Source organism: Flavobacterium sp. GQ95 (assembly GCF_059758655.1).
This window is the reverse complement of sequence record NZ_JCAXEB010000001.1, coordinates 115,344-230,686: the sequence shown is the minus strand read 5'-3', so window position 1 is coordinate 230,686 and position 115,343 is coordinate 115,344. Positions and strand designations below refer to the sequence as shown.

Sequence of the window (115,343 nt, the reverse complement as noted above, 5' to 3'; positions counted from 1 at the left end):
ATTGGTGTAATAATTTCAGCCTTGGTTTTTGCCTGGGAAAGCGCTAAAAGAATCCGTGCCAGAAATTTTATTGACGAAAACGGAATTAAACACTATGAAATTTACGGGCCGCTATTTTTTGGTTCGATTGCAGCCTTTATGGAGAAATTCGACATTCAAAACGATCCCAATCATGTGATTATAGATTTCAAAGAAAGCCGCGTCGCTGATATGTCAGCCATAGAAGCCTTAAATAATCTAACGAAGAAATACAGTCAGGAAAATAAAAAGATAGAATTGCAGCATTTAAGCGCAGACTGCAGGCAATTGCTTAAAAATGCCGATGCCGTTATAAATGTTAATGTAATTGAAGATCCGACGTATAAAGTGGTTTCCTGAGTTGCCACGAATGCCACGAATCTCCACGAATGGTTTGCGAGAAAATGTTGCCACAGATTAAAGGATTAAATGGATTATAATCTGTGAGAATCATTTTAATCTGTGGCAAAAATTAGTGTGTATTTGTGCAATTGCTTCGCCTATTCGCTATCGCTCGGGTCGTGGCTAAAAAAAAGTTGACCACAAATTACATAAATTTCCACAAATGCTTTGCGTGAAAAAAGGTTGTCACAAATTACACGAATATCCGCGAATGCTTTGCGCAATCTTTGGAAAAAATTAGTGTGAATTTGTGTAATTTGTGGTTAAAAAAGTTTGCCACTAATTGCACGAATTTTCAAGAATGGTTTGCGAGAAAATGTTGCCACAGATTAAAGGATTATATAGATTATAATCTGTGAGAATCATTTTAATCTGTGGCAAAAATTAGTGTGTATTTGTGCAATTGCTTCGCCTATTCGCTATCGCTCGGGTCGTGGCTAAAAAAAAAGTTGACCACAAATTACACAAATTACCACAAATGCTTTGCGTGAAAAAAGTTTGCCACTAATTGCACGAATTTTCAAGAATGGTTTGCGAGAAAATGTTGCCACAGATTAAAGGATTAAATAGATTATAATCTGTGAAAATCATTTTAATCTGTGGCAAAAAAAAATGTAGAAATTTGTGAAATTCGTGGCGAACCTTTATTTTCTATAGATCGGTTTGTATATGATGCACTGCCTTGTGTCTTTGCAATGAATTATCTAATTTTCTAATTGCCAGATTATCTCATTGTTTTTATTTGATTTTCGTAACTTTGTAAAATGAAGCTAACAGAAACCTTAGAAGATTTTTATACCATTAAAATAAACGGAATGCCCGAGAATCTTAAAAAGGGAATCGGTCATTTTAATGTTTTTAAATTGGATGATTATATCGGGAGTACTTGTAATCCATTGCCTTATACGCGAAAAGACTTTTATAAAATAAGTTTGATTATCGGCAAAAACAAAGTGCATTATGCTGATAAAGTGGTTTCGATTGAAGATCAGGCTTTGTTTTTTGCGAACCCACAAATTCCGTACAGCTGGGAACATATTGATGAGAACCAAACGGGTTTTTTCTGCATTTTTACCGAAGCTTTTTTTAGTCAGTTTGGGAATTTAAAAGAATATCCTTTATTTCAGCCCGGCGGAAATCCGATTGTTCCGGTCTCAATGGAATTGGCGGAATCCTTAAAAGTGGTTTTTTTAAAAATGTTGGAAGAAATCAATTCTGATTACGCTTTTAAATATGATGTACTACGAAATCTGGTTTTCGAAATTGTTCATTTAGCTTTAAAGACACAAACGGTAACTACTTCATTATACAGTAAGTCGAATGCGACGATCCGGGTTTCTTCTTTGTTTTTAGAATTATTAGAACGACAATTTCCTATTGAATCAATATCGCAACAAATTAATTTCCGTTCCCCTTCAGAATTCGCAAGTCAGTTAAATGTGCATGTAAATCATTTGAATAAAGCGTTGAAAGAAACCACCGGAAAGACAACTTCGCAAATCATTTCTGAAAGAATTGTTCAGGAAGCCATGATTTTACTCAAACAAACCAATTGGAATATTAATGAAATTGCCTGGTGTCTGGGCTTCGAAGAATTGTCTCATTTTATCAATTTCTTTAAGAAAAATGCTCAGGTTTCGCCAAAAACCTATCGCGTAACCGAAATTGTTTGATTTTCGTAACTTCTCGTTTGATTAATTTAAGTTTTTGCGGGCACTTCACTGATACCTTTGTACCATAATTAAATGTAAAAATTGAAATCATGGAAAATAACAAAGTTTGGTTTATCACAGGTGCGTCAAAAGGACTTGGATTAGAATTAGCAAAAAAATTATTGGCTGAAGGTTATAAAGTAGCCGCAACTTCAAGAAGCGAAGCATCGTTGGTTAAAGCATTAGGAAATCCATCAGAAAAATTTCTTCCTTTAGAAATGGATTTGACAAATGAGCAAAGTGTCAAAAATGCAATTGAAGTAGCAGTAAGTCATTTTAAAACAATCGACGTTTTAGTAAACAATGCCGGTTATGGTTTACTTGGAGCACTGGAAGAATTAACAGATGCAGAATCCAGAAAAAACTACGAGGTAAATGTTTTCGGATTATTAAATGTAATCAGAAATACAATGCCTTATATGCGTGCTAACCGATCAGGACATATTTTTAATATTTCTTCTGTTGGAGGTTATTATGGAGAATTTCCAGGTTGGGGAATTTATTGCTCAACAAAATTTGCTGTTGCCGGTTTAACAGAATCTTTGGCAGCTGAGGTAAAAGAATTTGGAGTGAATGTAACGTTGGTTTATCCCGGCTATTTTAGAACCGATTTCTTAAAAGATAGTTCTTTATTGTTGCCACAAAATCCAATTGCTGCATACAAAGAAGTTAGAGCGTCTGAAGATGCGCATAAAGGCAGTATTAATGAAAATCAGCCAGGAGATCCTGAAAAATTAGCTGTAGCATTAATCAATATGAGTCAGGAAGAAAATCCTGCTTTGCATTTGTTTTTAGGACAAGATGCTTACGATATGGCAAACCAAAAGATTGCAAGCGTTCAGAGTCAATTAGAGCAATGGAAAGCCGTTTCCGTTTCGACTGGGTTTTAATTGAATAATGTGGCAATGTGGCAATTAGAAAATTAGATAATTCTATAGATTGCGAATAGCATTATCTAATTTTCTAATTGGCACATTTTCTAATTAAGCATATTTTCAACTTCACTAAACTTACCGTCGACTTCTTCGATTTTTAATCCCAGGATATGTGCTATTAAAGGATAAATCGAAACGTTCTGAAAAGTTCCAACTTCTTTATTTACTTTAAAAGCCGGCCCTTTCGCATAAAAAATGGCATGCATGTCTTTTTCTTTATTGTCGTAACCGTGTGTTCCGCCTTTTATGTGTGTACTTTCTTTGCTTACCAAACTGTATCCTTTTTTGGCTTCAATAACAAAATCATGTACACGCGGATTTGTCCCGTAATGCAAACGCTTCGGTATTTCTGTTGATCTCCAGAATTTAATATGAGGTACTTTTTTTAAAGCTTTTGCGATAGAATCCTGAAAACCTCGTTTTGCCTGTAAACTCATAATTGGGTTAATTACTTCTTTATATCCTAGCCATTCCGGTTTTAGATAATCTAGAACAGCTACTTTTTTATCATTGCTGATGTCGGCCATTCCATGGTCTGAAACAATGATTAAATTGATTTGTTTTCCGATAGCCAATTGATCTAGTTTGGATGATAGTTGTCCCATAACCGAATCCATTTTGTGGACCATTTTTTCGTTTTCAGGCGAAAGCGGACCAAAGTTATGCCCCGTGTGATCCGGCTCATCAAAATATAACGTAATTAAATGAGGGCGCTGTTTCTCTGGAAGCTGCAGCCATTTTATAACGGTGTCAATTCTGTTTCCGTACGGAATCTTATTATCGTAATTTTTGTAAATACCAGGTCTTTTTTGATCCGTATCTGATCCCGGCCAGAAAAACGAAGCGGTTTTTACGCCCTGTTGTTCGGCGACATTCCAAATCGGATTTCCTCCATAAAAACGCGAATCATTTTTAGCCTTTGTAGATAATGAAAAAGATTCGTTTAATGCCGAATCATAAAATACATTATTGATAATTCCATGATGATCGGGATAAAGTCCGGTCACGATTGCATAATGATTCGGGAATGTTTTACTCGGATAAGAAGGTCGCATTGATTTGGCATGCACGCCTTCTTTTGCTATTTTGTTGAGGTTTTGAAGTTTAAAATGTTTGGCATAATCCCAACGAAATCCATCCATAGAAACCAAAACTACATAAGCGTCTTTGCCGGATTGTGAATAGGAAAAAGTGGTAAGAAGTAAAAAAGTAAAGGATAAGAGTTGAGTGATGAATTTTCTCATTGTGCAATTTTAATAGAACCGCAAAGATACCAATAACCAATTTTAAAAGAAAAAGAGAATGTTAAGTTTGCCACGAATTTCACGAATTGTCACGAATGCTTTGTGTGGAAAAAAATGTTAACCACAAATTCCACAAATTTCCACAAATACTTGCGCGCAAACTTTGGAAAAAGTAATTAGCGAAAATTTGTGTAATTTGTGGTTAAAAACGGTTTGCTTCAACTTATACTAATTGCACGACATGTATTCTTATCGCAATCTATGAAAAAAATTAGTGAAAATTAGTGCAATTCGTGGCTAAAAAAAATCTTTTTAATCTGTGTAATCTGTGGCAAAAAATAAAAAAAACGCCGGATAGAAACTCTATCCGGCGTTTTAATTTAAGAAGTTAGAACGATTACATCATTCCTGGCATACCGCCACCCATTGGCATTCCGCCAGCGCTTTCTTCTTTAATATCAATTAATGCACATTCTGTAGTTAAGATCATTCCGGCAACAGAAGCAGCATTTTCTAATGCTACACGAGTTACTTTTTTAGGATCGATAATTCCAGCTTTAAGCATGTCTACGTATTCGTCAGTTTTAGCGTTGTATCCAAAATCACCAGAACCTTCACCAACTTTTGCTACTACTACAGAACCTTCAAGACCTGCATTTTCAACAATAGTTCTTAATGGAGATTCAACTGCGCGAGCTACAATCTGGATTCCGGTTGCCTCGTCAGCGTTGTCAGCTGTGATTCCTGCTAAAGCAGCTTTTGCTCTTAATAAAGCAACACCACCACCAGCAACAATTCCTTCTTCAACAGCAGCACGAGTTGCGTGTAATGCATCATCAACTCTGTCTTTTTTCTCTTTCATTTCTACTTCAGAAGCAGCACCAACATAAAGAACAGCAACACCACCAGCTAATTTAGCCAAACGTTCCTGCAATTTTTCTTTATCATAATCAGATGTTGTAGTTTCCATCTGACCTTTAATTTGGTTTACTCTGTTTTTGATGATATCCGCTTCACCTGCACCACTTACAATTGTAGTGTTGTCTTTATCGATAGAAACTCTTTTTGCAGTTCCTAACATTTCGATAGTAGTGTTTTCTAATGTATATCCTCTTTCTTCAGAAATTACAGTTCCACCAGTTAAGATTGCGATATCTTCTAACATTGCTTTTCTTCTGTCTCCAAAACCAGGAGCTTTCACTGCAGCAATTTTAAGAGCACCTCTTAATTTGTTTACTACCAAAGTAGAAAGAGCTTCTCCGTCAACATCTTCAGCAATGATCAATAATGGTTTTCCTGATTGTGCAACTGGCTCTAAAACTGGAAGTAATTCTTTTAAAGAAGAAACTTTTTTGTCATATAATAAGATGTATGGAGAGTCTAATTCAACTTCCATTTTCTCTGGGTTTGTTACGAAGTAAGGAGAAAGATATCCTCTGTCAAACTGCATACCTTCAACAACATCCACGAAAGTGTCCGTTCCTTTAGCTTCTTCAACAGTAATAACACCTTCTTTACCAACTTTAGCAAAAGCAGTAGCAATTAGTTCACCAATTACTTCGTCATTATTTGCAGAGATAGAAGCAATTTGTTTGATTTTATCAGAATCACTTCCAACCACTTTAGCTTGTTTCGCTAAGTCAGCAACGATAGCTTCAACCGCTTTGTCGATACCACGTTTTAAGTCCATTGGATTTGCACCTGCAGCAACGTTTTTCAAACCTTCTTTAACGATTGCCTGAGCTAAAACTGTAGCAGTTGTAGTTCCGTCACCCGCTAAATCATTAGTTTTAGAAGCCACTTCTTTAACCATTTGTGCGCCCATGTTTTCTAATGGGTCTTTTAATTCGATTTCTTTTGCAACAGAAACACCATCTTTAGTAACGGTTGGTCCACCAAATGATTTTCCGATAATTACGTTACGACCTTTTGGTCCAAGAGTTACTTTTACAGCATTTGCTAATGCATCAACACCACGTTTTAATCCGTCACGTGCTTCAATATCAAATTTTATATCTTTTGCCATTTTTTAATTTGCTTTAAGCAGTAGGCTTTAAGCTCTAGGCTTTTCTACTGCTAATTAATAATTTTTTTTAGTGCTTTTAAAGCTTTTGTTAAAGCCTATAGCTTATTGCTTACAGCTTACTGCTGCATCAGTAATTGTTTTAATTTATAAATTTTGCTTTTTATGCCGTTGATTTTTTCTATTTGATTTTCTGCAAGTTCAATATTTAGATATTGCAAATCTTTAGCTAAAATCAAAAGATATTCTGTTTCATTGGCAGAACCTAAAGCTATGTTGAGAAATTGATTAAATTCTTTGTCGCTGTTTCTTCCGCATCCTTCGCTAATATTGGTTGGAATTGATGAAGCTGCCCTTCTAATCTGACTTGTTAATCCGTATAATTCTTCTTTCGGAAACGTAGAAGTCAATTTATAGATTTCTAAAGTAAAAGAATGACTAAGCTGCCAAATATCGTATTTCTTAAAATCTCTCATTTTTTGCCGGCTTTAGGCTCTAGGCAATACGCTTTAAGCTTTTTGTGGAAGCTTATAGCCTACAGCTTACAGCTTATAGCAATTTTAGATTATCGCTAAGATATCATCCTCGCGCATAATCAAATAATCAGTTCCTTCAAGTTTTAATTCTGTTCCTGCATATTTACCATAAAGAACAGTATCGCCAACCTTAACGGTCATAGTGTGATCTTTAGATCCGTTTCCTACTGCAACTACAGTTCCTTTTTGTGGTTTTTCTTTGGCAGTATCTGGAATAAAAATCCCTGACGCAGTTTTAGTCTCAGCTGCTACAGGCTCAATAAGTACGCGGTCTGAAAGCGGTTTAATGTTTAAAGTCATGATTTTATATTATTATTAGTTATACGTTTTTTAATGTTCAAAGAACTTTCAGAAATTGTGCCATGCTCTAAAAACTGACATTTTTTCCTAAAAAAAATGCCAGCTTTGACAGGCTGGCATCTTATATTTATTTTGAAAAGATTATTTCGCTGCTGGCGTTGCCGGAGCAGGAGTTTGTTGAACTGGTGCTGCTGGCGTTGTAGTTGCAGGAGCTTCAGTTTTTTCAATAAGTTTAGAATCAGTATCACTTAATGATCCTGTAAAGCTTAAGCTTGAAAGCAAAATTAAAGCAATCAAAATAGTCGCTAATGTCCAGGTACTTTTGTCTAAAAAGTCAGTTGTTTTTTGTACTCCACCTAACATTTGAGTTCCGCTGATAGTAGACGATAATCCGCCTCCTTTAGGGTTTTGAACCATGATTACTACGATCAATAGAAAACAAACTATTGTGATTAAAACTAAAAAAATTGAAAATGTGCTCATTGCTTAATTATTATTGTTATTTTGTTGTAAAATCTTAATATCCGAAATACGGTCTGCAAAGAAACTAATTTTTTCTGGATATTTCAAAATTAATATTTCATATGCTTGTATGGCTTTTGTATATTTTTTTTGTTCCAAATATACTCTGGCCAAAGTTTCCGTCATTAGGTAAGAATTCTCTTCATTATTACTGTCCAATTGTACCGCAGGGACTATTGCAGTTTGTTTTATTGGAGAAATTTTTGGGTTTGCTTCAATAAATTTATTGATTATTTCTGCTTTTTTCTTTTTCTCTTCGTCAATTGTTTCAGGTTCAGCTACCTTTTTGATTGTATTTTCGACTTTCTCAATTGCTTCTGTTTCTTCATACGCCTCTTTGCTACGATCAATAGGTTCTGTTTTAGCTAATTGAAGCCATTCCTGAAACGAATGTTTTTCATTAACAGAAAAATCCAAAGGTTTTCCGATTTCCAGATTTTCTTCTGCTGTTTTTACTGTTTCTGAAACCTCAATTTCTTTTGGTTCCTCAACCGCTTTTGGTTCTTCAACTACAGGCACTTCTTCAAAAACAACTGTTGAAACTTCTTGTAGCGAATTGTATGTTGATTCTTCAATTGGCTCCACTCTTACATCCGGAATTTCTTCCTCCACAACTTCATCAAAGAAAGTTGGAGTTGGGCCTTTTATAATAGGTGTCGATTCCACAATTGGAGTCGTTTCAATAACAGGACTATCATCAACAGTTGAAGTTACTTCTTCAAAAGAATCTAGGCCTGGTTGTTCTATTATCAGCTCAATTGGGTTTTCTTCAACTTCTACGGGTTCTTCAAAAGTAACGGTTGCTGCTTCTTTAAAAGAATCTAAAATAACCTGTTCCGTAACTGAATCAATTGGTCTTTCTTCAATTTTTGGTTCTTCTTCCAATTTAGTTGTTATAACTTCTTCAAAAGAATCTAAAGTTGGTATGATTGTATCAATCGGTTTATATTCAATTTTTACAGGCTCTTCAAAAGTAATATTTGTCGCTTCTGTAAAAGAATCTAAAGTTGGTTGTTCTATAACCGTATCAATTGGGTTTTCTTCAACTTTTACAGGTTCTTCAAAAGTAACGTTTGCCGCTTCTGTAAAAGAGTCTAAAGTCGGTTGTTCGATAACGGTATCAATTGGGTTTTCTTCAACTACAGGTTCTTCAAAAGTAACAGTTGTTGGTTCTGTAAAAGAATCTAAAACGGGTTGCCCGATAACTGTATCAATTGGCTTTTCTTCTGTTTTTACAGGTTCTTCAAAAGTAACGCCCGTAGCTTCCTTAATAGAATTTAAAATAGACTGCTCGATTGGATCAACGCGAACTTCTGCCAGTTTCTTCTTTTCTTCCGCTAAGACAATCTCGCTGTCAAAAACAGTAATATTTAAAAGGTCCTTAAGTTTTTGATCATAATATTCACCCTGAATCGCCGTAAAGGCTTCCGAAGTAATAAAATCAAATAAAACCGAACGATCAGTAGTATGAGCCGCTGTAACTTTTAAAGCATAATTATACTTAAAACTATTTTGATTGTAAAGCCCTTTTAATCGCAATGCACGGGCACTTTGAAAATATGGAAATTCATTCAAAACATTGCCTAATGCTTCCGCCTGCTTTTCAGTAATAGCATCGGGTTTGTTCATTAAGTATGTATAATCAGTTACATTCATTATTTATTGTTTAATCGTTTATTTGTTTAGCTGTTTAATCGGGAATCTATTTAATCTATTTAACGACCAGACGATTTACCAATTAAACAAAAAAATTACCATTTTGCCAGTGACTCATTAAAAATATCCTGAGTGATTCTTTCAAAAATAGTTGTAATCGCTGCGTTTAAAACAGATCCTGTTGGTAAAGATGTTCCGGGAAAGTCATAATAAAATTCAAATGGTTTCTCGAAATCATCTGTTTCTTTTTTTCTATTCGTAAATCTGACATTTACACGAATCGTCAAACGGTTTTGTGCCGCCTGCTGATCTGCAGTTGCCGTCATGGGTGTAATTCTGTAATCTACAATTTCGCCTTCGTACGTTAAATCACCACTGTTGCTCACCAGGTTTAGGTTGGTTTGATTCATAATCAAATCCTGCAATGCCAATGTAAATTGTCTGTCGATTCCTGGCTCAATTAAATCAGCGTTGTTCTGAAAAAAGTTAACCTGAAAAGTTTTGGCATCAATTGTTCCTGTTCCGGTAAAGTTGTAAACGTTGCAACCGCTGAAAGTTGTTGCAATTAACAGAATTAAAATATATTTTAAGTTTTTCATTTCTAATTTTAAGAGTTCAAAGATATTCTTTTTGATTTAAAAACATTTTGCGTCTTTGTGTCTTTGTGTCAAAAACTACAAATCGAATTGTTTAATTTTTCTATATAAAGTTCTCTCCGAAATTCCCAATTCATCAGCCGCCGCTTTTCGTTTTCCTTTATTTTTTTCTAATGATTTTTTAATCATTTCGATTTCTTTTTGTTCTAAACGCAGAATTTCTTCTTCTTCAATGGTTTCGGCATCTAAATAATTATTATCATCCTGGATGCGATAACTATCTTCGCGCGTTGCCGGTGTCATTACAGCCGTTCTTGGTTCTTCTTCAAAATCAATTTCGCTGTCGTTTTCCTGAGAACCGTATATTTTCTGGATCAAATTCGGATTAATATCCTGCACTTTAGATGAACCGTTTTTCATCAATTCTAAAGTGAGTTTTTTCAAATCATTCAAATCGCTTTTCATGTCAAAAAGCACCTTGTATAAAATGTCTCTCTCCGTACTAAAATCATCTTTTTTCTTATCGCTAATTACAGAAGGCAAATTACTTCCTTCGGTTGGTAAATAAGATCGTAACGTAGCAAGTGTAATATCGCGATTCGTTTCCAAAACAGATATTTGCTCCGCTACATTTCGCAACTGACGAATATTACCATTCCATCTGAATTTTTGCAAAAGCTGAACTGCATCGTCATCTAATTTCAACGGAGGCATTTTGTATTTGTGAGCAAAATCGGCCACAAATTTTCGGAACAACAAATGAATGTCCTCGTTTCTTTCTCGCAAAGGTGGTAAAGTGATTTCGACTGTTGTCAAACGATAGTACAAATCCTCACGGAATTTTCCTTTTTCGATTGCATTGAATAAATTCACGTTGGTTGCCGCAACAATTCGAACATTTGTTTTCTGAACCTGAGAAGAACCTACTTTTATAAATTCTCCATTTTCTAAAACACGAAGCAAACGAACCTGAGTAGTTAAAGGCAATTCGCCCACTTCATCCAAAAAAATGGTTCCGCCGTCAGCAACTTCAAAATAACCTTCACGTGTGCTTGTAGCTCCTGTAAAAGCGCCTTTTTCGTGTCCAAAAAGCTCACTGTCAATTGTTCCCTCCGGAATAGCTCCACAGTTTACAGCAATATATTTACCATGCTTTCTGTGCGAAAGCGAATGGATTATTCTCGGAATATTCTCTTTACCAACGCCACTTTCCCCAGTTACCATTACCGAAATATCAGTAGGAGCAACCTGAATGGCTTTTTCAATGGCGCGATTTAATTTTGGGTCATTCCCAATAATCTCAAATCGTTGTTTTATTGCTTGAACTGTTTCCATTTGATTTTTGTTTCAAGTTTTATATATTTCAGGTTTCTCGACAAAACTGATGGTTGAATCGTAATATTTTTTAACCACAAATTACACAAATTTTCGCAAATTCATTTTAAGAATTTATCAATCGTTTATGTACTAATGATTTGTTTTGAAAGTTTGCAATTATTCCAACGGGAGTATCTGCAAGTTTCATATAATTTAATGTTTGAGCCAGATGATCATTGCATATTTCCTTTACAGATTTTACTTCTAAAATTATGTCATCATAAACTATAAAATCAGCATAAAATTTATGGGGTAAAATAATTCCCTTATACTCTATAGCAAATTCCTTTTCTCGGTGATAAGGAATTCTATTATTTTTAAATTCTATTTCTAATGCATCTTTATATACAATTTCGAGTAAACCTGGGCCTAATACTCTATGCACTTCCATACATATGCCTACAATCTTATAGTTCTCGTCTTTCTTGTAATAATATTCAGTTGTATCAGTCATGAAGAATTAATTTGTGAAATTTGTGAAATTTGCGGTTAAAAAAAATTAATTCATTTCACTCAAACCAACTGCTTCACCTTTCAATGTTCCACTGGTACAACTTGTAATTCTTACATTTACGAAATCTCCAATTTTATAGTTTTCTTTTGGGAAAACAACCGTTATACTTTGAGAGTTTCTTCCTGAGAATTCTTCTTTTGATTTCTTGGAAACTTTTTCAACTAAAACTTCCACAACTTGCCCAACGTATTCCTCACTTCTAAACCAGGCATGTTTTTGTTGTAAATCGACAATTTCCTTTAATCTTCTGGCTTTCGTTTCTTCCGGAACATCATCTTCCATCTTTCTTCCTGCCAAAGTTCCTGGGCGTTCAGAATATGAATACATATAACCGAAATTATATTTCACATATTCCATCAAACTCATCGTATCTTGATGGTCTTGTTCTGTTTCTGTTGGGAAACCGGCAATCATATCTTGTGAAATCGACGCATTTGGTACAATAGCTCTAATTTTATCAATCAAAGTCATATATTCTTCACGAGTGTGCAGACGATTCATTTCTTTTAAAATTCTGTTGCTTCCAGACTGAACTGGCAAGTGAATGTGTTTGCAGATATTCGGATATTTGGCGATAACATGCAAAATGCTTTCGTGCATATCCTGCGGATTAGAAGTTGAGAATCTGATTCGCATTTTTGGGAAACCAACCGCAACCATTTCAAGTAATTGATCAAAATCGACAGCAGTGGCTTTTTGCATTTCAGAAGCGCTTACAAAATCCTTTTTCAAACCGCCGCCATACCAAAGGTAGCTGTCAACGTTTTGTCCCAAAAGCGTTATTTCCTTAAAACCTTTATCCCATAAAACCTGAATTTCCTTCATGATACTTTGAGGTTCACGGCTACGCTCGCGCCCACGTGTAAAAGGCACAACACAAAACGTACACATATTATCGCAACCACGGGTAATCGAAACCAATGCGGTAATTCCGTTGCTCATTAAACGAACCGGCGAAATATCTCCGTACGTTTCCTCTTTCGATAAAATTACATTAATGGCGTCGCGTCCTTCCTCCACTTCTGCCAATAAATTTGGCAAATCTTTGTAAGCATCAGGACCAACAACAAGGTCAACAATTTTTTCTTCCTCCAGAAACTGACTTTTCAAACGCTCGGCCATACAGCCCAAAACGCCCACTTTCATTTTCGGATTTATACGTTTTACCGCGTTATATTTTTCCAGACGTTTGCGAATAGTTTGTTCCGCCTTATCCCGAATCGAGCAGGTGTTTACCAAAACCAAATCGGCTTCTTCAAGAGTTTGTGTAGTGTTATATCCGTTTATCGATAAAATAGAAGCTACGACCTCACTGTCCGAAAAATTCATCGCACAACCGTAACTTTCTATAAAAAGTTTTTTAGTATTCTCAGGTTTATTTTCTAAAACAAGACTTTCGCCCTGCTTGCTTTCTTCAATAATCTTTTCCATTGTATAATTTCAAAGTGCAAAGATAACGCAAAAGGTATAAATATGACAAGATGGCAGAAAAAAGATTTTGGATTTTAGAGTTAAGATTTTAGATTGATTTGCAGTACTCTTAAAAGTAGCAGATTAGGGCCTGGTTAATTTTGTGTACATCTTTACGACCTCTGTTGCTGAGTTAATTTTACCGCAAAGCACGCACAGTATTTTTTTGTTTGCTAATTGGCTTCATTACGTTCGGAAAGCTGTTTGTGGAGACCTTTGCGTAAACCTTTGCGACCTTTGCGGTTAAATTTACTACCCGAAATGGATGTAGATTAAATAATCTAAAGTCTGAAATCTAAAATTCTAAATAAAAGTACATTCTTGATACATAATCGATTTAAAATTATACCTATATATATAATAGGTGAGAATACAGATAAATCTGCAATTTTTAGAAACATAATATCAAAATAACTCAAAAATGCATTATCAAGGTTGATATTTAAAAAAAACTTCTACTTTTGTTGCAGAAAAATAGATCAATGGCAAAGAATTTAGTAATAGTGGAATCACCTGCAAAGGCGAAAACGATAGAGAAATTTCTAGGAAGTGATTTTCAGGTCGAGTCAAGTTATGGCCACATAGCCGACTTACCATCAAAGGAAATAGGGGTAGATGTAGAAAATGGATTTAAACCTAAATATGAAGTTTCTCCTGATAAAAAAGCCTTAGTAAGTAAATTAAAAACACTATCTAAAAATGCCGAAATGGTTTGGTTAGCAAGTGATGAGGACCGCGAAGGAGAAGCTATTTCATGGCACTTGGCGGAAGAATTAAAACTAGATGTTAAAAAAACCAAAAGAATTGTTTTTCACGAAATTACCAAATCAGCGATTCTTAAAGCAATCGAGAACCCACGAGAAATTGACTATAACTTAGTAAACGCACAACAGGCACGTCGTGTTCTGGATCGTTTGGTAGGTTACGAATTGTCTCCGGTTTTATGGAGAAAAATTAAAGGCGGACTTTCTGCCGGACGTGTACAATCTGTTTCTGTTCGTTTGATTGTAGAAAGAGAACGCGAAATTCAGAATTTTAATGCAGTTGCCAGTTATTCAATTGTAGCAGAATTTGTGAATGAGGCAGGGAAAGCTTTCAAAGCTAAATTGCCAAAAAACTTCAATACTAAAAAAGAAGCCGAAGATTTCTTAAAACAAAACATCGGATCTAAATATAAGGTAGCCGATTTAGAAACTAAACCTACCAAAAAATCTCCAACAGCACCTTTTACAACTTCTACACTTCAACAGGAAGCTGCCAGAAAATTGTATTTGCCAGTAGGAATCACAATGCAGCTTGCACAACGTTTATACGAGGCCGGACTTATTACTTATATGAGAACGGATAGTGTGAATCTTTCTAAAGATGCAATGGATGCTGCTGAAGCTGAAATCATAAAATCATACGGAAAAGAGTTTTCAAAACCTCGAACTTTCGCAAATAAAAGCAAAGGAGCACAAGAAGCGCACGAAGCAATTCGTCCGACAGATATGTCGCGTCACACAGTAAACATTGATCGTGACCAGGCTCGTTTGTATGATTTGATTTGGAAAAGAACGTTGGCATCTCAAATGAGCGATGCACAATTAGAAAGAACAAATGTAAAAATTGAAGCGAATAATCACAACGAAATTTTTACTGCTTCAGGAGAAGTATTATTGTTTGAAGGTTTTCTTAAAGTATATCTTGAAGGACACGATGATGATGAGGAAGAACAAGAAGGAATGTTGCCAGCTTTAAAAGTAAACGAAAAGTTAACTAACAATTATATTACAGCTACAGAACGATATTCAAGACCGCCGGCACGTTATACAGAGGCTTCTTTGGTGAAAAAATTAGAAGAACTAGGAATTGGTCGCCCGTCTACGTATGCACCAACTATTTCAACTATCATCAACAGAAATTATGTTGAAAAAGGAACACTTGAAGGTCAGGAACGTAATTATACACAACTTACTTTACAAGCTGATAAAGTAGGCGAGAAGTTGTTGAAAGAAAACACAGGTTCTGATAAAGGGAAATTAGTTCCAACAGATATTGGAACTATTGTTACTGATTTTCTTGTTAAGAATTTCGGAAATATTCTTGATTATAATTTCACTGCAAAAGTAGAGCAGGATTTTGATGAAATTGCTGAAGGAAATATTGACTGGGCAACCATGATGCAGGAATTCTACGATAAGTTTCATCCAAATGTTAAAGATGTTGAGGCAAATGCAGAAAGAGAAAGCGGTGAAAGAATTCTGGGTAAAGATGCAGATGGAAGACAGGTATCTGTTCGTTTAGGAAAATTTGGTCCGATGGCTCAGATTGGAGAAGCGGATGATGAAGATAAAAAGTTTGCCAGTTTAATGGCCGATCAAAATATTGGAAATATTACTTTAGAAGATGCTTTGAATTTATTTTTATTGCCTAAAAACTTAGGTGAATATAAAGGAGAAGAAGTTGAAGTAAGTAATGGACGTTACGGACCTTATGTACGTCATGGAAGTGTTTTCATTTCGCTGCCAAGAGGAGAAGATCCATTAGCTGTTACAAAAGAAAGAGCTCAGGAGTTAATTGACGAAAAAGCACTTGCTGATGCGCCAATTGCAGTTTACAAAGGAGAAGCAGTTCAAAAAGGTGTGGGGCGTTTTGGTCCATTCATCAAATGGAATGGTCTTTTTGTGAATGTGAGCAAAAAATACAATTTTGATAATTTATCACAAGCTGATGTTGAAGAATTAATCGAAGATAAATTACAAAAGAATATCGACAAAGTGCTTCACAATTGGGAAGACGAAGGAATTTTAGTCGAAAAAGCACGTTGGGGCCGCTCGGTTATTACAAAAGGCAAAATCAAAATTGAACTAAGTAAAGATGTTGATGCAACGAAATTAACATTGGCCGAAGTTCAGGAAATGATTGCGAAAAAAACACCAGCTAAAAAGACACCAGCAAAAAAAGCAACAACAGCAAAAAAAGCTCCGGCTAAAAAAACAGCTGCTAAAAAGAAATAATAAATGGAATTTGATTTTCTAGAACCAGTTAACGACGGAATTTTACAATTCATTAGTTCGTTGTCTTCACAAGAATTGGGTAGCAAAATTGTTTTGCATACTCAGGATCAATTTCCTGATATTAGCAAGGTGCAGATAGCTATAGTAGGTGTTTTAGAAGATCGAAGAAACATTAATATGGTTAATGAAGTTAACCTGAATGCAGTTAGAAAAAAACTGTATAGTATGTTTCCTGGTAACTGGGATGCATCTATTGCTGATTTGGGTGATATCCTTGCGGGAGATTCTGTAGAAGATACTTATTTTGCGTTAAAAAAAGTAACTGCTGCTTTAATTAAGAATAAAGTTATTCCTATAGTCGTGGGAGGTTCGCAGGATTTGACCTATGCCTTGTATCGTGCTTATGATGATTTAGAGCAAATGGTAAATATGGTTGCTGTAGATAATCGATTTGATTTTGGTAAGGAAAATGAAACGGTTTCGGCTAATTCGTATCTGACGAAAATCATTATAGATGAGCCAAATAACCTGTTCAATTATTGTAATATAGGATATCAAACCTACTATAACTCGCAGGAAGAAATTGATTTGATTGAAAAGCTGTTCTTTGATGCTTATCGTTTAGGGGAAATTTCAAATAATATTGCTTTGGCTGAACCTGTTTTTAGAGATGCTGATTTGGTTACTATTGATTTGAATTCGATAAAATCTTCAGATTCAGGTAATAATATTTCTTTTGAACCTAATGGTTTCAATGGAAAAGAAATTTGTTCGCTTTCAAGATATGCCGGAATTAGTGATAAAGTTTCATCATTTGGAATCTTTAATCACAATAGTACCGTATATGAGTCGGCAATGATTGCCCAAATTGTTTGGTATTTTATTGAAGGATATCATTATCGTTCTAAAGAATATCCATTTGGCAGCAGAACTAACTATCTGAAATACATTGTGCCGCTTGAAGATGAAGAACTTATCTTTTACAAAAGTGATAAAACAGAGCGTTGGTGGATTGAAATTCCGTTTGTATCAAATGGGAACAATAAATTGAAAAGAAATACGTTATTACCGTGTTCTTATGAAGAATATTTGTGTGCTTGTAATCAAGAATTGCCAGAAAGATGGTGGAAAGCACAAAGAAAAAATGCTTTATAAAATATAATTTTTAAAAAAATCTTAATTCTTTAGAATTATTAAAAATAAGTTAAGATAATTTAGTAGGAAAATAAATATATAATATAAAATTTAACGTTTTACGTCGATTTTTTGCGCTAGTTTGTCGATGAAATATTTTTTTTTTATTTTATTTAACATTATTTTTGAACGGTAAAATAAATTTCGCAACTAGTATTGTTTTTTAGATAAATAATAAATACGTTTACGGACTTATAATAATGAATAGATAATCCCAAATTTATATGAAGAAGTTTTTTGCATTTGCAGCAATATTAACACTAGTAATCGGCTGTGGTAAGTCAGGTGACAAGGGTGAGTTAGTTGGTGTTACAGGAGGGAAATGGCATCCTGAGAAACCTTATGGAATGACATTAGTTCCTGGTGGATCCTTTATTATGGGTAAATCAGATGCTGATTTAGCTAATGTAGAAGACGCTCCAACTAAAACGGTAACAGTTCGTTCATTTTATATGGATGAAACTGAAATCACAAATAGCGAGTATCGTCAGTTTGTGGAGTGGGTAAAAGACTCTACAATGAGAGTTCGTTTGGCTATTTTGGCTGATGAAACTGGACAAAAAGCTGCTGGTGATGGTAAAGGTAAAAAGGCAGGTAGTATTGCTGATTATGCATTTAATGATTCTGAGCCAGATAAAATGACGGCGTATGATAAGTATATGTATGATAATTACTACAGTGTAGGAACGAAAGATGATCCATATGCTGGTAGAAAATTAAACAAAAAAGTTAAGTTAATTAAAGATACTAAAGCTTATCCAGATGAGTATTACACTGAAGTAATGGATTCTATGTATTTGCCAATTGAAGAATCATACAATGGTTTAAGAACAATTGATGTGAATAAATTGAAATTCCGTTATTCATGGATGGATATTCAGGCTGCTGCTAAAGCTAAAGTTGGGAAAAGAAAAGATTTCGTTAAAACAGAACAAATCGGAATTTATCCTGATACAACAGTTTGGATTAAAGATTTCGCTTATTCATATAATGAACCAATGCATAATGACTATTTCTGGCACAAAGCTTATGGAGATTATCCTGTAGTTGGTGTGACCTGGAAACAAGCTAAAGCTTTTTGTGCATGGAGAACTTTAAATAAAAACAGTTACATTAAATCTAAGAAAAAAGGACGTGATTTAGTAAATGCTTTCAGATTACCTACAGAGGCAGAATGGGAGTATGCTGCAAGAGGAGGTCTGGAATCTGCAACTTACCCATGGGGAGGTCCTTATACTAAGAGTGACAGAGGATGTTTCTTAGCAAACTTCAAACCAAGCAGAGGAGATTATGCTGCTGATGAGGCTTTGTATACAGTAGAGGCTAAATCTTATGATGTAAATGGTTACGGATTGTATAATATGGCAGGAAACGTTTCAGAATGGACAGATTCAGCTTACAATCCAAATGCATATGAATATGTTTCAACAATGAATCCAAACGTTATTGACGGAAACAATCAAAGAAAAGTGGTTCGTGGCGGATCATGGAAAGATGTTGCTTACTTCCTACAGGTAAGTACACGTGATCACGAATATGCTGACTCTGCAAGAAGTTACATTGGTTTCAGAACTGTACAAGATTACATGGGAACTCAGGTAACTGGCGGAAAAAAGAAAAAGTAAATTATAATTAAATTCAATAACCAAATCAAATCTATTTTATTAAAACCTAAAAAAAAGTATTATGGCATTATTAAGTAAAAAAGCAATGAATTTCGCTTATGGTATGGGAGCGGCAGTAGTAATCATTGGAGCATTATTCAAAATTACTCACTTTGAAATCGGACCATTAACAGGAACGTTGATGCTTTCAATTGGATTAGTAACTGAGGCGTTAATCTTTGCTCTTTCTGCTTTCGAACCAGTAGACGACGAATTAGACTGGACTCTTGTTTACCCTGAATTAGCGAATGGTCAGGCTAGAAAAAAAGCTGACAAAGTGGAGACTCCAACTGATGCCCAAGGTTTGTTGTCTCAAAAATTAGATGCTATGTTGAAAGAAGCTAAAATTGACGGTGAATTAATGTCAAGCTTAGGAAATTCAATCAAAAATTTCGAAGGAGCTGCAAAAGCAATTTCTCCAACAGTAGATTCTATTGCAGGACAAAAGAAATATGCTGAAGAGATGTCTATGGCTGCTGCACAAATGGAATCTTTAAATAGCTTATACAAAGTACAATTAGAAAGTGCGTCAAGAAATGCACAAGCAAACAGCGAAATCGCTGAAAATGCTTCTAAATTAAAAGAACAAATGCAATCAATGACTGCAAACATTGCTTCTTTAAACAGTGTTTATGGTGGTATGCTTTCTGCAATGAGTAACAAAGGATAATTAGTTTTTAACTATTATATTAAATTTATTAATAAGAACTAATTAGAAAAAAATGGCAGGAGGAAAATTAACCCCTAGACAGAAGATGATTAACCTGATGTATCTGGTTTTCATCGCAATGTTAGCAATGAATATGTCCAAAGAAGTGTTATCTGCTTTTGGATTAATGAATGAAAAATTTGAAAGCGCTAACACATCTTCAGAACAATCAAATGCTGGTTTATTGATGTCGTTAGACCAAAAAGCGGCTGAGGCAAAAGGAGAATTTGCTATTGCTGCAGTTACAGCTCATAAAGTTGAAACAACTTCGAAAGAATTTTATGCATACATCGGTTCTTTAAAAGGTGATGTTTTAAAAGGTTTTGAATCTGATAAAGAAACAGGAAAATTACCTTATGAGTCTATGGACAAAGGTGATAATATCGACAACTGGTTTACTGGTGAAGGATATACTGCTAAAGGAAATGAAATCATCTCTAAGATTGAAAAATATAAAGCAGACATGAAAGCTGCCTTAGCAGACAAAAAGTATGCTGCAATTTTAGCTGAGGTTGAAAAGAAATTTGATGTTTCTGATGTAAAAAACAAAGAAGGTTTAAAAGATAAGTATTTAGCATACCACTTTAAAGGTTTTCCTGCAGTTGCTTCATTAGCTAAACTTTCAGCTTGGCAAAATGACGTTCAAAAAGCAGAATCTGATGTTTATAGTGCTGCTTTAGGAAAAGCTGCGGTTGCTGCTGCTTCTTACAGCAATTATCAGGCAATCGTTGTTTTAGATAAAAATGCTTACTTTCAAGGAGAAAAAGTTACAGGTAAGGTAGTTTTAGGTCGTTATGACGAAAACACTAAACCAACTTCATTCCAGGGTCCTGGAAAAATCGTTAACGGACAAGCTGTTATTTCATTAACTGCTGGTGGTGTTGGAGAACAGGATATCAATGGACAATTTACGTTCTTAGAGGATGGAAAAAACATTCCTTTGAAATTTAAAGGAACTTATGTTGTAGTACCAAAACCTAATTCAGCTACTATTTCTGCTGATAAAATGAATGTTGTTTATAGAGGTGTTGTTAACCCAATCTCTGTTTCATTTGCTGGTGTTGATGCTAACAAAATTGTTGCAAGTGCTCCAGGTCTGGCTTCTGCCGGAAAACCTGGTAAATATAACATGAGCCCGGGTTCAGGTACTGAGACTACAATTTCAGTTACAGGAACTTTACCAAACGGTGACAAAGTTACAGATAAGAAATCATTCAGAATTAAAGGTATTCCTGGGCCAACAGGTACAATTAGAGGTGAAATGGGTGTTGTTAAAGGACCTAAATCTAACTTAGAGATTGCTACTATTGGTGCTAAATTACTTGATTTTGATTTTGAAGTTGGTTTAGATGTTGTTGGATTTAACTTAAAAATTGCCGGACAACCTACAGTTGTTGTTAATGGTAATAGATTAAATGCACAATGTAAATCAGTTCTTTCTAAAGCTGGAAGAGGAGATCAGGTTACTATTTCTGAAATTAAAACTAAACTTGTTGGAGCTGGTAGTTATTTATTGCCACGTACTGCTCCGGTAATTTACGAAATACAATAATTAGTAGGTAAAACTACGTTCAATATCTTATAATGATATCATGATGAAAGTAAGAAATTTTTTAATAGCTATAGTTTCTATCGCAGGCGGTTTCGCTTCTAATGCGCAATCGAATTTGCTTAATGCAAAAACACCAGATCAGATAGGACTTAAGACTCCTGCACAACTTATCTCAGACAACGATAAGCCATTGGCTTATGGTTATGTAGATGATAGAGATGTCTTGATGGGAAAAACAACTTGGGAGATCATTGATTTGAATGAAAAAATCAACTTTCCATTATATTTTCCAGTAGATACAGCTAATATTGGTTCAGATAGACGTTCACTTTATGACGTTTTAACGAAAGCCATCAAAAGTGGTAAGGTAACTGAAATTTATACTGACAGTTACTTCAATACTAAAAAATCTATGAAGGACATCGAAGGATCATTATCTCGTATTGATACAACTGATGCTGGTAGAGAACTTATCAACCAATATCCGGATGACTACAAAACTCACGTTGTGAAGAAAAAAGTAGTTACTGGTACTGGTAAAAAGAAAGTTGTAACTTATGTTGACGAAACGGTTGGAGCTACAAGAACAGTTCCTTCAGAATATATTCTGAAACAAGATTTAACAGCTCAGGATGTTACACAATATAAAATTAAAGGATACTGGTATTTTGATAAACGTCAAAGTGAATTGAAATATCGTTTACTTGGACTTTGTCCAGTTACCCCTGACGTTTATACGATGAACAGTGATGAGAAGGATTATATTGAGTTATTTTGGGTTTTCTTCCCTAATGCGAGAGAAGCGTTACATGAAGCGAAAGCTTTTAACGACAATAATTCAGCATTGCCAATTTCATTCGATCAGATCTTGAATTCAAGACGTTTTAATGCAGTAATCTACAAAGAAGAAAACTTGTACGGAGATCGTGAGATCAAAGAATACATGAAAGATAATGCACAAAATCAGTTGCTAGAATCTGAAAGAGTAAAAGAGAAGATTCGTAATTTCGAGCAGGATATGTGGAACTACTAAGTATCTATATTACATTATAAAAAAACTCTTACTACCTTTGTAGTAAGAGTTTTTTTATTTTATCTATACTGCTTTGGACTACTTATATAAGAATAGAATGTTCATTTTAGCGTTTGATGTAAAATTAATTATTCTGTCTTTAATTTATTTGTAAGAAAAATGCAATAAAATAGAAAAATCTTCGTTGAGTTTGTTATAAATAATTTTATGATGATGAAGATGAAAAGTTTTTTATTCGTTATTTTTTTTATGGCTGTATATAATAATACCATTGCGCAGTCTAATTTATTGAATGCGAAAACACCGGATCAAATTGGTCAAAAGTCGGCGGCTCAGCTCAGTTCTGATAATGATAAGCCATTGGCTTATGGTTATGTAAATGACAGGGATGTATTGATGGGAAAAACTACCTGGGAGATTATTGACTTAAATGAGAAAATCAATTTTCCATTATATTTTCCTGTAGATACGGCTAACATTGGCCCGGACAGACGTTCTCTTTATGATGTTTTGACAAAGGCTATTAAGAGTGGAAGAATAACGGAAGTGTATACAGATAGTTATTTTACTACTAAAAAAACAATGAAAGACATCGAAGGTTCTTTGTCCCGTGTGGATACTACAGATGCCGGTAGAGAGTTAATTAATCAATATCCTGATGATTACAGATCACGGGTGGTGAAGAAAAAAGTAGTTACCGGTACTGGTAAAAAGAAAGTTGTAACTTATGTTGATGAAACAGTTGGAGCTAGCAGAACAGTTCCTGCTGAGTACATTCTGAAACAAGATCTTACTGCTGCTGATGTTGCACAATACAAAATTAAAGGATATTGGTATTTTGACAAACGTCAAAGTGAATTGAAGTATCGTTTAATAGGAATTTGTCCGGTTACTCCTGACGTTTATACAATGAATAGTGATGAGAAGGATTTTATCGAATTATTTTGGGTTTTCTTTCCAAATGCCCGAGATGTTTTAAACGAAGCAAAAGTGTTTATTGAAAATTCGGCAGCCAATATTTCATTTGACCAAATCCTAAATTCCAGACGCTTTAATTCGGTTATTTATAAAGAGGAAAATGTCTACGGAGATCGTGAGATCAAAGATTATATCAAAGATAATGCACAAAATCAGTTATTGGAATCTGAAAGAGTAAAAGAAAAGATTCGTAATTTCGAACAAGATATGTGGAACTACTAAGTACCTAATTACATTATAACAAAAACTCTTATTACCTTTGGAGTAAGAGTTTTTTTATTTTTTACCTATAAACATGTTAGATTATATAATTGTCGGATCTGGACTAGCCGGGATTTCTTTCGCTGAAATTGCCCTTAAAAATAACAAATCTATTTTAGTGATAGATGATAAATCTCAGATATCATCCAGAGTTGCCGGAGGTTTATATAATCCGGTTATTTTAAAACGCTTTAGCGAGGTTTGGAAAGCTCAGGAACAATTAGTTCTCATGGATGATTTTTATAGTGAGATAGAAGCAAAACTTAAAACTCAGTTTAACTTTAAAATGCCAATTTTAAGAAAGTTTTTTTCTATTGAAGAACAGAATAATTGGTTTGCAGCATCGGATAAAAGGAACCTGACTCCATTTTTATCTACAAAATTAATTTCCACAAAATATAACGGTATTGATTCACCATATGATTATGGAGAGGTTTTGCATACTGGCTATGTCGATACGGCTTTATTATTGGATACTTATAAAGAATACTTGCTGAGGAATAATTTACTCTTAGAAGAGTCCTTTCATAGTTCTTATATTGAATTTTTTGATTTTGGAATTCAGTATAAAAACATTCAGGCCCGCCATATTATTTTTGCCGAAGGTTTTGGACTTCATAAAAATCCTTTTTTTAATTATTTGCCTTTAGATGGCACAAAGGGTGAATTGTTTGTAATAAAGGCTCCAGGCCTAAACTTAGATGTAATTGTAAATACCAGTGTTTTTATTTTACCGATGGGTAATGGTTTATTCAAGGTAGGTGCTACTTATAATTGGCAGGACAAAACGGATTTGCCTACTGAAGAAGGAAAACAGGAATTGATCGATCGTATAAAAGAAATTATTACCTGTGATTTTGAAATTGTAAAACATTTTGGTGGAGTTCGTCCTACTGTAAAAGACAGGAGGCCTTTAATCGGTACACATCATGAGCGTAAATCACTTCACATTCTTAACGGATTAGGGACTCGGGGAGTAATGCTTGGACCAGCAATGGCAAAAGCTTTATATGACAATATTGAAAATGATACTGCTTTAGATCGTGAAATTGATATTCAGCGATTTCATAAAAGATATTTAAAAACCCTTATTTCTGACCGGCCTTAGGATCGTAAGAAACAAACATATTAATGTACAAGTTTCGTGAAAGTCTTAAAACAAATGGAAACAAAACTATTAAAGTAATAACGATAGTCAAGAACGATTGTTCGATAGAAGCTCCAAAGAAAACAAACGAAACAATAAATGCCCCAATTCCGACGGCAACATTTAGTCCATAACTTACATACATTGCACCATAAAAAAACGAAGGTTCGATTTGATATTTTAATCCACAATGACTACAATTTTCGTTCATTTTGAGAACTTTAGTCAAATGAAGCGGATTTTTGTCCGAATACATGCTCTCATTTTGACATTTTGGACAACTTCCTGTTAAAATACTATTTAGTTTGGATCCTTTTTTTAACATTTGCAAAAAATTTAAACAAAGGTACATTTTTTAAACCTTTACTGCCCGTAACAATAGTCACAAATTATGCTTAATATACACAATCTTTCAGTTTCTTTTGGTGGAACATATTTATTTGAAGAAGTTACTTTTCGTTTAGGTGCCGGAGACCGCGTTGGTCTTGTTGGTAAAAACGGAGCAGGTAAGTCTACAATGCTTAAAATGTTAGCGGGAGATTTTGCTCCTGATTCCGGAGTTATTTCTCAGGAGAAAGATATGCGAATGGGATTTTTACGTCAGGATATCGATTTTGAACAAGGAAGAACTGTATTGGAAGAAGCTTATGAAGCTTTTACTGAAATTAAGATTGTAGAAAAAAAATTAGAAGAAATCAATCATCAATTGGTTACCAGAACTGATTATGAAAGTGAAGAGTATAGTCAGATTATAGAAGACCTATCTGATTACACGCATCGTTTTGATCTTCTTGGAGGTTATAATTATGTGGGTGATACAGAGAAAATTCTTTTAGGACTTGGTTTCAAAAGAGAAGTTTTTAATAATCAAACCGAAACATTTTCAGGAGGTTGGAGAATGCGTATTGAATTGGCTAAATTATTATTACAATCCAATGATGTACTGCTTCTGGATGAGCCAACGAACCACTTAGATATTGAAAGTATCATTTGGTTAGAAAGTTTCCTTCGTAATTATCCCGGAGTGGTGGTGATTGTATCGCACGATAAAATGTTTCTGGATAATGTTACGAATCGTACGATTGAAATTTCGTTAGGAAAAGCATACGATTTCAATAAACCCTATTCTCAATATTTAGAGTTACGCCATGAAATTCGTGAAAAGCAATTGGCGACGCAGAAGAATCAGGCTAAAAAGATTGAAGAAACAGAAAAATTAATCGAGAAATTCCGTGCAAAAGCTTCAAAAGCTTCCATGGCGCAATCGTTGATTAAAAAATTAGATAAAGTAGAACGAATTGAAGTTGATGAAGACGACAATTCAGTAATGAATATATCTTTTCCGGTTTCAAAAGAGCCTGGAAGAGTTGTAGTAGAAGCTGAACATGTAACGAAGGCTTACGGTGATAAAGTTATTTTAAAAGATATTGATTTATTGGTAGAACGCGGAAGTAAAATTGCTTTTGTTGGTCAAAATGGTCAGGGAAAATCAACTTTTATTAAAGCTATCGTAAATGAATTTGAATATCAGGGGAATATCAAATTAGGACATAATGTTCAATTAGGATATTTTGCACAAAATCAGGCTGAATATCTTGATGGTGAAATTACTTTGCTTCAAACTATGGAAGATGCGGCAATGGATACGAATCGATCTAAAGTTCGCGACATGTTAGGTTCTTTCTTGTTCCGTGGCGATGATGTGGAGAAAAAAGTAAAAGTACTTTCGGGAGGAGAACGTAACCGTTTGGCGCTTTGTAAATTGCTATTACAGCCAATTAACGTCTTGTTAATGGATGAACCTACCAATCACTTAGATATCAAATCTAAGAACGTTCTAAAGGCTGCACTTCAAAAATTTGGCGGAACTTTGTTATTAGTTTCTCACGACAGGGATTTTCTTCAGGGAATGTCAAATATCGTTTACGAATTTAAAGACCAAAAAATCAAAGAATATTTAGGTGATATCAACTATTTCTTAGAACAACGCAACCTTGAAAACATGCGTGAAGTTGAGAAAAAAGATGTTGCAAAAGCCGCTGCTCCAAAAGAGACAAACAAAGCATCATACGAAGATCAGAAAAAAGGAAAATCACTTCAAAATAAATTAAGTAAAGTTGAAAGTCAGATCAAACAATTGGAAAGAGACATTCAGCACGACGATAAAATGCTGGCTTCTAATTATGATAAACATATCGAAGATGCTTCATTTTTTACCGCTTACAACAAAAAGAAAGCAGATTTGGATCAATTACTTTTAGACTGGGAAATCGTTCAGGAAGAAATTGATAATTTTAATGCTTAAGATGATTTTCAGGAGCTGATCCAGCTTTTCGTTTCAAGTCCTCACAAAAAAAGCTAATTTTTCTAAGCCATAAAACGAGCTTCCGTTGGTCGCTGTTTTCCGGCAAGAAAAATTGGCTTTTTTTGCTCCGGGCTTTACTCTTCAATCTGGGCTAGGACAATCGGTTTCAATTGAGGGTTTTTGTATCAAGCTTTTCAATCTGCAAAATAAATCCGCTACAATCCGCGTCATCCGCGTGCCAATATACGCACAGTATTTAGCAAACATAAACTACTTAATAATTCCAATCGATTTAGAATGCATAATTGCCTGGCTGCTATCTTTAAAATAACAAACCGAAACTTCTAAGTTTTCCAGATTTTTTAAAATAGCTTTTGTAGATTTTTTTTGAAATTTACCGGTTTGCCTTATGTATACTGCCTTTACAGTGACAGGGAAAATTTTACAAATGTTTTCGTATAAAATAGGATCGTGCTGTGAATCATCTCCCAACAATACATATTTAAGATTCGGATAAAACTCCAACACATGTTTTATCTTGTCAAATTTATGATTGTGATTGCCCCTTCCGCTCATAAAAAAATCTGTAATACCACGTCTAATGTCCTTTAATAAAATTACAGCTCTTGGCAATTGATGTATTTTGGTGAACTTCACAATAAAATGGTAAAGATTCCATTCACTGCTAGAGATGTAAAAAAAAGCATTTTCCTCATCTTTATTGTTTCGCCCCGCCGAACTTAAAGCCTGATAATGCGGTACAACGTCTTTAAAAACCTTTCGGTCATTTACATTTTTAAAAAGCAGAATGTATATTTTTTTGAAAAAATTATGCGTGTGTGAAATTAGAAATGTGTCATCAATATCAGAGATAATTCCCAAATTCCCCTGATGCGGCCTGATAAAACTTCCTTTAGAAGTTAAAATTTCGGTTTTGTATCGAATGCTGACTTCGTACTCCATCCATCCAAAATTAAATTCTTTTTCAAGTGGAATACAAAACTTAAAATAGCCATCGTCTAAGGTTTTGGTGTGAATTTCCTGATCACCAATTTTAAGGTAAACATCAAAATTCTGAATAGTTTTTATCCTAAATTGATTAATAATCGAAGTGGCATTTTTAAAATTTTTCTTCTGAAAATCATATACATACGTTCTCTTAAATACATGACCCATTACAATTAATTCCTGTTCATTGGCATAACCGCGATATAATTGTAGTATAGGTTTCATTAATTACGTATATTTATATATGCTGTAAATTAATTATTTTAATTGACTTTAAAAATAAAATTGTGAAAAAGAATATCATATTTGTTGTAAACCCTATATCTGGCGATTTGGATAAATCAGATTTAGTGAACGCTGTTACGGAGTTTGCCACTACCAGTCATTTTGATTTAGAAGTTTATGAAACTACTGGAAAAAATGACATCAAAGAAATACAATCATTATACGAAGAATATAATCCGGAACGCATAATCGTTGCAGGTGGCGATGGAACTATAAAGATGGTGGCCGAAGCAATGGAACAACACGATGTAATTATCGGGATTCTTCCGGCAGGTTCTGCAAACGGATTATCTGTTGATTTAAATTTGCCGCCGACGATTGAAGAAAATCTAAAAATTGCTTTTTCGAATCATTATATCGAAATGGATATGATTTGTATAAATGGCAAAAAAAGTATTCATTTGAGCGATATCGGAATTAATGCAGATTTGGTAAAAAATTACGAAGAAAGCAATTTGCGGGGATTTTGGGGCTATGCCTTGCAGGCATACTCAACAATAAAAGATTTAGACGAGCCTTTTATAGCTACTATTTCTGCCAATAATCAAGTTGTAGTACATACGGCAAGAATTATTGTAATTGCTAATTCTCAGCGATATGGAACTGGTGTGACTATTAATCCTAATGGTGTTATGAATGATGGAAGATTTGAATTGGTTATTCTTAAAAGTCTTGATATTTTTCTGTTGGGAAAAATTATTACCGGAAATATGCCAATTGATTCTGATGATATTGTAATTATTTCGACAGACAAGGCTACGATAAAAACAGATTACCCGGTAAATTTTCAAATTGACGGAGAATATTGTGGTGCGCAAACTGATCTTGAAATTCATATTCTGCACAAGCAGATGAAAATAGCTATCCCTTAAAAATCTTTGACAAAGTTGTTATTTAAACGGATTACGTTCCTGCCATTCTGTTTTAGGTTCCAGGTAATTAAAAAATCGGGCAATGTTATGATTGATTAAAGTATTGCTGTGCGTAATTAACCCGTACATTTTTAAAGGTTTTGCGCCAACAGAACTTTTGATTTCAAGTGCTGTTCTGGCAAAAACAATTTGTTTAAAACCCTGATTGATAGAGTAGGCAATCATATCATAAAGCATGTTTAAATATAGCATCTTCTCCCGCTGAATACTTTCGTCATAGCCAAGAAAATAAGTGTCCATTATCGCTCCATTTTTAATTAAAGTATTAAAACCAATTAATTTTCCATCTAAAAAATAACCGTACAGTAAAAAATCATCTTTCATAATTTCCTTAAAAAAGCTAAAATGATTTCTGGCTAAAAAGAACGTATTGAAAGGAGCATTTTTTGCAACATGAAAATAGAGATCATAAATAATGTCTTCATATTTTAAAATATCAGTTAAGGACATTTTCTGTTTTACAATTCCATCGGCTTTTTTGCGGGCACGTTTGTATTGATCGCGGTACTTTTTAGATAAAGCATCAATATAATCCTGTTCCGTTTTCCAGTTTTCATTGATTTCAAAAATCATATTGGGCTGTGTCGAAAACGTATAATTGTTTTTAAATTCAGCCTGAAGCGGTTTAATTTCTGTTTCCGTAAAATCCTTTATGCTGGTAATGTGAACTTTTTTTCCTTTAGCCTTCAGATCTTTTTTAAGCTGATTAATCGCTTTATGAAGTGTTTTGATTGCTTTTGATTGTTGGATGTTTTCTTCAAAAGCAAAAGCATTCTGACCTGTCAGCATATTATTCCCGACAAATAAAACATGTGAAGCGAAGTTCTTAAAAGCGAAATTACGAACGGAAGTTTTTAAACACTGATCGCGGTCTCCAAAAGATTCCAGTTTTTCTGCAAATAAAAATTGAGTTATAGCGATTCCAACAAGCTTTGTTTCTTCAAAAATTCCAATAAAATGACAAATCATATTTACCGGACAGGAATTTTCAAGAACTGTGAGATATTCTCTAGTCAAAAAAATGTTGTCAGAAGTCAGTGAATTCCACTCTAAGGGTAGTGAGGACGCACTATTGTATATTTCGAAAGAATAAGTTGTAGTCAAAAGTGAGAGCTAATTTTTTCAAAATTAGATAATATTTATAATAACTGGTCTGGTTTAAGTTATTATTAAGAAAAACCCGTTTGAAATTGGATATCAAACGGGTTTTGTATGTGTAATTTTATGCAAATGCACAGATAATTCCTCCCATCAAAGTAAGGGTTAACATCCAATATCCTGCATGAATAAAGATATATTTCCAGGATTTTCTTTCGAATAGTCCATTAATACCAATTACCGGAAATGCAAAAAATAAACCTGACATGAAACCATGAAGAGCCCCATGTTTAAAAGTACGATACGCCGTTCCGTAATCCGCCATAAAAGCAGCAAATGAAGGTTTTGCACTTTCTAGCATTGGTGGTCCGCCAACCATACCCACTGCTCCCGATTGATGAATTGTTAGCCCCATCAAGACTACTGTAATCATCAAAGAAAAGATATACGTAAACCCGAAGATTTTAAGCATGTTTCCTGTTCGAAGATCTTCCTGAGTCAGATTATTTTCTTTCATCCAAATCGTTCCGAACACTTTTGGATTGTACCAAATAAAACCAGTAACAAGTGTGACAATTCCAGCAAGTAATAATGCAATAAAGTTAATTTCCATAATATGAGGTTTTTAGGATTAGTTGGTCAAATTTAATCAAAAAACAATACCGTTTGTCGATTTTATTAAGTAGTATAAATAGTGTTAATTATTTACTTATTAACACTTTATCGACATTTGCTGCTTTATATCTATAAAATGTATAATTTTAAACCACAAACAAATCCCAAATTTTGTTATGAAAAGCTTAACCACATTTTTGATAGCTTTTATTTTTTCATTGAATATTTATGCAGATACTGTTTCAGATAAAGAAAAAGATGCCTTAATTAAATTTTACCATGCGACAAATGGAGCAAATTGGAAAATTAAATGGGATTTATCTCTTTCTGTGTCAACGTGGCACGGTGTTCAGGCTGAAAATGGAAAAGTAATAGGACTTTATTTAGAAGATAATAATCTGGAAGGAGAGTTACCTGCTGAATTTTTTGATTTGATAAATCTAGTAACTATTGATTTTCATAAAAATAATCTACACGGTAAATTGCCGGCAGAGATTGGAAAATTAAAGCAACTCGAAGTACTTTCTTTATTTAATAATGAAATTGAGGGCGATTTACCTGGTTCGATTTATAAGATTCAGACTTTGAAAATATTGCTTTTAAATAGTAACAAACTGTCAGGGACTTTAAGTGCTGAAATAATAAATTTTCATGCCTTGCAAAACTTAAGTTTATTTGACAATAGTTTTGAAGGAGAAATACCGAAAGGACTTGAAAAATTACATAATTTATCTGAAATGAATCTTTCTTATAATAAATTTAAAGGAACCGTTTCTAAGAACCTGGCGTTACTAGATCCATTAAATATGACTATGCTGGATGATAACGGAACTCCCTTTTTATTAGAAATTAACACTCAAAAAGAAACTACAATTGTTACCCAAAATTAATCGTGCTTATGAATGAAAATTACTCTCGTTAAACAAGTTGATTAAATATATTTAGTTAATTGCTGAAAAACCGTAAGTCATTACGGTTTTTTTTGTGGTTTATATTTACTTAAATGTTCGCTAAAAAATTAAACCCAATTGTTTACAAGTTTGTTTTTTTTTATAACTTTAATTCGTCAAATTGAATATTTGAATAGAAAAAAATAACCTCTTTAAAATATAAATTATGGTAGTACAATATCAGGGTGAACAACACGGAAAAGCAACCACTTTTACAATAAGAATTATTGGGAATAACTTGTCTAAAAGTAGTTCTAATTATCAAATAGATTTATTGGTAGGAGATAAGCAGCTGCCAATTTTTACAACAGAGATACACCAAAGTTTATCTAATTGTTTAAAAGAAATCTATTTGTTCAGAAAACATAACGGAATCAAATTCAATGCTTCTTCAGAGAAAATTACATCGCTTTTTGTGCCTTATGATCAGGTATTGTTCAACTACAATAAATATGCTTTGTTTAGAGCTTAAGCTTTAATAGTATTGAAATATAAAAAAGGTCGGTTCTTGAGAACCGACCTTTTTTATTATAGATATTTTTAAAAAAAAAGCTCCAGATTTCTCTGAAGCTTTATGTTGGTAGCCCGTAGCGGAATCGAACCGCTCTTACATGGATGAAAACCATGCGTCCTAACCGATAGACGAACGGGCCTGTTTTTCTAATGCGGGTGCAAAAATGCAATTAATTTTAATATACACAAAAAAAAATTTTCAAGAAATTGTTTATGCTATTGTGGAAATATCATATTTAGAAATAATCCGTCGTAAATAAATTGGGTTAAGTAAAATGTATTTATTTGATTAATAATTGGTTGTTTAACATGTAAAAAAGGGATAAGGAAGTTTTTTTCTTCTTTTATTAAAATGATAAATTTCGATAAGATTGAAAAATATTTTTTTTGAAAGAATATCCTTCTGGTTTTTCGATTGCAAGCAGACAAAATAAACGGAGTAGTTTTTGTTTCTTTAAAATAAATGTAAAAAAAAGCTCCGGATTTCTCTGAAGCTTTAATTACCAACTAACAAAAAAGATTTAAATTTTGTTTATGTATTACTACAGTAATTTTGTTTAAACCTTAAAAACCAATTTGTTTTTGTAAAAAATCCAAAGGATAACTGACCAAAATATGGCATATAGAATGGCATAAGCCAATGAAGAGTTTAGGGGATTTTCAAAACAAGGTACTATCCAATGATTGTAAATTAGACTTTGAATATTAATTTCTTCTGAAGGTACTTCCGGATTTTGAACCTTAATCGAACTCATAACCCTCGGAATTATACCCGAAAAGAAAAATACAATCATCGGATTTACGCCCCAAATTAAAAACAGTTTAGCCCATTTTTTATAGTTTGCAATGTCTATAATGTAATATAAAATGGTTAAGGATATTGTTGCAATACCTGCAGTGTATAAAACATAAGAACTTGTCCACAGTGATTTGTTGATAGGAAAAATGAGATTCCAAAGTAAACCTGCTATTACCAAAGCAATTCCTGTAATGGCCGTTTTTTTTGCAATTTCAATTTTTGCAATTGATAAGTTTAGCAATTGTCCTATAAACATTCCAAGAATTCCTGTTCCAATAGCAGGTAATGTGCTTAAAATTCCTTCCGGGTCCCAGGTTTTAGAAACACTCCATAAATGTCCGTTTAAAAGCAAGTTGTCTAACCAGGCTGCCAGATTAGTACCTTTTTCAAAATTAGCAGGACCAACTCCGGGAACAGGAATGAAAGCCATTAGAAGCCAATATCCAATTAAAATGGAAGCAGCAACTATAAGTTGTGTTTTCAAATTTGTTTTCAAATATAAAATAGAAGCAAAGAAATAGACGATTCCGATACGTTGTAAAACTCCGGGAATTCTTGTGTCTTCAAAAGATTCGAGCCCACTGTAAGCCAAACCGATTAAAATGACAAATATTCCAACAGCCAGATAAGTTTTAACTCTTAAGCTAAAGTTTCCTAAAAGGACATAAGCAACGGCAAAAGCGATGATTAGTCTAATGGCTAATAAAGAAATTCCTTCTAAACCAAATAAATGAATTCTGCTAAAACAGCTTAAAAACAATCCTAAACAGAAAATTCGTAAAGAGCGAACCATTATTTTATTAAAAACGGCCAGATCAAAATGTTTGGTTGGCATTGCAAAAGGAATCGCGGTTCCCATTATAAAAATAAAAAAAGGAAAAACTAAATCGGTAGGGGTGCAGCCATGCCATTCCGCATGTTCTAAGGGCGGATAAATCGATGTCCAGCTTCCTGGGTTGTTGACAATTGTCATTAGTAAGATTGTAAATCCCCGAAATACATCTAATGAAGTTAAACGTTCTTTAATCATTGGTTTATTTTTTTGGTTTCATTAATTATTAAAAAGGAAATTTATTTTATGATTGCTTCCTGAATTATTTTCTGAATGTCTTCCCGAATTTTTCCTTTGGCCAATTTATTCTCATCGTTAACAACTTCTGGATAGGTTCTGTTAGATAGAAAGACATAGACAATTTCTGTTTCAGGATCAACCCATGCTATATTTCCTGTAAATCCGGTATGCCCAAAACTAGTTGCAGAGACACAAGCACAAGTAGGACCATCTTTACCAATTCTTTTATCAAATCCTAAACCTCTTTCAACTCCTTTATCTGCGTGATAGCAAGTATTAAAAGCATCGAATGTTTGTGGCGAAAAATATTGTTTGTTGCCATAGTTTCCTTTTTGTAAAAACAGCTGCATCATTTTGGCAACATCCATAGCATTAGAAAAAATCCCTGCATGACCGGCAACTCCGCCTTCCATTGCTGCCGCCATATCGTGCACATAGCCCTGAATTACCTGATGTCTGAAATAAGTATCCACTTCGGTTGGAGCAATACTATTTTTGTCAAATTTGAGTAACGGATTGTAAAGTGTATTATTCATTCCGAGTGTGCTGTAAAAATTCTCCTGACTCAGCTCTTCTAATTTTTTATGCGTTTTTCTTTCTAAATATTCTTTCAGGATAATGAAGGTGAAATCACTGTATTTATATTCTTTTTTAGCTAATAAGGGAGTATCAGCAATAATCTTCATAATGGTATCATGATAATCATTTCTGATATAAAAACTATCAGCCACTTTTGTAGTAAAATTATTTTCCACTATTCTGCGATAATATTTTTTAGAAGGTTTTCCTTCACTGTCAAGAGTTGCTTTGTAAAAAGGAATCCAGGCCTGAAGTCCGGCATAATGCGTTAACAAATCTTTGAAGATGATATTCTCTTTGTTTGTTTTGGCAAAAAACGGCACCATATCTTTTAATTTGGTATCCAGAGTTATTTTGTTTTTATCATACAATTGCATCACGTTTGGTAAGGTTGAAATCATTTTTGAAATCGAGGCAACGTCATACAAATCCGTATTAGAAACTTTTACAGTGTTCTCATAAGTGTGATGCCCATATGATTTCTGAAAAATGACACTTCCTTTTCTTGCGACCAATACCTGCATTCCCGGTGCCATTTTTCCATCAATAGCTTTTTGAGCAATAGCATCAATTTTAGATAAAATCTGGGGATTCATACCTGCATTTTCCGGAGTTGTAAAGGCCAGACGATTTAGTTTTTCGGTCGTCAATCCGTCATTTACTTTGAAAAAGTTATTAATTGAGACCGGAAGTTTTCCTTTGGCTTCAATTGCTCCAAAAAGTAATTCAGCAGAAACTACCTGACTTATATCTGAATTTTGATAAGAAACTACTAGACCTTCAATATCATCAAAATCTGAAATTGACAATAATGAATAAGGCTTGGCAAAAACATCCAAGATTACTTTGTTGTGTTTCGCAATTTCTTTCAGCCAAAGCATTTCGGTTAATGTAAATTCTTGTTTTTCCCAAGGTTTATTTACTTTATGAAAGCTGATAATTACCTTGTCAAACTTTTTTAATTCCTGATTCAGACTGTCAAGATTGATGTCTTTAACTTCTGTGATTTCAGTATATTTTTTTAATGTCGAAATAAAAGTACTGTTGGTGTCATCGCCTAATTTTACGTACGCGATTTTTTGATCCAGTTCTTTTATCGGAAGTATTTCTTTTTCATTCTTTAAAACGGTAATAGCATTTTCATACAACTTATAATGCAAGGCGTCATTTTGGGACGGATTAAGATCATTGTAAATATTGGCCATATCGATAGGCTTGTATTTATTTAATCCAGCCTTGAACTTATAATGCAATATTTTTTTTACGGAATGTGCCAGACGTTCTTCGGTTATAGTGCCGTCCGTACAGGCAATTTCAAGTTTTTGAAAAGCTACAGGAACATTTTCAGGGCAAAGTAAAATATCATTTCCGGCAAGAATTACGGCTATTTCCAATTCTCCCGGAGGTTTAAAATTACTCGCCCCCTTCATGGCTAAACCATCTGTAAAGATCAAACCTTCAAAACCTAATTGTTTTTGAAGTAGGTTAGTTACAATATCATAAGAAGCCGAAGAAGGATAATTGGGTCTTGGTTCGAGACTGGGAATATTAAGATGAGCTACCATTACAGATACCAAACCTTCATCAAAAATGCGTTTGTATGGATACAATTCGACTAAATCAAGACGCTCTTTTGAAAAATCAACCAAAGGCAATGCTTTATGAGAATCGGTTGAAGTATCGCCATGTCCGGGGAAATGTTTTCCGGTACTAAAAACGCCCTGACTTTCTACGCCTTTCATTAACGCAATAGCTTTGTTACTTACATTGACTTTATCTTCACCAAAAGAACGGTTTCCGATGATTGGATTTTTAGGATTTGTATTAATATCAAGAACAGGAGCAAAGTTGAAATGAACGCCAATTCTTTTGTTTTCACTGGCCATGTTTTTTCCAACATTTTCAATCAAATCTAAATCCTGAATAGCTCCTAAAGTCATATTCCACGGATAAATGTAAGTTGAATCCAATCGCATGCCCAATCCCCATTCCGCATCAATCCCTACAAATAAAGGAATTTTGGATTTTGATTGATACTGATTGGTTAGTTTCGCCTGACGTACCGGACCTCCCTGAAAAAAAATAACACCGCCAACTTTATAATCCTGAATCAATTTTTCGACACTATTTACATGAACAGAATCTTTGTTGGAATAAGCGGAAATCATGAACAATTGCCCTATTTTTTCCTGAAGCGACATTTTACTGTAAATACTGTCTACCCATTTTGTTTCGCTATCAGAATCTTTAAAAAACGTTTTTTTCTCTGATTTACTCTTGGCTGTATAAACAACAGTATCTTTTAATGGAATATCTTTTTTAGAATCTGTAATTGTGTTGTTTTTTTTGGAAGCACAATTGGTTATCAGAAATAGAAATGCAGCGTAAAGGCTTATTTTTATGAAGTACTCTTTCATAGCATATTTTTTGCGCAACCGAAATTAAACCATGATATAGGTTTTCAGTTGATTAGTCGATTAGTTTGTGTTTTTAAAGTTTTTAAAAACTTATTTTAGTGCTGCTTTTTGAACTTGTCAGGAATAATCCTAAATAGGTTATTAATCCGTTTAGCACTATTAATTCATTGTCAAATACATATCCTGAAAATAATAATTTAGAATTTTCATTGATGAGATAAGTAAAGAATGGCGATAACAAACAGATTAACGGAACCAGTTTATCATTTACATTTCTTGATTTTTGAAACAATCCAAAAGCATACAATCCTAATAATGGCCCATAGGTATAAGAAGCCACTTTGAAAATCATTCCAACCACAGAACTATCATTAATAGAATTAAAAATAAGAATCACAAAAAAGATCAATGCCGAAAAACTGATGTGTACTAAATGTCTCGTACGTACTGTATTTTTCCTGGTATTCTCGCTTTTATCCATGCCTAAAAAATCGACACAAAAAGAAGTGGTTAGAGCTGTTAAAGCAGAATCTGTAGTGGCAAACGTGGCCGCAATAATTCCTAATAAAAAAACAATAGCCGGAATTGTAGCCAAATGATTCAAAGCAATTTCAGGAAAAAGTAAATCGGTTCTTGGCTTACCTGTAATTAAATCAGTGGGAATTGCGATTCCATTTTTATTGGCGTAGATGTACAATAAAGCACCAACACTCAAAAAGAAAATATTAATGATAACGAAGATGGCTGTAAATGTGAACATGTTTTTTTGTGCTTCGCCAATGTTTTTACAGCTGAGGTTTTTTTGCATTAAATCCTGATCAAGTCCTGTCATGGCGATGGTTACAAACATTCCGCCTAATATTTGTTTTACGAAATGAAATTTGCTTCCCATAAAATCATCAAAGAAAAATATCTTCGAATAATTGCTATTTTTTACTTCTTCAAAAGCACCAATGGCACTTAAATCCATTCGGTCACAAATAAAATAAATAGTAAGGAATACTGAAGTTACCAGGAAAAAAGTCTGTAAAGTATCGGTTATAATAATCGTTTTTAACCCGCCTCTATAGGTATAAGAAAAAATAAGAAGAAGAGAAATTAATACGGTAAACGCAAAAGGAATATGGAAAAAATCAAACACAAAACGCTGTAATACAATAACCACCAAATAAAGTCTGAAGGCAGAGCTTACTGTCCTACTGATCAGGAAAATTGAGGCTGCAGTTTTATAGCTGTAAAACCCCATTCTTTGCTCAATATAGCCATAAATGGAAGTTAGATTCATTCTGTAATACAAAGGCAATAATAATTTTGTAATTACTATAAAACCAATTGCATTACCCAATACAAACTGAAAATATTTGAATTGTTCACCACTTGGAGCACCAACTTCTCCGGGAACCGATATAAAGGTCACTCCTGAAAGAGCAGTTCCTATCATTCCAAAAGCAACTAAATACCATTTTGAATTTTTATTGGCTGTGAAAAAAGCAGCATTTCCGTCATCTTTTCTGCTCACCCGGTGGGAGATATAAAATAAGGTTCCGAAATAAATGATAATCAGGATGAGGATTGTAGTTGGTGTCATTTTTGGTCTTTAGTGGTTTGTGATCTTTTATAAAACTATAAAAGATTTTTAATAGTTTGCTTATTTTTTAAATCTCCATATTTTTATTTTCAGCCATTAAAACAGCTCTTACGCTTTTGTGTTTCTGCAGTAATTCTTCGGCTAAATCATATTCAATTCCAAGTTCTTCCATAATCATTTTGATGCCGCGTTTTACCAGTTTTTCGTTAGAAAGCTGCATGTCAACCATTTTGTTGCCTTTTACTTTTCCGAGTTTAATCATTACCGAAGTAGAGATCATGTTTAAGGTCAGTTTTTGAGCTGTTCCTGCCTTCATTCTGGTACTTCCGGTTAAGAATTCCGGACCTACAATTACTTCAATCGGATAATCTGCTTCCTGAGCAATAAGTCCGTTACTTATACAGGAAATACTCGCTGTTTTGACATTGTGTTCTTTTGCTTTTTTCAAAGCTCCTAAAACATAAGGTGTGTTTCCTGAAGCAGCAATTCCAATAATAAAATCTAAGCTTGAAATTTCAAATTTAGCTAAGTCTTTCCATGCTTGTTCCGTATCGTCTTCGGCATTTTCAACCGCTTTTCTAATCGCGGTGTCGCCACCGGCAATAATTCCGATAATCATATCATGTGGCACACCAAAAGTTGGAGGGCATTCTGAAGCATCTAAAATTCCAATTCGTCCCGAAGTCCCGGCTCCGATATAAAATAATCTGCCTCCCAATTGCATTTTTTTTACAATTGCCTTAACCAGTTTTTCAATTTTAGGAATTTGCTCTTCGATAATATGAGGTACTTTCTTGTCCTCTGTATTTATGTTCGTAAGAAGTTCTTTCACGCTCATCTGATCCAGGTCTTTGTACAAAGATTCTTGCTCAGTTTCAGGATTTTTATTTTTCATTTTTCTTTTTTTTTTTGATTTTTGAAACCAAAGTTTTTCGCATAATTGGTTTCGCTCTTTTGCATTAATAAATCAGGTATTTCGTGCGCATTTTTTTGAAGGATTCTAAATCACTCTTCCAGCTTTCTCTTATTTTTTCTTCAGAAACTCCGCTTTCAATTTGTTGTTGTAACTTCTTCGTTCCGGCTAGTTTTGGAAAAAAAGCATTGAAAAATTTCGTTTTGTCACTCGTATTTTGATAGGCTTTAAGTAGCCATTTAAGTTCTAATCGATTCAGTTTCGGATAAGCTGTTAAGTCTTCGCCAAAACATTCTTTTCCGTTGTATAAAGGATCTTTTGCACCAAAATTTGGTTTTGGCGTAAAACTAAAATTAGTTTTCGTTAAAAAAGGCGATCCATAAATCTGGAATTGTTTTTCGGTTCCGCGGCCCATACTTACGTTTGTACCTTCAAAAAGACACAAACTCGCATATAGATTTATGGATTGGTCGTTGGGTAAATTTGGAGATGGTTTTGCAAGGATACTATAGTCCATTTCTCGTTTGTAATCGCTACAAGGAATAACAGTTAACTTACATTGAACTCCGTTCTTCAGCCATTTTTCGCCATTAATCATTTTTGCATATTCTCCAATTGTCATTCCATGAAGTAACGGAATAGGATGCATGCCCACAAAACTGGTAAATTCTTTTTCTAAAAGTGGGCCGTCAACAATACGGCCATTCGGATTTGGTCTGTCAAGGATTATAAGTGGAACCCCATTTTCGGCACAGGCTTCCATAACATAATGCAAAGAAGAAATATAAGTATAGAAACGTGCTCCAACATCTTGTAAATCAAATATCATGATATCGATTCCTGCTAATTGTGCTGGTTTTGGTTTTTTATTATCGCCGTAAAGAGAAATAATTGGCAATCCTGTTTTTTGATCTTTTCCATCAACAACATGTTCGCCTGCATCGGCAGTTCCTCTAAATCCGTGTTCAGGAGCAAAAATGGTTTGGACAGCAATTTTTTTCTCCAATAAAAAATCTACCAAATGCGTTTTATTAGATAAAATTCCGGTTTGGTTGGTGACTATTCCTACTTTTTTATCTTTCAATAAAGGCAGGTATTTTTCATAATTATCAGCTCCTGTTTTTATTATTACGGTATTGATTTCAGAGTTGTTTTTTACTACTTTTTGAAATGAATTGGAATAGGAAGGAATGAAAAATAGGGATACTATAATAAAAGCACTTTTTGTGATGAATTTTATCATTTTGTTTACAGTTTAATAGTTAGAAGGCTGAAAATGATTAAATAAAATTTTATTGTTATTGATTGATAGTCAGTGTTTTTTGATAGCTGTAAGATAATCAATTTAAGAAGAATGTTTATCTGAGTTTTCAGATAAAGGTTTTCATTTTAGTATTTAAAACGGTTAAAGAGACAGTTTTAAAATACTACCTCTGGAATGATTATCTCCAGAGGTAGTTATTATTTATTAATTCAGTTTTCTAAATTCTGAATTACCAACCTGGATTTTGTTTTAAATCTACACCCTGAGCTTTATATAAATCAATATCATTTGTTGGAATATTCATTAAGTAGTGCTTAGATTCAAAAGTTCTGGTACTTGCAGGATATATTTTTACATATCCGTTACCGTCAACTACCGTTTGCGATCCTACTGGAGTACCAATCCTTGCTCCAAGATTTACATCCGGATTTTTTGAAGTATCAAGATAATCTCCTTTTTTCCAACGGTAAATATCTGCCTGTCTTAAAGTTGTCCAGCTCATGAATTCGATTTGACGCTCACGACGCACTTCCCAAATAAGAGGGTTAACAGCACCAGAAATTTGCTCTAAAGCAGATGTTCTTCTTGGGTCATTAATTTGTACACCTCCTACAGAAGCATTAGTTCCATTAGTAGTCAAAGGTGCAATTCCTGCACGGATACGAACTTTGTTGATAGAAATATCAAGATCGTTATTTGTTGCAGTACCCAATTCAGCACAAGCTTCTGCATAATTTAAATATACTTCGCTTAAAGTAAACAAAGGGGCATCAGTATAATTACGTCCTCCTGTTGTAACATCAGGACCAGTAGTTGCCGGATTGTTGTACAATTCAAACACATATCCAGACATTGACACTAATGCTGTAGTACCAAAAGGTTTTCCTTTGTATCCGTAATTAGCAGGATTTACCGTTTTACCAAAACGCGGATCTCTGTTTGCAAAAGTTTTTGTAACGTTATCGTCCCCTGTAAATTGAGCATTTCCTGCTTGTTGAATAGGTAATCCGTTTGTTGTTACATAGCTATCAGCTGCCCATTTTGTCAAACCATATTGTATTGTTGAAGTATTGGTATAGTTTTGAAGAGAGTGCATTAAAACGTTGGTTAAATAACGTTTTGTCAATATCACTTCTGTGTTTCCTAGTAATTCAACTGAATTATAAAGACCTTTCCAGTCTGAGTTTAACTTATAAGCCGGATTATTCATTATAGCTAATGAAGCCGTTTTCGCTTTATTAAGATAAGCACTTCCATCCTGATTTAAATGGTATTTTCTGTATGTTCCTTCATATAGACAAGCGTTACTTAAAGCTGCATAAGCAGTGTATTTATTGACAGTAGCATTTCTGTCATCGACTGGAAGCATCAAATTAGCAGCTTCTTCCAGCTCAGCAATTACCTTGTCAATAATCTGTGCTCTTGGCATCGCAGGAGCATAAACCTCAGCATCTGCCTGAGCTAAATATTGATCGGTGTAAGGAACATCGCCAAATTTTTGCACTAAGCGGAAATAAGTATAAGCCCTGAAAAACTTTGCTACACCAATGTAGTGGTTCTTTCTGTCTTGTGGCATGGAAACAGTTGGTACTTTTTCAAGCATCAGATTACAACGACGAATAAGAGTATAATATTCATTCCAGGAATAAACATTGGTTGTAGCCGCCGTAACAGGCATTTGATAAAAAGTAAAGGCAGATAAGTTATCATCTACTTTGTAATCACTTCCATGGTAGTAGAAAAAAGAAAGTCCAATGGTTGTTCCATTTCCGTAGCCATAAAAAGTATCATAATTAAGCCATGAAAAGGTTTTTACGTTATCTTCTGATTGCCAAAAATTATCGTTGGTGAATTTATCTGCAGGATCATCTGACAGATAGTCTGAACAACTAACTGCGGTTGTTGCTACTAAAGCTGTAGCAAACAGAAGCAGAAACTTAGATTTTATATTTGAATTTTTCATTGTAAAAGTTTTGAATTGTTAGTATTAGAAAGAAAGCTCAACACCAAAAGACCATGTTTTAGTATAAGGATAAGCTCTTCCCCAGAAAACTTCTGTTTCGTCAATTTCAGGATCTACAGGAAGACGTTTATCAGCCCATGTTACTAAGTTTTCACCCGAAGTATACAATCTCACTTTTTCTAATCCGGCTTTTTTAACAATTGCTAATGGCAATGAATAGCCAAGACTAAAGTTTTTAAGACGGAAATAAGACATGTCTAATAAATATCTTGTCGACGTAACAAAGTTGTTTTGACCTGAAGTACCGGATCCAAAAGTATTGGCTTCATTACCGTAGTACGGATTTGGCCAGTAAGCACCTGTATTTTCCGGTGTCCAGTAGTCTGCCTGATTTTCATACATTTGCTGAGGTGCACGGAAGAAAGGCAAAACAGCATCTGAAGCAGCCCAATAATCACGTTTTCCAACTCCCTGAAAGAAAGCAGAAACATCAAATCCACGATATTTCCCACCTAAAGTGATACCATATTTGTAACGAGGAGTTGAATTACCAATTTTTTGTAAATCCCCATGATCATCTGCAGTTCCTGCTCCACGAGTTATAGCTCCATCACCATTTGTATCAATGTAATGCACATCACCAGCTCCGTATTTGAAATTACCTCCCATTGTTTTAGAGTAATCAACGCCATTTACTGTTTTACCGTTGTTCGTAATTACATCATCAGCCTGAAGAAGTCTGTCGCTGGTTAAGCCCCAGATCTGACCAATTTCAAAACCATCATAGTAAGGATATGTTGTAGGTGTAACTAAAGCTAATAATTTAGAGCTGTTGTTCCATTTTGTTACAACTGATTTATAATCTGATAAAGCAACATCAACAAATACCGAAGCTTCTTCTCCTAATTTTTTATTAAAGTTCAAAGATAGTTCCCATCCTCTTGTTCTCATATTTCCTGAGTTAGTCTGGGCAGAATTTTGACCAAATGAACCCGGAAGTGTTATACCCGGAGCCAACATTCCTTTTGTGTCACGTTGGTACCAGTCAAACGAAGCGCCAAGCATATCAAATATTTTAATATCAATACCTACATCTTTTGTGTATACTTTTTCCCAGGTCAATGCTGGATCAACATTAGTTGGTAAACCCATAGAAGGCGGAAGCGTAGAACCACTGTTTATCCATGAAGGATTTGTGGAGTTTAATATAGATAAGAATGCATTATTTCCGACATTTTGATTTCCGATAGATCCTATAGAAGCACGTAACTTAAGGTCATTTAACCAACCGCGCGTATTCTCCATGAATTTTTCATTCACAATTTTGTATCCTACAGAAGCAGAAGGAAAGAATCCCCATTGCTCGCTTGTTGGAAATTTTGATGAACCATCATAACGGGCATTAAGTTCTAATAAATAAATTCCATTATAATCGTAATTGATACGCCCAAAGAAACCTGCAATTGAATACGTCGTTTCTGCTGGATTCAAAGTAGTATTTGCTGCTCCGGCAGTAAATTGTTCTCCTACTGCAAGATTAAATTCTGGTTTTGATTTGTCCAACAGTGTATTTCTTCGTGCATAATTACGAGAGAAATCTTGCCACTCCGAGTTGAAACCTCCTAAAACTTTGAAATTATGCTTATCAAGCTGCTTTTTATAGTTAGCATAGATATTTACAACATTTGTAGTTGACTCTGATTTCGATTGCGCTACGAAGTCATTTCCGGCTTCAAGCGTTGCCGGTACTGCGGTCTGAATTGTAGTAGCATCATAAGGCATGGCAGACCAGCTATCCCAAGCCAGGAATTTTCCACCGTTTTGTTTTCTGTTTGCAAAGTTAGTCACATTACTTACTTCAACAATAAGATTCAAGTCTTTTGTAATGTCTGCTGTAAATTTAGCACTTAACCTGTTATTGCGGTTAATGTTTTCATTTCTCGACGCATTTGCTATATATCCTCCGGCAGTACGGAAATTATATCCTCTGTAAGTTCCGAAATTCGGAAAATATTGTCCCCAACGAAGTGCATATCCAAAGTAGCCTCCATAACCGGTATCGTCAGTACCAGATCCACCATAATAATTAAATGGTTGGTCATATGAACTGTTAATAGTCATTGCTTTAAAGTCTCCTGTAAGCCACTCAGCCAGTTTTGTTGTAAATCCTAAGTTTACATTGATTCTTTGTCTTTGTTCCTGATTTACTCTTAACATACCTTCTTGGTTTGTGATGGCAAATGACGCGAAGAAAGAACTTTTTTCTCCCAGATTACCTTGTGCAGATAAGTTGTGGGTAGTTTGAAGCGCATCCTTTGCATACAATTCTTTATTGGCATCCCATACTCTGTAGAAATAAGGTGTTCCGTTTCTAATCTCCCAGTCTTCACCATAAACCATTTCACGACTGGTGCGATTATTTGCATATTTTTCTTTCCAGTTTTTAATTCCAGCAAGTAAAATATTGTAGTTTGCGCCAAAAATTTCCGGCACAGCACCATCAGTACGGGTTCCGGCTGCAATTAACCCCGGAATTTCCTCTGTTGGATCTAAGAATTTTAAAGTAGAAATTGGATTGGTAAAAGCCGTGTTTCCACTGTAAGAGAATCTCACTTTTCCTTCGCCTGTTTTTCCGCCTTTTGTAGTAATAAGCACAACACCAAAAGCAGCACGAGCTCCATAAATAGAAGCCGAAGCGGCATCCTTAAGAACAGACATCGTTGCAATATCATTTGGATTGATAAGAGATAAATCCGTTGGAATTCCATCAACTAATATTAAAGGAGCGTCTGATCCGTTAATAGTTCCGGCTCCACGTATATTGATAGTCGCAGCACGGTTAATGTTTCCTGAGTTAAAACTAACGTTTACACCCGGCGTAGTTCCTTGTAATGCTTTACTAACATCGGTCAAAGGCCTGCTGCCTATAGTTTTGGCAACGTCGATAGACGCAACAGCGCCTGTTAAGTTGGTTTTTTTCTGAGAAGCAAATCCCACGACAACAACTTCATCTAATTTTGAAGTGCTTTCTGAAAGTTCAACATTTACTTTTTGTTGTGCCGCAATTTTAACCATTGCAGTTTCATACCCCATATAACTAAAAATAAGGGTTTGTCCTGATGAAACAGGAATGCTGTAGTTTCCGTCAAAATCGGTGGTGCTGCCATTTGAAGTTCCCTGAATAAGAATACTAACCCCGGGAATTGGAATTCCGTCCGTTTTGCTTTTTACAGTTCCAGTAATTGTTTTTGTTTGCCCAAATGATGCTTGAATGAACAAAACCAATAATGAAATAAGGAATAATTTTTTCATGATTATTTGGTTTTTTTAATGGTTGTTAAGCAAATATATTTATTTATTGCGTACAAATGCAATATTTGGTATTTATTTTCAAAAATTAACTAAAATAACGCAAAACAATGCATTTTTACATAAGTAATTCCTGCTGTTTTATTGTTTTTTATAAAAACATGCAAACTATTGCAGTTTTGTGTATTCTTCCTACTTTCGGATTGAAATAATATATATATTTGTCCTGAATTTTTAATTTCAAAAAAATGCTGAAAGCAGAACGACATAAATATATAATGAGTAAACTCGCTGAAGAACAAAAGGTTGTTACGACTGATTTGGCTTTGGCTCTTGATTTGTCTGAAGACACGATTAGACGGGATTTAAACGAATTAGACAACAAGAAATTACTTGAAAAAGTTTATGGCGGTGCTATCCAGATTACAGAGAAATCTGTTGATATTTTTAATATTGATATAAGTGCTGAAGACGAAAAGAAACAAATTGTAACCAAGGCACTTTCTCTATTGCATGACGGACAAGTCATTATAATGAGTGGAGGAAGCACGAATTTAGTGTTTGCAAAATTAATTCCTTCTGATTTAAAAGCTACAATTTACACTTACAGTTTGCCTATAGCAATGCAATTGTCCCAACATCCTAATATTGATTTGATATTTATTGGTGGAAAAATGCAGAAAAATGCAATGGTAACAATTGGTATGGATGTGATCCAGGTTTTGTCTAAAATTAAAGCTGATATTTGCTTTATTGGAGCCAGTAGTATTAATGTGAAACAAGGTTTAACGGAAATAGGATATGAAGTATCAATAGTGAAAAAAGCAATGATAGAGTCATCTGACAGGGTAGTTTCTATGTTTACTTCAAATAAATTGAATACTAAAATGCCACACGTCGTTTGTGACCTAAGTCAGTTAGATACTATTGTCACTAATCTTGATCCGGAAGACACAAGACTTGAAGAATATAGAAAATCAGGTGTTTTTGTTTTATAAGGCAGAGTCTTAAATTTACTTTTATGCGTTTTTTTTCGTGTTTCAAATTTATATTTGTTAAATAACGCAAAATAATGTAATCGTTCTGTTTTTTGTATCTATATTTGTTAAAACTAAACTTTAACAAAGGATATATTTATGAAAACCAATACTTCTTTGGCTTACGACATACCAGGAAAATTTGAAGAAACACGCTTTGAAAAAAATCATAATGTAATTTTTGAAAGCGCTCTTGAAGCTTCTAAAGTAGTTGCACACGAAATAGCCGAATTAATACGTTCAAAACAAGCCAGCAATAAATCTTGCGTACTGGGTCTTGCCACAGGATCATCACCAATAAAAGTTTACGAAGAATTGGTGCGCATGCACAAAGAAGAAGGTCTTAGTTTTTACAATGTTATCTCTTTCAATCTCGACGAATATTATCCTATGACTAAGGAGAATCGTCAGAGTTATCATTACTTCATGCATCAATACCTGTTCAATCATATTGATATCAAACCGGAAAATGTAAATATACCGGACGGAACAGTTGCTCTGGAGGAACTAAATCAATATTGTGTCGATTACGAATTAAAGATAAAAAAAGCTGGAGGGCTTGATTTCCAGTTATTAGGAATTGGACGTACAGGTCACGTCGGTTTTAACGAACCGGGTTCTCATATAAATTCCGGTACCAGAATTATAACCTTAGATCATATTACAAGAGTTGATGCTTCATCTGACTTTAATGGTATCGATAATGTTCCAAAAAGAGCAATTACCATGGGAGTTTCAACAATTCTAAGATCTAAAAGAATTGTCTTGATGGCTTGGGGACATAATAAGGCTTCTATCATCAAAAGAACAATTCAGGGAGAAATTTCTTCAGAAGTTCCAGCTACTTTTTTGCAAAATCATTCTAATGCCACTTTTGTTTTAGACAAATTTTCTGCATCAGAATTAACCCGATTTGAAACGCCATGGTTGGTTGGCGGATGTAGCTGGACAGAAGAATTAAAACGCAAAGCAATTGTTTGGCTTTGCAGAGAAACCAAACAAGCCATATTAAAACTTACCGATAGAGATTACAACAATAATGGTATGTCAGATCTTTTAGCCCTCGAAGGTTCTGCCTATGATCTCAACATTAATATGTTCAACGTATTGCAGCACACTATTACAGGATGGCCGGGAGGAAAACCAAATACTGATGATTCACACCGACCAGAAAGAGCCAATCCTGCAAAAAAACGAGTAATTCTTTTTAGTCCGCATCCTGATGATGATGTGATTTCTATGGGAGGAACTTTTTCAAAATTGATAAAACAAGGACATGACGTTCATGTGGTGTATCAAACTTCAGGAAATATTGCGGTTACAGATGATGAGGCTTTAAAATTTGCCGAAGTATGCAGCGATTTTATAGGAAAAGAAATAGAGGGAGTTAATTTTTCATCGGTTATTAAATTTCTAAATAATAAGACAGAAAACCAGGTTGATTCATTAGAAGTTAGAAAATTAAAAGGACTGATCAGACGAAGAGAATCTTATGCCGCAACAAGATACATCGGCTTAAAAGATGAAAACACGCATTTCCTGGATCTTCCATTTTATGAAACAGGACAAGTGAAGAAAAATCCGTTAGGTCCGGAAGATATTGCTATCGTAAAAGATATTATCGCCAAAATAAAACCGCATCAGGTATTTGCTGCCGGAGATTTGGCTGATCCGCACGGAACGCACGAAGTTTGTCTGAATGCCATTTTTGCTGCGATGAAAGAATTGAAGCCGGAAAAATATATGGATGATTGTTGGTTATGGTTATACCGAGGAGCCTGGCACGAATGGGATATTCACGAAATTGATATGGCCGTTCCGCTTTCTCCTTCAGAAGTATTATTGAAACGTCATGCAATTTTATACCACCAATCCCAAAAAGACAGGGTGATGTTTCAAGGAAACGATTCTAGAGAATTTTGGGTTAGGGCTGAAGACCGAAATAAAAATACAGCCATCTTATATGATGAATTAGGTTTGGCAGAATACGAAGCAATCGAAGCTTTTAAACGTTTCGATTACTAATAAAAGTATAAGCTTTTTTAAGAAACCTGACGGGTTTTTAAAACCCGTCAGGTTTAATAGTAAAATTGAAATCTAACTATTTCAAATTAACGACCAATAAAATAACCAATAAAATGCCCAATTCTAATAAACTACAGCAATTATCAAATTCATTAGAAGGAACTCTTTTTTATGACGAGCTTCATAAAAAATTGTATGCTACTGACGCTTCTGCTTATAGAATTATGCCAGTTGCAGTTGCGGTTCCAAAATCAGAAGAAGATATTGTTAAAATTATTCGGTTTGCTGCACAAAATAAAATTTCAATAACACCCAGAACGGCAGGAACTTCGCTAGCTGGTCAAACAGTTGGGAACGGAATAATAGTAGATGTTTCTAAACATTTCACAAAGATTGTAGCTTTTGATGCAGAAAAGAAAACCGTAACCGTTCAGCCCGGAGTAATTCGTGATGAACTGAATTTGTTTTTGAAACCGCATGGATTATTTTTTGGACCCAATACTTCGACCACAAATCGATGTATGATTGGAGGAATGGTGGGTAACAATTCATCGGGAACAACATCAATTCGGTATGGCGTTACCCGTGATAAAATTGTTGAAATAAAAGCGGTTTTGAGCGACGGAAGTATTGTTGTTTTTAAAGAAATGTCTTCTGAAGAATTTATAGAGAAAACCAAAGGCGATTCATTGGAAAGTAAAATCTATAAAACAATTTATGAGGAACTTTCGAATAAAGAAAATCAGGAAGAAATTGTAAAGGAATTTCCAAAACCGGAAATCCATAGAAGAAATACCGGTTATGCAATTGATTTATTATTAAAATCAGAGCTGTTTTCGGGAACAGAAAATACTATAAATTTAGGAAAATTGCTTTGCGGAAGCGAAGGAACTTTAGCCTTTACCACAGAAATCACATTAAAAGTAGACGATTTACCGCCAACAAATGCTATTATGGTGGTAGCACATTTCCATAGTATTCATGAGAGTTTAGAAGCTGTAGTTACTGCCATGAAACATCATTTGTATACCTGCGAAATGATGGACGATACTATTTTGGATTGTACCAAAACGAATAGGGAACAGGCTAAAAACAGGTTTTTTATTGTTGGCGAACCAAAAGCAGTTATTATGCTTGAGGTTGGTTCACATCATAGTATGGAAGATGCAGAGCGACAGGCTGATGCTTTGATTAAAGACCTTCAGGAGAATAATTTTGGGTACGCATTGCCTAAAATTTACGGAACTGATATTGATAAAATAAACGATTTAAGAAAAGCAGGTCTCGGACTTTTAGGAAGTATCGTAGGCGATGATAAAGCCGCAGATTCTATTGAAGATACCGCTGTTGAGTTAAGTGATTTACCCAATTATATAGCTGATTTTGCAGCGATGATGCAGCGTCATGGACAGAGCGCTATTTATTATGCGCATGCTGGGGCTGGAGAATTACATTTACGTCCGAAGATAAATTTAAAAACAAAAGAAGGATTACATCAGTTTAGAAATATATCCACGGAAGTGGCTCATTTGGTAAAAAAATACAGAGGTTCGTTAAGCGGTGAGCATGGCGACGGAATTTTGCGTGGGGAGTTTCTACCTTTTATGATTGGTGACAAAAATTATGAACTGCTGAAACGAATAAAAAAAGCATTTGATCCTAATACCATTTTGAACGTTGGGAAAATTGTAAATGCTTCTAAAATGGATGAAAATCTTCGTTTCGAAGCAGGACGGGTGGAGCCAGAAATTAAAACCATTCAGGATTTTTCAGATAGTATGGGAATTTTGCGTGCCGCAGAAAAATGCAATGGTTCCGGCGATTGCAGAAAAATGCCATCGGCCGGAGGAACTTTGTGTCCAAGTTATCGCGCGACCCGAAATGAAAAAGATACAACTCGTGCGAGAGCCAACGCTTTAAGAGAATATTTGACGCATTCTGAAAAAGATAATAAATTTGATCACGAAGAATTATACAAAGTATTTGAGTTGTGTGTGAGCTGTAAAGCCTGTGCCAGCGAATGCCCAAGTAATGTAGATGTGGCGACTTTAAAAGCGGAGTTTTTGTATCAATATCAAAAAGCAAACGGATTTTCTGTAAGGAGTAAAATATTTGCATTTAACTCAAAACTCAATGAGTTAGGAAGTATCGCACCTTCAATTACTAATTTTGTTGCCAATTTATCTTTGGTTAAAAAAAGCATGGGAATTGCACCAGAAAGACAAGTTCCTTTATTGGCGCCAATGACTTTTAGAAAATGGTACGCAAAAAATCGAAAATCGGCAGAAAATAATTCTTTCAAAAACGGAAAGGTCTATCTTTTTTGTGATGAATTTACCAATTATTATGATGTTTCAGTCGGAATTGATGCTTATGAATTATTGACGGGATTGGGTTACGAAGTAATTATTACCGATCACGAAGAAAGTGGAAGAGCTTTTATATCCAAAGGTTTTCTGGAAGAAGCACAGGAAATTGCCAATAAAAATGTGGCTGTTTTCAAAGATTTAATTTCTCAAAAAACACCTTTAATCGGAATTGAACCTTCTGCCATATTAACGTTTAGAGACGAATACCTTCGATTGGCAGGAGATAAAGAGAGTGCTGAAAAAGTATCGCAAAATACCTTTACCATCGAAGAATTCTTTAAAAGAGAAATTACAGAAGGAAGAATTCATTCGGGACAATTTTCGGATGAGGAAAAAACAATAAAAATTCACGGACACTGTCATCAAAAATCATTGAGCAGCGTTGAAGCTTCTTTTGCCATGCTGAATGTGCCAAAAAACAGTTCGGTTACGATTTATAATTCAGGTTGCTGCGGTATGGCAGGTTCGTTTGGTTATGAAAAAGAGCATTACGAAATCAGTATGCAAATGGGAGAAGATACTTTGTTTCCAAAAATTCGTGCAACCGAATCGACAACGGCAATTGCTGCCGCGGGAACAAGCTGCCGCCATCAGATTTTTGACGGAACAAACAGAAAAGCAATGCATCCGGTGACGATTTTAAAGAGTTGTTTGAAATAAATATTTTGATTTCCATTTTGTCTAATTGGTTAAAAGAATACATATGAAATATCTATTTTCTAAAATATTATTACTTTTTGTAATTGCTTCCGCATTTTGCCAAAAGACAGAAAAATCAGAAACCATCAAGTTTGTACAGCTTACTGATTTACATGTTTCTGTGGGAAATGAGAATGATTTTTTGTTGCAGAATATTGTAAAAGAAATCAATAATTCAGATAATGAATTTGTTGTCGTAACAGGAGATTTAACGAATCGTGGTGCAGATGATGAATTGAAGCAGGTTCACTCTATTTTAGCAAATTTAAAAATTCCGTATTATGTGATTTCCGGAAATCATGAAACGAATTGGAGCGAAAGTGCCGGCTTAACCTATAAAAAAATATGGGGTAACGACCGGTTTGTTTTTTCAAAGGGAAACTATCTTTTCGTTGGGTTTCCATGTGGGCCTTATATGAAAATGGGCGACGGTTTTGTAAAACATGAAGATGTGCTCTGGCTTGATAAAACCTTAAAAGACAGCCTTAAAAACAATAATAAAAAGGTATTGAATTTTGCTCATTACCCTTTAGATAATAGTGTTAGTAATTATAAAGAAGTACTTGCTGTTTTAGAAAAATATCCCACCGTAGCCAGTTTCTGCGGTCATGGGCATACCTTGAAAAAATATGATTTCTCTGGTTTAAGTGGTGTTATGGGAGCATCAATTACCTCACGCGACGGAAATACAAAAAGTTATAATGAGGTTATTATCAGCAATGATAGCATCAGAATTTATCAGAAGGAAATTGATAAACCCAGTGTTTTTAGATTTTCAGTTCCCTCAAAACCTTCAAAAATCAAGATTCCAAAAGATAATTTGGTAGTGCAATCTCCTTTCTTAAAAGATATTGCTTCTATTTACGGTCTTCCTGCATTTGATAAAAAGAACGTTTATTTTACGAATTCGATTGGTGAAATGCAATCGGTAAACTTGAAAAATAAAAGTGTGAACTGGAAAACAGAAACCGGAAATTCGATTTATTTTTCGCCTATAATTGTAAAAAATAATTTAGTTATAGGTACAATAGAAGGAAATCTATTAGGATTCGATACCCAATCAGGAAAACAAAAATGGACAATTCCTGTTGGAGGCGTTTTGGTAGGGTCGCCAATTGCAGAAAATAATAAAATTTATACAGCCAGTTCTACGGCGTTTATTTGTGTAGATGCTGTAAGCGGTAAAGTAATCTGGCAGAATAATTTACCCATGTCATATTCACAGGGAACTCCGTTAATACAAGGTGATAAAATAATTTTTGGAGTATGGGATTCGTATGTTTATTGTCTGGACAAAAACACAGGGAAACTGATCTGGAAATGGAATAATGGCAATGATAAACAAATCTTATATTCTGCCGGAAATGTAAATATGGTTTCAACAAAAAACAGACTTTACTTTGTTACTCCTCAACGTTTTTTAACCATTTTAGATATTGAAACAGGTAAAACGCTTTTAAGAACTTCGAAATGGAAAATTAGAGAATCAATGGGTAAAAGCCAGGACGGAAAATGGTTTTATGGCAAAACAATGGATGGCGAACTTTTGAGATTACCTCTTACTGATGATTTAGAATTAACAGAAGAAAATTTAATTAATCAAAGTAAAGTTTTAGATTTAAAACTAGGCTATGAACACAATCCCGCGCCAATTCTGGAACATCAAAATAAAATATTTATTGGAAGCCGAAAAGGAGAGGTTGTTATTGTTGATGCTGAAAAATTTGAGATTATAAAACAAATAAATTTAGGAAGTTCCAGTGTAAACGGATTTTCAATTGATAATAAAGGAAGAGTCTGGACATCGCTTATCGAAGGCGGAATCTATTTATTAGAGTAAAGATTAAACCTTGCGGTTAAATTCTGTGTCACGATATTAACCTAACCAAAAATAGTACTTATGAAAAACTTAAAAATTTTACTCCTAATACTGTTGTTCCAGACGAAACTTTTCAGTCAGGAATCACCAAAAAGAGAAATGCGTGCCGCCTGGATTTCGACAGTTGATAATATTGACTGGCCTTCAAAACCGGGATTGTCAGACAAACAAATGAAATCTGAAATGATTACTATTCTGGATAATTTGCGATCTAATAACCTGAATACGGTAATTTTTCAAATTCGGCCTACAGCGGATGCTTATTACAAATCAACAAAAGAACCGGCATCGCATTGGATAACCGGAACTCAGGGCGTCGCTCCTGGTTTTGATCCATTGCAGCTGATGATTGATGAAGCCGGAAAAAGAGGAATGAATGTGCATGTTTGGCTTAATCCGTATCGTGTACAGAAAGATACTACCAAAGAAGTGCTTGCAAAAACACATTTGTATTTTAAAAAACCAGAGCTATTTCTTACGTACGGAAAATCAAGATATTTTAATCCGGGTTATAAAGAAACGAGAGATTTTGTTTCGTCTGTAGTGGGCGAAATAGTTAGAAATTATGATATTCAGGCGGTGCATATGGACGACTATTTTTATCCTTATAAAATTACAGGAGAAGAATTTCCAGATCAAAAAGCGTTTGCCAAAGAGCCTCGCCAATTTAAGGACAAAGACGATTGGAGAAGAGACAATGTTGATTTGATTATTAAACAAATAAGAGATACCATCATTGCAAATAAACCAGAAGTCGAATTCGGAATTTCACCTTTTGGAGTATGGCGTAATATTGCTAAAGATTCAGAAGGTTCAAATACAGTGGCCGGAGCTACAAATTATGATGATCTGTATGCGAATATTTTAAAATGGCAAAAAGAAAACTGGATCGATTATATAACGCCACAACTGTATTGGCACATTGGTTTTGACAGAGCTAATTTTGAAGTTTTGGCAAAATGGTGGGCCGCTCACAAATACGGGGCAAATGTTTATATCGGTCACGGCGATTACAAAATTTCAAATACAGCCAAAGAACCTGAATGGAGAAGTGCGGATCAAATTGTGAAGCAAATCGAAATGATTCGGACTATGCCTTTATTAGACGGTTCGATGCATTTTACAGCAAATACTTTTCTCAAAAAAGGTGATACCCTTAGAAAACCACTCCTTCAAAAGCAATATAAATATATCGCCTTAACACCCGAAGCAAACAGAATTACAAGAATAAAACCACAGCCACCAACAAATGCTTTGATCGCAAAAAAAGGAGGCAAAACACTTTTGACATGGATCGCTGGGGCGAATGACAAGAAATTCGTGATTTATAGATTTCCGAAAGGAAAAATAACCGATTTTTCTAATGCGGAGAATATTTATTACGTAACAACAGCTACAAAGTTTGAAGCTGAGGGCAGCGATTTTGAAAATTATGTATTTGCCGTTTCTGCTCTAAGTCAGACTCAAACAGAAAGTAGTCCCATACAATTTATAACAAAATAAAAAGATGAGAAAAAGTATCTTGCTAATTGCCATTTTCTTGAGTTCTCTCAGTATTGTACAGGCTCAAAAACTGGATATAATTCCGAAGCCTGTAAAAGTAGAGCAGAAAGAAGGCGTGTTTGTAATGCCGCCATCGGTACAAATTATTGTAGACAAAAAAGCACAAAAAAGTGCTAATTTCATAGCCGCTTCTTTTTTAAAAAATACAGGGATTACCCCGATTGTGGCTATTGGAAATAAACAGAAAAAAAATACAATCGCATTCTTGGTAGATAAAAAAATGAGCCTCCCAAACGATGGTTATAAATTGAGTGTAACTAAAAAAGGAGTTCTTGTAAAAGGGAAATCGCCAAATGGAGTACTCAATGGTTTTCAAACATTATTGCAAATGTGCTCTGCAAGAGAGGTAAAAAAAGGAACAATTCCATTTGTAAAAATAGAAGACTATCCTCGTTTTGACTGGCGTGGTATGATGCTGGACTGTTCAAGACAATTTTTTGACAAACAAACTGTTAAGAATTATATTGATTGGCTGGCCGCACACAAAATGAATGTTTTTCATTGGCATCTTACGGATGATAATGGCTGGAGAGTCGAAATTAAATCAATGCCGGATTTAACAACAAAAGGAGCCTGGAGAGGACCAGGAGAAGCTTTGCTGCCATCTTACGGTTCTGGAGACAAACGTTACGGAGGTTTTTATACGCAGGCAGATATAAAAGAAGTGGTTTCCTATGCCTCAGATCGTGGAATTTCTATTATGCCCGAAATTGAAATCCCGGGACATTCGCGAGCAGTAACCGCCGCCTATCCGGAAGTTGGTTGTGTAACTACTCAGGAAACAAAAAGTGTTCAGGGAGAAGTGAAAAATGTATGGTGCGTGGGTCGTGAAGAAAACTATCAAATTTTAGATTCTATTATTAGGGAATTTTCAGAACTATTTCCTTTTGATTATATTCATGTTGCAGGAGATGAGGTGAACAGAGCTACATGGGAACAATGTCCAAAATGTAGAGCTTTAATGGAAAAGGAAGGCTATACCGATACTTTTCAGCTTCAGAATTATTTCTTTAAGCGTGTCGAAAAAATCGTAGAAAAATACAATAGAAAAACGGCCGGTTGGAACGAAATTCTTAAAGGAGGTGAAATGAGTCCGAACACGCAAATTTTTGCATGGCAAGGAATTAGTTACGGAATAGAATCTGCTAAAAAAGGACATCCAACCATTATGATGCCGGGACAGTATACTTATTTTGATATGGCGCAGTCTGAAAACGAACGTGGTCATCGCTGGGCTGCCATTACCGATACCAAAAGAGCATATTCATTTGAACCCATTCCGGAAAATGATTTAACACCCGATCAGCAAAAAAATATAAAAGGAGTCCAGGGAGGTTTGTGGAGCGAATATTTAGATCGCCCTGCACGAATTATGGAATACCAAAGTTATCCAAGAATTTCGGCCTTGTCAGAAATTGGATGGTCACGAAAAGAAGATAAAAATTGGGATGATTTTTATAGGAGATTGACCCGAAGTCATTTACAACGTTTGGCTAATATGGGAATTGCTTTTAGAGATTTTCCACCAGCTGCCATTTATAAAGACGGAAACATCACCGTTACGCCGCCTTATGAAGGAGCGATTGTTCGTTATGATGCAGAAGGAAATGAACCTACAAATCAATCTCCTTTGTACACTAAACCAATTCAGACCAAACAGTATGAGAAGTATTTGTTCCGTACTTTTTTCAATGACTACACGGTAAGTCCAGCTGTAAAAGTGGAGAAATTGCCAGTTGCCAATTGGAATACTTCAAAAGTTGAAATTTTAAATATCTCAGAAAATATCTCTGAGCAAGTAGATAAAAACGGAATTTGGTACCTGACTTTTAATCCAACAGAAGACAAAACCAATAATGGCATTATCAAAGCAGTTTCGCTTTTTGAAAATGACAAATTAATCCAAACTTATTCTGAAGAAAATGTTTTAAAGTTAAAGCCGCGTTTGCGATTTGTGATTGAAAATTACAACGATAAAAATACCTACAGACTGGATTTTACAGTTGAAAATAAAGAAGCAAAAGAATCTGCTGCCAAAGTAAATTTCAATTGTTCACCGTATCAGGAACCAGAGGTAAAAGTAACTTCATCTATGGCTGAAAATCCTAAGTTCCCGATTTCGAAATTAGAAGATTACAATGCAGAAACCTATTTGCGTACAGACGTTCCTTGTGCCAATGGCGACTGGATTTTGTATACCTTCACTAATCCTGTAATTTCTTCAAAAATTGATGTGTTGACAGGAATTCCGCATCACCCAAGATTTATCGTTAATAATGGTTACGTTGAATATTCATATGAAGGTGTTAATTTTGTAAAAGGAGATAATTTTGATTACGGAAATGCATCAATTTATCCAAAACAAGCTGTAAAAGCAGTTAAAATTACGATTACCGGAACCAATAATGAGCCGCTTATGGCTGCTCAGGATTTAAGAATTAACCCTTAGGATTATGAAAAAAATATCGATCAAAGTTGTATTTGTTTTCTTGATTTTTTTAGGAATGAATGCTTATTCCCAGAAAAATGCAAAGGAGTCTTTTGATGTAAAACGAAATGAAGTTTATATCGATTCGATGATGAATAATGCACTCGAAAAAGGGTTTTTTCCGGGAGCACAAATTATTGTTGGTAACAAAGATGCTGTGTTTATAGAGAAGAATTATGGTTATCATGATTATTCAAAAAAGCAAAAAGTTAAAGCAGATGACGTTTATGATCTGGCTTCTATGTCTAAAGTTTTGGGAGCGACTCTGGTAACCATGCGCTTGGTTGGAGAAGATAAAATAAAGTTAGATGACAAATTGGGAGATGTAGTGGCAATGTACAAAAACACAGCTATTACCGATTTAACGCTTTTTGAATTATTGACGCATACTACAGGCCTAAAACCAAGTATTACTTTTTATCAAAGTCTTTTGTCGACACCTGATGGATCGCCTTTGTTAAGTGATAATAAATCAGATAATTATCCTGATTTATTTGATACGATGTATGTAAATAAAAATATCGTTTACGATTCTAATTATCTTTCTTTCGCGCCGAAACAGAACTATGTTCAGATTTATAAAAACATGTGGTTAAATCCCGAATTTTACAAAACGGTTTATGATAAAATAGCGACAGCGAATACAAATGAGCGAGGAAAATATTTGTACAGCGATTTAAATCTGATTTTGGTACAACAAATGATTCAGGCCAAAACAGGTTTAAAACTCGATCAATTAGCTAAAGAAATTTACACCGAATTAGGGATTTCAAAAATAGGATACAATCCTTTAAAATGGACTTCTGAGGAAAATGTGATACCAACTGAAATCGATAATTTTTTCAGAAAAGATACCATTAAGGGTTATGTACATGATGAAGCCGCTGCGATTTTTGGAGGTGTTTCCGGAAATGCTGGCTTATTTGCAAATGCCGAATCCATCTCGGTGATTTGTCAAATGCTGTTGAATAATGGAAAGTATAACGGGAAACAAATTCTAAAGGCAAAAGTAATTAAGGAGTTTACTAATTCGCCCCTTGCCCAAAAAGGAATTTACCGCGGATTAGGTTTTGATAAACGTAAACCCGACGAATTTTATAAAGAAAATGATTTTGGTCATACCGGTTTTACCGGAACTTTTTTCTTTATGAATCCAGATGATGATAGATATTTAATTATTCTGACCAATCGCGTAAATCCAACTCGAACCAACAGATTAATATACAAAGATGATTTTAGTGCAAAAATTTGGAGACAAATCAATAATTGAAAAAAGGTTTGCCACTAATTGCACAAATTTCCACGAATTTAAATCTGCTGTTAAGAAAATTTAAATGAAGTATTTGCCACAGATTAAAGGATTAAAAAGGATTTTGTTTCACGCAGATTTTGCAGATTTTAACAGATAAACGCAGATAATAAATTTTTAAATTAAATCTGCTGAAATCTGCAAAATCTGCGTGAAAAAATTTGTGGAAATTTGTGCAATTCGTGGCAAAAAAAAAAATTAAACACTATGAAAAAACTAATCTTAATTTGCATACTGATATCAACAGTATCTTTTGCACAAAACATCAAAACGGGAGCTCAGAATTATACTGCATATTTGCCTTTGCTCAAAGGGAAAACGATTGGTGTAGTAACCAATCAGACAGGGATTATTGACAGTAAAACCCATTTGGTTGATTTTTTGGTAGAGAAAAAAGTGAAGATAAAAAGCATCTTTGCTCCGGAACATGGTTTCCGTGGCACGGCAGATGCGGGCGAACATGTATCTGATGAAGTTGATGCAAAAACGGGAATTTCGATTGTTTCTCTTTACGGAAAAAACAATAAGCCAACTCCGGAACAATTGAAAGGAATTGATATCATGGTTTTTGATTTGCAGGATGTTGGAACAAGATTGTACACCTACGTTTCTACCATGCACCGAATAATGGAATCCTGTGCTGAAAATAACGTACCACTTATTGTTTTAGATCGTCCAAATCCTAACATTGCCATTGTAGATGGTCCTGTTTTGGATATTGCTTTTAAAAGCGGTATTGGTATGCATCCAACACCTTTGCTTCACGGAATGACTTTGGGTGAGGAAGCCAGAATGATCAATGGAGAAAAATGGCTAAAAGATGGAATTCAGTGCAAGTTGACTATTATTCCTTGTCTGAATTACAACAGAAACAGCAGTTATAGTTTGCCTGTGAGACCTTCTCCTAATTTGCCAAACGATCAGTCTGTCAATTTATATGTAAGTTTATGTCTTTTTGAAGGTACGAATGTCAGTATGGGGCGTGGAACCGAAAAACAATTCCAAATTTATGGTTCTCCTTACTTGCCAAAAAGTAATTTTGCATTTACGCCAAAATCTAATTTTGGAGACAAAGATCCTTTATACAATGGAGTAGAATGCAATGGAGAGGATTTATCAGCGATTCCAAGAATCAATAAACTGGAAATTAAATGGCTGATTAAAGCGTATCAGTCAACGGCAGATAAATCAAAATTTTTCGACAAAAGAAAGTTCTCGATACGTGCCGGAAATGAAAAATTACAACAGCAAATTGAAGCTGGAATATCAGAAGAAGAAATTAGAAACAGTTGGAAAGAAGGTTTGCAAAATTTCAAAAAAATGAGAAAGCCGTATCTTATTTACAATGAAAAATAAAATTATAAAAATGAAACAAGCGATTGTCAATGCAACTGTTCATACTGGTGATGAAATAATCAATAACGGAACTATTATTATAGAAAATGGAAGAATTCTTTCCGTTCAAAAAGAGATTCCAAACGATATTGAAACAATTAATTTACAAGGAAAACATATTGCAGCAGGTTTTATAGACATTCAAATAAACGGTGGAGAAAAACGCTATTTTAGTCAGACTCCAACTGAAGAAACCATTCAGGATATTTATGATACAAGTCTGAAATACGGAACCACTCACGTACTTCCTTGCTTAATATCATCATCTAATGAAACGATTTTGCAAGGAATTGAAGCTGTTCGAAATTATAGAAAAAAATACGATAACGGCGTGATCGGAATGCATTTGGAAGGTCCATTTTTAAATCCGTTAAGACGAGGAGCGCATAGTATTGATCAGGTTCGAAAACCAACCAATAAAGAGCTTGAAGATATTATTCGATATGGAAAAGATGTCATAAAGGTGATCACAATTGCACCGGAATGTTTTACAGACGAACAACTGAATATGTTATTAGAAAGTGGGATCGTAATTTCGATAGGACACTCAACTATTACCTATAAAGAAGCTCAGGTTTATTTTTCAAAAGGCATAAAACTCGTAACACATTTATTTAATGCGATGACACAGTTTGGGCATCGTGAACCAGGCTTGGTTGGAGCTTCTCTTGAAAATGAAAATGTATTTACCCCGGTTATTTTAGATGGCGCACATTGCGATTATGCGGCAGCAAGACTGGCGTACAAATTAAAACAGGACAAGTTCTTTTTGATTAGTGATGCTACATTTTTAGGCCGAAAAGTAGCCAACTTCAATTGGGATAATTTTGATGCTCATCTCGAAGATGGTTTCTATAGAAATGATGAGGGTAATTTGGCCGGAGCCACAATCTCAATGTCAGAAGCTGTTCAAAACGCGTATAATCATTTGAATGTTTCAGCTGACGACGCTATTAAAATGGCAACTTCGAATGTAGCAAGTGCGATTGGTTTAGAAAATAAATATGGTAAAATAAAAACTGGATTTCCTGCCAGTTTTGTCAAATTTAATGCTGATTTATCTGAAATTGAAACTTTGAATTTTTCTAAGAGTTAATCAACCATTTCATAAAATCACGCTCGTAGTATATCTACTTACGATCATCAATTCAATATCAAAGTATATAAAAAAGGTTTTTATTTTTTATCTAGACTTCCATACAGATGCTAAAAAAAGTGTCATTATGGAAGTTTTTGATTTTAATTGCATGTGCATTTTACTTTATAAATATAACAAAAAGCTCCAGAGAAATCTGGAGTTTTGTCTTAGTAGTTCGCCATAGCGAAGACTCGAACCTGTGTCCGCCGGGGCGGATATGAGCCCGACGAATATCGATTAAGACAAAAAAAGCTCCAGATTTCTCTGAAGCTTTTTCTTAGTAGTTCGCCACAGCGAAGACTCGAACCTGTGTCCGCCGGGGCGGATATGAGCCCGACGAATATCGATTAAAACAAAAAAAGCTCCAGATTTCTCTGAAGCTTTTTCTTAGTAGCGGGAACAGGACTCGAACCTGTGACCTTCGGGTTATGAGCCCGACGAGCTGCCTACTGCTCTATCCCGCGATGTTTCGGGTGCAAAGATAAGCAGTAAATACGGTTATGGCAAGGAATTACAGAAATATTTTTTTATGCACGGAAAAGTTTAATAACTTCTTAACAAACAGTTGTTTAAGGTTTTTAGGATGGTGATTTAGGTAATGGAATCAATTTTGTAATTCAGTAATTCCAGATAAGGATCGTTTTTTAAACCGAGTAAATGACCAAAAGCGGGCTCGGTTTTGTAACCTTTTTGTTTGAGTTTGATGATTTCTAGCCGGAAGTTTTCGCCTTTTGATGTCAGAATTTGGTCTTCAATAATCATATGTTTATACCCATTTTGATTTTTTGTCGGAATGTTTTGCCCGAAGATTTCAATTTCAAAAGGATCAATTTTAAAATTGGCTACAATAGTTTCCTGATTATCGATTTTCGTTTCCCGAATTTTGAATTCTCTTTCATTCCCAAAAACAGATTGAATTTTAGCTTTAAAATCAGTTTTGTTTTTCCAGTAACAAATAATATCAAGATCGCTGTTTTCAATAGCAATATTTATCGGAATAGTGCCGACTAAAAGAGGTTCAAATTCAGCAATATTCAATAAAATAGTATTTCGGGTTAAGATATCATAAGCCAGAATTTGTTTCTGATTTCCGAATTTTAAATATTCAATATTGCTAAAGTCAACCATTTTACTTGCTATAATCTGTTACTTCTTTGATTTCTTGTTGTATTATTTTATTAATATCAACTTTGGCATTTATAAAAGTGAAAATGGATGTCTTATATTCTCGAGCATATTTATTTGTTATTTGACCGACATAGGCGGAAGATTGAAAATGCTGACTTGTTTCTTTAAATTCAGCTTCAGCTTCTTCGTATTCTATAACTCTGATCACATTTTTGTATTTCACATCGAGATTAAACCAATTTACGTAATCGGCATTAAAAGAAACTGCTTTAATTCCTTTTTTAGAGTAATAATTAATCGCGCCTGCTTGCCCGTAATTATCACAGAGTACTAATGTCTTCTCCGGATTTGGAATCAAAGCATAAACTGAATCTGTTTTACGGGCAAGTTCCTTCCATCCCAACATATCAGCAAAATCTTGTGGTAACGCATGATCTTTTCCATCTTCCCAACGAAGCATTCCCATTTTTTTATATTTTTCGGGATGTTTTACTATAGATTCTGGACTTTTGTTTGGAAAAGCCAAATTATACATCGGAATAAATAGCAATAGGGGTATCAGAATAAAAATGGGTTTTAAATATCTTTTCCAACCTGAATTTAAAATGTCAGAAAGAAAAACAGCACCAAAAGCGATGTAAATAGGATATAGGCCGATTGCATAATATGCTTTTGCTTTGAAATAAATAAAAACGATTAATGTAAAAATTATTGAAGCAAAAAATAACTTATAGTTTGCGAAAGGTTTGTAAAGCAACAAAGCATATAATCCTGAAAGAATAACAAGGAAAGAACCAATAAAAAACAACAACTGTTCTTTTAAAAAATCAATACGATCGACATTAACCAGTTGTGTTTCTGCTAATTCTTTCATATGGTGTACAATCGGGAATTGATTATTGTATTGCCATAATAAATTGGGAAGAATCAACAGTAATCCCAAAATCAAGGCAAAATAGAGTTTTTTCTCTGCTAAAATCTTTCTTTGATTAGAAAGTAAAAGGGCAGGTAAGAGGCCAATAAGCAAAAATAGAATGTTGTATTTGTTTAGAAAACCAAAAGCAAATACAATTGCTCCTATATAAAACCATTTTTTTTCTTTGGTTGTGATGTATTGAATAACAACATAATAAAAAGTCGTCCAGCATAAAACATCTAGTGAATTGGGTTGATACAACATATTTAATCGTAACAGGCATGAAAATACGACACATGTGGCTCCAAGAACTAAAGCATACAAATTCCCTTTAATTGTTTCGATGGTTTTCCAGACAATTACTAAAGTCAAAACACCAAAAAGTGCAGGAAAGAATTTAATCCAGAAAACAGAATTCCCAAGTAAAAATATCAAATAAGAAAACCAGGAAGTGACTGGTGGAACTGATAAATAACCCCAAGCCAAATGATGTGCCTGATCGAGATGCAGATATTCATCACGTTGTAAATCATATTCCGGACTTAACAAGACAATTTGCAGGATGAATTTTAGGAAGATAAACGCGATTAGCATTATAGTTTTTTTGGTCATAAAGGTTTTGCTATAAATAACTTAAGTGTTATGAATTCTTTAGCTAATATATCATTTATTTTGTATTTAGGATAAAAGTTATGATTGATTCCAGTTTTAGAAAACAACAATTTTGAAAATACTTATTTTATAGAAATGAGTGTTTTAAGATGAAATTAGCCTTAATTCAGCACGAAAGGCTGGAAAATACTGAGAATAGTGTTTTATATTAACTCAAAAAAAGCGATTTATTTAAAAAATATTTACAAAATCGTTTTAGTAATTCCATTTTAGTATATATTTGTGTATATTTAACGCTTAACAAAACTAATTCTCTCAATGAAAAAGATTACTATAAAGGATATTGCTATGAAGGCTGAAGTCTCAATATCTACTGTGTCTTTCGTCATTAATGGTAAAGGAGAGAAAATGGGAATCAGCGCTGCAGTTATTAAAAAGGTGCAGGACATTGCTGCTAAACTTAATTATAGACCTAGTATGATTGCAACCAGTTTAAGAACTGGAAAAACAAGATCAATCGGGCTTATTGTTGAGGATATTTCGAATCAGTTTTTTGCTGATCTGGCAAGAGTCATTGAAGATGAGGCTAAAAATATAGATTACCGGGTTTTTTATTGTAGCACAGGAGATGATGACGAACGTTCTGAAGAATTGATTCATAGTCTTTTGCAGGCAAACGTAGATGGTTTTATTATTACACCGACACAAAAACTGGAAGATAAAATTGATCTTCTTTTAAAATTGAAGAAACCTGTCGTATTAGTCGATAGATATTTTCCCGGACAAAGTGTGAGTCATGTTGTAATGGATAATTATGAAGCATCTCATTCGGCCACAAAATTTCTGATAAACAAAGGTTGTAAAAATATTGCTGTTGTTAATATTACGTCTGAAATGATTCAGATGACATTAAGAGAAGATGGTTACAGAGATGCTTTAAAAGAGGCAGGTATGTACAATGAATCGCTTGTTCTTCATGTAAATTATCATAGCAATGAAGAAACAAGAATTGAAGAACTTGTAAATTTTTTCAATAAAAATCCTAAGATAGATGCTGTTCTGTTTTTAGCCAACTATATGGGATTGGCAGGTCTTCAGGCCTTTAGGGGAATGGGAATTAGAATTCCTGAAGATATATCGGTTATTAGTTTTGATGATCATGATAGTTTTAAATTGCATACACCCACAATCAGTGTAATTGCACAGCCAATTGAAGATATTGCGATTAATGCCATACAATTATTAATGAGTCAAATGACAGATATAGAAACATTTGAAGTTGAAAAACGTTTGAAAAAAGGTAATTTGATTATTAGAGAGTCTGTCTGATTTAGTTGCAAAATTTAAAAGATAAAAAGAAAACGTTTCGTTTTTTTTAGTCATTTCACTAAATCGTTTTAGTTTGTTTAGAAGCAAACTTTATAAATTTGATTATTTTGCTTTTTTAAAAAGGAGGCTGAAATTGGTAATTATAAAAGAATAGAGAGATTAGATTATAAACAACAAATAGATATAGAATAAGGAATAGTTTAAAAATTTTGGTTAGTTAGTTTGAATTAAGCCGGGTAGGAATACCTGTACCTCCCGGCTTATTTTTAAATTTATGATTTTCACCGATTAAGCCAGAGAGGAAGGTTTTAAAAAGAGCTGCGTAAATCTGTTTTAATCCGTGTCATCCGAGTTCCATTACATAAGTCAATAAAAAAATAGAATATGTTTACAAAATACCATAAAATAGCGGTTATAGGAATTTTAGCTTTAAGCCTATTTTCTGCTAATTCGTTAATTTCACAGGAAAGGAAGACTAAAACTAATTCAGATTACACCCAATATGTAAATCCGTTTATTGGTTCTGCAGGTCATGGTCACGTTTTTGTAGGGGCGAATGTTCCTTTTGGAGCAGTTCAGTTAGGGCCAGTAAATATCTTTGAAGGCTGGGATTGGTGCAGCGGATACAATTATGCCAGTAATACTATTTTAGGATTTACGCATACGCATTTGAGCGGTACGGGAATCGGGGATTTAAATGATATTCTTTTGCTTCCGGTTTCTGGAAAAGTGCCTCTTTTTAAAGGCACAAAAGAAGATATGGTGAACGGGTATGGCTCTTATTTTTCGCATGAAAACGAAGTAAGTAAACCAGGTTATTATAGCGTTTTCTTGGATAAATATAAAATTAAAGCCGAATTAACAGCCAGCGAAAGAGTTGGTTTTCATAAATATACGTTCAATTCTGCTACAGATTCTCATGTTTTATTAGACCTTGCCGATGGTGTGGGCTGGGACAAACCGGTAAAAACATTTATAAAAAAAATAAATGAAACAACCCTTGTCGGATATCGTTTTTCAGAAGGATGGGCTACGGATCAGCGTGTCTATTTTGCGATGGAATTTTCTGAACCACTTTCGGGTTTGGCACTTTATGATGATAAAAAAGCTGTTTCAGGAAATGAAGATGAAGGCTTAAAAATGAAAGCTGTTTTAGATTTTGCTTCTTTAAAAAACAAACAGGTTTTAGTAAAAGTTGGAATTTCCCCGGTGAGTTATGAGAACGCTTCCGCAAATATAAAAGCCGAAATACCGAATTGGGATTTTGATAAAATAGTCAAGGAATCAACATCAAAATGGAATAAAGAATTAAGCAAAATTCAAATCAAGGCCAACGATAAAACGATGAAAGTTTTTTATACTTCCTTGTATCATACAGCCTTTGCACCTTCTATTTTTAATGATGCAAACGGAGATTACAGAGGAACGGATAAAAAAGTCTACGAAAAAGCAAACTTCACGAACTACACAACTTTTTCACTTTGGGACACTTACAGAGGTTTACATCCATTATACACCATCACACAGCCGGATAAAATTAATGACATTGTAAAATCATTTTTGGCTATTTACCAACAGCAGGGAAGATTACCGGTTTGGCATTTAATGGGGAATGAAACCAATACGATGAATGGAAACCATTCGATTGCTGTTATAGTTGATGCCTATTTAAAAGGGTACAGAGATTATGATGTGGCATTAGCCTACGAAGCCATCAAAAAAACGGCAATGCAAACACGTGACGGAATGGATTACGTGCAAAAATTAGAATATATTCCGGCTGATAAAATGCTGGAAACGGTTGGAAATGCTTTAGAATACGCTATTGATGATTACTGCGTAGCGCAAATGGCAAAATCGCTAAACAAAACCGAAGATTATACCTATTTCACAAAAAGAGCCAATTTGTACAAACTTTATTTCGATAAAGAAACCACTTTTATGCGTGGTAAATTAACTGATGGAAATTGGAGAACTCCTTTTAATCCACTTTCCTCTGCACACCGTAAAGACGATTATGTTGAAGGGAATGCATGGCAATATACTTGGCTGGTTCCACAGGATCCTTATGGTTTAATTGATTTATTTGGAAGTGAAAGTAAATTTTTAGCCAAGTTAGATTCACTTTTTCTAATAACAGATAAAGTAGAAGGAGAAGAAGTTTCACCGGATATCAGCGGTCTGATCGGGCAATATGCACAAGGAAACGAACCGAATCACCACATCCCGTATTTGTATGCCTACGCCGGAGAACCCTGGAAGACAGCTAAATTAATTAGAGAAATTGATGATAAATTCTATTCGACAAAACCGGACGGATTATGTGGTAATGAAGATTTAGGTCAAATGTCTGCCTGGTACGTTTTATCTTCAATGGGATTCTATTCGGTTAATCCTACAAACGGAATTTATGTTTTTGGAAGTCCATTGGTAAACGAAGCCGTAATTCATCATAAAAAAGGAATTTCATTTACAGTAAAAGCAGTTGATAACAGCGCTTCAAATATGTACATCCAGAAAGCAGAATACAATGGAAAACTGTACACAAAATCGTATATCACACACGATATGATTGTGAAAGGCGGAGAATTGAAATTGTATATGGGAAGTAAACCGTCGACAATTTTTGGAGCGAAAAAAGAAGACAGACCTCTATAATTTTAGATTTAAGAGTTCAGATTTTAGATATACAATTATAATTTCCTGCAAGGTTTCAAAAACCTTGCAGGTGTAAATTTAGTCAAGTTTAAAGCTTACAGCCTACGGCTTAAAGCGTAAAGCATTTAATTATGAAAATAAAGAGTTTAATTTTTTTAGGATTAATACAGTGTTTAGCTGCAAATGCGCAGGATAAAATCCTTGATCCGGTTGAATATGTGAATCCATTAATGGGAACACAATCTTTGCACAGTCTTTCAAACGGAAATACTTATCCGGCAATTTGCAGACCTTGGGGAATGAATTTCTGGACACCGCAAACCGGTAAAATGGGAGACGGATGGGCTTACATTTATACAGCCGAAAAAATTAGAGGTTTTAAGCAAACACATCAGCCTTCACCATGGATGAACGATTACGGTCAGTTTTCGATTATGCCGGTAACGGGTAAATTGGCTTTTGCCGAAGCAGACAGAGCAAGCTGGTTCAGTCATAAAGCTGAGGTTTCAAAACCTTATTATTACAGTGTTTATCTGGCAGATTATGATGTTACTACAGAAATTACAGCAACAGAAAGAGCAGCACATTTTCAGATTACATTTCCTGAAAACGAGCAATCTTCTATTGTAGTCGATGCATTCGATAAAGGTTCATATGTCAAAATTATTCCTTCTGAAAATAAAATCATCGGTTATACAACGCGCAACAGCGGGGGAGTTCCAACCAATTTCAAAAACTATTTTGTTTTGGTTTTTGATAAACCATTTGCATCTAATTCGACTTGGAATGATAAAGGTTTAGAAAAAGATAAATTAGAATTACAGGACAATCATGCAGGAGCAGTGGTTGGTTTTAAAACTAAAAAAGGAGAAATCATTAATGTAAAAGTAGCCTCTTCTTTTATTAGCCCTGAACAAGCTGAACTGAATTTAAAATCAGAATTAGGAAATGCTTCTTTTAATGAAACGGTAGCTGCCTCTAAAAAAGAATGGAATAAAGTCCTTGATAAAATAGCCGTAGAAAGTAACAATGACGAGCAATTAAAAACCTTTTATTCTTGTTTGTACCGCACCACTTGTTTCCCTCAAAAGCAATACGAAATAAATGCAAAAGGAGAAACAGTGCATTATAGTCCTTACAATGGAAATATTTTGCCAGGTTATATGTACGCCGGAACTGGTTTTTGGGATACTTTCCGCGCCCTTTATCCTTTGTTAAATTTAGTTTATCCTTCTGTAAACAAAGAAATGCAGGAAGGTTTAATCAATGATTATAAAGAAGGCGGGTTTTTACCGGAATGGTCAAGTCCTGGTTTCAGAAATGTAATGGTCGGGAATAATTCGGCTTCCGTAGTTTCAGATGCTTATATGAAAGGTTTGCGTGGATACGATATCAATACTTTATATGAAGCTTTAGTTCATGGCGCCAATAATGAAGGACCTGTGGATGCTGTTGGAAGAACAGGAGTTTCTTATTACAATACTTTGGGATATGTTCCGTATGATGTGAAAATTAATGAAAACGCAGCCAGAACACTTGAATATGCTTATGATGATTTTGCAATTTGGAAATTAGCGAAAGCATTAAATCGTCCTAAAAAGGAAATCAGTGTATTCGAGAAAAGAATGATGAATTATAAAAAGCTGTATAATCCTGAAATTGGTTTGATGAGTGGAAGAAATAAAGACGGAAGCTTTCCTCCGAATTTTAATCCGTTTAAATGGGGAGATGCTTTTACAGAAGGAAATGCATGGCACTATAGCTGGAGCGTATTTCATGACGTTCAGGGATTAATTGATTTAATGGGCGGACAGAAAAAATTCACCGCTAAACTAGATGCCGTTTTTTCAACACCTCCAGTTTTTGATGACAGTTATTACGGATCCGTTATTCATGAAATTCGTGAAATGCAGATTATGAATATGGGTCAGTATGCGCATGGAAATCAGCCTATTCAGCACATGATTTATTTGTATAATTATGCTGGCGAACCCTGGAAAACACAATATTGGTCAAGAGAAGTAATGAACCGTTTGTACAAACCAACTCCGGATGGTTATTGCGGTGATGAAGATAACGGACAAACCTCAGCCTGGTATATTTTCTCTGCCATGGGATTTTATCCGGTTTGCCCGGCAACGGACGAATATGTTTTGGGAGCACCATTGTTTAAGAAATTAACCCTGAAATTAGAAAACGGAAAACAGCTGATTATAAATGCTCCAAAAAATTCTGAAACCAATAAATATGTTCAGGATTTAAAATGGGACAATGCAGGTTATTCTAAAAATTTCATCAACCATTTTGATGTCTTAAAAGGTGGTGAATTAAATTTTGATATGACAAGCGAGCCAAATTTACAAAGAGGAACATCAACAAGTGCCTTTCCATATTCTTATTCAACTTCAAAATAATACTATGCAATCACGTAGAAAATTTATAAAAAACACGGGAATTTTTTCAGCAGGATTATTGGCAATTCAAACCGATGTTTTCGGAATGCAATCGGATGCTTTCAATTTTGCCCTTAAAGATTTTATTAGCAAAAGACCTCCATTAGCAGAGCGTAAATTTACAAGTCCGGCCATTGAAGCAGCAATTACCAGAATTAAAAAACAAATTGCAAATCCGGAACTGGCGTGGTTGTTTGAAAACTGTTTTCCAAACACGCTGGATACTACAGTTGATTTTGAAATTATAGATGGAAAACCGGATACTTATGTAATCACCGGAGATATTGATGCAATGTGGTTGCGTGATAGTACAGCCCAAATCTGGCCTTATATTCCGTTTGTAAAAGAAGATAAAAAACTGGCAGAATTGGTAAAAGGAGTAATCAACCGCCAAACCAAATGTATTTTGCTGGATCCTTATGCAAATGCTTTTTATAAAGATTTCACCAAAATAAGCGAGTGGAAAAATGACATGACCAAAATGCAGCCTGGTATCCACGAACGCAAATGGGAAATTGACAGTCTCTGTTACCCAATAAGATTGGCGCATGGATACTGGAAAGAAACCGGTGATACCAGTTTGTTCGACAGCAAATGGAAAGAAGCGATGCTTTTAGTGTTACAAACTTTCAAAGAACAACAACGCTGGCATGATAAAGGACCTTATACTTTTCAGCGTGAAACTGCCTGGGCAACAGATGGCGTACCTTTAGGAGGTTATGGATATCCGGTAAAACCTTGCGGATTGATTGTTTCTACTTTCAGACCAAGTGATGACAGTACTTTGTTTGGATACTTGATTCCAAGTAATATGTTTGCGATTGAAGTATTGGGTTATTTAATCGAAATCTTCTCTTTGCCGTCAATGTTAGACAAAGATTTGGTGGCTAAGGCGAAAGAATTAAGAGAGCAGGTTCAAAAAGGATTAGAGGAGAACGCAATTATTGATCATCCAAAATTTGGTAAAATCATTGCTTTTGAAGTAAACGGATACGGCAGTTTTCATATGATGGATGATGCCAATGTTCCATCTTTATTGTCATTACCTTATTTAGGAGCAATTGAACCTGATAGCTCTTTATATTTAAATACCCGAAAAGTAGTGCTTTCAGAAAATAATCCATTTTTCTATAAAGGAAAAGCTGGGGAAGGCATCGGCGGGCCGCATACTGGAGCTGATACGATTTGGCCAATGAGTATTGTTTTGAGAGCAATTACAAGTGTAGATGAAAAAGAGATTAAAGCCTGTATTAGTAATTTGATTAAAACAAATGCAGATACTGGTTTTATGCACGAATCATTTCATAAAGATGATGTAGCTAAGTTTACCCGAAAATGGTTTGCCTGGGCAAATACGCTTTTTGGAGAAATGATTGTTCATACGAGTATCAAATATCCTCAGATTTTAAAAGATAAGAATATCTAAAATTAAAAATTTAAAATATGCCATCAGGAAATTAAGTATTAGTTCTTAATATCTAATGGTTCAATTCAAAAAATAAGATGAATAAAGAATATGCCGTAGGAATAGACATTGGAGGAACACATATTACCGCAGCGATTATAGATATTGTAAACATGAAACTGATTGATTTTTCACTGCATAAAGAATCTTTTGATTCTAATTTGCCGGTGAATCAGGTCATGTCTATTTGGGAAAAAGCGATTCGTACTTCAGTCGAAAATTCAAAAGTAGAAGAGATAAAAGGACTTGCTGTATGTATGCCAGGCCCGTTTGATTATACGAACGGACTCTGCTGGATAAAAGACCAATCAAAGTATGAACATTTTTATGGTTTAAATGTTCGTTATTTATTTCAGGGCAGTCTTAACCTTTCCAGTGAATTTCCCATCCTTTTTGAAAATGATGCTGTTTGTTTTGGAAAAGGTGAAGTTTTTAAAGATTCGGCAAATCTTTCTAAAAAGGTGATGGCCGTAACACTCGGAACCGGACTTGGGGCGTGTTTCATCGATAAAGGAGTTTCAATTGTTTCTGGAGAATTGGTTCCTGCAGATGGGGAAATTTACAATATTCCTTATAAAGATGGCATTGCTGAAGATTATGTTTCTGCAAGAGGTCTTTTGTCGGCTTATAAAAATTTAACTGGAAAAAATCTTAATAATGGATTAGAGCTTTTTAATCTGGCTGTCGCCGAAGATAAAGTTGCCATAAAAGTATTCGAAGCAATGGGAGAAAATTTGGCAGAAGTTGCTATTCCATGGTTAGAAAAATTTGAAGCTGATAGTTTTATTATTGGCGGAAAAATAGCTAATGCAAGCGAATTTTTTCTGGAAAGTTTCAAGAAAAAAATTAAGGAATCAGGCCTTGAAATTATCGTTTCGGTTTCTACAGATAATGAAGCTGCGGCTTTATTAGGTGCGGCGAGTATGCTTTATGCAGTTTAATTTTGGACTGAAAATTTAGATGGACATCTTATAGTAAACCAAGACAGCATCATAAAAAATGATGCTGTCAGGCTACCAAAAAATGAAAAAACTAACCCCAAACTAATTATTTCTGTTTTTTGAGCTTTTATATATTAGTAACGCTTTTACTTTTTAGAAAATCCCACACTTTCTGCTTTTTGAAAACTTTCAATTACCGCCTGATAATTTGGCATAACGCTAGAGTAGGCTTCAGCAAATTGTAAAGCATCAGGACGTTTCCATGTTTTTTGAATTTCGCTGCAAACGGCTGTTGTGCTTATTGGTATTACGCCTGCTAGTGATAATCTTGCAATGGTGGCTTGTGATGACAAAGTACTCATATCTCCTGAGGAATCAATAACAGCAAAGACTTCGTAGCCTTCTGAAACCGCTGATATAGATGGAAAAGCGACACATACACTGGTTAATACTCCTCCGATAATTAATTTTTTCTTCCCTGTTTTTTTCACAGCTTCAACAAATGCCGGAGTATCCCAGGAGTTTATTTCTCCATTTCTGGGTACATAAACAGCATGAGGAGCATATTTATGAATTTCAGGCATTAAAGGACCATTCGGACCATTTGGCTCTGAAGCAGTTGTTATTACAGGAATATTTTCTATGGCTGCAATTTTAGCTAACGTGGTGACATTGTTACGCAATGCCGTAACATCGATGTCTTTTACAGTTTGAAACAAACCACTTTGATGATCGATAAGCAGGATGGCTACGTCATCTGAATTAATTCTGGTTACTACTGACATTTTTTTAAATTTATTTGTTGTTGTTAAGTTTTATAGTATTTATGCTAAATGTCCAAATTTGTCCATGTTTACATCGTTAATGGCCTGAATAATTTCTTCCTCTGTATTCATCACAAAAGGACCGTGAGCAACTATTGGCTCATTGATAGGTTCTCCACTTAAAAGGAGTACAATACTATCTTCAAGTGCTTTGATAGTGAATTCCTCACCTTCGTTTCCGAATAATAAAAAATGATCTGTTGGCACATTTTTACTGTCATTAACCCTGATGCTTCCTTCAATTACAAGTAGTGCAGAATTGTGATTCGCCGGAAAATTAAAAGCTGCCGATACGTCTTTGTTTAGTTTTGCATTAAACAAATTCACAGGGGTAAAGGTTGTCACTGTTCCTGAAGTTCCATTATATTCACCTGCAATTACTTCTATAATCCCGCCGTTATCAGGAAGTTCGTGTTTATTGATTTCATTGTTAGCAATTCCCTGATATTTGGGTTTTGTCATTTTATCTTTTGCCGGGAGATTTACCCAAAGTTGGACCATTTGAAAATCGCCACCTTCTTTGCTAAATTGCTCTTCGTGGTATTCTTTATGTAGAATTCCGGATGCGGCAGTCATCCATTGTACATCTCCTTCGCCAATTACACCGCTATTTCCGGAACTGTCATGGTGTGCTACTTTTCCTTTATAAGCGATTGTAACTGTTTCAAAGCCTCTGTGCGGATGCACTCCAACACCTCTTACTGTTTTGGTGGGCGAAAAATAAAATTTCGAATTATAATCCATCATGATAAACGGACTCATTCGCTCCATGCTCATTCCTTTTCCGTACGGAATAAAATTATGTACCCTAAAACCATCGCCTACCATATGTGGTGCAGGTGGTGATAATACTTGTTCTATTTTTTTAGTTTTCATTTTGCTGTGATTCTTTATTGTGAAACAATGAGTTAGCCTGATATTCGGGATGTCTGTCTATATAAGATTTTATATAAGGACAATAAGGTTTTACTCTAAGATGATGCTCTTCTGCATAATCCAGAACGTATTTTGCTATGTAGCCTGCTATTCCTCTTCCTAGTAATTCCGATGGAACTTCGGTATGGATATACGAAATGTCTCCATCAAACAATTTATATTGTTCAAACGCTATCTTTCCGTCTAAATGAATTTCGAAGCGTTTGTTTTTTTCGTTGTTTAGAACTGCGTATTCCATGGTGTAATTTTTTAGTATTGTAAAATTACTTTGGATAAAAAAGGAAATACTTGATCTATGATAAGAAATACAAAAGGAAGAAAATGCCTGAATACAAAAATAAATTTGTACACGGGAAGGAATGCAGTAATGGCATTAAGGTTTCAAAATTTAATTTGAAACAGCGATAAAGATGATAAGTATCTTACGATTTGAAGTTTTTTCTTGCTAGTTCTTTTCGGACCCTGCTTAAGCTTTCAGGGGTAATGCCAAGATAAGAAGCGATCATTTGAAGTGGTAATCTAAAAGTAATATCACGATGTGTTTCTATAAAGTCTAAATATTTTTTTTCGGCAGTGGCGGCCAATAAATAGTTTATTCTTTTTTGCATCTGTCTAATGTTTTTTTGCAGAGCCAGGGCATTAAAAGAGGCGAAGTTTTTCGAAACTTTTTCTGCAGTTTTAATAAATTCCTTATTGATATAAACGATTTCAGCATCTTCAATTACATCAATAAATAATTCTGAAGGTTCATCAAAATAAAAACTGCTTCGATCTGCAATCCACCAATTTTCAGAAGCAAACTGAATGATATGATTCTTTCCCATTTCATCTACAGTATAGGAACGCAACATTCCTTTGCAAACAAAAAAAGCTCTGTTGCAAATTTGATTTTCCTTTAATAAAAGGGTTCCTTTTTTTGCTTTAAGCGAATAGGCTAAATGTTCTAATTCTTTATACTCGGTCTCTGAGATACCCGTATTATCTATGATATATTTTTTAAATTGTTCCAGCATTTGAGTCAGGAGATTTATTTAAAAGATTAATTTAGATGCCAAAATTTGTAAATGTTAGAAGTTTTAAAGTACAAAAAATAATCTAATAAATTTGATCTCGGATAAAAGAAGTAAAAGTATTATATAAAAAAAGCTCCAGATTTCTCTGAAGCTTAGAATAGTAACGGATAGTTCAGGAACTGTTAGTCGATGTAAATATCCTGATATGCTGTAATACTTAAAAATTAGTATTAACTTTTTTAGAACGATCTGCAATGTGTGAAATAAGCCAGATTGTTTGTCCGTCTTTCACAAAGTATATTTTTTTTGTCTCTAAATTTGGAATACTTTCAAGGAGGCTCACAAGTATGTTATTTGCAGAAATAAGATATTTTTGATCATATGTACTCAAAACTCTGGCTGCTTCTTTATTGGTTTTAGCCAGGGTAGTGAATTTAGTAAAATTGTTTTTCAGAATTGCATCGTAATTAAGGACGTCTTCCATATTTAAAGAAACATAATGCTCTTTAATGTTTTCATTATAATACAATGTTGCAAATGCCCAGACAGCTCCGCCTGATAAATAGATTTTATCTTTTTTTAATAAAAGAGGATTTTTGTCAAGCAAATCTTTGATCTTCTTACGCAGAACCGAGTTAAAGTCAAAAGATTTTTCCTGATATACAGACATATCATTAGCCTGATTTTGATTGGCAACCGTTTTTTGTACAGCATCAGTAAGTGTCATTGTACCGAAATCCAGTTCCAAAGGTATGAACTCTAATTTATCATCTTCAAGTTCATCGATGTATCCTCCTTTAGTAGTTTGAGCACCGATATCAAGCAGGAATGCGTTAGCATAATCTACAGGTGGAATAGCACCCTTAACCAGCGTTTTAGGCTCTTCATTAACATTAAGTATGTCAAGATTTTTCCTGGTTAAAGAAGTGATTTTATTTTTTAAAACATCAATGTTACGGGCAGATGCAAAAACCGGAGCGGCTACTATAAATATGTTTTCTTCAAGAAGCTTAAAATCTGTTTTTATTTTCTTCAATTGAGTAACAACTGTAATACTGGCTTTATCAATATCTTCCTGAGTAAGTTCGCCATTAGCAGTAATATGGTCGGCAAAACTAAATCTTTCAGTTGCGAAGTACAAAATATCATAATCAGCTTTTCTGATATTATTTACATCCAGAACTGAAACTTTTATAGCTCTGCGCCCGATTTCAATTCCGGCGTAAAGATTTTTTTGAGCAAATGAATTAATGGAAAAAAATAAATTTAAAAGAATAAAAAATAAAATTTGGGATTTGTTTTTTTGAAGCATTGGATTTAATTGTAGTTATGGTATTATTTATTTTGAATAAAGACTTTAGGGCAATAGTGGTATTTGTGTGAAAGTCATAATTTTGAATTAAAAATAACAGGTTTCAATACAGGATTGCAAATTTATAAAAACATTTACTAACATAAACGCAGTTATTAAGAAAACATGTTATTTAATTATTAATAATAATATTTCAAAGTTAATGCTAATGCTATTTTAGATATCTAATCTGCTGAAAAAGAGTGATGAGCTGAAGTAATTGAGGAAAGATTGAATAGTAATGTTCTTTTATTCTTTGAAGTGTTTTTATGAAAAGCTGTGCAAATGTCTTTGACTTTGCCCAGTTTTTTTAGCTCTTATGGAAATTAAAACCTGATAAAAGTCTCTGGACTTTCTACGATTAATTATCAAAAATCTGTATAATTTATATTAAATTTAGTTTTAAAGTCGGAGACTTTGAGAGGTTTCCGTTTTTCAATTATATTTTTTGAAATGATGCAAAAGTCAGGAACATTGCAGCAGCGGTAGTGAGAACACTTTGAAGAGCGAGGGGTTTATTCAAATTACAATAAATATGCTTTTTAGAGCGTAAGTTTTGAAATAATTAAAAAGATAAAGACTGTTCAAATAAACAGTCTTTTTTTGTCTTACTATTTTGAGATTAGTAAGAAGTATTAAAAAACACTCAATAATTATTTTGGCTGTTTGTTCGGTTCCTTCTTTTTCATTGTCTCCAAAATCAGGAATACCTTTTTTAAGTCTGCAACAGAGTTTGCAGCTGCAAAGGCGTGAATGTATTGGTTCCAGCCTTCATTGCTTCCGCTTTCAATAATCGACTGAATAGAATAGTTGCCTTTGCAATTGTAGACGGTCCAGTCTGCATTTTTGTTTAGGATTTTACTCTTTATTTTTTCTGTTTTGCAGCTGTCACTAGCTGTTCTAAACAGACTCGGGTGATTGCCAAAATAGAAACCGCCTGAAAAAGCTGCTGTGGCTGTCGTATCTGTAGGATAGAAATAATAAACGGAGAAATCAGGTCCTCTATTTTCCTTAATTGAATATTTTTTTGGGATGGAAATATAGTAATTGCTTTCTCCTATTTGTTTTTCCGTTAATTCTTTTAAATAAGGATTCTCTACAATATGCTTTGTTTTTTTATTATCAGAACATCCTAAAATGGTTAAGATTAAAAATATAGAAAGAAATGGAATTTTCAGATTTGTATTTGTACACATTTAAATAAAGATTAGTGAATTTTATTTACCCATTGCATAAGTAATACCTCCAAGCAAATGCTGCACGAAAAGAGGATCGCTGTAGCTTTCAGAGCTATGTCCCAAAGCAGTGTAAAACACCTTGCCGCCATCATATTCATGATACCATGCCAAAGGATGATTGTTGCCATGTTTGCCGCCTTTATAGGAAGACTCGTCAATTTTTATTAGCACATTTACATGTGGATTTAAATATTTAAAATTGTACCATTCATCTTTTCTTTCCCAAATTTCCGGAAGATGTTTTGTAGAAGGATGTTCATGATAGACGATTATTAGTTTAGCATTTTGCGGTTCCGGATGTCCGTCAAAAACACCGCCGATCATTTGTGTGTACCAAGACCAGTCTGGTTCGCAGTTTGTAGCCGAATGAATGCCTACAAAACCATTTCCTTTGTGTATAAATTTTTGCAAAGCCAATTTCTGATTTTCGCCTAAAACATTCCCAGAAGCACTTAAAAATATAACAGCTTGATATTGCTTTAAGTTTTTTGAATTAATCGCAAGAGAATCTTCAGTAGCATCTACCATAAAATAATTATCCTGTCCTAATTTTTTTATAGCTTCGATTCCGGCAGTGATGCTTTCATGCCTGAAGCCATTAGTTTTAGAAAAAATCAGCACTTTTTTGATTTTATAAGAAGCTGTTTGCTCTGCGTTTTTTTGATAGAAAGAAACTAGAAAATAGCTTGTCAGCAGAATAGCAGTGTAGAAAAAAGATTTTTTAATTGATGACAGTTGATTCATTTGGCAAAGTTTTATTTTTTGGGAAGATAGAAAAAATATCCTTTTGAGAAAGATTTTGTGTCACATGAGATTTTATTATGTTTACTTCCGCTCTTTTAAGTGTGCCTCATGAAAAGCTTTGCATTCTATGACTAACGGGACAATTCCCGAACCATTTTAGGGATGATATAAAGAAGTTGATAGATTTATAAATTACTTTACTTTGAACTAACACGCTTTTGAGGCAGTCTCTGCTCATCTTTAATGCTGAAAATTATTATTCTATTTATACCTGCTCAAATCCAGATTAAGAATAGTACCCACTCTGCTAAACTCCTCATTAATCTTTGCATTCAGGATTAGCTGTTCATTTTTTATTGGATGATTGAAAATTAATTGATGTGCATGAAGCATCATTCCCTTCAGGTCATAATTCTCCAGCCATAATTTATTTTGTTTGTTACAACCATGTGGACGACTTCCTAAAATGGGATGAAAAATATGTTTGAAATGTTTTCGTAATTGATGCATACGTCCAGTTTCAGGAATCGCTTCTACCAAACAATATCGTGATGTTGGTTGATTATTAAATTCTAATGCAACTTCGGCATTTTGCAAACGATGAAAGTATGTTATTGCATTTTGTTTGATGTCATCATCATTAGTTAAATCATAATCAATCGTTAGTTCTTCGGGTGACCAGCCACGTAAAATTGCTAAATATTTTTTTTCGACTTCGCGTGCGGCAAAACGATCATTCATAATTTTCAAAACGGCTGCATCCAACGCAAATAATAAGACACCAGATGTTTTGCGGTCTAACCGATGAACAGGATAAACGTGTTGCCCTATTTGGTTTCTCAATTCCTGAATAGCATAAACTTTTGCATCGCGCGCATAAAATGATTTATGAACCAGCAATCCACTTGGTTTATTAATGGCTATAATATATTCGTCCTGGTAAAGAATTTCTAACATTTGGCAAAAGTAAAAGAGATTTTGAGTAAAATCACTTTTATAACCGATTTGTTTCGATACTTTTCTCTGCTGTCGCAAGCATCCCATTTGTGAACGCAACAAAAACTTTAGAATTAAAAACTGAATTCGTATATTGTTCTGCTAAAATTGACTATGCCAAGCATATACATTTTAAAATTTCTGCCTTCAAAGGTTTTCAGTTCATTTTAATAGAAATAATCTAGATTATGAAAAATTCATTAATGCTCTTCATTGCATTCTTAGCTTTTACAGCTTGCTCAAAACATCAGGAAAAAAAAATTATTACGATCACTGGAATAGATTCCACATTGCGACCTGGTAATGATTTTTTTAAATATGTAAATGGCAAATGGTACGATTCTGTATCAATACCTGCATCTCAATCGGGAGTTGGTGCCTATATGTTTCTGAATTACCCACAACGAATGCGCCTGCAGGGAATATTGGACAGTCTTTCGCAAAGCAAGAATCCGGCAGGAAGCATAGCACAAAAGGTAGGAGACTTTTATGCATCAGGTATGGATACTTTAACCATTGGTAAACGAGCTTATGCACCAATCAAACCCCTGCTTGCCAAAATTGAAACCATTAGCGATTTACCGTCCTTAATGAACTTTGTAGTTAATCAGGTAAAAGTGGACAATTCTTCTATTATAGGTTTTGGAGTGGGACCTGATGATAAAAACAGCAGTATGAACATTGCCCAAATCTATCAAACAGGGATCGGTTTGCCTGACAGGGACTATTATTTCAAATCAGATTCATCGACTGTTGCCATACAGGAAGCGTACAAAAAATACCTTGCTACATTATTTCAACAAACAGGCAGCAATGCCAAAGAAGCTGAAAAGAATGCTAATTTGGTTTACGATATTGACAAACAACTCGCTGTTTCACATAAAACAAAAGTTGAACTTCGGGATGTGCAGGCAAATTATAATAAAATGGCTGTAAGCGACCTTGTAAAAAGGCATCCTAACATAGACTGGACTACTTTTTTAAATAATTTAGGTGCTCAAACCGATTTCATTAATGTTGGTCAACCTGCCTATTATGATGCCCTTAATAAGCTTTTAAAAACCATCCCCATTAATAATTGGAAAATTTACCTGAAAGCACATTCTATAGAAAGATATGCAGATGATTTAAGTAAACCTTTTGCAGATGCCTCATTTGAGTATACCAAAGTGCTTTCTGGTCAGGCTGTTCAAAAAACACGTGGCGAAAAAATGGCTAATGTCGTTGACAATTACTTAGGCGAAGCGTTGGGTCAATTGTATGTAAAGAAATATTTTTCAGAAGATGCTAAAAAACGTATGCTAATCCTCGTGAATAATCTGCAAAAAGCGTATGCCAAAAGAATTGATAACCTCGAATGGATGAGTCAGGTTACGAAACAAAAAGCGAAAGAAAAATTGGCAGCCATGACTAAGAAAATAGGATATCCGGATAAATGGAAAGACTATAGCAAGGTACGCATAGCAAGGAATACCTATTTTGAGAATATGGTTTCGGCCGCTACAGCCGAATATGAATTTCAATTGGCAAAATTGGGTAAACCAGTCGATAAATCACAATGGTATACTACAGTTCCAACAGTTACAGCATATAATAACCCTACTGCAAATGAAATTGTTTTTCCTGCAGGTATTTTACAACCCCCATATTTTGATAATAATGCAGATGATGCACTTAACTATGGAGGTATTGGAATGGTTATAGGTCACGAAATAACCCATACTTTTGATGATCAGGGTGCTCAATATGACAAAGATGGAAACTTAAAAAACTGGTGGACAAAAGAGGATTATGCACAATTTAAGTCAAGAATACAACAGGTTATCGATTTGTATAGTACCTATACCGTTTTAGGCGATCTACACATTAATGGCGCAATGACTGTTGGTGAAAATACGGCGGATATTGCCGGAATAGCAGTTGCCTATGATGCCTTCAAAATGACCGAACAAGGAAAAGGAAATACAAAAATTGACGGTTTTACTCCGGACCAACGCTTCTTTATTTCTATAGCCAAAATATGGAGAGTAAAAATGAAAGATGAGTTCCTCCGTTTGTGGATTAATAATAATCCACATTCTCCACCAAATTGGCGTGTTAATGGTCCCTTAATGAACACTACACCTTTTTATGAAGCATTTAATGTACAACCTGGAGATAAAATGTTTTTGCCGAAGAAAGACAGGATAACAATTTGGTAATAACTTATCTATCAGAAGTTTTTATGAAAATCTGCGCAAATTTCTCTGTGAACTTTGCGCAGTTTTTTTTTGTTTCTTAGAAATTGTAAATTTTGTAAAAGTCTCCTAATTTTTTATGTTTTAGATTAACCCAAAAACTCCAGATTTCTCTGAAGCTTTGTCTTAGTAGTTCGTCCCGAAGAGTGATTTTTTGAAGAACGAGAAAAAGGCATTATGCGCACTTCTCTGGCTATGTCCAATAACTTGCTTTACTTTTTTTGTTTATCAAAATATTTTAGTTCAACTAAAAAAAAATTAAATAAGAATATTTATAAAATGGATTATCCACCTTTAAAAAAATGAAAGAATATATTTTGCAAGAAAAATTTTATTTATTGAAATTTAATAAATATTGTAGTAAAACATCCCTTATATTTGTTAAAAGAAATTATTTAAAACACAAAATTAAGCTGAAAAAAGGTATACATCATATTTCTATATTTTAAACAATGTTAGATGTTTTACAAGCAGGCCTGTGTTTTAAAATTAGTTAAATCATTTTCAATAATATTTTTTGGTCACTAATAGAAGGTTAATTAATGAAAGCAATAGAAAAAATTCAATACCAAAATAAATTTAACCAACGAAGAGATTCAAATTATGAAGAAAAAATTATTTTTAAAAGCTTTGTTAACAAATGCAGCACTATTAATTCTATTACTATTTTTATCAAACTGCCAAGATAGGGACGATATTTTACAAGAAAATGATCATAGAGCTCCAGCAATTTATAAAGAAAAAATAGGCGATTATTGGAATCAATTAAAAATTGGTTCCGACGTGGGACAATTATCTAAAATCGAAGAGTTGTCTATTGCGATCGATACTAATAGTATAAAAATATATGATTTAAGGACTACAGAAAAACTATTAATTGCAGATGCTAAACCATTAAATGGATTAGAAGGAAGTACTAAGATTATTTTTTATTTGAACGAAGATACAGTAGTTCGTTCAAATATTGTAACATTAAAAAATAGTCAGGCTAATAATAATATTAATAACGTTATTTTATCTGTCTTAAATGCGGATAAAAATGATTTTAACTACTCTGGTGAAATTACTTTTTTGAGCCTCTCAAAAACAAAATTGCTATATAATAAATATGATAAGGGTGAGATAATTGAAAATGGAACTTTAAGTGGTACTACTAATAGTAGGAAATCTGGCAAAACGCAAGAAAGCTGCGTAGAATATTGGTGGATAACCAGATATGGAGGTGAAATAATTAGTCGGGTTTATTTGTTCTCAATCTGTGACTGTAGCGGTGGCGGCGGTGTTGGCGGTGGCGGTGGCGAATTGGATTCCAAAATGAATAATTGTGGTGGATCAAGTGTTTTTTTGGGTGGACCAGGTGCATCTTCTTCTACTACTTACAAACCTAATTTTCCTTCAAATCCTGAAAACAATCGGACTTATAGGCATACTGATCCTGACGGAGTTTGTACAGAATATATTTTCAATATTGATACAAATTCATGGCAAATTTTGCAGGTAATCCTTCCTAATATTATAATTGCTAATAACAAAGATAATTATGGCATTTTAGAATACCAATGGCCAGTTAATAATCAAAAAGTGTATGACCCCAATACCCACATATTTTACACGTATGAGCAAGGCTCAGATTCTTGGATTGGAATTCCGGCAACTAATCTACTGATTGCTGAAGCAATTGAAGAAAAGATTGACGACACTCAACTTGATCCTTGTCCAAAAGCAATTTTAAATAAATTAAAAAATACTACAAATTGTGATATTGCTAATATCTTTACTAAGTTAGGAGCTAATAATATATATAATGTTACTATTATTTCTGGAAATGCAGGGAATGTACCGGCTAAAACAATTCCAGTTTCACCCAATAATTATAAGATTACTATAAATAACGAGAGCTATACTTCTTCTACGCAATTGTATAAAGCTGCTAATTTATTACATGAGATAACACATGCTTTCTTTCTGAGTTTAGTGGAAGATTACTATGGCTCAGAAAATCCTGCGGTATTTAGTGAATTTTCAATACTTTTTCAGACTTATGTAGATACAAAATATCCACAAAATACAGAAGACAAACAACATGAAGAAATGGCTAATACTTATGTAGAAGCTATTGGTATAGCGTTACAAGAATTTCAGACAGGAGTTTCTTTAGCAAATGGAGTAAAACCAGATCAAATCTATACTGATTTAGCATGGGGAGGATTGAGAGATGCCCCAATTTATGGAAAAATATTTCCCTTAGGAAGCGCTGAAAGATTAAGAATTGACAACAGGCTGGCTGCTGAGCAAAGTGGTCATGAAATAGGTGCCGGTACTGCACAACAACAAACCCCAATAGGTCAACCCTGTAATTAATGTAATTATGAAAAAAGTATTATACATATTTATCATATCACAATTTCTTTTTAATTGTGCTGTAAATAAGGATCCAAACGCTCCTATTAATGATTACATTTCAAGTTTGGATTTGAAAGATTCAGACAAGATTATGATTATTCAGGAAAAAATCAATAATAATGTAACGATTGATATATTTAAAGGCAAAACGTTTTATTATACTGGAATTAATAAATATGTGAAAGTTGAAGGAGTTAAAGAGCCTTTGTATGATGAGAAGAACTGGGAGATAATGAAAAGTAAATATGAAAATAAAGAGATAAAAGATCAATGGATAAAAGGTGATTATTGGGCTTTAAAAGATTTTAAACATCAAAATATTATTTTTATAAAACAAGAAAAATTTCCTAATCCTGGCAAATATGAGAAATTTGATTTTCAAGAAAACTACAGCGTTTTTTCATTCTCAGATATAATATATTATAAACATAAAAAGTATGCCGTATTTACTATAAAATCAACAACCACTGATTATAAAAATATTGATGCAACTTCTATATTAATTTTGACAAAAATTAAAGGTAAATGGACTGTCTTCATAGAGGTAGGAGATGGTATATATAGATAATAAATTTTAATAATTTTAGAAAATCCTGATCCAGTTGCAATTGCTGATACACAGCAAATCAGTAAAAATAATTATCTTATAACTATTAGTGAATCATATATAAAAGGGACAGATAATAACGAAAGACCACCTACAGATTTATCAATAGCCTCAAAAATAATTCACGAAATAATTCATGCTCATTTCTTTGCATTGTATGATGATTTTCACAATAACGGTGACATATGTGCATATGATAATTATGATTGTTTATGGAATATGTTTCTAAAAATTTTCAGGGAACGACAGATCCTCAGCATTCGCAAATGTTTGAAAATTATATAGATATAATGGCAAGTTCTTTGCAAGAGTTCCAAACTGGAATCGCGGTCTCTAGTACAGGAAAAGCAGAGCTTTTTTATCACGATCTAGCATTGTCAACTATGGGAGGAACATAATTTTTAAAGAACGTTATCCTTTAGATTACAACGCCCCCACTTACCCAGAAAGGAAAAGAATAACTTATATCAGTGAAGCCGAGGAAGATAATAAAATTATTGATGATGCACAAAATGGAATATATAAACCCAAGGGAAAACCATGTCCTTAATAAATTTTCGAGATGAAAAATTATCTATACTGTCTATTTAGTTTGTTATTTATTTCTTGTGCTTCTAAAAGTATAGAGAGCCAAGTTATAAACGATTTTATAAAAGAGCAAGCCGGCTTAAAATATTACTACAATATAGTTGTAGAAGAGGCACCATCACGGATGCTTCCTTTGGAATATTATGAAAAAGCCTATCAAGATAGAAATATTCGCATTGGTGATAAGATAAGAATAATGCCTAATGGCCGTCGTCCTTATACTTGGCCTATAGATACTTTGGAAATCAAAACTTTAAAAGAAAAATACAAAAATGATACAATTACTTATTATTGGAAAAAAAAGGATTTTATCAAAGAAAATTTTGCTGGTAAAGATTTTAAGATTTTAAAAATGAATCAACGTCTTCCAAATACTCCAGAGTTCACAAAATATGAAGGAGGTGATGGTTTAATAATTTCAAGGCCAATAATAGTAAATAGCAATAAATATGCTTTGTTTTATTATTGTCCTTATTCTATTGGTGGCCACACTGGTGGAAGTTGTCAAGCTATTTTGACGGAGAACGTAGATGGAAAGTGGAAAACAATAAAAACTTACTCGGATCCTAATGTTATTAATTAAGGCCACAATTGCAATTTAATAATCCTAATACTCTTCCTGATGCTCATCATGAAAAAATTGCTGACAAGTATGTTAATGCAATAGCATCGCTTATTCAAGAATTTCACACAGGCGTGCCAGTTAGTTCAGGCTTTCCTTATCAGGTATATTTAGATCTCGCATGGGGCGGGCTTCAAAATACAACAATATTTAATAAGAATTATTCTAATGGCCCTAATCGTAAAAATTATAAAGATCGAGAAAGAATTTTAGGAAGAATAATTGCAGAAAAAAAAGGAGAAGTATACGGTATTAATTCTCCTATAGGTACACCTTGTAAAAAATAAAATCATGAGACAATTAAAAAAAACATTTCTATTAATTCCTTTTTTTATTTTATCATGTGCTAGCGCACAACATATAGAAAATTATGAACCTATTAATGTGTTTTTAGCAACACAAAAATTCGACAAGAGTAAAAAGTACATTTTACAAAGAGACAAGGAAGCAAATAAACAAGCTCTAAGGATTTTTAACAGAGGTGAAGGGCCTGTTCATGTGGTAGATGTAAAAGATCCTAGAGATTACACTGAGGGGCTATTTGTAGAAAAACATTGGAAAAAAATGTATGATGAATATGCTCAAGATACAATAAAATCATATTGGAAAAAAGAAGATTTTCCTCAATATGATTTTATATTAGAAAATAAAGAGGTTTTATTTAAATCTGCATTTTATGATAAATACATGAATAGTAGAATAGAGGATGTTGTCATTATATCTGAACCAATGTATTATATGGATAAAAGATTTATCATGTTTTATTTTAATATTTCATCTTTTTTTGGTAGTAATCAGCCACAAGTTGTAATTATGAAAAAAGAAAATGAAAAATGGGTTGTTTTTGGGGCAATAGGTGATTATATTTTTTATTAATTCTGCCACAGAATGTAATAATAGATGCAATTTATTTGCTGAATGTTTACACTAACTTTAAAGCGAAGTTAAAACAACAATCTGTTTATGTAAACTAATTTCTTAAAGCCATAATGTAGTTCAAGAAATAATGTTCAAAACAAAAAGAGACCATCGAGTCTCTTTTTGTTTGAATTAATATATTTTTATAAAAGCTTTTTTGCTTAGTATATTTTTGAATTACTTATTTGATTAATTGTTCAAGCCTTACTATCATTTCATCTTTCTCTTTCAGCATACGCTCGTATAAAGCAATTTTTTCTTCATGAAGCTGAATCAATTTGTCAATCGGATTAACATTAAATATAGCACTATGACCTGTATTTAAGAAAGCTCCGTTATCAAATGTATTTGAAATAATATTTATTGCCTGTTCCTCATCAAAATTCTGAAAAGCTTCAACTGGAATCTTTAATATTGCTGAGATTTGATTAAGTAAATCATCTTCAATTACATCTTTTTGCTCCAGCATAGAAATTTTCTTTTGATTCCAGTCATTTCCTAGATCAAAAGCCAATGCTTCTTGTTTGATGCCAAGCATCTCTCTAAAACGTTTAACGTTTCTTCCCCTGATGTACTTTCTGTTCCATAATGAGTATCAATTTTTCTAAAGGCTCAAAGATAAAGCCATTTGGCTTAAAAAATTTGAATTTCAAAGATAAAAAAATATCCTCCAAATATCCGTTTTTTCAGATGTTATGTCTGTTTTTGCTCTACTCCGGCATAAATCCTTTCGTGTGGCACCAGGTGAATAGACAAAGAATTAAAAATATAATAAACAAAAAAAGCTCCAGATTTCTCTGAAGCTTTGTCTTTGTAGCGGGAACAGGACTCGAACCTGTGACCTTCGGGTTATGAGCCCGACGAGCTGCCTACTGCTCTATCCCGCGATGTTTCGGGTGCAAAGATACGCCGTTTTTTGAGAAATCCAACGAAAACTTTAAAAAATGTTTTATTTTCTGTATTGAGTTGATATGACTACCTTTGCAAAATAAATAGTACACAAATGTCACATAAAGCAGGTTTTGTAAACATCATCGGGAATCCAAACGTTGGAAAATCAACATTGATGAACGCCTTTGTTGGAGAAAGATTATCGATCATTACATCAAAAGCACAAACAACTCGTCATCGTATTCTTGGAATCGTGAACGGCGAAGATTTTCAACTTATATTATCAGATACCCCAGGAATCATCAAACCGGCTTATGAAATGCAGGAATCGATGATGAACTTTGTAAAATCAGCTTTTGAAGATGCTGATATATTGGTTTATATGGTTGAAATAGGGGAGCAGGACTTAAAAGACGAAGCTTTCTTTAATAAAATCATTTATGCTAAAATTCCGGTTTTGCTATTGTTGAATAAAATTGACAATTCAAATCAGGAACAATTAGAAGAACAAGTAGCTTTTTGGACAGCAAAAGTGCCAAATGCTGAAATTTTTCCAATCTCAGCTTTACAGAATTTTAATGTACCAGAAGTTTTTGGAAGAATTATCGAATTGTTGCCAGAATCTCCGGCATATTATCCTAAAGATCAATTAACAGACAAACCAGAACGTTTTTTCGTAAACGAAACAATCCGTGAAAAAATCTTGTTGAACTACAGCAAAGAGATTCCGTATGCAGTTGAAATCGTAACAGAAGAATTTTTTGAAGATGAAAAAATCATCAGAATCCGTTCGATCATTATGGTAGAGCGCGAAACGCAAAAAGGAATTATCATCGGACATAAAGGTGCAGCTCTTAAAAAAGTAGGAACCGATGCTCGTGCTGATTTAGAGAAATTCTTTGGAAAACAAATTCACATTGAACTAGTAGTAAAAGTGAATAAAAACTGGAGAAGTAACGCGAATATGTTGAAACGATTCGGATATAATCAGTAATATAGTTTGGGCGTGTCCCTCTGGGTCGGGCTATCCGTTACAATCTTTTGTTCCATTTCATTACACAAAAGGATTTCCACTTCTATCCCTCACGCAGCCAGAACTAAAAAGGAAATTGATTTTAAAAGAAAATAAATGAAAGTTAAAAAATCTGCTCTTGTAATAATTTCAGTTTTAGCTGTGGGTTATGCAGGTTTAAAAGTTTTAAAAAAAATAAATCTTAATCAGGATTATAAAGTAGGACAGGCACTAGATAGTTTAAATGGAGTAAAAGTGTATTATAATGGTGGTGTAGACAATGTTTTGGGTAGAAACGTTACAAAAGATAATTATAATTTAGGACTTAAATATCAATGTGTTGAATTTGTAAAAAGATACTATTACGAATTTCTAAATCATAAAATGCCCGATTCTTATGGTCATGCAAAAGATTTTTTTGATTCAAAAGTTAAAGATGGAAAATTAAATTCAAAGCGAAATTTAATTCAATATACAAATCCAAGCAAAACAAGGCCAAAAGTTGGAGATTTGGTTATTTTTTCAGGATCTGTTTTTAATAGATTTGGACATGTTGCTATAATTTCGAAAGTTTCTGAAAATGAAATCGAGATTATTCAGCAAAATCCTGGACCATTCAGTGGTTCAAGAGAAAATCTTGAATTAGAAACTCAAAATGGAAATTATAAAATAGATAATGATAGGTTATTGGGCTGGTTAAGAAAACAATAATAAGTTTATGTTTTAGAATAAATACAAAAAAGTTCTTGATGTCACCGAAACCCTAACTCTGATAGTCCCGAGGCTTCGGGATAAAAGATTGAAACGGATAGCAGGAAATTGCTCCTGAAAAAACTCCTTAAAATAACAGGATAAATAATAAAAATCTTAGGTACTTAGAAACATGGCAGATTAGCCACTTTTTTACCTACCTTTGCAAAAAATTAAAATAAAGCATTTGGGATTTATAAGTGATTGATTATGGGATGCTAATAATCAAAAAGTCTAAAATCTGAAATCAAAAATTCAAAAAAATGAATAACATTGTTGCGATAGTAGGAAGACCTAATGTAGGGAAATCAACCCTTTTTAATAGGCTGATACAAAGAAGAGAAGCTATTGTAGATTCGGTTTCTGGAGTTACCAGAGATAGAAACTACGGTAAAAGCGAGTGGAACGGAAAAGAGTTTTCTGTAATTGATACCGGCGGATATGTTCGCGGATCTGATGACGTATTTGAAGGTGAAATTCGTAAACAAGTGGAGCTTGCTATCGACGAGGCTGATGTTATTATTTTTGTGGTTGATGTAGAAGAAGGAATTACGCCAATGGATGATGTTGTTGCGCGCTTATTGCGTAAAGTAACAAAACCAGTTTTATTGGCTGTAAACAAGGTTGACAACGCAATGCGTGAAAAAGATGCGCTGGAGTTTTATAACCTTGGATTGGGAGAGTATTTTACTTTCGCCAGTATTTCAGGAAGTGGAACCGGAGATTTATTGGATGCTTTAATTGAATCTTTTCCGGTAAAACCAGAACCAGTTCAGGAAGAAGTAGTTTTACCACGTTTTGCCGTTGTAGGACGTCCGAATGCCGGTAAATCAAGTTTTATCAATGCCTTAATTGGTAAAGAGCGTTTCATGGTAACGGATATCGCAGGTACTACACGTGATGCAATTGATACAAAATTCGATCGTTTTGGTTTTGAATTCAACCTGGTTGATACTGCGGGAATTCGTCGTAAAGCAAAGGTTAAGGAAGATTTAGAGTTTTATTCTGTAATGCGTTCGGTTCGTGCGATTGAGCATGCAGATATTTGTATATTGGTTATTGATGCAACCCGCGGATTTGAAGGTCAGGATCAGAGTATTTTCTGGTTGGCCGAGAAAAACCGTAAAGGTGTTGTAATCTTAGTTAACAAATGGGATTTGGTGGAAAAAGACACTATGTCGACTCGTGATTACGAAGCAAAAATTAAGGAAGAATTAATGCCTTTTACTGATGTGCCAATTTTGTTTGTTTCGGCTTTAACGAAACAGCGTTTATTGAAAGCATTGGAAGCTACGGTTCAGGTTTTTGAAAATAGAAAACAAAGAATTCCTACTTCAAAATTCAACGAATTTATGTTGAAAGTAATTGAAGCTTATCCACCGCCAGCAACAAAAGGTAAATATGTAAAAATTAAATATTGTATGCAGTTGCCAACTTTAACGCCTCAGTTTGTGTTTTTTGCCAACATGCCACAATACGTTAAAGAACCATATAAAAGATATCTTGAAAATAAAATTAGAGAAAATTGGGACTTTTCAGGAGTGCCAATCGATATTTATATCAGAGAGAAATAACACTAAAATCCCCGCTACAATGGGGATTTTTTTATACCTAATTTTAATTTTTCGGAAATTATTTTTATTTAATTGGCATGTTATTTGAATAAATGTAAAAACTACAATTAAACCTTTTGTGTTTTTTTTAGTCTTACTATTCTAACTAACCAATTTTATGACCAGGATTTATTCATTTTTACTGTTTTTTCTTTTTTGTTTTGCCGCAAACGCCCAGAACGATATTATTGTTAAAGGGACTGTGGTTGACATTAATACACAACTTCCTCTTGAACTTGCTACTGTTTATTTTACGACTGTAAAAGATTCCACTATAATAGAATACGCTACAACGGATAAAAATGGGGTTTTTAGGATAAACACCAAAAAATACGACAAACCTGTTTTGCTAAAAATAAATTATGTGGGGTACCAACCTTTTATTGAAGAACAAAAGGGACTTTTAGAAAGCAAGGATTTCGGAAAATTATATGTGCTTGAAAATGTAAACGCATTAGATAATGTCGTGATAAAAAGTGCAGCTCCACCCATTACAATGAAAAAAGATACATTGGAATTTAATGCTGCTTCATACAAAGTACGCCCAGATTCTAATGTGGAGACTTTATTAAAACAATTACCCGGTGTTGATGTTGATAATGACGGGAAAGTGACCGTAAATGGACGGGAAGTAACACAGTTTTTAGTAAACGGAAAGACATTTTTTGATAAAGATGGTGCTTTACTTTTGAAAAATTTACCTGCTGAAATTATAAAAAAAATTCAGGTTTCGGATTTTAAATCTAAAAAAGAGGAGTTGGCTAAACAAGAATCTACTTCAGATTATTCTTCAATTAACCTGACTATTGATGAGAAGAAAAATAAAGGGTATTTCGGAAAAATATTAGGAGGCTACGGTTCTGATGATCGGTACGAAAGTAGTCTGATTATGAACTTTTTTAATAATAAACGGAAGATAAGTGTTTTGGGGTCTTCCAATAATATCAATTCAACTGGTTTTGCCCAGGATGAGGTTTTTGATAATATGGGAGGCGGAAGAAATAATAGCAATAGAAATAGTGGTGCTGCGGGCAACGGAAAAGGAATTACGCAATCTAATTTGTTTGGTGTTAATTATACAGATGACTGGAGTGAAAAATTAGCAGCTATGGGAAGCTACAATTTTGCAAATACAATCAATAAAAACGAAAGTAAATCGAATCAGCTTAGTTTTTTGCCAGCAGGAAATATCATCACCGAATCTGATGCAAAAACAAGAAATGAAAATACGGGGAACAAAGCCAATTTTGAGTTAGAATATAAAATAGATCCGACTACCAGACTTGTTGTAGCTCCAAAATTAAATCAGTCACGATCAAATAGTGATTCATCTTCCTCTACTTCTTCAGTAGATGAAAACGGTGATGCTTTGAATGAAAGTACAGCTAAATCTTATAATGAAAGTACCAATACAAGTTTTGCAAACACAATCAATTTTAATAAAGTGTTTAAGAAAAAAAATCGTAATCTAAGTTTTGTTTTTGATAACAATAATTCAAATACGGATTCGGATGGATGGAATCAGTCAGCAACTATTTTTCATCAGGACAATAAATCAGATGATTTGAGAAATCAGAATACCAAAAATAATAGTACTAGTGATTCTTATTCTGCAGATATTGAATATACAGAACCTATTACAGATTCGTTACGTATAAGATTTGGATCTGATTTTGATTGGAAAAATGAAGTAAAAAATCAAAAAACATTTGATTTTGATGCTGCTACACAATCATATTCTGATTTGAATGAATCATTAACTACCTATACAACTTCGAGACAAAATTCGGTTAGTCCGAAGGTGGGAGTTACTTTGCAAAAAAATAAATTTACCTTAAATCTGGATTCTAAAACCTCTATTGTTGGTTTTGATAACTATTCATTGTACTTAGGAAAAGAAACGGAGTTGAATAAGAAATATGCTTTGCCTTTCGCAACGGCGCAGTTTAGATATAAGTTCAGCCGATCAAAAAACCTGACTCTAAAATACGATTTTTCAAGCACTCTGCCATCAGCAAATTATTTAATGCCTATCGCCAATTTAACAAATCCGCTTAATACGCTTATTGGAAACCCAAATCTGGATCCAATTGAAAAAAATACGGTAAACTTCAATTTCAGAAATTTCGATTTCAGAACGCGTTCAGGTTATAGTTTTATGGCAAAAGGAGATTATTATAGCAATGATATTTATGCAACATCTTTTTATGATGATAATGGTAAAAGAACAACATCTTACATCAATATATCAGGAACTTATACCGTTTCTGTTGGTGCCAACTGGAGCCAGTCTATTAAAAGAGATGCTCATGTTTTAAGATACGGTCTGGCACTTAATGGTAGTTATTCATTTGATAAAGGATTTACCAATGCAGTAATGTACAATGCGAAATCTACAGCCTTAAGCCCGAAAGTTTATATGACGTATGAATATGGCGAAGTGCTTACCATTTCACCATCGTATAGTTTGTCTTATAATGAAACAAAATATGAAAATTACAACAGAGACGCAAGTTCAAATGTATTGCATAGAATCAATTTGCAAACGACATCTTACTGGCCGGCAAATTTAATTTTTGGAAATGATTTTAGTTATAGTTACAATTCTAATATTTCAGACGATTTCAAAAAGGATTTCTATTTGTGGAATACCAGTTTGTCTTATGGTTTTTTTGATAAAAAACTTTATGCTAAAGTAAAAGTTTACGATATTTTGAATCAAAACCAAAGTGCTACCAGAACGATTTCAGCAACTTCTATTCGCGATGAAGAAAATACAGTTCTAAAAAGATATGTGATGTTTTCTCTGGCTTATAAAATTGGAAATTTTTCTGCTAAAGAAAAAGGACAAAGAAGAAGAGGCGGCGGAGAGCGTCAAGGAGGAGAAGAATAGGTTTTAAACTCCGGAGTAATCCCGAAGCATCGGGACCAAATTCCCAAAATGAAAGTTATTTTTGGTTGAATATTTTTTTCTCAGATAGTTTACTAAATAGTATGCTATTATAGATGTGATTTTTGGGATTTGGCCGATGCTTCAGGGTTAGTTTTGGAATTTTTTAATTTTTTATTTTGCGATCAATTCTGTGGTAAAGTGTAAAACGAATAATATCACGATCATAAAAATCAACACCGCTGGCACGTCGTTGAAAGCTTTTTAAATAACCCACTTCTAAACCAATATTAGGATTGAAATGATAACGTAATGCAGCGTAAAGTCTGTTTTGGTCGAAAGTATTTCGCTTATTATCTTTTCCGAAATTAAGTAGAATTTCATCTGAAATGGTACCTTTCAAACTTCGTTTTTCTTTTTTCCAAAGATCAAAAGTTGATTGTAATCTATATCTGAATCGGAAAGAAAAAGAAAAATCATCAAGCAATTCCGTTTTAGTAGCTTTCTGAATAAAACGTTCTTCTAACTGAAAACGATTATGGAAAGTGATTTTCGCAACATCATTAATCAGCGTTATGTCTTGCTGACCACGATATTCGGGAACCGAAAAGTCAGGATCAATATGCGGATCTTGTGTATTGGTACTAAAAAAAGCAAATCCTCCGCCTAAATCGACAAGTTTAGTAGCGCGATATCTTCCCTGAACTCTTATTACGAAAAGATTTTCATGAACAGGATTCAAAAAACTACGGTTGTCAAATTCAGAGTGAAGTGCCCATTTCTCAGTTAAGGGTAAAATATTATAATAACGAATCCAGGTTAGGGTTTGCTGGTCGATATTTTTCTTCGTTTGAGAAAAACCAATTTGACATATAAGACTAAGAAAGAAAAATATTCTGAGAATTTTCATTTATATAAATTCAGGCTGCGAATATATATAAATCGAAATGCATTTATCGAAGAATAAAATGGGTTTAAAATTCTTTTTTGTGATTATAAAAAAAGCGAGGCAAGTTTAAGAACTTGCCTCGCTTTGTATTTGGAATTCAATTAATTTCTTATAATGAATATTTCAATGTAACTCCGTAAGTTCTTTGATCTCCGATTACACCAGCATATTGTCCTGTATTTCCTCCTGCAGGCAATAATTGTTCGTAGTAATCTTTGTTTAATAAGTTACGTCCCCAGAAGTGAACTGATAACCCCTGAGAAGCACGGAAACCTAAACGAGCATTGAAAATTGCATAACCCGGAACTACTAAATATTTTGAAGCAGAAGGGCTTGATGAGAATTCAGAACGTGCGTACGAATCAAGAGCTAAGAAAATTTTACCGGCATTACCAAAGAATTTGGCATTATCAGAAAGTTCTCCGCCTAAAGATCCTGCCCATCTTGATGCACCAGGTAAATCAGTTCCTGAAACATCTTTATAAGCTACGGCTGCTCCGGTTTCTTCTAACGGAAGTGGTGCATTTGTAAACTTAACATATGTACCTTCAGTATAAGTTGCAGCAGCATTTACAGTCAAATGTTGGCTAAATACAAAACTTGCATCTAATTCTGCACCTCTTACACGAACTTTGTCAGCATTAGCAAGGTAACCACGATTTACACCTAATTCAGCTGCCTGAACGTTAGTTTGGAAATCTTTAATTTCTGTATTGAAGAAAGCCAAATTGAATATTGAATTTCTAAAAGGAGAAGTTTTTACTCCAACTTCATAATGATTTACTTTTTCTGGTCTAATTACTGCAAGATCAAGCAAAGGTAGTCCTTTTGAATCTGTAGGAAGTCCCGCAACGTTTACACCAACTGGTTTGTAACTTTTAGCGTAAGTTGCATAAGCGTTAATTTTGTCAGATGCTTTAAAGGTCAAAGTTAAATTTCCTGAAAAGTCTGTATTATCAGTACTAGAGTCAAATGCCTGATCAGAGTAAACTAGTTTTTTCAAAGCCAGTAATGCAGGATCTGTTGTTTGAAGGCCCCCGTATGTTGTGCGGGCGTAATGAGCGTCTTTTTTATCGAAGTTATATCTTAAACCTGGTAAAATATGTAAACGATCTGTAATAGCCCAATCTAATTGACCAAATACTGCCGCACTTGAAGCTCTGATATTTGCATCAGTTTTGATTCCGTATCCTTCAAAAAGACCTGGTGTTTTCCATAAGTTGCTGGTTGTACTTTGAGCAAATCTCCATTGTGCGTTTCCAGATTCTTCTGTACCATCTGTTTGAGACGTTTGATCGATGAAGAATACACCTGCAACTCCGCTTATTTTTGATGTTAACTGACCAGCATAACGAACCTCTTGTGTGATCTGAGTTTGTCTTGTTGGATTTTGTGATTTAGCTAATACTTGTAATCCTGTAAAATCTCTGTCATTTGATGGATCCCAGTTCCAAAAACGCCAAGCTGTTGTTGAAGTAAGTGTTCCGCCTCCAATTTTGGTGTCAATATTAAGAGAAATACCTCCCATGTCTTGTCCTGAACGCCATGGTGTATCGTGGTCAATTTTGCGGTCAAAAGCATTTAAACTTGGCAATTGATAGTTTAAATCTTTAACAATAGCATCAAACTGACGATAAGCAGCTCTTTGAGTAGGAGCAACTCCTGCTACCACCTGCGCATATCCGTCTGGACGCTGTGTTGTTATATCTGCTGCTAAAATAATATTTGTATTTACTGTTGGCGTCCAAAGTAATTGACCTCTAATTCCCTGATTGTTTAAAGTATTAGTTGGTCTTCCTGTAACTACATTATCAATTAAACCATCACGTTGTGTGCCTGAAAACGAGATACGTCCTGCAACTTTTTTTCCTAATGCACCAGTAACAGACGCTTTTGCCTGCAAGAAAGCATAATTTCCGTAGCTCACTTCAAAATCAGCACCAGTAGTAAAACTTGGTTTACGTGTTGTAATATTAAATGCTCCTGAAGTTGTGTTTTTACCAAATAAAGATCCTTGTGGTCCACGTAATACTTCGATCTGCTCTACATCAATAAAATCTAAAGTTGTAGCAGCCGGACGAGCATAATAAACACCGTCAACATAGAAACCAACACCCGGATCGATTCCGTCGTTTGTTAATCCGAATGGAGAACCAAGACTACGAATATTAATTCCGGTATTTCTTGGGTTTGATGAATAAAGCTGAACTGATGGCACTAATTCTTTAATACGATTCACATTAAATGCTCCGGTTTGTTCTGCCTGTTTTCCTGTGATAACAGAAATTGCAATTGGCACATCCTGAACTTTTTCGATTCGGCGTCTTGAAGAAACCACAACTTCTACAAGTTCATTTTCTTCTTTTAATGTTACTAATAATGGAGTTGCCGGAATAGCGTTAAGTTCTATTTCTGTAGTTTTATAACCAACATATTGAACTAGAATTATTACTGGAAGTTTTCCTTTAGTATCGATCGAGAATTTCCCGCTTGGATCTGTAGTAGTGCTGAAGGTTGTTCCTTTGATAACAACGTTAACCGCTTCTAATGGAGTGTTTTCTGTAGTTGTTACGACACCTTCAATATTTTGTGCGTAAGATGTTGTAAAGGCTAATAGTAAAAAGATACTTGTTAGTGATATTTTATATAGATTTTTCATTTTTATATTAAGTATATGTAATTAGTAGAATTTAAATTAAATTTTTTTTACCAACACATACACATCATAAATGAATTGTTTTTCACAGTTGTGAATTGACTATAATTGTTTTGCAAAAGATTTTTTGTTACACCTGATTTACTGGAATGTACTTTCATGGGTTAAAAATTTGTAAATGATTTGTTAATTATTTTTGGCAAATATATACAAATTCTATTAAACCTATAGGGTTTAGGAAATATTTTTTTATTTCTTTACTAATGAGGCTATTGTAATGCCTTCCATTGCCTTTAGAGTTTTGTCTCTTATAAGAAGTAAACCATGGCGCAGGCTGCATTCCGACTCGGTTTTACAATCGGAGCAGGGTTCGTAAAAGTTTAAAGAAGCACAAGGCAAAAGCGCAATTGCACCGTCAAATAAGCGATGAATTTCGGCCAAAGTAATTTCATTTTTGGATTTTATCAGATAATAACCGCCAAATTTTCCTTGCTTACTACTCACAAAACGTCCTCGTTTTAGATCCAATAAAATTTGTTCTAAAAACTTTTTAGGAATGTTGGCGCCATCAGCAATTTCTATAGTTCTTGAAATGTGATTTTCGTCTTGTTCTGCTAAATAAAGTAAGGCCTTAAGGGCGTATTTTGCTTTATGTGATAACATCTATCTTTAATTATGAATTATAAATTGTGAATTTTAAAACTGTCACTGAATACTGCGACTTGTTTTTACCAGCCTCCGCTAGAACCTCCGCCTGAGAATCCGCCTCCGCCAAATCCTCCACCGAAGCCACCGCCTCCGCCGCCAAAACCACCTCCAGATGATCCTCCGCCGAAACCTCCAAATCCGCCTCCGCTGCTTCTGCCGAGACTACTCAGTAGAATTACATCCATCAGACTAGGGCCGCCGCCGCTGTTGCCAGAGTTTCCTCCACCGCCTCTTTTGTTTCGAGACAGTAAAATTAATACAATTACAACAATTACAATGAATGGTAATATCGGAAAACTTTTTCCTTTGGTTTGTTTTCTTTCGCCTTTAAACTTTCCTTTAAAAACATCAATTATAGCATCCGTTCCTTTGTCAAGTCCATTGTAAAAACTTCCTGCTTTGAACTCTGGAATAATAATATTTCGGATTATAGTTCCGCCCAATCCAGCAGTCAAACGATCTTCAACACCGTAACCAGGATTAATGGCAATTTTTTTCTCATTTTTTGCCAATAAAATTACAACACCATTGTCGTCTTTTGCAGTCCCCCCAATTCCCCAGGTTTGTCCCCATTTTGTCGCTAACTGGCTAACATCTTCTCCCTTTAAACTTTCAATAGTTATAATAACGATCTGAGTTGTGGTAGAATCTGAATAGCGAACTAGCTTTTCTTCCAGTTGTGCTTTTTCAGTAGCACTTAAAATATTGGCGTAATCATAAACCGAAGTCTGTAAACTTGGTTTCTCCGGAATTGTAAATTGTGCAAAAATGCAATTGGTGGTAAAAAAGGCTATTAAGAGAAAGGATAATGTAAAAATTCCTTTTGACTTTGTTATTTTGTTTCTGGAAATTTTCATTATTTATCCTTTTGAGATTTCGTTAGATAATTCATTAGTGTCTTCTTCTGACCACGGAAAATGTTTTTTTAGTTGTTCACCGGCATTCAAAATACCATCAACAATCCCTTGCTTAAAGTTTCCTGCTTTAAATTGTCCTGTCATAGCGTCTTTGGTACAATTCCAAAAATCATCAGCAACAGCATCATTTATGCCTTTATCGCCGCAAATAGCAAAGGTTTTATCTTCAACAGCAAAATAAAATAAAACACCATTTTGCAATTGGGTTTCATCCATTTTTAATTCATGAAAAAGTTCTAAAGCTCTATCAAAAGGAGCTTTAGAACTTGTTTTTTCTATATGTACTCTAATTTCGCCAGAAGTATTTTTTTCAGCCACGCGAATAGCTTCAACTATTAATAGTTCCTCTTCTTTGGATAAAAAATCTTCTACTTGTGACATTGAAATTATTTTAGATATTAGATTTCAGATTGTAGATTTCAGACTAAACTTGATATCTAAAATCGTAATCAAAAAATATTATTTTTTTAGAATTTTACTTCAACTGGTTTGTCAGCACCTTCAACAGCATTAAAATATGCTTTTTCTTTGAATCCAAACATACCAGCAAATAAGCTATTTGGGAATGTTTTGATGTGATTGTTGTAAGGAGCAACAGCCTCATTAAAACGTGTTCTTGCCGTCAAAATTTGATTTTCAGTACTGGCTAATTCGTCTTGCAATTTCAGGAAATTTTCATTGGCTTTCAACGTTGGATACTGCTCAACAGAAACCAATAATCTTGATAAAGAAGAAGATACACCACTTTGTGCTTTGTTGAATTCAGCAAGTTGCTCTGGTGTAATATTAGATGGATCTACAGTTACACTTGTTGCTTTTGCACGAGCTTCGATTACTGCAGTCAAAGTTGATTTTTCGAAATCAGCAGCACCTTTTACAGTATTTACTAAGTTTCCGATAAGGTCATTACGTCTTTGATAAGCGGTTTGAACATCTCCCCAAGATTGCTCAACACTTTGATTTAATGTTACAGCAGTATTGTTAATTCCTTTAACCCAGCTGTAGATTACAAAAATAACAACAGCTCCAATAATCCAAGGCAAAAATCTTTTCATGTGTATTTAATTTAAGTTTATTTCTAGTTTTTGATTTATTATTATAATTCGTTCTTAATTTCGTTTAATTGTGTTTTTATGGTCTCTAATTTACGTATTATTTCGAATTTATCTAATGTTTTCTTTTGTCCTTCTTTTAAATGTGTTTTGGCACCTTCCAGTGTAAAACCTCTTTCTTTAACCAAATGATAAATTAATTGCAGATTGGTAATGTCTTCCGGCGTAAACATTCTGTTGCCTTTGGCATTCTTTTTAGGTTTTAAAATATCAAATTCACTATCCCAAAACCGTATCAATGACGCATTGACATTAAAAGCTTTGGCTACTTCGCCAATGCTGTAATATCTTTTATCCTTTGAAAGCTCAATATGCATGTTTTTTAATTTTCTATTTTATTCCAAAAATAACACTTTTTAAAGTATTAATCTAATGACTGGTTTTCCTGATTCGCCATTTGCGAAATTGCGACATATTCTACAGCCGAAATATTGCCGTAATAAAAGTTCAGCGGATTCACGACTTTTCCGTCTTTATGAACTTCATAATGGCAATGCGGGCCTTCAGATCTTCCAGTACTTCCCACGTAACCAATAACATCACCTCTTTTTACTTTTTGTCCCGGCCTACAGTTGTATTTGCTTAAATGTGCATACAAACTCTCGTAGCCAAAACCATGCCTGATCACAACATGATTTCCAAATCCGGAAGCTGAATTATCAGCTCTTGCTACAACGCCATCGCCAGTTGCATAAACCGGAGAACCGGTGTTGGCGGTGAAATCCATTCCGTTGTGCATTTTTCGCACTTTCGTGAAAGGATCAATTCTGTATCCAAAACCGGAAGCAATACGTTTTAAATTCTCATTCTGAACAGGCTGGATAGCCGGAATTGCCAATAATAAATTTCCTTTTACGCTCGCCAGTTTTAAAATTTCGTCCAATGATTTCGATTGAATCGCCAGTTGTTTCGAAAGTTTGTCAATCCTTTTTGTGGTATTCAAAACTAATTGCGAGTTGTTATAACCTTCTAAATCTTTATATCTTTTAGGATCTCTAAAACCAGCTTTTCTGATAGAATCCGGAATTTCTGCTTTATTAAAATAAACCCTGTAAATATTATTGTCCCTGTCTTCCAAAGCTTCGGTTACAGCATCTATTTCATCCATTTTTTTATTCAAAATAGAGTATTGCAATTTCAAATTTTCAATTTCACGAGCCTGCAAACGATCTTTTGGCGTTTCAAAATAAGGAGTGTTGATTAAAAGAACAAAAACCATGAAGCCAAACAGCGCCGAGGCCAGCAAAAACAGCAACGCATAACCAATTTTTGCCCTTTTTCTGGTTTTTATTTTCGTATAGGCCAGATTTTCTGAGTCGTAATAATATTTTACTTTCGCCATATTTTAAAATACCCTATTTTTGCAGCTTGTAAAATAAGTTAGTCGAACAAATTTAATAAATGTTTCAGTTGTTCGCCTCTTTTTTTCAAGTTTAAAAAAACAATTAGATAATTAGATAATGAATAAAGTAGATGGTTTATTGCTTAGACTTTTAGTTTTTCAGTAAAATTATCTAATCGCCACATTTTCTAATTATCTAATTGGCACATTTTCAAATTGGCACATTAATAAAATATGAAATCACAAGACGTACGTAAACAATTTTTAGACTTTTTTAAAAGCAATGGACACCTTATTGTTCCATCGGCTCCTATCGTTCTTAAAGACGATCCAACACTAATGTTCAATAACTCGGGAATGGCCCAGTTTAAAGAATATTTTTTAGGAAACGGAACTCCAAAAAGTCCAAGAATCGCCGATACGCAAAAATGTCTTCGTGTTTCAGGAAAACATAACGATCTTGAAGATGTAGGTTTTGACACCTATCATCATACTATGTTTGAGATGTTGGGTAACTGGTCTTTTGGAGATTATTTCAAGAAAGAAGCAATCAATTGGGCTTGGCAATTATTGACAGAAGTATATAAAATTCCAAAGGAAAATCTTTATGTTTCTGTTTTTGAAGGAAGCAAGGAAGATAATGTACCTTTTGATCAGGAGGCTTGGGATATCTGGAAAACATTGATCGATGAAGACCGAATTATTCTTGGAAATAAAAAAGATAATTTCTGGGAAATGGGAGATCAGGGACCATGCGGACCTTGTTCTGAGATTCACGTTGATTTACGTTCTGAAGAAGAAAAAGCTCTTGTTTCAGGAAAAAGTTTAGTAAACAATGATCATCCGCAAGTAGTTGAAATCTGGAATAATGTATTCATGGAATTTAACCGTAAAGCTGATGGATCTTTAGAAAAACTTCCTGCACAACACGTTGATACCGGAATGGGATTTGAGCGTTTGTGTATGGCGTTGCAGGGAAAAACATCAAATTATGATACGGATGTTTTTACACCGCTTATCGAAAAAGTAGAGCAAATTACAGGTTTAAAATATACTTCTGATGAAGTAAAAAACATCTCAGACGAACAAAACAAAACAAATATTGCAATTCGTGTTGTGGTGGATCACGTTCGTGCGGTTGCGTTTGCAATTGCTGACGGACAATTGCCATCAAACACTGGAGCTGGTTATGTAATTCGTAGAATTTTGCGTCGTGCTATTCGTTACGGATTTACATTCTTAAATACAAAAGAACCTTTTATCAATAAACTGGTAGAAGTTTTGGCAAATCAAATGGGAGAGTTTTTCCCTGAAATCAAATCACAGCAACAATTGGTTACCAACGTAATTCGTGAAGAAGAAGCTTCTTTCTTAAGAACGTTGGATCAGGGATTACAATTGTTGGAAAATGTTGTAGCAGAAACTACAGGAAAAGAAGTTTCTGGTGCTAAAGTTTTTGAATTGTATGATACATTTGGTTTTCCGAAAGATTTAACAGCTTTGATTCTAAAAGAAAAAGGTTTCTCCTATAATGAAGAAGAATTTGAAGTTGAATTGCAAAAACAAAAAACACGTTCTCGTGCAGCTTCTGAAGTTTCTACAGAAGACTGGAATGTTTTGATTCCTGGAAATGTAGAAACATTTGTTGGTTATGATAAAACAGAAAACGAAGTAAAAATCACCAGAATAAGAAAAGTTGATTCTAAAAAGGATGGTATTTTGTATCAAATTGTTTTAGATAATACACCTTTTTATCCGGAAGGAGGAGGACAGGTAGGTGATAAAGGAACATTGGTTTCTGCAAACGAAACAATTGAAATCGTTGATACCAAGAAAGAAAATAACCTGATTTTGCATTTTGCAAAACAACTTCCTGAAAACGTGGAAGCAGGTTTTGTGGCAAAAGTTAATACTGATTTGAGAACATCAACGTCAAAAAATCACTCAGCTACGCATTTAATGCATTTGGCATTGAGAAGTATTTTAGGAACGCATGTGGAGCAAAAAGGATCATTGGTAAATCCAAATTATCTGCGTTTTGACTTCTCGCATTTCAGCAAAGTTTCTGATGAAGAAATTAAGCAGGTTGAAGCTTCTGTAAATGCTCAGATTGAAGCACAATTACAATTGGTAGAACACAGAAATATTCCGATTAAAGAAGCATTGGATAAAGGTGCGATGGCTTTATTTGGAGAGAAATATGGCGATAATGTTCGTATGATTGAATTTGGTGAAAGCAAAGAACTTTGCGGTGGAATTCACGTAAAAAACACAGCAGAAATCTGGCATTTCAAAATTATTTCGGAAGGTGCAGTTGCAGCTGGAATTCGTCGTATTGAAGCGATTACCGGTGATGCGGTGAAAAACTTCTATCAAAATCAAGAGAATACTTTATCTGAAATAAAAGAAACATTAAAGAATCCACAGGATATTTTAAAATCAGTGGCTTCTTTGCAGGATGATAATGCGAAACTGAAAAAGCAGATTGAGCAATTATTGAAAGAAAAAGTTGGAGCTTTAAAATCAGAATTGGAGAAAGATTTCCAGGAAATTAATGGCGTAAATTTCCTTGCCAAACAAGTTGATTTAAGTATGGCATCGACTAAAGATTTGGCATCAGCTTTAGGAAGTTCAAAAGCAGATTCGTTTGTGTTTTTAGCTTCAATTGAAGATGGATTACCAAATATTCACTGTTATATCGCTAAAGAATTGGTAGCGAGCAAAAGCTTAAACGCAAACGCCGTGATCAAAGAATTAGGAAAATATATTGAAGGAAATGGAGGAGGGCAGCCTTTCTTCGCATCCGGAAAAGGTAAAAATACTGCTGGAATTGCTGAAGCTTTAGCTCATGCGGTTGATTTTGTAAAATAATTATAAATAAAGCTTTTTTAGGTATTAAATTGAAAATCTAAATATGTATAGAAAACTAAAATTCATAATTATTGTCTCAATTGTTTTTACATCATTTAGTTATTCTCAAAGGTATCAAATATATGAGGGGTCATTTGAAAATTTAAACGCCATTAAATCATTTAAAGTAGAGTTCAATTATGAAAACATTCAAGTGAATGGCTTTGAATCAGAAGAAGAATTTTTAAAAGAAAAAATGGAAAAAAGAAAATCTAATCCTGAAAAAGCTGCAAATTTTAAACGGGATTGGTTTTTAAATCGCGATGTATATTATAATCCAGCATTTATAAATTATTTTAATAATTATTTTAAAAAAGAGGAACGTAAAATTGCTAACGATTCTCAGTATTTAATGAAGGTAAATTTAACTTGGATTTATCCAGGTTATGCAATAGAACCAGCTAAATTGTCTGCGAGAATTGATTTTTTCGATACTGTTAATTCGAAAAAACTACTAGTAGTCCATTTTGAAAAAGTTATTGGGATTGAGAAAAAAACAATAGAAATCAATGAGTATGAAAGAGTTATTGGTGCATTTGAAAAACTCGCCAAAAATTTAGCCATTCAATTAAAGTAAAGATTGAGCATAAGATAACTTTGACTCTTCTAAACCTTGCTTAAATAAAAAAACCGACAGATTTTAATCTGTCGGTTTTTTTATTTAAGATTCTATGTCTAAAAAACTTAGCAACTTAGAATCTTAGTATCTTAGCCTATTTTCTTTCTCCAATTTGCTGACGCCACATAGCGTAATACAAACCTTTTTCCAGAATTAAATCTTCGTGTTTTCCTTGCTCGATAATTTTCCCCTGTTCCAATACGAATATTTTATCAGCATGCATTACAGTAGATAAACGATGCGCGATTAAAACTGTAATTCTGTTTTTGTCTGATATATTTCTAATAGTTGCATTAATTTCTTCTTCAGTAATAGAATCCAAAGCAGAAGTTGCTTCATCAAAAATCAATAAATTCGGATTTCTTAGAATAGCTCTGGCGATTGATAAACGTTGTTTTTCTCCACCTGAAACTTTAATTCCACCTTCACCGATAGTGGTGTTTAGACCGTCCTCGGCACGTCTTAATAATTTTTCACAACTTGCTCTTTTTAAGGCATCGTATAAATCATCATCGGTTGCATTTGGTTTTACAAATAATAAATTCTCACGAATAGTTCCTGAAAATAATTGTGCGTCCTGCGTTACAAAACCTAATTGTTTTCTTAAATCTAATAAGTCAATTTCGGTTGAATCAATTTCGTTATAGAGAACCTGACCTTCAGCGGGCGTATATAATCCTACCAATAATTTCACTAAAGTCGTTTTTCCTGAACCCGACGGCCCAACAAAAGCAATGGTTTCTCCTTGTTTGATTTCAAAATTAATATTTTCAACCGCTTTGAATTTAGCCGTTTTATGTTTGAAACTTACATTAGAAAAAAGCAAGGATTGAATTGCTCCAACGTGTTTCGGGTTTTTTGGGCGGAATTCCTTCGGAGCACTTAATAGAGTTTTGAAGTTTTCCATAGAAACTTTGGTTTCATTCAAAGCGATAATGAAATTTCCTAATTCCTGTAAAGGTCCAAAAATGAAAAAGGTAAAAAATACCATAGTTAATAAATCACCCACAATAATTTTATTTCCGAATAAGAAATAATACAATGTAAAAACCACACAGGTTCTTAAAAAGTGAACTGTGGTTCCCTGAATAAAACTCAAACTTCTGATAAAACGGATTTTTTCCAATTCCAATTGCAGAATTTTAAACGTATTTAAATTTAGACGTTTCTCTTCCTGATAGGTTAATCCAAGACTTTTTACAAGCTCAATGTTTCTTAAACTTTCAGTTGTTGAACCCGCCAAAGCATTGGTTTGATTTACGATTTTTTTAGAAACAATTTTAATCTTTTTTCCCAGATACGAACTTACTAAAGCGATAATGGGGGCAGTAACTAAAAAGATAAGCGAAATACGATAATCGATTCGGGCAACGTACAAAATAACGAATATGAATCCGATTACGGTTTGAAAAATTAAAGAGATAGAAAGCGTAATTAATTTCTCTGAATCAGAACGTACTTTGGTTAGTTTACTCAAAGTTTCACCGCTACGTTGGTCTTCAAATTCTGCGTAAGGTAAATCAAGGGATTTTTTAATTCCGTCTGTATACATTTGCGCTCCGGTTCGCTGAATAACGACATTGGTAAAGTAATCCTGAAAATTTTTAGTAATTCTTGAAACCATTGCGGCACCAAGTGAAAGTCCAAGCCAGAATGATAAAGATTTAATAAAACCGATTTCATTTCCAGCATATTTGTGCAATCCAACACCGCAATCCTGCATTAATTTACCGGTAATAATAGAGTCAGATAAACTGAAACAAATGTTTATAGAGGCCATAATCAAAGCAAAAAGCAGCAGCATTTTGTGTTTGATTATATAAGAATATAATAATTTCATATAGAAGGGTTATTAAAAATAGAAGATGCAAAAGTAGGGAATAGTTTGGCTTTGTAGAGATGGTTTTTGTTATTAAAAATGTAATTTTTTTAAAAGGTAAAACCGCCAGCATTTCTCTTTAAGTTTGAATGTTTATTTTTTTATTAAAATATTTAACTTACTTATGCCGCTTACTTTTAATCTATTAAGAAGTATTTAAATTATTATATGTTTTTCAATGCGGAATCCCGTAAGGTTTTGATTCTGGGTTGTATTACGTTTGCAGGAATTAAAAATTTAACCTATATCAAAATGAAAAAAATTTTATGCCTTTTTAGTGCTTTATCAATTGCATTAATGACTTCTTGTTCTAGTGATGATTCTTCAACAGAGGGTGATTCAGCAACATTATTACCAAAAAAAATGATTGAAACAACTGTTGAAGATGGACAGTCAGGTAGTATTACCTATACTATAACTTACGACGGAAATAAGTTGAAAGATATTGCACTTTCTGATGCTTCAAGATCTGTTTATACTTATACAGGAGATCTTATCACTAAAGTTGAGTTGTATAGATCAAGTGTTTTATACTCTACAGATGTTTATGCATATGAAAACGGAAAATTAGTTTCTAAAATTACTACTAAAGCCTTTAGTACTAGTCCTCAGCAAAAATTGACTTTCGTTTATAACGCAAACGGAACAGTGAACGCAAATGAGTCTGAAATAAGCAATAAGGTGGAAACTAAATATGATACAACTACACTTTATACTTTTTCAAATGGGAACATAGTTTCTACTGAATATATAAATGGAGAGAGAGACAAAATCACAAGTACATTTGACGATAAAAAAAATCCTTTTACAAATGTAACCGGAGTAAAACTTTTGTTGGATTTAGATGAAACTTTTGATTTTTATTCTGCAAATAATGAGCTAACTACCACTACGGTAAGTTATGATAGCACTGGAAAAGTTACTCATACAGAAACCTTGACTGCTACTAACAAATACAATGCAAATAATTTTCTTACTGAAATATTTGTTGGAGATGCCAAAAATTCTGAAAAATTTGAATTTACTTATTAATTAGCGTTTAATAATAGAGATAATCCCCAATTGACAATAATAGTTAATTGGGGATTTTTTTGATTTGTAAATGATTTTTAAACTGTATTTTTGATAAAAAACTTCGATGCAATTCAGAACCCAAATCCCGCTATCAAAATCCAATAATCCTATCGATTATAATTCAAAGGTGCTTTCGTTTGGTTCTTGTTTTGCTGAAAATATGGCGGATAAATTCGATTATTTTAAATTTCAGAATGAAACAAATCCGTTTGGAATTATTTTTAATCCGGTTTCTATTGAAAAAGTAATGGAGAGAACGGTTACTGAAAAATGGTTTACAGAAAAAGATGTTTTCTTTCACAACGAACGCTGGCATTCTTTTGAAGTACATTCGGATTTAAGTAATTCAGACAGACAAGAATTACTTGAAACTTTAAATAAAGCCATCTCAGAAACCAACAAACACTTAAAAGAAGCAACGCACATTATTATCACTTATGGAACGTCCTGGACCTACAGAAATCTGGAAAGCGATGAAATAGTGGCCAATTGCCATAAAGTCCCTCAAAAACAATTCTCAAAAGAATTATTGCCGGTTGATGTGATTCAGAAAAGCATCCAAAATACAATCGATTTAATTCAGGCTATAAATCCCAACATAAACTTCATTTTTACTATTTCTCCGGTACGTCACATCAAAGACGGCTTCGCAGAAAATCAATTGAGTAAATCGCACTTATTTGCTGCAGTTCATGAAGTTTTAAAAACTCATAACTCAAAACTCATAACTCAAACCTATTTTCCCTCTTACGAAATAATGATGGATGAACTTCGTGATTATCGTTTTTATGCGGAAGACATGCTGCACCCAAATCAGGTCGCCATTGATTTTATCTGGCATAAATTCAGTGAAAATTATATTTCGGAAGAAAGCATTTCTCTAATGCAGGAAGTAGACGAAATTCAAAAAAGCCTGCGTCACAAAAGCTTCAATCCTGAATCAGAACAACATCAAAAATTCCTTGCTAAACTTCAGCAAAAAATAAAGTCTTTGGGAGAAAGATGGCCCAATATGAAATTTTAAAAACAAATTCTTCGTGCCTTAGCGCCTTCGTGTCAAATTTAAAAAAGTAGGAAAATAATTATTGTCAGTAAAATTCTAGAATATTTGAGCGAAATTGTGTAAATTGTTAAAGTTTAAATTTTTCAATTTTGTAAACTGTATAAATACAGCCTTATAATAACGCAATTTTAATCTAACGTGTTTTATTGACGCATGAATACGAAAACCATTCATTTTCTTAAAAAAACACTTCGTGTACTTCTCTGGTGCGTGGGTTCTATAATTGCACTTTTATTGCTTGTTATTATTTTAATCCAGGTTCCATCAGTGCAGAATTTCGTTAAGGACAAAGCGATTAGTTATCTGCATGATAAGATCAAAACCAAAGTTTCATTAGATCATATTTCTATTAAATTTCCAAAAGATGTAGTCTTGGAAGGTTTCTACTTTGAAGATCAAAAGAAAGATACTTTATTTGCAGGAAAACGTTTAGTAGTTGATGTTGATTTGTTTAAGCTGGTAAGCAGCGAACTTGAAATTAATTCTGTCTCCTTGGAAAATACTACTGCCAACATCTCCAGAAATAAGGATGGTGTTTTCAATTTTGATTATATCATTAAAGCTTTCGAATCGAAAGAACCAAAAGTTGAAGATCCGGACAGCAAGCCTTTTAAAATATCAGTTGTAAAAGTAAATCTCGACAATGTCAAATTCAATTTTAAAGATGATTATTCTAAAAATGATGTTCGGGTAAGACTGACGCATTTTGATACGAAATTCAAAGAATTCGATTTGGATAAAATGAATTTCGATATTCCGAATATTGCGTTAAATGGATTGAAAGTAGTATTGAATCAGGATGTTGTAGAGAAGATTGCTGAAGTTTCAGTAAAAACTGTTGATACGATTTCTAAAAGGAAAGATTTCAGTTTAAAGCTTGGAAAAATCAGTTTGTCAAAAATTGATATTGTCTATGATAATAAAGATTCCAAATTAGATTCGGGAATAAAACTCGGCAATCTGGATTTATCAGTAAATAAAATTGATATGAACAATCAGTTTTTGGATTTTGATACTTTCGAAGTAAAAAACCTTAAAGGGAATTTACGTTTGGGTGCAAAAGACAAACAAATCCAAGCGCCAAGTTTAGATACAACTTCAATCAAACAATCCGGCTGGAAGGTAAAACTGGCCGATGTCAATTTAGAAAATATCGCTTTCAAATTTGATGATATGCAATCGAAACCGCTTTCAAAAGGAATTGATTACAGTCACATGGATTTGGATAAATTCAATTTTAAAGCCGAGAAATTGTATTACGGAAATGACACGATTTCAGGAAATATTAAATCGCTTGCGGTAAATGATAAAAGCGGATTGCAGATTCAGTCTTTAAAGACAAATTTCTTTTACGGTCCCAAAAATGCGTCTTTAGATAATTTGTATTTAAGAACACCGCAAACGCTTCTTCAGAATAAAATAAAAGTTGCGTATCCGTCCCTTGATGCTTTAAAAAAGGACATTGCTAATCTGAGTCTGGATGCGAATTTAAATCAGTCTAAAATTGGTTTTAAAGACATTTTATTATTTGCTCCGGATTTACAGAAAACAAATCCGTTTAAAAGTAATCCAAATGCGATTTTGTATTTGAATACACGCTTAAGTGGAAAAGTAAAAGATTTGACTATTCCCCAATTCGAAATGAGCGGAATCGGAACTACAAAAGTTTCCCTTTCGGGAAAAATCAAAGGTTTGCCAGATGCCCAAAAAGCCTATTACGATTTAGATATTAAGAAACTTTCAAGTACTTCAAAAGATATTTATGGATTTGTGCCTGCGGGAACAATTCCGAAGAATATTCAATTGCCTTCTCAATTGAGTTTGCAGGGAAAATTTAAAGGTTCGGTTCAGAATTTCAAAACCAATCTGGTTTTAAACAGCAGTTTCGGAAATGCAAAAGTAGATGCGTTATTTGATCAGCGCGTTAAAAGAAGAGAGAAATACGATGCGACTGTTTATTTACTAGATTTTGATTTAGGAAGATTGATCAAAAATGATTCGATCGGAAAAATTACGCTCAAAGCGAAAGTAAAAGGCAAAGGTTTAGATCCAAAAACAGCTCAGGCAGATTTTGACGGTTTGGTTCAGAAAGCGGTTTTCAATAAATATACCTATAGAGATTTAGCCTTAAAAGGAAATATCGAAAACGGTTCATTCGCAGTAAAATCTGGAATGAAAGATCCGAATTTGAATTTTGATTTAGTCGCGAGCGGAAACACAAAAGATAAATATCCGGCCATTCAGTTAAAGTTAAACCTGGATATAGCCGATTTAGAAAAACTGCATCTTCACGCCGGACCAATGAAATTGCGTGGAAATATCGACGCCGATATTGCCAATAGCAATCCTGACTTTTTAAACGGAAAAGTATTTCTGTCAAACATTCAGGTTTTACAGGATAAAGAGCCAATTGTTTTAGATTCCATCAGAGTTATTGCCTTTTCAGATGACAGCCGAAATAACATCAAAATCTCTTCTCAATTTTTAAAAGCGGAAGTGGACGGAAAATACAAATTGACCACTTTAGTTTCGGCCATTAAAAAATCATTGTCAAAATATATCGATTTAAAAAATCCGAAAGTAAATGGAGAATCAGATGAACAACGTTTAGCGTTTACTTTGACGGTTGATAACGATCCAATTCTTTTTAAACTGGTTCCAAAACTAACTGGTTTAGAACCTCTTAAAATCGAAGGAAAATACAATAACGTAACCGATTCTTTAGAAATCAAAGGAACTATTCCGAGAATTGTTTATGCCGATAATACCATCGCCGACGGAAAAATAAATATCGAAGCCAAAGAAAATGCATTGGAATATCAGATTTCTGTAGCCACAATTGAGAGCGGTTCTTTAAAAATTCCGTTCACGAGTTTGTCTGGAAAAATTGAAAATAATATCCTGGATTATGCATTGGAAGTAAAAGATGCAAAGGACAAACAACAGTATTTTATTGCCGGTGAATTTAAAGCAGAAGATTCTAAAAACATCTTCAAAATCGATGCAGAAAACTTTGTCCTAAATTATGATAGATGGAATATCGATCCTGAAAATGCAGTCGAATTTGGAGGAAAAAGGCTTTACGTAAATAAATTCTTTTTAGATAATTCAGGAAACGAACTAAAAATCCAATCTCAGGGAACTCAGGATAATGCGCCACTTCAAGTTGATTTCGTAAACTTCAAAATCGAGACCATTATGAATATGGTCAAAAAAGATAAATTGTTAATGCAGGGTTTGATCAATGGAAATGCTGTTGCCGAAAATGTGATGACAAAACCAACTTTTACATCAGACATAAAAATAGATGACTTCGCTTTTAAAGGAGAACCAGTTGGTGATATTGCAGTTAAAGTAGACAATAAAACCAATAATTTATTGAACGCCAATGTCACACTAACCGGAGAAGATAACGACGTAAATCTAACAGGAACATATAGCATTGCCGATGGAAATCTCGACTTTAATCTTGATCTGAATAAACTGAATATTAAAAGTATTCAGGGCTTCAGCATGGATAACATTAAAGAAGGAACCGGATATTTATCAGGCAATTTCAAAATTACAGGAAATGCCAGTGCACCAAAAGTGAATGGAGAATTGAATTTTAATGATGCCGGTTTTAGAGTCACGAAATTCGATTCGTATTTCAAAACGGCCAATGAAAAAATTACGCTTCAAAATGATGTAATTACTTTTGACAGTTTCACTTTACAAGATGAAAATGAAAATAAACTGACAATAAACGGAACTATTAAATCAGCAGATTATACCAATTTTGATTTCGGCTTAACCGTCGTTGCGGATGACTTTAGAGCCATTCATTCTAAAGAAAAAGATAACGATTTGTTTTATGGAGATTTGATTTTAGATACCAAACTGAATATCAAAGGAACACTGGAAAACCCTGTTGTTGGGGGTACTATCAAAATCAAGGACGATACAAAATTTTCGGTTGTTTTGCCACAATCTGATCCATCTATTGCAGACAGAGAAGGAATTGTTGAGTTTGTAGATGAAGATAATCTGTATCTGAAACAAACGGCTGCGATGAAAGAAAAACTGGATCAGTCAGAGTTACTTGGTATGGATGTGAATGTAGCGATCTCAATAGATAAAGAAGCCGATCTTACTTTGGTAATTGATAAAGGAAACGGAGATTATTTGAATCTAAAAGGTGAAGCGGAACTGACAGGAGGAATTGATCCGTCAGGAAAAACAACTTTAACCGGGAAATATGAATTTTCAGATGGTGCGTACGAAATGAATTTCAACATGATCCGAAGAAAATTCAATATTCAGAAAGGAAGTTATATTATCTGGAACGGTGAACCAACGATGGCGAACGTAAATATTACCGCTATTTATAAGGTAGACGCAGCACCAATTGATTTGTTAGGAAATCAGTTGGGAAATGACTCTCAAACCGTTAAAAATACCTATAAACAAAAAATACCGTTTCAGACTTTGTTGAAAATGAATGGCGAATTAATGAAGCCTGAAATCACTTTTGATATTGTCCTGCCAGATGGAAATTATGATGTATCATCTGCGATCGTAGAAACGACACAGCAAAAATTAGAACAATTGCGACAAGAGCCAGCCGAATTAAACAAGCAGGTTTT

85 protein-coding genes, 3 tRNA genes and 2 pseudogenes (2 of these 90 cut by a window edge) are annotated in these 115,343 nt (G+C 34.0%); 45 read left to right on the top strand and 45 right to left on the bottom strand.

The genetic code is table 11. The annotated features are described in order from the left end of the window. From AC6CH4_RS00915 to AC6CH4_RS00905, 3 genes are all read left to right on the top strand, one after another. Window positions 1–378, top strand: partial view of a SulP family inorganic anion transporter gene (locus AC6CH4_RS00915; protein ID WP_498099342.1) — the final stretch only. The gene continues 1,152 nt to the left of window position 1, outside the view; 378 of the gene's 1,530 nt are visible here — the last part of the coding sequence; its start codon lies beyond the left edge, outside the window; it ends in the stop codon at window positions 376–378. Between the two features lie 806 nt (window positions 379–1,184). Then, window positions 1,185–2,093 carry a helix-turn-helix domain-containing protein gene (locus tag AC6CH4_RS00910; protein ID WP_498099340.1) on the top strand — a complete coding sequence of 303 codons (909 nt, stop codon included), beginning with the start codon at window positions 1,185–1,187 and terminating at the stop codon, window positions 2,091–2,093. A gap of 89 nt (window positions 2,094–2,182) precedes the next feature. After that, window positions 2,183–3,022 (top strand): SDR family NAD(P)-dependent oxidoreductase, encoded by an 840-nt coding sequence (locus tag AC6CH4_RS00905; protein ID WP_498099338.1) that lies wholly within the window; start codon window positions 2,183–2,185, stop codon window positions 3,020–3,022. A gap of 89 nt (window positions 3,023–3,111) precedes the next feature. Here the strand turns inward: AC6CH4_RS00905 and AC6CH4_RS00900 are convergent, their stop codons facing one another. From AC6CH4_RS00900 to miaB, 11 genes and pseudogenes are all read right to left on the bottom strand, one after another. Continuing rightward, entirely contained in the window at window positions 3,112–4,311 is a 1,200-nt protein-coding gene (locus tag AC6CH4_RS00900; RefSeq protein WP_498099336.1) for an alkaline phosphatase family protein, read from the bottom strand. 397 nt (window positions 4,312–4,708) lie between these two features. After that, the gene (gene groL / locus AC6CH4_RS00895; protein ID WP_498099334.1) at window positions 4,709–6,337 is read right to left on the bottom strand and encodes a chaperonin GroEL; all 1,629 of its coding nucleotides are present in this window, start codon (window positions 6,335–6,337) and stop codon (window positions 4,709–4,711) included. A gap of 116 nt (window positions 6,338–6,453) precedes the next feature. Then, window positions 6,454–6,810, bottom strand: coding sequence for a four helix bundle protein (locus AC6CH4_RS00890; protein ID WP_498099332.1), 357 nt, complete (start codon window positions 6,808–6,810; stop codon window positions 6,454–6,456). 84 nt (window positions 6,811–6,894) lie between these two features. Then, the gene (locus AC6CH4_RS00885) at window positions 6,895–7,170 is read right to left on the bottom strand and encodes a co-chaperone GroES (protein WP_007806577.1); all 276 of its coding nucleotides are present in this window, start codon (window positions 7,168–7,170) and stop codon (window positions 6,895–6,897) included. Window positions 7,171–7,311: 141 nt separating this feature from the next. After that, window positions 7,312–7,653, bottom strand: a complete 342-nt coding sequence (gene secG / locus AC6CH4_RS00880) for a preprotein translocase subunit SecG (RefSeq protein ID WP_056194803.1) — start codon at window positions 7,651–7,653, stop codon at window positions 7,312–7,314. A 3-nt stretch (window positions 7,654–7,656) separates the two neighbouring features. Next, window positions 7,657–8,559: a tetratricopeptide repeat protein gene (locus AC6CH4_RS00875; RefSeq protein ID WP_498100593.1), complete on the bottom strand. Its 903-nt coding sequence runs from the start codon at window positions 8,557–8,559 to the stop codon at window positions 7,657–7,659. 612 nt (window positions 8,560–9,171) lie between these two features. Continuing rightward, window positions 9,172–9,321: pseudogene (locus AC6CH4_RS00870) on the bottom strand (DUF8458 domain-containing protein); the annotation flags it as partial. 122 nt (window positions 9,322–9,443) lie between these two features. Continuing rightward, complete coding sequence (locus AC6CH4_RS00865) at window positions 9,444–9,947, bottom strand: LptE family protein (RefSeq protein WP_498099330.1); 504 nt, start codon at window positions 9,945–9,947, stop codon at window positions 9,444–9,446. A gap of 75 nt (window positions 9,948–10,022) precedes the next feature. Further along, the gene (locus tag AC6CH4_RS00860) at window positions 10,023–11,279 is read right to left on the bottom strand and encodes a sigma-54 interaction domain-containing protein (RefSeq protein WP_498099328.1); all 1,257 of its coding nucleotides are present in this window, start codon (window positions 11,277–11,279) and stop codon (window positions 10,023–10,025) included. 106 nt (window positions 11,280–11,385) lie between these two features. Then, window positions 11,386–11,775 (bottom strand): GxxExxY protein, encoded by a 390-nt coding sequence (locus AC6CH4_RS00855; protein WP_498099326.1) that lies wholly within the window; start codon window positions 11,773–11,775, stop codon window positions 11,386–11,388. A gap of 45 nt (window positions 11,776–11,820) precedes the next feature. Further along, window positions 11,821–13,266 (bottom strand): tRNA (N6-isopentenyl adenosine(37)-C2)-methylthiotransferase MiaB, encoded by a 1,446-nt coding sequence (gene miaB, locus AC6CH4_RS00850; protein WP_498099324.1) that lies wholly within the window; start codon window positions 13,264–13,266, stop codon window positions 11,821–11,823. A 521-nt stretch (window positions 13,267–13,787) separates the two neighbouring features. On the opposite strand from miaB, the gene topA reads away from it, so the two are divergent. The 8 genes from topA (at window position 13,788) to AC6CH4_RS00810 (ending at window position 24,803) form a co-directional block, all read left to right on the top strand. Continuing rightward, window positions 13,788–16,304 (top strand): type I DNA topoisomerase, encoded by a 2,517-nt coding sequence (gene topA, locus AC6CH4_RS00845; RefSeq protein WP_498099322.1) that lies wholly within the window; start codon window positions 13,788–13,790, stop codon window positions 16,302–16,304. A 3-nt stretch (window positions 16,305–16,307) separates the two neighbouring features. Then, window positions 16,308–17,459 carry a formimidoylglutamase gene (locus AC6CH4_RS00840; RefSeq protein WP_498099320.1) on the top strand — a complete coding sequence of 384 codons (1,152 nt, stop codon included), beginning with the start codon at window positions 16,308–16,310 and terminating at the stop codon, window positions 17,457–17,459. A 263-nt stretch (window positions 17,460–17,722) separates the two neighbouring features. Next, window positions 17,723–19,123, top strand: coding sequence for a T9SS ring complex lipoprotein PorK/GldK (porK, locus tag AC6CH4_RS00835; protein ID WP_192185823.1), 1,401 nt, complete (start codon window positions 17,723–17,725; stop codon window positions 19,121–19,123). 61 nt (window positions 19,124–19,184) lie between these two features. After that, a complete protein-coding gene (gene porL / locus AC6CH4_RS00830; RefSeq protein ID WP_498099318.1) occupies window positions 19,185–19,832 on the top strand; it encodes a type IX secretion system motor protein PorL/GldL in 648 nt (215 codons plus the stop codon). Window positions 19,833–19,884: 52 nt separating this feature from the next. Beyond that, window positions 19,885–21,423: a type IX secretion system motor protein PorM/GldM gene (gene porM, locus AC6CH4_RS00825; protein ID WP_498099316.1), complete on the top strand. Its 1,539-nt coding sequence runs from the start codon at window positions 19,885–19,887 to the stop codon at window positions 21,421–21,423. A gap of 43 nt (window positions 21,424–21,466) precedes the next feature. Then, window positions 21,467–22,456, top strand: a complete 990-nt coding sequence (gene porN / locus AC6CH4_RS00820) for a type IX secretion system ring subunit PorN/GldN (protein WP_498100591.1) — start codon at window positions 21,467–21,469, stop codon at window positions 22,454–22,456. A gap of 213 nt (window positions 22,457–22,669) precedes the next feature. After that, on the top strand, window positions 22,670–23,656 hold the full coding sequence (gene porN / locus AC6CH4_RS00815) for a type IX secretion system ring subunit PorN/GldN (protein WP_498100589.1): 987 nt from the start codon (window positions 22,670–22,672) through the stop codon (window positions 23,654–23,656). 73 nt (window positions 23,657–23,729) lie between these two features. Next, on the top strand, window positions 23,730–24,803 hold the full coding sequence (locus tag AC6CH4_RS00810; RefSeq protein WP_498099314.1) for an NAD(P)/FAD-dependent oxidoreductase: 1,074 nt from the start codon (window positions 23,730–23,732) through the stop codon (window positions 24,801–24,803). Here AC6CH4_RS00810 and AC6CH4_RS00805 read toward each other — a convergent pair. Continuing rightward, window positions 24,784–25,167 (bottom strand): DUF983 domain-containing protein, encoded by a 384-nt coding sequence (locus tag AC6CH4_RS00805; protein ID WP_498099312.1) that lies wholly within the window; start codon window positions 25,165–25,167, stop codon window positions 24,784–24,786. The two genes, AC6CH4_RS00810 and AC6CH4_RS00805, sit on opposite strands and share 20 nt — an antisense overlap. A 66-nt stretch (window positions 25,168–25,233) precedes the next feature. On the opposite strand from AC6CH4_RS00805, the gene AC6CH4_RS00800 reads away from it, so the two are divergent. Beyond that, on the top strand, window positions 25,234–27,147 hold the full coding sequence (locus tag AC6CH4_RS00800) for an ABC-F family ATP-binding cassette domain-containing protein (RefSeq protein ID WP_498099310.1): 1,914 nt from the start codon (window positions 25,234–25,236) through the stop codon (window positions 27,145–27,147). A 270-nt stretch (window positions 27,148–27,417) separates the two neighbouring features. On the opposite strand, the gene AC6CH4_RS00795 is transcribed toward AC6CH4_RS00800, so the two are convergent. Further along, on the bottom strand, window positions 27,418–28,380 hold the full coding sequence (locus tag AC6CH4_RS00795) for an App1 family protein phosphatidate phosphatase (RefSeq protein ID WP_498099308.1): 963 nt from the start codon (window positions 28,378–28,380) through the stop codon (window positions 27,418–27,420). Window positions 28,381–28,442: 62 nt separating this feature from the next. Between AC6CH4_RS00795 and AC6CH4_RS00790 the strand changes: the two genes are divergently transcribed. Then, entirely contained in the window at window positions 28,443–29,312 is an 870-nt protein-coding gene (locus AC6CH4_RS00790) for a diacylglycerol/lipid kinase family protein (protein ID WP_498099306.1), read from the top strand. An 18-nt stretch (window positions 29,313–29,330) separates the two neighbouring features. On the opposite strand, the gene AC6CH4_RS00785 is transcribed toward AC6CH4_RS00790, so the two are convergent. Both AC6CH4_RS00785 and AC6CH4_RS00780 read right to left on the bottom strand, forming a co-directional pair. Continuing rightward, the gene (locus tag AC6CH4_RS00785) at window positions 29,331–30,476 is read right to left on the bottom strand and encodes a peptidogalycan biosysnthesis protein (protein ID WP_498099304.1); all 1,146 of its coding nucleotides are present in this window, start codon (window positions 30,474–30,476) and stop codon (window positions 29,331–29,333) included. A gap of 118 nt (window positions 30,477–30,594) precedes the next feature. Beyond that, window positions 30,595–31,083, bottom strand: coding sequence for a DUF1761 domain-containing protein (locus AC6CH4_RS00780; RefSeq protein ID WP_498099302.1), 489 nt, complete (start codon window positions 31,081–31,083; stop codon window positions 30,595–30,597). Window positions 31,084–31,261: 178 nt separating this feature from the next. Between AC6CH4_RS00780 and AC6CH4_RS00775 the strand changes: the two genes are divergently transcribed. Together AC6CH4_RS00775 and AC6CH4_RS00770 are read left to right on the top strand one after the other, a co-directional pair. Next, complete coding sequence (locus AC6CH4_RS00775; protein WP_498099300.1) at window positions 31,262–31,975, top strand: leucine-rich repeat domain-containing protein; 714 nt, start codon at window positions 31,262–31,264, stop codon at window positions 31,973–31,975. Window positions 31,976–32,201: 226 nt separating this feature from the next. Continuing rightward, on the top strand, window positions 32,202–32,507 hold the full coding sequence (locus AC6CH4_RS00770; RefSeq protein WP_498099298.1) for a hypothetical protein: 306 nt from the start codon (window positions 32,202–32,204) through the stop codon (window positions 32,505–32,507). Between the two features lie 106 nt (window positions 32,508–32,613). Here the strand turns inward: AC6CH4_RS00770 and AC6CH4_RS00765 are convergent. The 8 genes from AC6CH4_RS00765 to AC6CH4_RS00730 form a co-directional block, all read right to left on the bottom strand. Further along, a tRNA-Glu gene (locus tag AC6CH4_RS00765) sits at window positions 32,614–32,688 on the bottom strand. 417 nt (window positions 32,689–33,105) lie between these two features. After that, window positions 33,106–34,377, bottom strand: coding sequence for an acyltransferase family protein (locus AC6CH4_RS00760; protein WP_498099296.1), 1,272 nt, complete (start codon window positions 34,375–34,377; stop codon window positions 33,106–33,108). Between the two features lie 41 nt (window positions 34,378–34,418). Next, a complete protein-coding gene (locus AC6CH4_RS00755) occupies window positions 34,419–37,415 on the bottom strand; it encodes a serine hydrolase domain-containing protein (RefSeq protein ID WP_498099294.1) in 2,997 nt (998 codons plus the stop codon). Window positions 37,416–37,497: 82 nt separating this feature from the next. Further along, window positions 37,498–39,003, bottom strand: coding sequence for a sodium:solute symporter (locus AC6CH4_RS00750; protein ID WP_498099292.1), 1,506 nt, complete (start codon window positions 39,001–39,003; stop codon window positions 37,498–37,500). Window positions 39,004–39,070: 67 nt separating this feature from the next. Further along, a complete protein-coding gene (gene murQ / locus AC6CH4_RS00745) occupies window positions 39,071–39,898 on the bottom strand; it encodes an N-acetylmuramic acid 6-phosphate etherase (RefSeq protein WP_498099290.1) in 828 nt (275 codons plus the stop codon). 64 nt (window positions 39,899–39,962) lie between these two features. Then, the gene (locus tag AC6CH4_RS00740; RefSeq protein ID WP_498099288.1) at window positions 39,963–41,159 is read right to left on the bottom strand and encodes an exo-beta-N-acetylmuramidase NamZ family protein; all 1,197 of its coding nucleotides are present in this window, start codon (window positions 41,157–41,159) and stop codon (window positions 39,963–39,965) included. 250 nt (window positions 41,160–41,409) lie between these two features. Further along, entirely contained in the window at window positions 41,410–43,143 is a 1,734-nt protein-coding gene (locus tag AC6CH4_RS00735; protein WP_498099286.1) for a RagB/SusD family nutrient uptake outer membrane protein, read from the bottom strand. Window positions 43,144–43,167: 24 nt separating this feature from the next. Then, a complete protein-coding gene (locus AC6CH4_RS00730; RefSeq protein WP_498099284.1) occupies window positions 43,168–46,455 on the bottom strand; it encodes a SusC/RagA family TonB-linked outer membrane protein in 3,288 nt (1,095 codons plus the stop codon). Between the two features lie 245 nt (window positions 46,456–46,700). Between AC6CH4_RS00730 and AC6CH4_RS00725 the strand changes: the two genes are divergently transcribed. From AC6CH4_RS00725 to nagA, 9 genes are all read left to right on the top strand, one after another. Continuing rightward, window positions 46,701–47,450, top strand: a complete 750-nt coding sequence (locus AC6CH4_RS00725; protein WP_498099282.1) for a DeoR/GlpR family DNA-binding transcription regulator — start codon at window positions 46,701–46,703, stop codon at window positions 47,448–47,450. Between the two features lie 138 nt (window positions 47,451–47,588). Further along, window positions 47,589–49,514, top strand: coding sequence for a glucosamine-6-phosphate deaminase (nagB, locus tag AC6CH4_RS00720; RefSeq protein WP_498099280.1), 1,926 nt, complete (start codon window positions 47,589–47,591; stop codon window positions 49,512–49,514). Window positions 49,515–49,627: 113 nt separating this feature from the next. Then, the gene (locus tag AC6CH4_RS00715) at window positions 49,628–52,543 is read left to right on the top strand and encodes an FAD-binding and (Fe-S)-binding domain-containing protein (protein ID WP_498099278.1); all 2,916 of its coding nucleotides are present in this window, start codon (window positions 49,628–49,630) and stop codon (window positions 52,541–52,543) included. Window positions 52,544–52,586: 43 nt separating this feature from the next. Beyond that, window positions 52,587–54,422 carry an outer membrane protein assembly factor BamB family protein gene (locus tag AC6CH4_RS00710; RefSeq protein WP_498099276.1) on the top strand — a complete coding sequence of 612 codons (1,836 nt, stop codon included), beginning with the start codon at window positions 52,587–52,589 and terminating at the stop codon, window positions 54,420–54,422. A 60-nt stretch (window positions 54,423–54,482) separates the two neighbouring features. Continuing rightward, window positions 54,483–55,964, top strand: a complete 1,482-nt coding sequence (locus AC6CH4_RS00705) for a glycoside hydrolase family 10-like protein (RefSeq protein ID WP_498099274.1) — start codon at window positions 54,483–54,485, stop codon at window positions 55,962–55,964. A gap of 4 nt (window positions 55,965–55,968) precedes the next feature. Beyond that, complete coding sequence (locus tag AC6CH4_RS00700; RefSeq protein WP_498099272.1) at window positions 55,969–58,473, top strand: beta-N-acetylhexosaminidase; 2,505 nt, start codon at window positions 55,969–55,971, stop codon at window positions 58,471–58,473. Window positions 58,474–58,477: 4 nt separating this feature from the next. After that, on the top strand, window positions 58,478–59,782 hold the full coding sequence (locus tag AC6CH4_RS00695; RefSeq protein ID WP_498099270.1) for a serine hydrolase domain-containing protein: 1,305 nt from the start codon (window positions 58,478–58,480) through the stop codon (window positions 59,780–59,782). Between the two features lie 246 nt (window positions 59,783–60,028). Then, window positions 60,029–61,177 carry an exo-beta-N-acetylmuramidase NamZ family protein gene (locus tag AC6CH4_RS00690; RefSeq protein ID WP_498099268.1) on the top strand — a complete coding sequence of 383 codons (1,149 nt, stop codon included), beginning with the start codon at window positions 60,029–60,031 and terminating at the stop codon, window positions 61,175–61,177. A gap of 10 nt (window positions 61,178–61,187) precedes the next feature. Continuing rightward, on the top strand, window positions 61,188–62,312 hold the full coding sequence (nagA, locus tag AC6CH4_RS00685) for an N-acetylglucosamine-6-phosphate deacetylase (protein WP_498099266.1): 1,125 nt from the start codon (window positions 61,188–61,190) through the stop codon (window positions 62,310–62,312). A gap of 433 nt (window positions 62,313–62,745) precedes the next feature. Here nagA and AC6CH4_RS00680 read toward each other — a convergent pair. From AC6CH4_RS00680 to AC6CH4_RS00670, 3 genes are all read right to left on the bottom strand, one after another. Beyond that, window positions 62,746–62,818: transfer RNA gene (locus tag AC6CH4_RS00680), tRNA-Met, on the bottom strand. A 127-nt stretch (window positions 62,819–62,945) separates the two neighbouring features. Continuing rightward, complete coding sequence (locus tag AC6CH4_RS00675; RefSeq protein WP_498099264.1) at window positions 62,946–63,482, bottom strand: DUF4269 domain-containing protein; 537 nt, start codon at window positions 63,480–63,482, stop codon at window positions 62,946–62,948. A gap of 1 nt (window position 63,483) precedes the next feature. Further along, window positions 63,484–65,010, bottom strand: a complete 1,527-nt coding sequence (locus AC6CH4_RS00670; RefSeq protein ID WP_498099262.1) for an ArnT family glycosyltransferase — start codon at window positions 65,008–65,010, stop codon at window positions 63,484–63,486. A 318-nt stretch (window positions 65,011–65,328) separates the two neighbouring features. Between AC6CH4_RS00670 and AC6CH4_RS00665 the strand changes: the two genes are divergently transcribed. The 5 genes from AC6CH4_RS00665 to AC6CH4_RS00645 all read left to right on the top strand — a co-directional run bounded on the left by AC6CH4_RS00665 (window position 65,329) and on the right by AC6CH4_RS00645 (window position 73,856). Further along, window positions 65,329–66,339, top strand: a complete 1,011-nt coding sequence (locus AC6CH4_RS00665) for a LacI family DNA-binding transcriptional regulator (RefSeq protein ID WP_498099260.1) — start codon at window positions 65,329–65,331, stop codon at window positions 66,337–66,339. A 384-nt stretch (window positions 66,340–66,723) separates the two neighbouring features. After that, window positions 66,724–68,997, top strand: a complete 2,274-nt coding sequence (locus AC6CH4_RS00660) for a GH92 family glycosyl hydrolase (RefSeq protein ID WP_498099258.1) — start codon at window positions 66,724–66,726, stop codon at window positions 68,995–68,997. Window positions 68,998–69,128: 131 nt separating this feature from the next. Then, window positions 69,129–71,411 (top strand): GH92 family glycosyl hydrolase, encoded by a 2,283-nt coding sequence (locus tag AC6CH4_RS00655; protein WP_498099256.1) that lies wholly within the window; start codon window positions 69,129–69,131, stop codon window positions 71,409–71,411. A 4-nt stretch (window positions 71,412–71,415) separates the two neighbouring features. After that, the gene (locus tag AC6CH4_RS00650) at window positions 71,416–72,876 is read left to right on the top strand and encodes a glycoside hydrolase family 125 protein (RefSeq protein ID WP_498099254.1); all 1,461 of its coding nucleotides are present in this window, start codon (window positions 71,416–71,418) and stop codon (window positions 72,874–72,876) included. 77 nt (window positions 72,877–72,953) lie between these two features. Further along, a complete protein-coding gene (locus AC6CH4_RS00645) occupies window positions 72,954–73,856 on the top strand; it encodes an ROK family protein (protein WP_498099252.1) in 903 nt (300 codons plus the stop codon). Between the two features lie 146 nt (window positions 73,857–74,002). Here AC6CH4_RS00645 and AC6CH4_RS00640 read toward each other — a convergent pair whose 3' ends face one another. The 8 genes from AC6CH4_RS00640 to AC6CH4_RS00605 form a co-directional block, all read right to left on the bottom strand. Next, window positions 74,003–74,641 carry an isochorismatase family protein gene (locus tag AC6CH4_RS00640; RefSeq protein ID WP_498099250.1) on the bottom strand — a complete coding sequence of 213 codons (639 nt, stop codon included), beginning with the start codon at window positions 74,639–74,641 and terminating at the stop codon, window positions 74,003–74,005. Window positions 74,642–74,680: 39 nt separating this feature from the next. Beyond that, window positions 74,681–75,556 carry a pirin family protein gene (locus tag AC6CH4_RS00635; protein WP_498099248.1) on the bottom strand — a complete coding sequence of 292 codons (876 nt, stop codon included), beginning with the start codon at window positions 75,554–75,556 and terminating at the stop codon, window positions 74,681–74,683. After that, entirely contained in the window at window positions 75,546–75,854 is a 309-nt protein-coding gene (locus AC6CH4_RS00630) for a GNAT family N-acetyltransferase (RefSeq protein ID WP_498099246.1), read from the bottom strand. The genes AC6CH4_RS00635 and AC6CH4_RS00630 overlap by 11 nt, the downstream gene beginning before the upstream one ends. A 184-nt stretch (window positions 75,855–76,038) precedes the next feature. Then, window positions 76,039–76,629, bottom strand: a complete 591-nt coding sequence (locus tag AC6CH4_RS00625) for a Crp/Fnr family transcriptional regulator (protein WP_498099244.1) — start codon at window positions 76,627–76,629, stop codon at window positions 76,039–76,041. Between the two features lie 217 nt (window positions 76,630–76,846). Next, the gene (locus AC6CH4_RS00620; protein WP_498099242.1) at window positions 76,847–77,941 is read right to left on the bottom strand and encodes an exopolyphosphatase; all 1,095 of its coding nucleotides are present in this window, start codon (window positions 77,939–77,941) and stop codon (window positions 76,847–76,849) included. A gap of 692 nt (window positions 77,942–78,633) precedes the next feature. After that, window positions 78,634–79,176 carry a hypothetical protein gene (locus tag AC6CH4_RS00615; protein WP_498099240.1) on the bottom strand — a complete coding sequence of 181 codons (543 nt, stop codon included), beginning with the start codon at window positions 79,174–79,176 and terminating at the stop codon, window positions 78,634–78,636. 21 nt (window positions 79,177–79,197) lie between these two features. Further along, entirely contained in the window at window positions 79,198–79,962 is a 765-nt protein-coding gene (locus AC6CH4_RS00610) for a ThuA domain-containing protein (protein ID WP_498099238.1), read from the bottom strand. A gap of 261 nt (window positions 79,963–80,223) precedes the next feature. Next, entirely contained in the window at window positions 80,224–80,919 is a 696-nt protein-coding gene (locus AC6CH4_RS00605) for a pseudouridine synthase (protein WP_498099236.1), read from the bottom strand. 227 nt (window positions 80,920–81,146) lie between these two features. On the opposite strand from AC6CH4_RS00605, the gene AC6CH4_RS00600 reads away from it, so the two are divergent. The 7 genes from AC6CH4_RS00600 to AC6CH4_RS00570 all read left to right on the top strand — a co-directional run bounded on the left by AC6CH4_RS00600 (window position 81,147) and on the right by AC6CH4_RS00570 (window position 88,291). After that, a complete protein-coding gene (locus AC6CH4_RS00600) occupies window positions 81,147–83,159 on the top strand; it encodes a M13 family metallopeptidase (protein ID WP_498099234.1) in 2,013 nt (670 codons plus the stop codon). Between the two features lie 639 nt (window positions 83,160–83,798). Beyond that, entirely contained in the window at window positions 83,799–85,556 is a 1,758-nt protein-coding gene (locus AC6CH4_RS00595) for a hypothetical protein (protein WP_498099232.1), read from the top strand. 7 nt (window positions 85,557–85,563) lie between these two features. After that, window positions 85,564–86,166, top strand: a complete 603-nt coding sequence (locus AC6CH4_RS00590; protein WP_498099230.1) for a hypothetical protein — start codon at window positions 85,564–85,566, stop codon at window positions 86,164–86,166. A gap of 251 nt (window positions 86,167–86,417) precedes the next feature. After that, window positions 86,418–86,603 (top strand): hypothetical protein, encoded by a 186-nt coding sequence (locus AC6CH4_RS00585; RefSeq protein ID WP_498099228.1) that lies wholly within the window; start codon window positions 86,418–86,420, stop codon window positions 86,601–86,603. 164 nt (window positions 86,604–86,767) lie between these two features. Next, entirely contained in the window at window positions 86,768–87,376 is a 609-nt protein-coding gene (locus AC6CH4_RS00580) for a hypothetical protein (protein ID WP_498099226.1), read from the top strand. Window positions 87,377–87,384: 8 nt separating this feature from the next. Continuing rightward, window positions 87,385–87,702 (top strand): hypothetical protein, encoded by a 318-nt coding sequence (locus AC6CH4_RS00575; protein WP_498099224.1) that lies wholly within the window; start codon window positions 87,385–87,387, stop codon window positions 87,700–87,702. Window positions 87,703–87,706: 4 nt separating this feature from the next. Next, on the top strand, window positions 87,707–88,291 hold the full coding sequence (locus AC6CH4_RS00570; protein WP_498099222.1) for a hypothetical protein: 585 nt from the start codon (window positions 87,707–87,709) through the stop codon (window positions 88,289–88,291). A 223-nt stretch (window positions 88,292–88,514) separates the two neighbouring features. Here AC6CH4_RS00570 and AC6CH4_RS00565 read toward each other — a convergent pair. Both AC6CH4_RS00565 and AC6CH4_RS00560 read right to left on the bottom strand, forming a co-directional pair. Then, a pseudogene (locus tag AC6CH4_RS00565) lies at window positions 88,515–88,920 on the bottom strand (helix-turn-helix domain-containing protein). Between the two features lie 227 nt (window positions 88,921–89,147). Then, window positions 89,148–89,220: transfer RNA gene (locus tag AC6CH4_RS00560), tRNA-Met, on the bottom strand. Window positions 89,221–89,336: 116 nt separating this feature from the next. Here AC6CH4_RS00560 and era point away from each other — a divergent pair. From era to AC6CH4_RS00540, 4 genes are all read left to right on the top strand, one after another. After that, a complete protein-coding gene (gene era, locus AC6CH4_RS00555; protein ID WP_498099220.1) occupies window positions 89,337–90,218 on the top strand; it encodes a GTPase Era in 882 nt (293 codons plus the stop codon). A gap of 135 nt (window positions 90,219–90,353) precedes the next feature. Next, window positions 90,354–90,947 carry a CHAP domain-containing protein gene (locus tag AC6CH4_RS00550; protein WP_498099218.1) on the top strand — a complete coding sequence of 198 codons (594 nt, stop codon included), beginning with the start codon at window positions 90,354–90,356 and terminating at the stop codon, window positions 90,945–90,947. Window positions 90,948–91,249: 302 nt separating this feature from the next. Then, window positions 91,250–92,560 (top strand): ribosome biogenesis GTPase Der, encoded by a 1,311-nt coding sequence (der, locus tag AC6CH4_RS00545; protein WP_056195001.1) that lies wholly within the window; start codon window positions 91,250–91,252, stop codon window positions 92,558–92,560. Window positions 92,561–92,717: 157 nt separating this feature from the next. After that, entirely contained in the window at window positions 92,718–95,492 is a 2,775-nt protein-coding gene (locus tag AC6CH4_RS00540) for an outer membrane beta-barrel protein (protein WP_498099216.1), read from the top strand. 163 nt (window positions 95,493–95,655) lie between these two features. On the opposite strand, the gene AC6CH4_RS00535 is transcribed toward AC6CH4_RS00540, so the two are convergent. The 8 genes from AC6CH4_RS00535 to AC6CH4_RS00500 all read right to left on the bottom strand — a co-directional run bounded on the left by AC6CH4_RS00535 (window position 95,656) and on the right by AC6CH4_RS00500 (window position 103,173). Then, window positions 95,656–96,399, bottom strand: coding sequence for a DUF2490 domain-containing protein (locus AC6CH4_RS00535; RefSeq protein WP_498099214.1), 744 nt, complete (start codon window positions 96,397–96,399; stop codon window positions 95,656–95,658). Between the two features lie 148 nt (window positions 96,400–96,547). Next, window positions 96,548–99,097, bottom strand: a complete 2,550-nt coding sequence (locus AC6CH4_RS00530) for a TonB-dependent receptor (RefSeq protein WP_498099212.1) — start codon at window positions 99,095–99,097, stop codon at window positions 96,548–96,550. Window positions 99,098–99,343: 246 nt separating this feature from the next. Further along, on the bottom strand, window positions 99,344–99,757 hold the full coding sequence (locus tag AC6CH4_RS00525) for an RrF2 family transcriptional regulator (RefSeq protein WP_056195014.1): 414 nt from the start codon (window positions 99,755–99,757) through the stop codon (window positions 99,344–99,346). Window positions 99,758–99,822: 65 nt separating this feature from the next. Next, window positions 99,823–100,659, bottom strand: a complete 837-nt coding sequence (locus tag AC6CH4_RS00520) for a TPM domain-containing protein (RefSeq protein WP_498099210.1) — start codon at window positions 100,657–100,659, stop codon at window positions 99,823–99,825. A gap of 3 nt (window positions 100,660–100,662) precedes the next feature. Further along, the gene (locus tag AC6CH4_RS00515; protein ID WP_498099208.1) at window positions 100,663–101,100 is read right to left on the bottom strand and encodes a TPM domain-containing protein; all 438 of its coding nucleotides are present in this window, start codon (window positions 101,098–101,100) and stop codon (window positions 100,663–100,665) included. 86 nt (window positions 101,101–101,186) lie between these two features. Next, complete coding sequence (locus AC6CH4_RS00510) at window positions 101,187–101,774, bottom strand: LemA family protein (protein WP_056195021.1); 588 nt, start codon at window positions 101,772–101,774, stop codon at window positions 101,187–101,189. A 41-nt stretch (window positions 101,775–101,815) separates the two neighbouring features. Further along, a complete protein-coding gene (locus AC6CH4_RS00505; RefSeq protein ID WP_026985753.1) occupies window positions 101,816–102,148 on the bottom strand; it encodes a MerR family transcriptional regulator in 333 nt (110 codons plus the stop codon). A 47-nt stretch (window positions 102,149–102,195) separates the two neighbouring features. Further along, window positions 102,196–103,173, bottom strand: coding sequence for a peptidoglycan DD-metalloendopeptidase family protein (locus AC6CH4_RS00500; RefSeq protein ID WP_498099206.1), 978 nt, complete (start codon window positions 103,171–103,173; stop codon window positions 102,196–102,198). A 234-nt stretch (window positions 103,174–103,407) separates the two neighbouring features. On the opposite strand from AC6CH4_RS00500, the gene alaS reads away from it, so the two are divergent. Both alaS and AC6CH4_RS00490 read left to right on the top strand, forming a co-directional pair. Beyond that, window positions 103,408–106,044 carry an alanine--tRNA ligase gene (gene alaS, locus AC6CH4_RS00495; protein WP_498099204.1) on the top strand — a complete coding sequence of 879 codons (2,637 nt, stop codon included), beginning with the start codon at window positions 103,408–103,410 and terminating at the stop codon, window positions 106,042–106,044. Between the two features lie 43 nt (window positions 106,045–106,087). After that, complete coding sequence (locus tag AC6CH4_RS00490) at window positions 106,088–106,660, top strand: hypothetical protein (RefSeq protein WP_498099202.1); 573 nt, start codon at window positions 106,088–106,090, stop codon at window positions 106,658–106,660. Between the two features lie 136 nt (window positions 106,661–106,796). On the opposite strand, the gene AC6CH4_RS00485 is transcribed toward AC6CH4_RS00490, so the two are convergent. Beyond that, on the bottom strand, window positions 106,797–108,542 hold the full coding sequence (locus AC6CH4_RS00485) for an ABC transporter ATP-binding protein (RefSeq protein ID WP_498099200.1): 1,746 nt from the start codon (window positions 108,540–108,542) through the stop codon (window positions 106,797–106,799). Between the two features lie 291 nt (window positions 108,543–108,833). On the opposite strand from AC6CH4_RS00485, the gene AC6CH4_RS00480 reads away from it, so the two are divergent. From AC6CH4_RS00480 to AC6CH4_RS00470, 3 genes are all read left to right on the top strand, one after another. Next, window positions 108,834–109,613, top strand: coding sequence for a hypothetical protein (locus AC6CH4_RS00480; RefSeq protein WP_498099198.1), 780 nt, complete (start codon window positions 108,834–108,836; stop codon window positions 109,611–109,613). A 106-nt stretch (window positions 109,614–109,719) separates the two neighbouring features. Next, complete coding sequence (locus tag AC6CH4_RS00475) at window positions 109,720–110,679, top strand: GSCFA domain-containing protein (protein ID WP_498099196.1); 960 nt, start codon at window positions 109,720–109,722, stop codon at window positions 110,677–110,679. A 192-nt stretch (window positions 110,680–110,871) separates the two neighbouring features. Beyond that, window positions 110,872–115,343, top strand: partial view of a translocation/assembly module TamB domain-containing protein gene (locus AC6CH4_RS00470; protein WP_498099194.1) — the 5' portion only. 619 nt of this gene lie beyond the right edge of the window; 4,472 of the gene's 5,091 nt are visible here — the first part of the coding sequence; the start codon lies at window positions 110,872–110,874; its stop codon lies beyond the right edge, outside the window.

Bases quoted from the DNA above. Each gene is read 5' to 3' on its own strand.
- AC6CH4_RS00910 (WP_498099340.1), top strand. From the start codon at position 1,185: ATGAAGCTAACAGAAACCTTAGAAGATTTTTATACCATTAAAATAAAC.
- AC6CH4_RS00905 (WP_498099338.1), top strand. From the start codon at position 2,183: ATGGAAAATAACAAAGTTTGGTTTATCACAGGTGCGTCAAAAGGACTT.
- AC6CH4_RS00900 (WP_498099336.1), bottom strand. From the start codon at position 4,311: ATGAGAAAATTCATCACTCAACTCTTATCCTTTACTTTTTTACTTCTT.
- groL (WP_498099334.1), bottom strand. From the start codon at position 6,337: ATGGCAAAAGATATAAAATTTGATATTGAAGCACGTGACGGATTAAAA.
- AC6CH4_RS00890 (WP_498099332.1), bottom strand. From the start codon at position 6,810: ATGAGAGATTTTAAGAAATACGATATTTGGCAGCTTAGTCATTCTTTT.
- AC6CH4_RS00885 (WP_007806577.1), bottom strand. From the start codon at position 7,170: ATGACTTTAAACATTAAACCGCTTTCAGACCGCGTACTTATTGAGCCT.
- secG (WP_056194803.1), bottom strand. From the start codon at position 7,653: ATGAGCACATTTTCAATTTTTTTAGTTTTAATCACAATAGTTTGTTTT.
- AC6CH4_RS00865 (WP_498099330.1), bottom strand. From the start codon at position 9,947: ATGAAAAACTTAAAATATATTTTAATTCTGTTAATTGCAACAACTTTC.
- AC6CH4_RS00860 (WP_498099328.1), bottom strand. From the start codon at position 11,279: ATGGAAACAGTTCAAGCAATAAAACAACGATTTGAGATTATTGGGAAT.
- AC6CH4_RS00855 (WP_498099326.1), bottom strand. From the start codon at position 11,775: ATGACTGATACAACTGAATATTATTACAAGAAAGACGAGAACTATAAG.
- miaB (WP_498099324.1), bottom strand. From the start codon at position 13,266: ATGGAAAAGATTATTGAAGAAAGCAAGCAGGGCGAAAGTCTTGTTTTA.
- topA (WP_498099322.1), top strand. From the start codon at position 13,788: ATGGCAAAGAATTTAGTAATAGTGGAATCACCTGCAAAGGCGAAAACG.
- AC6CH4_RS00840 (WP_498099320.1), top strand. From the start codon at position 16,308: ATGGAATTTGATTTTCTAGAACCAGTTAACGACGGAATTTTACAATTC.
- porK (WP_192185823.1), top strand. From the start codon at position 17,723: ATGAAGAAGTTTTTTGCATTTGCAGCAATATTAACACTAGTAATCGGC.
- porL (WP_498099318.1), top strand. From the start codon at position 19,185: ATGGCATTATTAAGTAAAAAAGCAATGAATTTCGCTTATGGTATGGGA.
- porM (WP_498099316.1), top strand. From the start codon at position 19,885: ATGGCAGGAGGAAAATTAACCCCTAGACAGAAGATGATTAACCTGATG.
- porN (WP_498100591.1), top strand. From the start codon at position 21,467: ATGAAAGTAAGAAATTTTTTAATAGCTATAGTTTCTATCGCAGGCGGT.
- porN (WP_498100589.1), top strand. From the start codon at position 22,670: ATGAAGATGAAAAGTTTTTTATTCGTTATTTTTTTTATGGCTGTATAT.
- AC6CH4_RS00810 (WP_498099314.1), top strand. From the start codon at position 23,730: ATGTTAGATTATATAATTGTCGGATCTGGACTAGCCGGGATTTCTTTC.
- AC6CH4_RS00805 (WP_498099312.1), bottom strand. From the start codon at position 25,167: ATGTTAAAAAAAGGATCCAAACTAAATAGTATTTTAACAGGAAGTTGT.
- AC6CH4_RS00800 (WP_498099310.1), top strand. From the start codon at position 25,234: ATGCTTAATATACACAATCTTTCAGTTTCTTTTGGTGGAACATATTTA.
- AC6CH4_RS00795 (WP_498099308.1), bottom strand. From the start codon at position 28,380: ATGAAACCTATACTACAATTATATCGCGGTTATGCCAATGAACAGGAA.
- AC6CH4_RS00780 (WP_498099302.1), bottom strand. From the start codon at position 31,083: ATGGAAATTAACTTTATTGCATTATTACTTGCTGGAATTGTCACACTT.
- AC6CH4_RS00775 (WP_498099300.1), top strand. From the start codon at position 31,262: ATGAAAAGCTTAACCACATTTTTGATAGCTTTTATTTTTTCATTGAAT.
- AC6CH4_RS00770 (WP_498099298.1), top strand. From the start codon at position 32,202: ATGGTAGTACAATATCAGGGTGAACAACACGGAAAAGCAACCACTTTT.
- AC6CH4_RS00760 (WP_498099296.1), bottom strand. From the start codon at position 34,377: ATGATTAAAGAACGTTTAACTTCATTAGATGTATTTCGGGGATTTACA.
- AC6CH4_RS00755 (WP_498099294.1), bottom strand. From the start codon at position 37,415: ATGAAAGAGTACTTCATAAAAATAAGCCTTTACGCTGCATTTCTATTT.
- AC6CH4_RS00750 (WP_498099292.1), bottom strand. From the start codon at position 39,003: ATGACACCAACTACAATCCTCATCCTGATTATCATTTATTTCGGAACC.
- murQ (WP_498099290.1), bottom strand. From the start codon at position 39,898: ATGAAAAATAAAAATCCTGAAACTGAGCAAGAATCTTTGTACAAAGAC.
- AC6CH4_RS00740 (WP_498099288.1), bottom strand. From the start codon at position 41,159: ATGATAAAATTCATCACAAAAAGTGCTTTTATTATAGTATCCCTATTT.
- AC6CH4_RS00735 (WP_498099286.1), bottom strand. From the start codon at position 43,143: ATGAAAAATTCAAATATAAAATCTAAGTTTCTGCTTCTGTTTGCTACA.
- AC6CH4_RS00730 (WP_498099284.1), bottom strand. From the start codon at position 46,455: ATGAAAAAATTATTCCTTATTTCATTATTGGTTTTGTTCATTCAAGCA.
- AC6CH4_RS00725 (WP_498099282.1), top strand. From the start codon at position 46,701: ATGCTGAAAGCAGAACGACATAAATATATAATGAGTAAACTCGCTGAA.
- nagB (WP_498099280.1), top strand. From the start codon at position 47,589: ATGAAAACCAATACTTCTTTGGCTTACGACATACCAGGAAAATTTGAA.
- AC6CH4_RS00715 (WP_498099278.1), top strand. From the start codon at position 49,628: ATGCCCAATTCTAATAAACTACAGCAATTATCAAATTCATTAGAAGGA.
- AC6CH4_RS00710 (WP_498099276.1), top strand. From the start codon at position 52,587: ATGAAATATCTATTTTCTAAAATATTATTACTTTTTGTAATTGCTTCC.
- AC6CH4_RS00705 (WP_498099274.1), top strand. From the start codon at position 54,483: ATGAAAAACTTAAAAATTTTACTCCTAATACTGTTGTTCCAGACGAAA.
- AC6CH4_RS00700 (WP_498099272.1), top strand. From the start codon at position 55,969: ATGAGAAAAAGTATCTTGCTAATTGCCATTTTCTTGAGTTCTCTCAGT.
- AC6CH4_RS00695 (WP_498099270.1), top strand. From the start codon at position 58,478: ATGAAAAAAATATCGATCAAAGTTGTATTTGTTTTCTTGATTTTTTTA.
- AC6CH4_RS00690 (WP_498099268.1), top strand. From the start codon at position 60,029: ATGAAAAAACTAATCTTAATTTGCATACTGATATCAACAGTATCTTTT.
- nagA (WP_498099266.1), top strand. From the start codon at position 61,188: ATGAAACAAGCGATTGTCAATGCAACTGTTCATACTGGTGATGAAATA.
- AC6CH4_RS00675 (WP_498099264.1), bottom strand. From the start codon at position 63,482: ATGGTTGACTTTAGCAATATTGAATATTTAAAATTCGGAAATCAGAAA.
- AC6CH4_RS00670 (WP_498099262.1), bottom strand. From the start codon at position 65,010: ATGACCAAAAAAACTATAATGCTAATCGCGTTTATCTTCCTAAAATTC.
- AC6CH4_RS00665 (WP_498099260.1), top strand. From the start codon at position 65,329: ATGAAAAAGATTACTATAAAGGATATTGCTATGAAGGCTGAAGTCTCA.
- AC6CH4_RS00660 (WP_498099258.1), top strand. From the start codon at position 66,724: ATGTTTACAAAATACCATAAAATAGCGGTTATAGGAATTTTAGCTTTA.
- AC6CH4_RS00655 (WP_498099256.1), top strand. From the start codon at position 69,129: ATGAAAATAAAGAGTTTAATTTTTTTAGGATTAATACAGTGTTTAGCT.
- AC6CH4_RS00650 (WP_498099254.1), top strand. From the start codon at position 71,416: ATGCAATCACGTAGAAAATTTATAAAAAACACGGGAATTTTTTCAGCA.
- AC6CH4_RS00645 (WP_498099252.1), top strand. From the start codon at position 72,954: ATGAATAAAGAATATGCCGTAGGAATAGACATTGGAGGAACACATATT.
- AC6CH4_RS00640 (WP_498099250.1), bottom strand. From the start codon at position 74,641: ATGTCAGTAGTAACCAGAATTAATTCAGATGACGTAGCCATCCTGCTT.
- AC6CH4_RS00635 (WP_498099248.1), bottom strand. From the start codon at position 75,556: ATGAAAACTAAAAAAATAGAACAAGTATTATCACCACCTGCACCACAT.
- AC6CH4_RS00630 (WP_498099246.1), bottom strand. From the start codon at position 75,854: ATGGAATACGCAGTTCTAAACAACGAAAAAAACAAACGCTTCGAAATT.
- AC6CH4_RS00625 (WP_498099244.1), bottom strand. From the start codon at position 76,629: ATGCTGGAACAATTTAAAAAATATATCATAGATAATACGGGTATCTCA.
- AC6CH4_RS00620 (WP_498099242.1), bottom strand. From the start codon at position 77,941: ATGCTTCAAAAAAACAAATCCCAAATTTTATTTTTTATTCTTTTAAAT.
- AC6CH4_RS00615 (WP_498099240.1), bottom strand. From the start codon at position 79,176: ATGTGTACAAATACAAATCTGAAAATTCCATTTCTTTCTATATTTTTA.
- AC6CH4_RS00610 (WP_498099238.1), bottom strand. From the start codon at position 79,962: ATGAATCAACTGTCATCAATTAAAAAATCTTTTTTCTACACTGCTATT.
- AC6CH4_RS00605 (WP_498099236.1), bottom strand. From the start codon at position 80,919: ATGTTAGAAATTCTTTACCAGGACGAATATATTATAGCCATTAATAAA.
- AC6CH4_RS00600 (WP_498099234.1), top strand. From the start codon at position 81,147: ATGAAAAATTCATTAATGCTCTTCATTGCATTCTTAGCTTTTACAGCT.
- AC6CH4_RS00595 (WP_498099232.1), top strand. From the start codon at position 83,799: ATGAAGAAAAAATTATTTTTAAAAGCTTTGTTAACAAATGCAGCACTA.
- AC6CH4_RS00590 (WP_498099230.1), top strand. From the start codon at position 85,564: ATGAAAAAAGTATTATACATATTTATCATATCACAATTTCTTTTTAAT.
- AC6CH4_RS00585 (WP_498099228.1), top strand. From the start codon at position 86,418: ATGGAATATGTTTCTAAAAATTTTCAGGGAACGACAGATCCTCAGCAT.
- AC6CH4_RS00580 (WP_498099226.1), top strand. From the start codon at position 86,768: ATGAAAAATTATCTATACTGTCTATTTAGTTTGTTATTTATTTCTTGT.
- AC6CH4_RS00570 (WP_498099222.1), top strand. From the start codon at position 87,707: ATGAGACAATTAAAAAAAACATTTCTATTAATTCCTTTTTTTATTTTA.
- era (WP_498099220.1), top strand. From the start codon at position 89,337: ATGTCACATAAAGCAGGTTTTGTAAACATCATCGGGAATCCAAACGTT.
- AC6CH4_RS00550 (WP_498099218.1), top strand. From the start codon at position 90,354: ATGAAAGTTAAAAAATCTGCTCTTGTAATAATTTCAGTTTTAGCTGTG.
- der (WP_056195001.1), top strand. From the start codon at position 91,250: ATGAATAACATTGTTGCGATAGTAGGAAGACCTAATGTAGGGAAATCA.
- AC6CH4_RS00540 (WP_498099216.1), top strand. From the start codon at position 92,718: ATGACCAGGATTTATTCATTTTTACTGTTTTTTCTTTTTTGTTTTGCC.
- AC6CH4_RS00535 (WP_498099214.1), bottom strand. From the start codon at position 96,399: ATGAAAATTCTCAGAATATTTTTCTTTCTTAGTCTTATATGTCAAATT.
- AC6CH4_RS00530 (WP_498099212.1), bottom strand. From the start codon at position 99,097: ATGAAAAATCTATATAAAATATCACTAACAAGTATCTTTTTACTATTA.
- AC6CH4_RS00525 (WP_056195014.1), bottom strand. From the start codon at position 99,757: ATGTTATCACATAAAGCAAAATACGCCCTTAAGGCCTTACTTTATTTA.
- AC6CH4_RS00520 (WP_498099210.1), bottom strand. From the start codon at position 100,659: ATGAAAATTTCCAGAAACAAAATAACAAAGTCAAAAGGAATTTTTACA.
- AC6CH4_RS00515 (WP_498099208.1), bottom strand. From the start codon at position 101,100: ATGTCACAAGTAGAAGATTTTTTATCCAAAGAAGAGGAACTATTAATA.
- AC6CH4_RS00510 (WP_056195021.1), bottom strand. From the start codon at position 101,774: ATGAAAAGATTTTTGCCTTGGATTATTGGAGCTGTTGTTATTTTTGTA.
- AC6CH4_RS00505 (WP_026985753.1), bottom strand. From the start codon at position 102,148: ATGCATATTGAGCTTTCAAAGGATAAAAGATATTACAGCATTGGCGAA.
- AC6CH4_RS00500 (WP_498099206.1), bottom strand. From the start codon at position 103,173: ATGGCGAAAGTAAAATATTATTACGACTCAGAAAATCTGGCCTATACG.
- alaS (WP_498099204.1), top strand. From the start codon at position 103,408: ATGAAATCACAAGACGTACGTAAACAATTTTTAGACTTTTTTAAAAGC.
- AC6CH4_RS00490 (WP_498099202.1), top strand. From the start codon at position 106,088: ATGTATAGAAAACTAAAATTCATAATTATTGTCTCAATTGTTTTTACA.
- AC6CH4_RS00485 (WP_498099200.1), bottom strand. From the start codon at position 108,542: ATGAAATTATTATATTCTTATATAATCAAACACAAAATGCTGCTGCTT.
- AC6CH4_RS00480 (WP_498099198.1), top strand. From the start codon at position 108,834: ATGAAAAAAATTTTATGCCTTTTTAGTGCTTTATCAATTGCATTAATG.
- AC6CH4_RS00475 (WP_498099196.1), top strand. From the start codon at position 109,720: ATGCAATTCAGAACCCAAATCCCGCTATCAAAATCCAATAATCCTATC.